This is a genomic window from Aureibaculum koreense (assembly GCF_034296135.1).
In the GTDB taxonomy this organism is placed as follows: Bacteria; Bacteroidota; Bacteroidia; order Flavobacteriales; family Flavobacteriaceae; genus Aureibaculum.
Genome location: NZ_JAXKVV010000012.1, coordinates 1 through 99,123 on the forward strand (window position 1 = coordinate 1; position 99,123 = coordinate 99,123).

The 99,123-nt window shown below is 33.3% G+C and carries 92 protein-coding genes, 2 tRNA genes and 2 riboswitches; of the genes, 58 read left to right on the top strand and 36 right to left on the bottom strand.

The genetic code is table 11. From position 1 onward, the window contains the following. Positions 1-156: 156 nt before the first annotated feature. On the bottom strand, positions 157-492 hold the full coding sequence (locus UMM65_RS11200) for an SRPBCC domain-containing protein (RefSeq protein ID WP_321976735.1): 336 nt from the start codon (positions 490-492) through the stop codon (positions 157-159). A 264-nt stretch (positions 493-756) separates the two neighbouring features. On the opposite strand from UMM65_RS11200, the gene UMM65_RS11205 reads away from it, so the two are divergent. Then, the gene (locus tag UMM65_RS11205) at positions 757-1,296 is read left to right on the top strand and encodes a hypothetical protein (protein WP_321976636.1); all 540 of its coding nucleotides are present in this window, start codon (positions 757-759) and stop codon (positions 1,294-1,296) included. A 41-nt stretch (positions 1,297-1,337) separates the two neighbouring features. Here UMM65_RS11205 and UMM65_RS11210 read toward each other — a convergent pair whose 3' ends face one another. The 3 genes from UMM65_RS11210 to UMM65_RS11220 form a co-directional block, all read right to left on the bottom strand. Continuing rightward, positions 1,338-2,867 (bottom strand): GH3 family acyl-acid amido synthetase, encoded by a 1,530-nt coding sequence (locus UMM65_RS11210; protein ID WP_321976637.1) that lies wholly within the window; start codon positions 2,865-2,867, stop codon positions 1,338-1,340. Positions 2,868-2,947: 80 nt separating this feature from the next. After that, positions 2,948-3,274 (bottom strand): four-helix bundle copper-binding protein, encoded by a 327-nt coding sequence (locus UMM65_RS11215; protein ID WP_321976638.1) that lies wholly within the window; start codon positions 3,272-3,274, stop codon positions 2,948-2,950. A gap of 62 nt (positions 3,275-3,336) precedes the next feature. Then, a complete protein-coding gene (locus tag UMM65_RS11220) occupies positions 3,337-3,831 on the bottom strand; it encodes a YciE/YciF ferroxidase family protein (RefSeq protein WP_321976640.1) in 495 nt (164 codons plus the stop codon). A 242-nt stretch (positions 3,832-4,073) separates the two neighbouring features. On the opposite strand from UMM65_RS11220, the gene UMM65_RS11225 reads away from it, so the two are divergent. Beyond that, positions 4,074-5,027, top strand: coding sequence for a DKNYY domain-containing protein (locus tag UMM65_RS11225; RefSeq protein ID WP_321976641.1), 954 nt, complete (start codon positions 4,074-4,076; stop codon positions 5,025-5,027). An 11-nt stretch (positions 5,028-5,038) separates the two neighbouring features. Here UMM65_RS11225 and UMM65_RS11230 read toward each other — a convergent pair whose 3' ends face one another. Further along, complete coding sequence (locus UMM65_RS11230; protein WP_321976642.1) at positions 5,039-5,443, bottom strand: DUF4345 domain-containing protein; 405 nt, start codon at positions 5,441-5,443, stop codon at positions 5,039-5,041. A 50-nt stretch (positions 5,444-5,493) separates the two neighbouring features. Next, complete coding sequence (locus UMM65_RS11235; protein ID WP_321976643.1) at positions 5,494-6,720, bottom strand: M28 family peptidase; 1,227 nt, start codon at positions 6,718-6,720, stop codon at positions 5,494-5,496. Between the two features lie 143 nt (positions 6,721-6,863). Between UMM65_RS11235 and UMM65_RS11240 the strand changes: the two genes are divergently transcribed. Then, positions 6,864-7,994: a TolB family protein gene (locus UMM65_RS11240; RefSeq protein WP_321976644.1), complete on the top strand. Its 1,131-nt coding sequence runs from the start codon at positions 6,864-6,866 to the stop codon at positions 7,992-7,994. Positions 7,995-8,133: 139 nt separating this feature from the next. Here the strand turns inward: UMM65_RS11240 and UMM65_RS11245 are convergent, their stop codons facing one another. The 3 genes from UMM65_RS11245 to UMM65_RS11255 form a co-directional block, all read right to left on the bottom strand. Then, the gene (locus tag UMM65_RS11245) at positions 8,134-8,478 is read right to left on the bottom strand and encodes a hypothetical protein (protein WP_321976645.1); all 345 of its coding nucleotides are present in this window, start codon (positions 8,476-8,478) and stop codon (positions 8,134-8,136) included. A 122-nt stretch (positions 8,479-8,600) separates the two neighbouring features. Then, the gene (locus UMM65_RS11250) at positions 8,601-9,284 is read right to left on the bottom strand and encodes a response regulator transcription factor (RefSeq protein WP_321976646.1); all 684 of its coding nucleotides are present in this window, start codon (positions 9,282-9,284) and stop codon (positions 8,601-8,603) included. Then, positions 9,277-10,731 (bottom strand): sensor histidine kinase, encoded by a 1,455-nt coding sequence (locus tag UMM65_RS11255; protein ID WP_321976648.1) that lies wholly within the window; start codon positions 10,729-10,731, stop codon positions 9,277-9,279. Before UMM65_RS11255 ends, UMM65_RS11250 begins: the two co-directional genes overlap by 8 nt. A gap of 119 nt (positions 10,732-10,850) precedes the next feature. Between UMM65_RS11255 and UMM65_RS11260 the strand changes: the two genes are divergently transcribed. From UMM65_RS11260 to UMM65_RS11270, 3 genes are all read left to right on the top strand, one after another. Next, complete coding sequence (locus tag UMM65_RS11260; RefSeq protein ID WP_321976649.1) at positions 10,851-11,717, top strand: GLPGLI family protein; 867 nt, start codon at positions 10,851-10,853, stop codon at positions 11,715-11,717. A gap of 318 nt (positions 11,718-12,035) precedes the next feature. After that, a complete protein-coding gene (locus UMM65_RS11265; RefSeq protein ID WP_321976650.1) occupies positions 12,036-14,753 on the top strand; it encodes a TonB-dependent receptor in 2,718 nt (905 codons plus the stop codon). Between the two features lie 177 nt (positions 14,754-14,930). Then, positions 14,931-16,490, top strand: coding sequence for a M20/M25/M40 family metallo-hydrolase (locus tag UMM65_RS11270; RefSeq protein ID WP_321976651.1), 1,560 nt, complete (start codon positions 14,931-14,933; stop codon positions 16,488-16,490). Positions 16,491-16,937: 447 nt separating this feature from the next. Here UMM65_RS11270 and UMM65_RS11275 read toward each other — a convergent pair whose 3' ends face one another. From UMM65_RS11275 to metK, 7 genes are all read right to left on the bottom strand, one after another. Beyond that, positions 16,938-17,426 carry a hypothetical protein gene (locus tag UMM65_RS11275; RefSeq protein ID WP_321976652.1) on the bottom strand — a complete coding sequence of 163 codons (489 nt, stop codon included), beginning with the start codon at positions 17,424-17,426 and terminating at the stop codon, positions 16,938-16,940. Then, complete coding sequence (locus UMM65_RS11280; protein WP_321976653.1) at positions 17,416-18,618, bottom strand: ABC transporter permease; 1,203 nt, start codon at positions 18,616-18,618, stop codon at positions 17,416-17,418. Before UMM65_RS11280 ends, UMM65_RS11275 begins: the two co-directional genes overlap by 11 nt. Then, positions 18,615-19,241: an ABC transporter ATP-binding protein gene (locus UMM65_RS11285; RefSeq protein ID WP_321976654.1), complete on the bottom strand. Its 627-nt coding sequence runs from the start codon at positions 19,239-19,241 to the stop codon at positions 18,615-18,617. The genes UMM65_RS11280 and UMM65_RS11285 overlap by 4 nt, the downstream gene beginning before the upstream one ends. Positions 19,242-19,562: 321 nt before the next feature. Next, the gene (locus tag UMM65_RS11290; protein ID WP_321976656.1) at positions 19,563-20,108 is read right to left on the bottom strand and encodes a hypothetical protein; all 546 of its coding nucleotides are present in this window, start codon (positions 20,106-20,108) and stop codon (positions 19,563-19,565) included. Between the two features lie 81 nt (positions 20,109-20,189). Continuing rightward, the gene (locus UMM65_RS11295) at positions 20,190-20,546 is read right to left on the bottom strand and encodes a helix-turn-helix domain-containing protein (RefSeq protein ID WP_321976657.1); all 357 of its coding nucleotides are present in this window, start codon (positions 20,544-20,546) and stop codon (positions 20,190-20,192) included. A 2-nt stretch (positions 20,547-20,548) separates the two neighbouring features. Beyond that, positions 20,549-20,842: a type II toxin-antitoxin system HigB family toxin gene (locus tag UMM65_RS11300; RefSeq protein WP_321976658.1), complete on the bottom strand. Its 294-nt coding sequence runs from the start codon at positions 20,840-20,842 to the stop codon at positions 20,549-20,551. A 205-nt stretch (positions 20,843-21,047) separates the two neighbouring features. Next, a complete protein-coding gene (gene metK / locus UMM65_RS11305) occupies positions 21,048-22,304 on the bottom strand; it encodes a methionine adenosyltransferase (RefSeq protein WP_321976659.1) in 1,257 nt (418 codons plus the stop codon). Positions 22,305-22,618: 314 nt separating this feature from the next. Next, positions 22,619-22,732: riboswitch (SAM riboswitch) on the top strand. 119 nt (positions 22,733-22,851) lie between these two features. Between metK and UMM65_RS11310 the strand changes: the two genes are divergently transcribed. The 23 genes from UMM65_RS11310 (at position 22,852) to UMM65_RS11420 (ending at position 49,456) form a co-directional block, all read left to right on the top strand. Next, positions 22,852-24,144: an O-acetylhomoserine aminocarboxypropyltransferase/cysteine synthase family protein gene (locus tag UMM65_RS11310; protein WP_321976660.1), complete on the top strand. Its 1,293-nt coding sequence runs from the start codon at positions 22,852-22,854 to the stop codon at positions 24,142-24,144. A 45-nt stretch (positions 24,145-24,189) separates the two neighbouring features. After that, positions 24,190-27,582 carry a bifunctional aspartate kinase/homoserine dehydrogenase I gene (thrA, locus tag UMM65_RS11315; RefSeq protein WP_321976661.1) on the top strand — a complete coding sequence of 1,131 codons (3,393 nt, stop codon included), beginning with the start codon at positions 24,190-24,192 and terminating at the stop codon, positions 27,580-27,582. A gap of 55 nt (positions 27,583-27,637) precedes the next feature. Further along, entirely contained in the window at positions 27,638-28,807 is a 1,170-nt protein-coding gene (locus UMM65_RS11320) for a trans-sulfuration enzyme family protein (RefSeq protein ID WP_321976662.1), read from the top strand. A gap of 25 nt (positions 28,808-28,832) precedes the next feature. Further along, positions 28,833-29,243, top strand: coding sequence for an RrF2 family transcriptional regulator (locus UMM65_RS11325; protein ID WP_321976663.1), 411 nt, complete (start codon positions 28,833-28,835; stop codon positions 29,241-29,243). A 218-nt stretch (positions 29,244-29,461) separates the two neighbouring features. After that, on the top strand, positions 29,462-29,719 hold the full coding sequence (locus UMM65_RS11330) for a DUF2061 domain-containing protein (protein WP_321976664.1): 258 nt from the start codon (positions 29,462-29,464) through the stop codon (positions 29,717-29,719). Then, complete coding sequence (locus UMM65_RS11335) at positions 29,719-30,333, top strand: phosphoadenosine phosphosulfate reductase domain-containing protein (protein WP_321976665.1); 615 nt, start codon at positions 29,719-29,721, stop codon at positions 30,331-30,333. The genes UMM65_RS11330 and UMM65_RS11335 overlap by 1 nt, the downstream gene beginning before the upstream one ends. Before the next feature lie 11 nt (positions 30,334-30,344). Further along, a complete protein-coding gene (cysD, locus tag UMM65_RS11340; protein WP_321976666.1) occupies positions 30,345-31,247 on the top strand; it encodes a sulfate adenylyltransferase subunit CysD in 903 nt (300 codons plus the stop codon). Between the two features lie 46 nt (positions 31,248-31,293). Beyond that, positions 31,294-32,541: a sulfate adenylyltransferase subunit 1 gene (locus tag UMM65_RS11345; RefSeq protein ID WP_321976667.1), complete on the top strand. Its 1,248-nt coding sequence runs from the start codon at positions 31,294-31,296 to the stop codon at positions 32,539-32,541. Between the two features lie 4 nt (positions 32,542-32,545). Beyond that, a complete protein-coding gene (locus UMM65_RS11350) occupies positions 32,546-34,645 on the top strand; it encodes a HEPN domain-containing protein (protein ID WP_321976668.1) in 2,100 nt (699 codons plus the stop codon). Beyond that, the gene (gene cobA / locus UMM65_RS11355; RefSeq protein WP_321976669.1) at positions 34,642-35,430 is read left to right on the top strand and encodes a uroporphyrinogen-III C-methyltransferase; all 789 of its coding nucleotides are present in this window, start codon (positions 34,642-34,644) and stop codon (positions 35,428-35,430) included. The genes UMM65_RS11350 and cobA overlap by 4 nt, the downstream gene beginning before the upstream one ends. Before the next feature lie 12 nt (positions 35,431-35,442). Continuing rightward, positions 35,443-36,054 carry a precorrin-2 dehydrogenase/sirohydrochlorin ferrochelatase family protein gene (locus UMM65_RS11360; protein ID WP_321976670.1) on the top strand — a complete coding sequence of 204 codons (612 nt, stop codon included), beginning with the start codon at positions 35,443-35,445 and terminating at the stop codon, positions 36,052-36,054. Between the two features lie 12 nt (positions 36,055-36,066). Continuing rightward, complete coding sequence (locus tag UMM65_RS11365) at positions 36,067-37,116, top strand: NAD(P)/FAD-dependent oxidoreductase (protein ID WP_321976671.1); 1,050 nt, start codon at positions 36,067-36,069, stop codon at positions 37,114-37,116. Continuing rightward, positions 37,116-37,436 carry a 2Fe-2S iron-sulfur cluster-binding protein gene (locus UMM65_RS11370; protein WP_321976673.1) on the top strand — a complete coding sequence of 107 codons (321 nt, stop codon included), beginning with the start codon at positions 37,116-37,118 and terminating at the stop codon, positions 37,434-37,436. Before UMM65_RS11365 ends, UMM65_RS11370 begins: the two co-directional genes overlap by 1 nt. A gap of 91 nt (positions 37,437-37,527) precedes the next feature. Then, positions 37,528-38,298: a serine O-acetyltransferase EpsC gene (gene epsC / locus UMM65_RS11375; RefSeq protein ID WP_321976674.1), complete on the top strand. Its 771-nt coding sequence runs from the start codon at positions 37,528-37,530 to the stop codon at positions 38,296-38,298. Further along, the gene (gene cysM / locus UMM65_RS11380; protein WP_321976675.1) at positions 38,285-39,175 is read left to right on the top strand and encodes a cysteine synthase CysM; all 891 of its coding nucleotides are present in this window, start codon (positions 38,285-38,287) and stop codon (positions 39,173-39,175) included. Before epsC ends, cysM begins: the two co-directional genes overlap by 14 nt. A gap of 50 nt (positions 39,176-39,225) precedes the next feature. Next, positions 39,226-39,440, top strand: a riboswitch (SAM riboswitch). Between the two features lie 99 nt (positions 39,441-39,539). Continuing rightward, positions 39,540-40,547 (top strand): homocysteine S-methyltransferase family protein, encoded by a 1,008-nt coding sequence (locus tag UMM65_RS11385; RefSeq protein ID WP_321976676.1) that lies wholly within the window; start codon positions 39,540-39,542, stop codon positions 40,545-40,547. Then, positions 40,544-40,825 carry an antibiotic biosynthesis monooxygenase family protein gene (locus UMM65_RS11390; RefSeq protein ID WP_321976677.1) on the top strand — a complete coding sequence of 94 codons (282 nt, stop codon included), beginning with the start codon at positions 40,544-40,546 and terminating at the stop codon, positions 40,823-40,825. Before UMM65_RS11385 ends, UMM65_RS11390 begins: the two co-directional genes overlap by 4 nt. Further along, entirely contained in the window at positions 40,825-43,512 is a 2,688-nt protein-coding gene (metH, locus tag UMM65_RS11395; protein WP_321976678.1) for a methionine synthase, read from the top strand. Before UMM65_RS11390 ends, metH begins: the two co-directional genes overlap by 1 nt. A gap of 137 nt (positions 43,513-43,649) precedes the next feature. Next, positions 43,650-44,603: a methylenetetrahydrofolate reductase [NAD(P)H] gene (gene metF, locus UMM65_RS11400; RefSeq protein WP_321976679.1), complete on the top strand. Its 954-nt coding sequence runs from the start codon at positions 43,650-43,652 to the stop codon at positions 44,601-44,603. A 191-nt stretch (positions 44,604-44,794) separates the two neighbouring features. Further along, complete coding sequence (gene trxA / locus UMM65_RS11405) at positions 44,795-45,112, top strand: thioredoxin (RefSeq protein WP_321976680.1); 318 nt, start codon at positions 44,795-44,797, stop codon at positions 45,110-45,112. A gap of 78 nt (positions 45,113-45,190) precedes the next feature. Continuing rightward, the gene (locus UMM65_RS11410; RefSeq protein ID WP_321976682.1) at positions 45,191-46,114 is read left to right on the top strand and encodes a DUF58 domain-containing protein; all 924 of its coding nucleotides are present in this window, start codon (positions 45,191-45,193) and stop codon (positions 46,112-46,114) included. Positions 46,115-46,179: 65 nt separating this feature from the next. Further along, a tRNA-Asp gene (locus tag UMM65_RS11415) sits at positions 46,180-46,253 on the top strand. Between the two features lie 968 nt (positions 46,254-47,221). Continuing rightward, the gene (locus UMM65_RS11420) at positions 47,222-49,456 is read left to right on the top strand and encodes a S9 family peptidase (protein ID WP_321976683.1); all 2,235 of its coding nucleotides are present in this window, start codon (positions 47,222-47,224) and stop codon (positions 49,454-49,456) included. Between the two features lie 15 nt (positions 49,457-49,471). Here the strand turns inward: UMM65_RS11420 and UMM65_RS11425 are convergent, their stop codons facing one another. The 8 genes from UMM65_RS11425 to UMM65_RS11460 form a co-directional block, all read right to left on the bottom strand. Continuing rightward, a complete protein-coding gene (locus UMM65_RS11425; protein ID WP_321976684.1) occupies positions 49,472-50,203 on the bottom strand; it encodes a hypothetical protein in 732 nt (243 codons plus the stop codon). 19 nt (positions 50,204-50,222) lie between these two features. Then, complete coding sequence (locus UMM65_RS11430) at positions 50,223-50,825, bottom strand: hypothetical protein (protein WP_321976685.1); 603 nt, start codon at positions 50,823-50,825, stop codon at positions 50,223-50,225. A gap of 74 nt (positions 50,826-50,899) precedes the next feature. After that, a complete protein-coding gene (locus UMM65_RS11435) occupies positions 50,900-51,391 on the bottom strand; it encodes a hypothetical protein (protein ID WP_321976686.1) in 492 nt (163 codons plus the stop codon). A gap of 2 nt (positions 51,392-51,393) precedes the next feature. Continuing rightward, complete coding sequence (locus tag UMM65_RS11440; protein ID WP_321976687.1) at positions 51,394-51,630, bottom strand: hypothetical protein; 237 nt, start codon at positions 51,628-51,630, stop codon at positions 51,394-51,396. Positions 51,631-51,928: 298 nt separating this feature from the next. Beyond that, positions 51,929-52,663 carry a LytR/AlgR family response regulator transcription factor gene (locus UMM65_RS11445; protein ID WP_321976688.1) on the bottom strand — a complete coding sequence of 245 codons (735 nt, stop codon included), beginning with the start codon at positions 52,661-52,663 and terminating at the stop codon, positions 51,929-51,931. After that, positions 52,656-54,266, bottom strand: a complete 1,611-nt coding sequence (locus tag UMM65_RS11450) for a tetratricopeptide repeat-containing sensor histidine kinase (RefSeq protein ID WP_321976689.1) — start codon at positions 54,264-54,266, stop codon at positions 52,656-52,658. The genes UMM65_RS11445 and UMM65_RS11450 overlap by 8 nt, the downstream gene beginning before the upstream one ends. Positions 54,267-54,495: 229 nt before the next feature. Then, positions 54,496-55,866 carry an aldehyde dehydrogenase gene (locus tag UMM65_RS11455; RefSeq protein WP_321976691.1) on the bottom strand — a complete coding sequence of 457 codons (1,371 nt, stop codon included), beginning with the start codon at positions 55,864-55,866 and terminating at the stop codon, positions 54,496-54,498. A gap of 448 nt (positions 55,867-56,314) precedes the next feature. Beyond that, positions 56,315-56,818 (bottom strand): DUF456 domain-containing protein, encoded by a 504-nt coding sequence (locus UMM65_RS11460; RefSeq protein ID WP_321976692.1) that lies wholly within the window; start codon positions 56,816-56,818, stop codon positions 56,315-56,317. Positions 56,819-56,952: 134 nt separating this feature from the next. Between UMM65_RS11460 and UMM65_RS11465 the strand changes: the two genes are divergently transcribed. The 4 genes from UMM65_RS11465 to UMM65_RS11480 are packed head-to-tail and all read left to right on the top strand — an operon-like array spanning position 56,953 to position 60,526. Next, a complete protein-coding gene (locus tag UMM65_RS11465) occupies positions 56,953-57,321 on the top strand; it encodes a BlaI/MecI/CopY family transcriptional regulator (protein WP_321976693.1) in 369 nt (122 codons plus the stop codon). Positions 57,322-57,327: 6 nt separating this feature from the next. Further along, positions 57,328-58,734: a M56 family metallopeptidase gene (locus UMM65_RS11470; RefSeq protein ID WP_321976694.1), complete on the top strand. Its 1,407-nt coding sequence runs from the start codon at positions 57,328-57,330 to the stop codon at positions 58,732-58,734. A gap of 12 nt (positions 58,735-58,746) precedes the next feature. Further along, on the top strand, positions 58,747-59,997 hold the full coding sequence (locus tag UMM65_RS11475; protein ID WP_321976695.1) for a tetratricopeptide repeat protein: 1,251 nt from the start codon (positions 58,747-58,749) through the stop codon (positions 59,995-59,997). A 46-nt stretch (positions 59,998-60,043) separates the two neighbouring features. Next, positions 60,044-60,526 (top strand): hypothetical protein, encoded by a 483-nt coding sequence (locus UMM65_RS11480; protein ID WP_321976696.1) that lies wholly within the window; start codon positions 60,044-60,046, stop codon positions 60,524-60,526. A gap of 112 nt (positions 60,527-60,638) precedes the next feature. Here the strand turns inward: UMM65_RS11480 and UMM65_RS11485 are convergent, their stop codons facing one another. From UMM65_RS11485 to UMM65_RS11495, 3 genes are read right to left on the bottom strand one after another with little or no spacing between them, the layout of a single operon-like run. After that, complete coding sequence (locus UMM65_RS11485; protein WP_321976697.1) at positions 60,639-61,379, bottom strand: Bax inhibitor-1/YccA family protein; 741 nt, start codon at positions 61,377-61,379, stop codon at positions 60,639-60,641. A gap of 3 nt (positions 61,380-61,382) precedes the next feature. Beyond that, positions 61,383-62,510 (bottom strand): glycosyltransferase family 2 protein, encoded by a 1,128-nt coding sequence (locus UMM65_RS11490; protein ID WP_321976698.1) that lies wholly within the window; start codon positions 62,508-62,510, stop codon positions 61,383-61,385. After that, positions 62,507-63,460 (bottom strand): lysylphosphatidylglycerol synthase domain-containing protein, encoded by a 954-nt coding sequence (locus UMM65_RS11495; protein WP_321976699.1) that lies wholly within the window; start codon positions 63,458-63,460, stop codon positions 62,507-62,509. Before UMM65_RS11495 ends, UMM65_RS11490 begins: the two co-directional genes overlap by 4 nt. 57 nt (positions 63,461-63,517) lie before the next feature. On the opposite strand from UMM65_RS11495, the gene UMM65_RS11500 reads away from it, so the two are divergent. The 8 genes from UMM65_RS11500 (at position 63,518) to UMM65_RS11535 (ending at position 70,314) form a co-directional block, all read left to right on the top strand. Then, a complete protein-coding gene (locus UMM65_RS11500; RefSeq protein WP_321976700.1) occupies positions 63,518-64,435 on the top strand; it encodes an endonuclease/exonuclease/phosphatase family protein in 918 nt (305 codons plus the stop codon). 66 nt (positions 64,436-64,501) lie between these two features. Further along, positions 64,502-65,053 carry a crossover junction endodeoxyribonuclease RuvC gene (ruvC, locus tag UMM65_RS11505; protein WP_321976701.1) on the top strand — a complete coding sequence of 184 codons (552 nt, stop codon included), beginning with the start codon at positions 64,502-64,504 and terminating at the stop codon, positions 65,051-65,053. A gap of 14 nt (positions 65,054-65,067) precedes the next feature. Next, positions 65,068-66,165 carry a KAP family P-loop NTPase fold protein gene (locus tag UMM65_RS11510; RefSeq protein ID WP_321976702.1) on the top strand — a complete coding sequence of 366 codons (1,098 nt, stop codon included), beginning with the start codon at positions 65,068-65,070 and terminating at the stop codon, positions 66,163-66,165. 29 nt (positions 66,166-66,194) lie between these two features. Then, positions 66,195-67,217, top strand: a complete 1,023-nt coding sequence (locus UMM65_RS11515) for a hypothetical protein (protein ID WP_321976703.1) — start codon at positions 66,195-66,197, stop codon at positions 67,215-67,217. A 1-nt stretch (position 67,218) separates the two neighbouring features. After that, entirely contained in the window at positions 67,219-68,343 is a 1,125-nt protein-coding gene (hemW, locus tag UMM65_RS11520) for a radical SAM family heme chaperone HemW (protein ID WP_321976704.1), read from the top strand. Positions 68,344-68,439: 96 nt separating this feature from the next. Continuing rightward, a complete protein-coding gene (locus UMM65_RS11525; RefSeq protein WP_321976705.1) occupies positions 68,440-69,177 on the top strand; it encodes a cyclase family protein in 738 nt (245 codons plus the stop codon). A gap of 9 nt (positions 69,178-69,186) precedes the next feature. Further along, complete coding sequence (locus UMM65_RS11530; protein WP_321976706.1) at positions 69,187-69,537, top strand: MmcQ/YjbR family DNA-binding protein; 351 nt, start codon at positions 69,187-69,189, stop codon at positions 69,535-69,537. 198 nt (positions 69,538-69,735) lie between these two features. Beyond that, positions 69,736-70,314: a PhnA domain-containing protein gene (locus tag UMM65_RS11535; RefSeq protein WP_321976708.1), complete on the top strand. Its 579-nt coding sequence runs from the start codon at positions 69,736-69,738 to the stop codon at positions 70,312-70,314. Positions 70,315-70,408: 94 nt separating this feature from the next. Here the strand turns inward: UMM65_RS11535 and UMM65_RS11540 are convergent, their stop codons facing one another. The 4 genes from UMM65_RS11540 to UMM65_RS11555 form a co-directional block, all read right to left on the bottom strand. Then, on the bottom strand, positions 70,409-73,006 hold the full coding sequence (locus UMM65_RS11540; RefSeq protein ID WP_321976709.1) for a M56 family metallopeptidase: 2,598 nt from the start codon (positions 73,004-73,006) through the stop codon (positions 70,409-70,411). A 2-nt stretch (positions 73,007-73,008) separates the two neighbouring features. Beyond that, a complete protein-coding gene (locus UMM65_RS11545; RefSeq protein WP_321976710.1) occupies positions 73,009-73,374 on the bottom strand; it encodes a BlaI/MecI/CopY family transcriptional regulator in 366 nt (121 codons plus the stop codon). A gap of 143 nt (positions 73,375-73,517) precedes the next feature. Continuing rightward, complete coding sequence (locus UMM65_RS11550) at positions 73,518-73,664, bottom strand: hypothetical protein (protein ID WP_321976711.1); 147 nt, start codon at positions 73,662-73,664, stop codon at positions 73,518-73,520. Next, entirely contained in the window at positions 73,654-74,496 is an 843-nt protein-coding gene (locus UMM65_RS11555; RefSeq protein WP_321976712.1) for an AraC family transcriptional regulator, read from the bottom strand. The genes UMM65_RS11550 and UMM65_RS11555 overlap by 11 nt, the downstream gene beginning before the upstream one ends. 135 nt (positions 74,497-74,631) lie before the next feature. Between UMM65_RS11555 and UMM65_RS11560 the strand changes: the two genes are divergently transcribed. From UMM65_RS11560 to UMM65_RS11590, 7 genes are all read left to right on the top strand, one after another. Beyond that, a complete protein-coding gene (locus UMM65_RS11560) occupies positions 74,632-75,558 on the top strand; it encodes a dihydrodipicolinate synthase family protein (protein WP_321976713.1) in 927 nt (308 codons plus the stop codon). 53 nt (positions 75,559-75,611) lie between these two features. Next, positions 75,612-77,186, top strand: coding sequence for an aldehyde dehydrogenase (NADP(+)) (locus UMM65_RS11565; protein ID WP_321976714.1), 1,575 nt, complete (start codon positions 75,612-75,614; stop codon positions 77,184-77,186). A gap of 71 nt (positions 77,187-77,257) precedes the next feature. After that, positions 77,258-78,988, top strand: a complete 1,731-nt coding sequence (locus tag UMM65_RS11570; protein ID WP_321976715.1) for a DUF885 domain-containing protein — start codon at positions 77,258-77,260, stop codon at positions 78,986-78,988. A 75-nt stretch (positions 78,989-79,063) separates the two neighbouring features. Beyond that, on the top strand, positions 79,064-80,074 hold the full coding sequence (locus tag UMM65_RS11575) for a 4-hydroxyproline epimerase (protein ID WP_321976717.1): 1,011 nt from the start codon (positions 79,064-79,066) through the stop codon (positions 80,072-80,074). Between the two features lie 2 nt (positions 80,075-80,076). After that, positions 80,077-81,336, top strand: a complete 1,260-nt coding sequence (locus tag UMM65_RS11580; protein ID WP_321976718.1) for an NAD(P)/FAD-dependent oxidoreductase — start codon at positions 80,077-80,079, stop codon at positions 81,334-81,336. 235 nt (positions 81,337-81,571) lie between these two features. After that, the gene (locus UMM65_RS11585; protein WP_321976719.1) at positions 81,572-81,886 is read left to right on the top strand and encodes a hypothetical protein; all 315 of its coding nucleotides are present in this window, start codon (positions 81,572-81,574) and stop codon (positions 81,884-81,886) included. Positions 81,887-81,972: 86 nt separating this feature from the next. Further along, positions 81,973-82,257, top strand: a complete 285-nt coding sequence (locus UMM65_RS11590; protein WP_321976720.1) for a hypothetical protein — start codon at positions 81,973-81,975, stop codon at positions 82,255-82,257. 31 nt (positions 82,258-82,288) lie between these two features. On the opposite strand, the gene UMM65_RS11595 is transcribed toward UMM65_RS11590, so the two are convergent. Next, on the bottom strand, positions 82,289-82,825 hold the full coding sequence (locus tag UMM65_RS11595; protein WP_321976721.1) for a GNAT family N-acetyltransferase: 537 nt from the start codon (positions 82,823-82,825) through the stop codon (positions 82,289-82,291). 37 nt (positions 82,826-82,862) lie between these two features. Beyond that, entirely contained in the window at positions 82,863-83,966 is a 1,104-nt protein-coding gene (locus tag UMM65_RS11600; RefSeq protein WP_321976722.1) for a DUF4407 domain-containing protein, read from the bottom strand. A 150-nt stretch (positions 83,967-84,116) separates the two neighbouring features. On the opposite strand from UMM65_RS11600, the gene UMM65_RS11605 reads away from it, so the two are divergent. After that, positions 84,117-84,308 (top strand): hypothetical protein, encoded by a 192-nt coding sequence (locus UMM65_RS11605; protein ID WP_321976723.1) that lies wholly within the window; start codon positions 84,117-84,119, stop codon positions 84,306-84,308. A gap of 49 nt (positions 84,309-84,357) precedes the next feature. On the opposite strand, the gene UMM65_RS11610 is transcribed toward UMM65_RS11605, so the two are convergent. Continuing rightward, positions 84,358-85,752 carry a dipeptidase gene (locus UMM65_RS11610; protein ID WP_321976724.1) on the bottom strand — a complete coding sequence of 465 codons (1,395 nt, stop codon included), beginning with the start codon at positions 85,750-85,752 and terminating at the stop codon, positions 84,358-84,360. 128 nt (positions 85,753-85,880) lie between these two features. Between UMM65_RS11610 and UMM65_RS11615 the strand changes: the two genes are divergently transcribed. The 3 genes from UMM65_RS11615 (at position 85,881) to UMM65_RS11625 (ending at position 88,667) form a co-directional block, all read left to right on the top strand. Further along, positions 85,881-85,962, top strand: a tRNA-Leu gene (locus UMM65_RS11615). A gap of 455 nt (positions 85,963-86,417) precedes the next feature. After that, positions 86,418-87,731 (top strand): sugar porter family MFS transporter, encoded by a 1,314-nt coding sequence (locus tag UMM65_RS11620; protein ID WP_321976726.1) that lies wholly within the window; start codon positions 86,418-86,420, stop codon positions 87,729-87,731. Between the two features lie 57 nt (positions 87,732-87,788). Beyond that, the gene (locus UMM65_RS11625; RefSeq protein ID WP_321976727.1) at positions 87,789-88,667 is read left to right on the top strand and encodes a carbohydrate kinase family protein; all 879 of its coding nucleotides are present in this window, start codon (positions 87,789-87,791) and stop codon (positions 88,665-88,667) included. A gap of 80 nt (positions 88,668-88,747) precedes the next feature. Here UMM65_RS11625 and UMM65_RS11630 read toward each other — a convergent pair whose 3' ends face one another. After that, a complete protein-coding gene (locus UMM65_RS11630; protein WP_321976728.1) occupies positions 88,748-89,773 on the bottom strand; it encodes a LacI family DNA-binding transcriptional regulator in 1,026 nt (341 codons plus the stop codon). 168 nt (positions 89,774-89,941) lie between these two features. Between UMM65_RS11630 and UMM65_RS11635 the strand changes: the two genes are divergently transcribed. The 6 genes from UMM65_RS11635 (at position 89,942) to UMM65_RS11660 (ending at position 98,307) form a co-directional block, all read left to right on the top strand. Further along, positions 89,942-92,617, top strand: coding sequence for a TonB-dependent receptor (locus UMM65_RS11635; protein WP_321976729.1), 2,676 nt, complete (start codon positions 89,942-89,944; stop codon positions 92,615-92,617). A 78-nt stretch (positions 92,618-92,695) separates the two neighbouring features. Next, entirely contained in the window at positions 92,696-93,058 is a 363-nt protein-coding gene (locus UMM65_RS11640; RefSeq protein WP_321976730.1) for a glutaredoxin family protein, read from the top strand. Positions 93,059-93,065: 7 nt separating this feature from the next. After that, a complete protein-coding gene (locus UMM65_RS11645; protein ID WP_321976731.1) occupies positions 93,066-94,376 on the top strand; it encodes an MFS transporter in 1,311 nt (436 codons plus the stop codon). Between the two features lie 89 nt (positions 94,377-94,465). After that, the gene (locus tag UMM65_RS11650; RefSeq protein WP_321976736.1) at positions 94,466-95,398 is read left to right on the top strand and encodes a carbohydrate kinase family protein; all 933 of its coding nucleotides are present in this window, start codon (positions 94,466-94,468) and stop codon (positions 95,396-95,398) included. A gap of 10 nt (positions 95,399-95,408) precedes the next feature. Continuing rightward, positions 95,409-97,142: an alpha-amylase family protein gene (locus UMM65_RS11655; protein WP_321976732.1), complete on the top strand. Its 1,734-nt coding sequence runs from the start codon at positions 95,409-95,411 to the stop codon at positions 97,140-97,142. A 58-nt stretch (positions 97,143-97,200) separates the two neighbouring features. Then, positions 97,201-98,307 (top strand): glycoside hydrolase family protein, encoded by a 1,107-nt coding sequence (locus UMM65_RS11660; protein ID WP_321976733.1) that lies wholly within the window; start codon positions 97,201-97,203, stop codon positions 98,305-98,307. Between the two features lie 202 nt (positions 98,308-98,509). Here the strand turns inward: UMM65_RS11660 and UMM65_RS11665 are convergent, their stop codons facing one another. Next, positions 98,510-99,016 carry a patatin-like phospholipase family protein gene (locus UMM65_RS11665; protein ID WP_415859563.1) on the bottom strand — a complete coding sequence of 169 codons (507 nt, stop codon included), beginning with the start codon at positions 99,014-99,016 and terminating at the stop codon, positions 98,510-98,512. Positions 99,017-99,123: the final 107 nt, after the last annotated feature.

A 99,123-nucleotide genomic window follows, 5' to 3' on the forward strand; every position in this document is an offset into this window, starting at 1 on the left:
TGCTTTGAGCATTCATAAGAGCCTTTAGTTCTGATTCACTCTCTTTAATGTGTAAGTCTATTTGTTTTGCCATAAGGCAATTTACAAATAATTGAGTAAATTAACAAGAGAAATGGTATAATAAATAAAAAAACGGAACATTTTCTTTCGTTAAATTTATTTTTCACAAAAAGTTTTAAAACGATTTAAAATAAAATCCCAACCTTTTTCACCATTCATAGTATCTCTATAACTTTTCGCTCCCTCTCCGTGTTTTTCAAAATTAAAATGTGTAAAGATTAATTTTGTAGATAGTTTTGTATCCTCAACAAATTCAATTTTAATATCGCTTGAATTTTCAGGATTGGGGACTGGTTCACGTTTAGGGCTAATTTGCCATTTTAAAGAAATCTGCTTATTCTCATCAAATTGAACCACCCGCCCCCAATCGCAACGAAATCCGTAAGGGCCAGTTTCAGTACAAAGTCCGTCCTTTTTCCCATCAATTTTTATTTCCTCTAATTTTTCTTGCGACCAAGTGTATTCCTGTGGCTACCAACTATTAATGTTCTTTACGAATTTCTGAAATACTTTATTTGTGTCATTTTCTATTTTAATAATTTTAACTATTTTTTCCATTTTTAACTGTTAATTACATGATTATTTATATTTAAAAATCCTCTAAAATTTTAATTATTTATAACTCAAATAAATTAATGATTAACCCATTTGATTATCTGATTTTGATTGTAAATTCAAATGGTTATATTTAAAGCTATGAGTAAAATAGTACCAAAAATTATTGAGAAAAAAGTAAATAAAGCGTTGTCATTTTATCCTAAATTAACGGAAACTCGCATAGAATTTAGGATAAAGGAAAATATAAAAAAATCGACGATGCAGGCTCAGCCCAAATGGGATTTTATTTGGAAATCAAGAAAAAACAGAGCTTATATAATTTTAATCAGCAACAAGTTTAAAATTGAAGATCAAGAATTCAATACTTTAGACATTCCTTCTGATGTCTTCATTGGATGGATAGGACACGAATTAGGACATATAATGGATTATGAAAATAAAAATAAACTGAGTCTTATTTTATTTGGAATAAAATACTTTTTTTCTGAGAAATCAATCAAAGAAGCCGAACGAATGGCCGATACTTTTGCGGTTAATCATGGTATGGCCAATTATATTTTAGCAACCAAAGATTTTATATTGAATCATGCCAGTATAACCCAAAAATATAAATCGAGAATTATTAAATATTATTTATCGCCAGAAGAAATTATGGAACTTGTTGAGGAACAAGGGTAATTATTTTGAAATAAATTTGCTAAACAAACCCTTGTTTATAATTACTTCATCTGCTCTTCGACAAACGCTTCCCAGTTAGCGAATTTCTCCTCGCCCATTACACGTTCCATTTTTACCTGACCACCTTTTTTCTTATTATGGCCGTTCCAGTCATGAAAGATAGACGGTTTTATCAATTTAACTTTTACACCTTTTAAAGCTTTAGACCTTGCTACTTTATAGTTTTTGTTGGCTTCTTTTAAAGCCACATCTAATTTTTCTGCAACTTTCTGAGTATCTAAATCTGTGTTTTCAGTCCCTAAATACCAACTATGATAATAATCTCCATCAATACGTTTGGCGGAAATAGTGAATTCGGTAATCTTTATGTTGAACTGTTTTTCGAGTTCTTTTACTGCATCGTTCATTTTATTTACTGACAGCTGTGAACCTACCACATTTAAAAAGAATTTAGTTCTACCGGTAATTTTAATTTCGGCACGTTCAATATCCGTAAACTCAATAGTATCTCCAATTAAATACCTCCATGCACCGGCAACCGTACTAATAACTAAAACATAATCTTGATTTAATTCAACTTCTGCTAATGTTTTAACCTCCGCATTTGGCACCAAAGAACCATCCTCTTTAATATATTCAGGCTTAAAAGGTACAAACTCAAAGTAAATGCCATTATCCGTAACTAGCTGCATTGCTGTGGTTTCCGGTCGAGCTTGAAAAGCAATAAATCCCTCAGATGCCAAATAGGTATCAATAACCGTTATAGGTTTGCCCAACAAGGCATTAAAACTTTTTTCATAGGAATCGAATGCCACCCCGCCCGAAGTATAAACTTGCAAATTAGGCCATATTTCATGGATGTTATCTACTTTATGATAATCTATAACTTCTTGCATCATCAATTCCATCCAAGAGGGAATACCGCTTAATGCACCAATGTCCCAATTTTTTGCGTTTTTCGCTATTTTTTGCACACGGGTATCCCAATCATCAATTTTAGCGATTTCTTTACCTGGTTTGTAATAAGGTCTGAACCAAAAAGGGATGTTACTCGCACTAATTCCACTTATTTCACCTTCCAAATGATCGTCTTTTTCTTGTAATTCCGTTGAACTCCCCAGCATCATAATCTCTTTTTCAAAAAAATCTGGTGGAAGATCAAAGTTGTTTAACGCCAATACCTGATTAATACCAGCTTGACGAATGGCATCTAACATGGCATCAGTAACAGGAATTCTTTTACTTGTTTTGCCAGTAGTGCCTGAACTCAAAGCAAAATAATTTGGTGAACCCGGCCAAGTTACATCTTCTGCACCATCATGTAGTTTATGCCACCATTCTGAATTCGTTTTATTGTAATCAAAAAATGGAATAGTATTGGCAAAGGCTTCTGAAATATTTCGCGACTTTAAAATATTCTCAAATTTATAATGTTTGCCAAATTCTGTGTCTTTTGCTGTTTCTAGCAATTTTCTTAGCACTTCTTGCTGAGCTTTTATTGGGTTGGTATCTGAAGTTAATTTATCCGATATTTCAATTACACCTTTAATTATATTTCCTAAAATTGCCATGTTTTTTGTATAAAATAATTGACGGTCATTTTTGTACACTTCAAAATAACCGTCTAAATATTAGTAACTTATTTTTTGATTTATGCCACCATTTTTCTACATTCATCAATGCAAATTCTACAAGCTTCCGCACACGCATGGCAATGATCGTGATCGTGCATTTCACATTGTTCCGCACACCATTCGCAAACATCTGCACAAATTTCAACATACTGTTTGGCAAAATAACTCTGGGCAACCATAAATTTTATAGCGGTTAAACAAGCATCAATACATAAAGCACAACATAATGGGCATTCATTGTCACTTTCTTTTCCCGACATTTGAGCCAAACAATTTTGGCAACTTACAATACAATCTTGACAGGCTTTTATACAAGCATCATAATTAATTTTAGTAGTTTTCATAAAAGTTAAGTTTTAGAGTTTTATATATTTTTACGTATAAAAAATTTTAGAGTTAAAGTAATCTAGTTTAGATTGTCTAATGCTTTTCTATTGACTCTGTTTTCGGCAATTTCATTTAAAGCATTATTAGCATCGTATTCCTCGTTTAGAATCTCTTGTAATTTTTTCGCTATTTGTCTAAGACCTAATTCTTTGGCATACCTTACCGCAGTTCCATAACCCGAAATTTCATAATGTTCAATACGCTGTGCTTCAGCTATTAATCCAGCATCCAAAACTTCATTATCTTCCACTTCTTTCATAAAGCTTTTAGCTTCTTTAATTAGACCTTTCATGGCATGGCACTTTTCTCCAGAAGGAGAAATATTAAGCTCTCGACAAATGGTCTCAAGCCTGCTTTTTTGTTCTTTGGTTTCTTTTAAGTGATTTTCAAAAGCTTTTATAAGCTTTTTATTACTCGCCCTATCAACCATTTTGGGAATAGCTAAAATTAGCTGTGTTTCGGCACTATATAAATCTTTTATCTGGTGTTTGAACAAATCTTCTAACGTTTTCATATCTATCATTTTTTTCGATTATTTAATAAAAACTAAAGTAAAGTATAAGTTGGTTACCGATTAACTATAAAGATTAAAAAGTTAGCTCAATAAGAAAAGATATAATTTTGTTAAACGGGAATTTAGAGGTAAGAACTTAATGTTCTCGTTTTCTATTATGCACCAAAGTATAATTTATGGATTTTATTAGCGTTTAATTTAACCAAAGGTTTATAAGCCCTTTGAATATGTACAGACCAAGGATGAAAACGGTTCTAAAAATACTACTCGCCCCATTTTTATGGGTTGCACAATCATGTTCGCCCTTAGGAAGTCCAGTTGATGATGAGCTTTCTAAAAATCACTATTACAACAACTCAAAAAGCGATGTTATTTACAGTATGAACGGCAATTGGTTTGGAATTGGCAAAACTGAAATGAATGTTGATGCGAAGAGCTTTAAAGTATTGTCAGAATATTTTTCTAAAGACAAAAATCAAATCTATTTTATGGCTAATGTGGTAAAGCATCCTGACGTTGACATTTCCAGTTTTACTTCAAATACTACAAATTTAAAACATGACATTGGTGTAGATAAAAATTCCGTTTATTATGTTGAGAAGAATAACTTGCGTATTATTCCCAATGCCAACCCAAAGTCATACCAAAAATTGAATATAAGTTGGGGCAAAGACCGTGAAAATTATTTTTACGAACATAAAAAAGTATCTGTAGATTATAATAGTTTTAAAATGTTAAACCGTCAGTTTAGCATAGATAATGATAGTGTTTATGTACATCATTATGGCGATTTTAAATCTATTGATGCTGATGTTACTTCGTTTAAAATCCTTGAAAAAAGCGATTATGCCTTTGACAATTCTAGGATTTATTATTTTTATATTGCAGATAATGAATTTGGTTACGAACTCTTAGAAATACCTTATATATTAGGCTCAAAAATGGAATTATACAATAAAAATTATCTGCGTATAGATGATAAAGTCTATTTTATGGGGCAACCCGTTCCTGGCGTAGCCATTAACAGTTTTAAAATATTGAGCGATGTTTATGCCAAAGATTCGGTACATGTCTATTTTAATGGCAAAATAATCTCTGAAGCTGACACAAAAACTTTTCATATTCCAACAGGTGAATTTGTACCAGAGGATAAAAATGGTTCTTACATTGGGGGTAAATTAAAGTCGAAAAGTTAAAAGGTTATTGATTAAAAATTTAAGTTTGGATTTTTATCTATTCTTGACCAAACCCAAACTCCGTAAAATCCTAAAAGCAATTCAGCTGCTATTCCAAAAACATAAGTAGAAGTAGGTGCCCCATCTAAAGAGATACTTATAACTCTACCAAAACCCAACCCCAACATAAAAATAATATTGGTAATAATGGCTATTTTTAAATAATTGGCTTTAAAAATTCCCAACAACCAAAGAGTAGAAAATCCTAAATACAATCCCATTATGGCTTTAAATTGATTGTGCTCATCTACGGTTTGTAAGTAGATGTCAAAATTTAATTCAGGCTTGAAACCATAAATAAATGCAACAGGAACAACAATTAACACTGAAATAATTAAATGGATTTTATTGATAAAATCGGCTTTGGTTTTAATCATTTCTTTGAGTTATTAAAGTCCTTCCCTTGGGGAAGGATTTAGGATGGGATTTAAAAAGTAACGTTTTTCTCAACAATTTTTCCATTCCTATCAACTTTCACAGTTGTAGTTTCTCCAGCTTTAAAAGTTGATAACGCTTTCATATAGCCCATCATATCGTCAATAGGATTATCACCTAATTGCACTACAACATCGCCTTTTTGCAATCCTGCTTTTTGTGCAGGTTTATCCTCGCTTACACCGTCAATTCGCATTCCTTTTCCGTCGAACATATAGTCAGGTACAACGCCTAATGTAACTTTAAAACGAGGAGCTTCTTCACTTTCATTTTTGGTTTTTCTAAAAGGTAATTTGCCATTATCATCCAAATCGGTAATGATGTCGAAAATATAGTTGGAGATGGTTTCCATGCCTTTGTAATTCAGTTTATCGGAATCATCGCCAGGTCTATGATAATCTTCGTGTTGACCGGTAAAGAAGTGTAAAACGGGAATGTTATTTAGGTAAAAAGAAGTATGGTCAGAAGGTCCAACACCAGACTCTTTAATAATTAGTTTAAAGTCATCGTTATAAGCATTTACGATATGTTTAAAAATTGGTGATGTTCCCACCCCATAAACGGCTAAAGCATTATCTTCTTTCAAACGTCCAACCATATCCATATTTAGCATATAATTTACCGAATCAAGATTTATAGTTGCATTTTTCACAAAATAATTTGAACCTAATAAACCCATCTCTTCCCCAGAAAAAGTTATAAATAAGTAATTGTTTCCTGTATTTGCTTTCGCTAATTTTTCCGCTAAGTTTAACAGAACAGCAACGCCACTCGCGTTATCATCTGCACCATTGTGGATCAATTTTTCTTGTCCTCTGTACAAAGAGCCTTCATCACCATAGCCCAAATGGTCATGATGTGCCCCGATGATAATTGTCCGTTTAGCATTATTATTATTGTAACCCAATACATTTCGTCCAGTAATTGTATTGTTGCTAGTTGTATCAGAGAAATTCACTTGTCCGTGAGGATGTGTCTTAGGCGTAAATGTAAAATCTTGAAAATATCCGCTATTGCCTTTAGGTTCCAAACCGATTTCTTTAAATCGTTTGGCAATATATTCTGTTGCAGTTTTTTCGCCATCGGTTCCTGTTCCTCGGCCTTCTAATTTATCATCGGAAAGGAATACAACATCCTTGTAAATTTGAGTTTCCCTTTGAGCAGTCGTTTTTCCGAAAAAAAGTAAGGCAAAAAAAGCTAGAATGATTATCCGATTCATCGTAATAGTATTATTTTTGGCAAAATTAGGCAATAATTGCCATTTATTATAGCAATTATTTAATGGCGTATAAAACATTTATAGTTTTAATTGTTGGATGTTGTGAAGATTTAGAATCTACTTTTAATTAAATAAAAATAAGCATGAAGTATATAGTTACTACATTATTTGTATTACTTGCATTTCTTATGTTTTCTTGCAAAACACAAAATACAACTCAAAAAGTCGTAAAAAAAGTAAAGAATACCGAATCTGTTTTTTTTAATTCCGAAGGAAAATCGCTTGTTTTTCCTGAAGAAAAATATTTTAAATCGTTGAGGCAAATCACTTTCGGTGGCGATAATGCCGAAGCATATTGGAGTTTTGACGACAAACAAATTGTATTTCAATCAAACCATAAAAAGTGGGGTGTTGAATGTGATCAAATGTTTTTGATGAATGCTGATGAAACGTTGGATAGTTTAGTGGCCCCACCTATGTTAAGTACCGGAAAAGGACGTACCACTTGTGCATATTTTTTGCCCGATAACAAGCATATTGTTTATGCTTCCACGCATTTGGGAGGTGAGGAATGTCCCGATGCTCCGTTGCGTAAAGAAGGAAAATACGTTTGGCCGATCTACGGTAGCTACGATATTTTCGTAGCTGATTTAGAAGGAAATATTACCAAACAGCTAACAACAGAAAAAGGCTACGATGCAGAAGCTACGGTTTCTCCAAAAGGTGATAAAATTGTATTTACTTCTGACAGAAGTGGTGATTTAGAACTCTATACCATGAATATTGATGGTACAGATGTAAAGCAAATTACTTTTGAATTGGGATACGATGGTGGAGCGTTCTTTTCACCAGATGGCACAAAATTAATATTCCGTTCTTCACGTCCAAAAACCGAAGAAGAAATAAAACAATATAAAGATTTATTGGCAGAAGGTTTGGTAATGCCAACCGAAATGGAATTGTATATCTGCAATGCGGATGGTTCTGAATTACGTCAGTTGACCAATTTAGGAAATGCGAACTGGAGTCCGTTTTTTCACCCTTCTGGTGAAAAAATATTGTTCTCCTCTAACTTTGAGGCAGAACGCGGTTTCCCGTTTAATTTATATATGATAGACCTTGATGGAAAAAATCTTACTAGAGTTACTCATGGGGAAACGTTTGACGCTTTCCCTGTATTTTCTAATGATGGCACAAAATTGATTTTTTCTTCCAATAGAAATAATGGTGGTGGTAGAGATACTAATTTGTTTATTGCGGAGTGGGTGAACTAGTTTTTTTATTTTCGCTATCGGCTCGGCTATGATTAGTTGCGGCGTTAGAAATCCGCAGGATTTCCCGCCGTACACTAAACATACTAATAATGCGTAGATTTTCCGCAGGAAAATCCCTAGCAATTAATTATAGGCTTTGTTATGTGCTGGCTTTTCTTTTTATCAAATCCGTATTGAGTATTTCAATCAGTTTTCCGATTGCAACAACATGCGAACCTTCCCCCACTTCAAACTCCATTCCTATTTCCAGCTTATTTTCGAAAAACTGCGGTGAAAGAATCATTATTTCGGCTTTGACAATTTCACCAGGTTTAACAGAATCTTGTCCAAGAAAGGTTTGTTGTCCAGAAGTCATCATTTTTGAAAATGGAAACTTCACATGCGGTCTGTAACCCGATCTAGCAGGAGTGCGTCGCCCTCCTTCTTCCGTCGTCCGATATTTTAGTTCCGCTATAAAATCCGGTGATTGAGTTTCAAAGGACATATTTAAATTATTTTCAGCTTGCACATAACGTCGATGATATGAATTCGTTTTAATGATTTATATCTACCGATAGCGAAGTTAACCGAAAATAAATTAAGAATCAAACTAAATAATAATGTTATTCAACAAACCAACTTATAGCCAAACCCTCTAACGTTTAAAATTTGAATAGAATCATCTTGCTTTAATTTTTTACGAAGTTTGGTTATAAAAACATCCATACTTCTTGAGCTAAAAATATCATCATTGCCCCAAAGTTTATTTAATATGATTGAACGATCTAAAACCTCATTTTTATTTTTATACAAATTAAATAATAAATGAGCCTCTCTATGGGTAAGCTGAATTTCTTTTTCAGTTTTAAACTTTAATAACTGTCTTCTAAAATCAAACGTATAATCTCCAAGTTGAATAATTTCTATCGTTTTCTGCAAATCGGTGCGTTGCAATAAATTATTAATACGAACGATTAATTCTTCAATAGAAAAAGGTTTTTTTACATAATCGTTACCACCAATTGTAAAACCTTCAACAACATCTTTGGTTTGAGATTTAGCGGTTAAAAAAATAATAGGAATCTCATCATTTTCTTTTCTAATTTCCTTTGCCAAGGTAAAACCATCTTTTTTAGGCATCATCACATCCAAAACCAACAGCTTGGGTTCATGTTCTCTATATGTTTTTAAAGCAATTTCACCGTCGGCACAAAGGAGCACATTAAAGTCTCTTGTTTCCAAGCTTTCTTTTATTATTTGCCCTAAAGCGGGCTCGTCCTCAGCCAACAATATGGTTACCTTTTTACTCATTGGGTATTGTTATTTTAAATGTGGTTAAGTTATTGCTTAAATGCACCTGGATTGTACCATTGTGTTTTTCAACTATTTTTTTAGCATAATATAAACCGATTCCAAAACCTTTTACATCATGGGTATTCCCTTTTGGTACTCTATAAAACTGTTCAAATATTTTATCTTTATTTGCTTTTGTTAATGAGTTTCCATTGTCAGAAATTGAGATTTCAAATTTATTTTTCACTTGTTTGGTTTCAACAATAATTTGGTCTCCACCATATTTTATCGCATTATCGATAATATTGTTGATTACATTTTCAAAGTGAAATTCGTCTGCTTTTATAATGATGTTTGAAGCATTATTTTTGAAGTCAATGGTCTTGTTCTTTAGTTGGAAATCATGTTTGGCAATTATGCTCTGAATCAGTGTCGTACTATTTATTTCATCAAAATTTAAATTAAGGTTATCACTGTCTAAAGAGGCTGTTTCCAATAACTTTTCAACCATAATATTCAATTTAGACAATTGGTCGGTTGATATGTTTAAATACGTTTTCGTCTTTTCTTTATCGTCAATAGCGTTAAAATTCATTATGCTTTCCAAGGCTACGCCAATGGTGGATATTGGTGTTTTAAACTCATGGGTAATATTATTTATCAGGTCGTTTTTAACCTCTGCCAATTGTTTTTGTTTGTAAATTGTTTTTAATAGAAAAACTAAACTGGCAATGATGCCTGCGGACAATAAAAAAGACAATAAAATACTGACGAGAGATTTTCTTAGTAAAATAGCAACTTCATCGGTAAAAAGTAGTTCTAAATTACCTCTTCTGGGTAAAAATGTAGATTTAGAAGTGGCTACTAAGTATTCTTTTGGAAAATTTTCAAGATTCAAACTCCTTGATTCTGTTATTAAACTGTCTTGAGCATCACGTCTTCTATAATCATATTTCAACCCATAATTTATATTGAGATTGTGGCGAGCTAACTCTTCTGATAGATGGCTATCAAGTTTGGCTAAATCCATACTATCTCTGGAAATTGAAATAAAAACTTTATTTATTAAACTGTCTATATTTTGGGGCAAAGTTTTATCGGTAGTATAAAATGGATAGTTACTATTTCTAAAATCTTTTATGAGGATAGGTTTTTCATTTTCTAATTGGGATATGTTCTTAAGTGTGCTGTCTATTTTAGTTCTTAATTCATTTCTTGATGGGCTATTAACCACAATAGTATCCGTTCTTTCCTCAAGATTAACATTGTATTTAATAATGCCCGTTCTTGTAAGGTTGGCAAAATAAGCTTCTACAGAATTGTCCAAACTCCGCTGTACCTTGCTTATCAGATGTTGTTTATTAATTTGATACTCCTTGAAATTCCAGAACACCTGCACACCAATTGTTGCAAGAATTGTTAGGACAATAAAGCCCACTACCCATTTGTAGTTTTTTTCGTTCATACTTCAAAAGTAAAGACAAATCTAATGTAAAACTAATCGGTTAACAATCGTTAACACTAGTTAACTTAAGCATAGTAGGTTAGTTGCTATATTTGTAGTGATTGAAAAATTCAAAAAAAATGAAAAAAGTTGTTATTACTATTATTTCACTAGCGTCTTTTTTAGGGTATAATTTAAATGCTCAAAACTTTCAAGGGAAAGCCTATTATCAGTCAAAAACCACGGTTGATATGGATAATTTTGGCGGTGGGCAAATGAGCGAAGAACGAAAAAAACAAATTGCAGAACGGATGAAAAGTATGCTTGAAAAGACCTATATACTTACTTTTAATGCCTCAGAATCTATGTACAAGGAAGAAGAAAAGTTAGAAGCACCAGGTGGCGGTGGTAGAGGGTTTAGAATGATGGGAAGTTTTACCGCAGGCAAACAATATAAAAATGTAAAGGATAAACAGTTGTTGCAAGATCAAGAGTTTTTTGGCAAACAGTTTTTAATTAAGGATTCATTGCCTCAATTGGAATGGACTATGGATGGTGAAACCAAACAAATCGGCCAATACATGGCTATTAAGGCTACAGCTGTTAAAAAGGTTGATGAAATGGATTTTAGCAATATGAGAAGAAGAAACAGAAACAATGATACTGATAAACCAAAAGATTCTACAAAAAGTGACAATCCAATGGATGAAATTGAAGTACCCAAAGTAATAACAGTTACTGCTTGGTATACACCGCAAGTACCGGTAAGCCATGGGCCAGGAGAATATTGGGGTTTGCCAGGGTTGATATTGGAAGTATCTTCGGGAAGGACAACGATTTTATGTTCTAAAATTGTGATGAACCCTGATGAAAAAGAAGAAATTAAAGCTCCAACAAAAGGCAAAGAAGTTACCAAAAAAGAGTATAACGACATTGTAAAGAAAAAAATGGAAGAAATGCGTGAGATGTATGGTGGTAGAAACAGAGGGGGCGGAAGAAGGAATTAGAAGCCGAATGTCAATTCGAAACCCTAATAAAATTTTTTAAAGACGAATGGATTGACAGAGGAAAAGCAAAAAGTCCTCCCCTTTTTTCAAGGGGAGAGCTTGTGCTGAATTGATTTCAGTATGCCCAAACGCTGTTTTAAATTTTAGAGAATTTTTAAGGGCGTAGGGGTTATGTGGTTCAGTAAAATTCGGAATATTAAACGTTTAATAAATACGTCAAAAGTAGGGGATCCTTTGAGGCTGAATTATCACTCGAACTACGCATTATAATTATTTTCTAAATGAAATAACAAAAATCCGCAGGATAAATTTTCACTTATGAAACAAACCTTTATGATTCTGTTGCTTTTGGCAACCTTTAAACTTTCTGCACAAATTAAATTAGAAGGTGTCGTAAAAGATACGGTTGGACAGCCTTTAGAATTAGCCAATGTTATTGCAATAAACCAAGAAACCAATAAGTTGGATGCTTATGCCATCACCAACGACAAAGGACGTTTTAAACTCAATTTGAATGCAAATTCATTTTATAAAATCCAAATTAGCTTTATTGGTTTTAAAACTTTTGAGGATGTCATCTCAACAAAGGAAATAGATATTGACAGGGATTTTTCCTTAAAAGGTGATAATACGCTTGATGAAGTGGAGCTTACCTACGAAATGCCAGTTACCATAAAAGGCGATACCATAGTTTATAACGCTGATTCTTTTAAAAGCGGTACAGAACGTAAGTTAGAAGATGTGCTTAAAAAAATGCCCGGTGTTGAGATCGATGATGATGGCAACATTGAAATAGAAGGAAAAAAAGTGTCAAAGGTGATGGTTGAGGGTAAAGAGTTTTTTGATGGCGATAGTAAATTGGCCACAAAAAACATACCTTCAAATGCAGTTGATAAAGTTCAGGTATTAAAAAATTATGCAGAAGTTGGTCAGTTGAGCAGTGTAACCAATAATCAAGATAATATTGCCATTAACATCAAATTAAAAGAGGGCAAGAATAAGTTTTGGTTTGGAGACATTACCGCTGGCGGAGGGTTTGCCCCGGATAGCGAATTGTATTTGGCACAACCCAAATTGTTTTATTACAGTCCAACATACAGTATAAATTTTATCGGAGATATTAATAATATTGGGGAAATCGCTTTTACCCGTCGTGATTATTTCAACTTTACGGGTGGTTTTAGAGCTCCAAGTAGGGGTAGCGGAACAAGTCTTAATTTAGGGGATAATAGTATTGGTTTTTTGTTAAATCAAAATAATAGGGCTAAAGAAATCAATACTAAATTTGGAGCGGCTAATTTTAGTTATGCCCCAAAAAAGACATTGGATATTAGTGGCTTTGCTATTTTTTCTAGTGCCAGAACAGAATTGCAAGAAAACAATTCTGTACAATATACCAATACTGATTTAGGAATTCCAGATGAAAACACAGAAAGTGCAACATCCCAAAAAAGTGATTTGGGCATGTTAAAGCTAAGTGCAAAATACAAACCAAATGTAAACAATCAATTGGATTACGATATTTTAGGACGATTGTCAAAGGAATCGCAAGATCAAAACTTTTTTTCATCCGTAATAGGTAATATTAATCAGTTGGAAAATTCAAATCCTTATAGTATCAACCAGAACTTGAATTATTATTATACGTTAAACGAAAAGAATATTTTTGCGTTAGAAGTGCAACATTTACTAAAAGATGAAGATCCTTTTTACAATGCCATTTTAGAAGATAAAGAAAACTATGAAGGTACTGCAAATAGCTTAGGGCTGCTAGATGGTGGTCAGATGGGTTACAATATTTCTCAAGAAAAACGGGTGAAGTCCAATCAATTAGATGCTAAATTAGATTATTGGTATGTTATCAACCCCAAAAGCGATATCAATTTTACTCTCGGTTCGATGTTTAGCAACCAGCAATTTGACTCTGATATTTTTCAGCTTTTTAGTGATACCAATTATTTTTATAATCCTACTCCTACAATAAATGACGGAATTGATTCTAACGATGTTAATTATACTTTTAACGATACCTATTTAGGAATCCACTATCGTTTTAAAACGGGTATTTTCACTTTTACGCCCGGTATTTCTGCCCATACCTATAGTACAAAAAACGAGCAATTGGGTACTGAATATAAGGATAATTTCTTCAGAATATTGCCCGATTTTAATACACGGATTCAACTTAAAAAGAGTGAGCAAATTATTTTCAATTATAGAATGCAAAATCAATTTACTGATGTTAATAATTTGGCAAAAGGTTTGGTGTTGAATAATTATAATTCTATTTTTTCAGGAAATCCAGAGTTGGAAAATGCGTTGTCGCATAATTTGAATCTGTCTTATTTTAGTTTTAATCTGTTCAATTACACTAATGTTTTTGCTAACATAAATTATACTAATTCTATTGATAGAATTAGAACTTCGGGCAGTTTTGAGCCTGGTAGTGTAGTAAGGGTTAGCTCTCCGTTTAACTCTGAGTTTGCAGATGAAAGTGTAACCGCTAATGGTAGGTTCCAACGTAGTTTTGGTAAATTTAGAGCTACAGTTCGTGGTAGTTTTAATTATAATAAGTTCAATCAGTTTATTAACAGCAATCGTTCTGTTAATGAAAATTACACACAAAATTATACTGCTGAACTACGTACTAATTTTAGAGAAGCTCCAAATTTTGAAATCAGCTATAATTACAGAATACAAGATAACGACCAAGGAGCGAACAGAACGAAGTTTTATACAAATGTACCGAGATTAGGTTTTGATGCTTTGATTTTTAAAACATTTACTTTTAAGACAGATTATACCTATACCAATTTTAAGGACGAAGATAGAACCATTAATAATTATCAGTTTTGGGATGCTTCGTTATCCTATCGAAAAAATCAAGATAGCAAATGGGAGTTTGAGCTAAAAGCGAGCAATTTATTAGATACAAAATCGCAAAACAGCAGTTCTAGTTCCGATATTTCTGTAAGAGCTACTGAATACTTTATCCAACCTAGATTTACTACGTTTAGAGTTAGGTACAACTTGTAGCAAATTCCAAAAAAATTTAAATTCCAAATTCCAAAAATTTAGAAGTTTACACACTAAATATCATCGTGTATTTGCCCTTCCCTTTGGGAAGGGTTGGGATGGGAATTTTTATTATTACCATTCAAATATATTTTGTAAATTCAGCCATTCTAATAATAATTAAACGAATCCTACAAAATGAAAAAACTATTTAATTTCTGCTTTATAGCTATAATGCTACTAAGCGTTAGTATTACTGCACAAGAAAAAGATCCTGTCATAGAGAATATCATTAAAGAAGCTAATGAAAACTCACAATTAGAGCGATTAGCACATGAACTTTTAGATGTAGTAGGTCCTAGACTTGTAGGTACCCCTCAAATGGAACATGCTAGTAAATGGGCAATAGAACAATATGCTAAATGGGGAATTGAGGCAAGAAAAGAAAACTATGGTACATGGCGTGGATGGGAACGTGGAATTACTCATATTGACATGGTATCACCTCGTGTACAATCACTAGATGGTACTCAATTAGCCTGGAACCCAAGTACAGGAAAAAAAGGTGTTACAGCCGAGGCAATTACAATGCCAAACTTTGCCGATGAAGCAGCTTTTAAAGCTTGGTTACCAAGTGTGAAAGGAAAATTAGTATTGATCTCAATGAACCAACCAACAGGACGTCCAGATTATAACTGGGAAGAATTTGCAACTGAAGAATCTTTTCAAAAAATGAAGGATGGACGTGATGAAATGTTAAGGGAATGGAGAGCAAATATTCGCAGAACAGGGTATAATACACGTACTATTATTGCCGCTTTAGAAGAAGCAGGTGCTGCAGGTCTTGTGGCGTGTAACTGGTCTAGGGGTTTTGGAGTTAATAAAATATTTAGTGCTAGAACCAAAAAGATTCCTACAGTAGATATAGAATTAGAAGATTATACTATGTTATATAGATTAGCAGAGTCTGGAAACAAACCAGAGCTTAAAATAGTTGCAGAATCTAAAGAACTAGGTGAAGTACCAGCGTTTAATACTATTGGAGAAATTAAAGGAAGCGAAAAACCTGATGAGTACGTTGTACTATCTGCACATTTCGATTCTTGGGATGGTGGAACAGGAGCAACCGATAATGGCACAGGAACATTAGTAATGTTAGAAGCTATGCGTTTATTAAAGAAATTTTACCCTAACCCAAAGCGTACTATTATTGTAGGCCATTGGGGTAGCGAAGAACAAGGCTTAAATGGTTCCAGAGCTTTTGTTGAAGATCATCCAGAGATCGTAAAGAACGTACAAGCATTATTTAACCAAGATAATGGTACTGGACGTGTTGTAAACATTTCAGGATCTGGATTTTTACACTCTTACGATTATTTATCACGTTGGCTAAATGCTGTGCCAAGAAGTATTACAGATCATATAGAAACCAGTTTTCCGGGAAGTCCAAGTACGGGAGGAACAGACCATGCATCGTTTTTAGCGGCTGGTGCACCCGCATTTAATTTAAGTGCTTTAAACTGGTCATACTGGGACTACACATGGCATACAAATCGTGATACTTACGATAAAATAGTTTTTGATGATGTTCGTAATAATGCTATCCTAACGGCTATTTTAGCTTATAAGGCATCTGAAGATCCAGAAAGGGTCTCAAATGAGAAAATGGTTATGCCAATTAATCCAGGCACGGGAGAACGTCGCGAATGGCCTACTCAAAGATCACCAACTAGAAAAGGTGGGTTAGACGATAATTAGTAGTGTCATTTTATATAAAATGAAAAGCCTTCTTGTCACGAGAAGGCTTTTTAAATTTAATAACGGTAAGTAGATAGTTAGCTATTCTAGATTTTTATTTTTTCAATGATGTCAGGTTGAGACTTTCGTCAGGCTCAAGGCAGGCGAAGTCGAAACTTATTCTTTAACTAGGGGTAGTTCTCGACTCCGCTATCATTGACACCTTTTGTAATGTGTTAATATTCTAATTGTTACAATTTTGTTCTAATATCCTCTCATAGCCCTCTAAAAGAGGGAAATTCGTGGGAATTGTTTTTCTAACCATTCCATTCACATTAATATTCGTGTACCTGCCCGACCAGCAGGCGGGCTTGAAAAAAGGGGAGGACTTTTCAATTATAATTTTACAATTTCATTATGCCAATTCTTCCACTTGATATCTCTATATTTTATTCAACAAATGTTGAATTAAGATTCAGAAAGTTTTACAGTGCAATTTTTTAAAGTATAGAAATATTCATCGCCTTCTTTTACTAAATATAGGTTGCCCGTAACGGTAACAATGTCATCGGTTTTAAATTTTGATTTTTCGTTTAGAAAATTCTCAAGATCAACAACCGTTTCAGGACCAACACCGGTACAAAAAAAGCAATTTTCAAAAGGAAATCTTGACAGCATGTACCACAAAGAATCTGCACCTAAATCTAAAAAATAGCCTCTAATGGTAACTTTTTTTCCTTCAACATCTTTTAGGGATATTGTTTTTTTATCGTCACTTTCCTTAGAAAGAACATCTTCGTAAAATTCGGAAGTTGCTTTTTTATCGTCACTTTTGTTAGTTAACATTTCTTTGCGATATACGGTAGTGAGTTCTTTCCAAGTTATTTTTTCTTGACTAAAAGCAGTAGTGTAAAATATAGTAAAAAGTAAAAGAAACAATACAGATTTAACTTTCATGACTTATAATTTTAGAAATATCCATTTTAAATATTGGACGAATAGCTATTAATGTTGCAATAATAATTATGCCAAATATAAACAATAACAATTCTAATATGTCATTTTGGTATTTTAATAAATAGATCTGTTGTTTATAAGTGTCTTTAATTAAAGAAATTATAGTTTGTAAACCAAGCGTAGCTAATAAAACACCTAGGAAAAAACTAAAAACTCCAACTAATAAACCTTCAGAAAATACAAGTAAAATCAAGGTATTTCTACTGGCACCATAGGTTCTGATTAATGCCAATTCTTTAGCCCTTTCTTTTACCATTCTATATAAGCTAACAAACATACTTATACCAGAAACTAATAGAATGGAAAGAGCAATCCAAGTAATGGCTTTTGTGCCTATTGCCGTAAATTGAAAAAGTTTATCTAGCTGATATTTTGGTAATGCTGCTTGAAATGGGGTGTTTTCATTAATATTCCTTGGTAGGAATAGTAAGCCTCTTTTGTTTTTAAACTTTATTAATAATGCTGTAATGTCTTCGTCGTCATGATTGTGATCATGGTTGTCATTCTCATCTTCATGCTCATGGAGATGCCAAATTGTTTCTAGCTTTGTTAAAATTAATCGATCAATAACATTTTGTGTAGGCTTTAAAATTCCTACAACTTTAAGAGGATGTTCATCATGACTTTCAACAGCGTTTTCAATCATTCCATGCGAGCTGTAAAGTGTATCTCCAATGTTTAAGTTCAAGTTTTCAGAAACCGCATAACCTATAACAATTTCATTGGTTGTATTGAACATAGAACCAGTTTCTATACTGGTTTTATGTAAATCGACAAAACCAACAGAAGTACCAACAATTTTATAGCCTTTATAATTATCGCCAATTGCAATTGGAATAGCACTTCCGATGTACTTGTTTTGTGCAATCTTTTTTGCTTCATTATAAGAAATATTTCCAGTAGGATTGTCAATATGTAAAACAGCAGAAAGTACTAATTGTAACGGACTTCCTTTAGCACCAACAACCATATCAACCCCGTTTAAACTCTGCTGTAATTGAGATTCGAAAACTTTGTTCAGTTGTTTCACTCCAAGGAGCAGTCCAATACTTAAAGAAAGTATTAAAATTGTTAAAAAAGTTTGTAACGGTTTGGCAATAATATTTTTATAACTAAGCTTTACAATGTTCATAAAACAATAGTATTAGTAAATGAATTCTTTATACGTTGATCATGAGTGATGATAATCAAATTCGCATTCGATTTTTTTGCTTGACTTTTCAATAAATCAATTACTAATTCACAATTTTCATCATCTAAACTTGAAGTAGGTTCATCTGCAAGAATAATATCTGGTTTATGAATAACACCTAAAGCAATCCCTAAACGTTGCAATTGACCGGTACTTAGCGTATTCGGTTTTTGGTTTTTTACAGAAACCAAATCTAATTGTTCTAATATCTTTTCAATTGCTTCTTTTTGCTTGGAAATACCACTAAAATATAATCTAGCTTGTAAGTTTTCGTAAACGGTCAATGAGGAAACTGCAATGGTATTTTGAAAAACAATACCAATATGCTTTCCCCTAAAAGCATCTAATTTTTTACTGCCCATACTGGTGATATTGGTGTCGTTGATGAAAATATTACCATTATCCGGACTTAAAATTCCTGCCAATAAATGTAAAAGAGTGGTCTTGCCAATACCAGATTTACCCAGAACTAATAATGACTGACTATTGCATAACGTAATATCAGGAAAATTGAAAGAAGATTCTTTAGTATAAGAAAAAGTAACATCTACTGTTTTTAGCATAAAAACTTTATAAGAGTGTAAATATATTAAGTTTTAATATTTATAAAGGTAGTTTATAAATAAATGTAGCCATTTTAACCTATTAGGCAAGCGAAGACAAACAGTCAACACTTAAATATAAAATTGTCTTACCTGTTAGTAAAAGAACTGATGAGCAAATGGAATGGCCTACGCCGAGGTCTACTAAACGAAAAGGGATGATTGAGGAAAAATAGTTGGCAGTATTCATTTGGTAGCGAAAAATAAAAAACCTTCTCGCTTTGGGAAGGTTTTTTGTGGATTTGCTATGGGATATTCTTTCGTTTATGTAATCAAAAAAAATTATAAGCTAACTATTTCAATTCCTGTTGGTTGGGAGTTTTTAACTCCAAAATACCATCTCTTTCGATTGTTATTATCCAATCCAGAAAACAAAACCTCATAGTTTTTACTATTTTGCAGCCTCTCAAAATTAATATTTGCACCTACTATTTTTCTGGTATTTTTTGGTGTATATTGAATTGGAAATCTGTCTTTAAAACTTTGAATATCTTTTTTTTCTTTTGAACCTACATCGCAAAACCAAACTTCAAAATTTCGGTCATATAATTTTCCATATCCCGGAAAATTATCCTCAAATCCTAATTCATACCACTTTTCAGATTTTCTGTAGATAATTTCCCAGTCAGGGTCAACAGTTTCTTCTATCTCCCTGACATATTTGGCAGAATCCCCTAAAAATGTTACTTCACGTTTGATAGTCCTTTTCATTTTAAAGTTTTTTTGCTTGATTTCTTTTAGTGTAATTTCCGTTTCCCTATTCTTCTCACTTAATTTTGAAACAAAGATTCCAATGATAATAATTGCTCCTATAATTATATATATCATTTCGTCGTATAGATTTTGAGTTAATGCCCAATATTTTAGTAATTAAATCGTTTTACTTTTTTTAACAAGGATCGATAATTTTCAATAATCCTGAACTAAAACCTCAGTAGGAATATGTAGTGTGCTATTTAATTTTCTAATCATATCCAAAGTCAGTTTACGCTTTTTGTTAAGAATTTCACTAACCCTGCTTTTAAATCCCATTATATCTGCCAAATCTTTTTGTTTCATTCCCATTTGTTCCATTCGGAATTTAATGGCTTCAATGGGGTCTGGCATACCGATAGGGAAATTTTCATTTTCATAACGGTCAATCAAGATGGATAGAATTTCCAATTCATCGCCATTTTTAGTTCCTTTATTTGCATCAAAAATTAGCTCAAGTCTTTCAAGTGCTTTTTGATAATCTTTTTCGTTTCTAATAGGTGTAATGTTCATAATTAAATGCTGTTTGCGTTTATTTTATCATATTCGGCGTGAGTTCCAATAAATCTAATCCAACATATTTGATACTCAAAGTTGAATTTTACAATCAGTCGGTAATTATTGCCTTTAATGTTGTAAACAATTCTATTGTCCTTTAAAATACTTGCACTAGGATACTCTTTTTTTAACTCATTTATAGTGTTCCATTCAGATTTTTCAGTTTCTCTGTACCACGATTTCAATTGTTCTTCGCAGTCGGCATGTTTTATCCAAAAATCGCGTAAAGTTCGTTTGGCAATTACCCTCACATCATTGTTGTTTGATACAAATATACAAAAAAGTTACCAAAATGGTAATAAATTTAAATTAAATGGAATTTTCTAAAATAATTTTATTGTCAAAATGATATTCTAAAAACATAAAAAAACCTCAAAGTTGATATACTTTGAGGTTTTAAATATAATTTCAATCGATTTTTAAAGTCCTTCCCTCTGGGAAGGATTTAGGATGGGATTAAAGGTTAAACGCTTCTTTCACCTTATCTACAAAATCTAATTTTTCCCAAGTAAACAATTCTACTTCTTTTTCAACCCTACCAGAGTATGGACTTTCAAAAATTTTGGTAATTGTTTGAGGTTCTTTGCCCATATGGCCATACGCGGCAGTTTCTAAATAAATCGGATTGCGTAGTTTTAAACGTTCTTCAATGGCTGCTGGTCGCATATCAAAAATATCGGCTGCTTTTTTAGCAATTTCTCCATCTGTAAAGTCCACTTTTGCAGTGCCATAAGTATTTATATAAATAGACGTAGGCTCAACAACACCAATAGCATAACTTACTTGTACTTCAACCTCATTGGCAACGCCAGCGGCTACCAAATTTTTGGCAATATGTCTAGACGCATAAGCTGCACTTCTATCTACTTTACTAGGGTCTTTCCCAGAGAAAGCACCACCACCATGAGCTCCTTTTCCACCATACGTATCCACTATAATTTTTCTTCCTGTTAATCCTGTGTCGCCATGTGGGCCACCAATTACAAATTTACCTGTAGGGTTTATATGGTAAGCAATATCATTATTAAACAACGCTTGAACTTTAGCAGGGAATAACTTTTTCACCCTGGGGATTAAAATAGAAACAATATCATTTTTAATTTTTGCCAACATTTTTTCGTCGTTAGCATCAAATTCATCGTGTTGAGTAGAAACCACTATAGCATCAATGCGTTGAGGTTTATTGTCATCACTATATTCAATAGTTACCTGGCTTTTAGCATCAGGGCGTAAATACGTAATCTCTTTATTCTCCCTTCTTAAGTCTGCCAAAACCTGCAATATTTTATGAGAAATATCCAAAGCCAAAGGCATATAATTTTCAGTTTCGTTTGTGGCATACCCAAACATCATTCCCTGGTCACCAGCTCCTTGTTCTTCTTTGGTAGCTCTATCTACACCGCGGTTAATATCTTGAGATTGCTCGTGAATCAATGAAATAACACCACAAGAATCACCCGAAAACTGATATTCACCTTTCGTGTATCCAATTTTGTTAATGACCTTCCTTGCAATTTCTTGAACGTCTAAATATGTTTCACTTTTAACCTCGCCGGCCAACACCACTTGACCAGTAGTTACTAAGGTTTCACAAGCTACTTTAGACTCAGGGTCAAAAGCCAAAAAATTGTCCAATAACGCATCGCTAATTTGGTCTGCAACTTTATCAGGATGCCCTTCTGAAACACTTTCCGATGTAAATAAATATGCCATAATACTATTATGTTTTGTAATAAAAAAAAGATTGCAAATGGGCTAAAGGAGTAGGATTACTGCTTTAGCATTTTTAAAGAGGTTGCAATCAGTCAAATTAATCCTCTGTATGGTGTTGTAAAAATTACTTTAACAACGCGGCAAAAGTACATTTATTTTTAGGCTAAAAAAATATTATCAATAAAAAATATATGTTAAAGTATTAATGACACTTTGCACTATTATGAGGTTAAATTAAAAAAATGTATTAAATATTTGGTTTTATTAAAATTCTTTTACAATATTTGCATCGTAAGTTCAATTACTTATTGAAATTGTTATCAAGAAAGGCAGAGGGATTAGACCCGTTGAAGCCTTAGCAACCCTTTAATCTTTAAAGAAGGTGCTAAATTCTACCATAAAGTTTAGAACTTTAGGATAGATAACTCAGATGAAATTACTTTCCGTAGTTTCTTTGTATTCTTAATAACATTTTTCTACTAAGTACACTATTAAAATGGTGCATTTGACTTTTAATTTAATTTATTAACTTAAAAAAGTAAGAAAAATGAGTACACAAAAATTAGCAACCAATGCGTTGCACGCAGGTCACGACACAACGGCAAATGGAGGTACAAGAGCTGTTCCTATTTATCAGACATCATCGTATGTTTTTAACGATACAGATCATGCCGCAAATTTATTTTCGTTAAAAGAATTAGGTTTTATCTATACACGATTAAATAATCCTACAAATGAAATTTTACAAACACGCTTAGCCGCAGTTGAAGGAGGTATTGGAGCAGTAGTTTTTGCATCAGGATCAGCTGCTATTTCTACAGGATTATTAACCTTATTAAAAGCGGGTGACCACATTGTAGCGTCTAGCAGTTTGTATGGTGGTACATTTAACCTGTTGAATGTTACTTTGCCAAGATTGGGTATTACAACCACATTTGTAGATGCATCAGACCCTGAAAATTTTGGAAAGGCGGTTAAAGAAAATACCAGGGCATTTTTTGTAGAGTCCTTAGGAAATCCTAAGTTAGATGTATTGGATTTAAAAGCAATTTCCAAAGAAGCAAAAGCGGCCAAAGTACCTTTTATTGTAGATAATACCGTAGCCACTCCGGCCTTATTAAACCCAATTGAATACGGTGCAAATCTCGTAATTCATTCACTTACCAAATATATAGGCGGACAAGGAACTTCTTTGGGAGGAGTTATAATCGATGCTGGTACTTTTGATTGGACCAACGGTAAATTCCCAGAATTTACGGAGCCATCTGCAGGTTATCATGGTTTAGTATATAGCGAAGCACTAGGTGCAGCGGCATTTACATTTAAGTTAATATTGGAAGGCTTACGTGATTTTGGTGGTGCTTTAAGTCCATTCAATGCTTTTCAAATCATACAAGGGTTGGAAACATTACCAGTAAGAATTAAACAACACAGTGCTAACGCTCTCGAATTGGCAACTTGGCTAGAAGGTAGAGAAGAGGTTACTTGGGTAAATTATCCAGGATTAAAAAGTAGTAAGTACAATGCACTAGCCAAAGAATATTTACCAAAAGGACAAAGCGGTTTGGTAACCTTTGGTGTAAAAGGCGGGTTTGAATCGGCCAAAAAAGTTACGGATGCTACTAAAATCTTTTCTTTGTTAGCAAATATTGGTGATACAAAATCACTTATAATTCATCCAGCAAGCACAACACACCAGCAATTAACTGAAGAGCAGCAGGAAGCAGCGGGCGTTACTCAAGATTTAATTCGTTTATCGGTTGGTTTGGAAGATATAGACGATTTAAAAAATGACCTTAAAGAAGCGTTTGCGAAGATTGATAAAAATGTATTAGCGTAGGCGATGTTGCATTGCAACATCGCCACAGCAATAAACAGTTGATAAATGCTACAAAAAACCATCATAAATAATTACACCACTCAATCAGGGTTTTCCTATAAGGAAATCCCTTTGAGTTATCAGACCTTTGGTAAGGAATTGCATTCCGCACCAATTGTGTTGGTCAACCATGCGTTGACAGGCAATAGTAATGTTGCCGGTAAAGATGGATGGTGGACTGATTTAGTGGGTGATGATAAGGTAATTGATACCCATAAATATACCGTCTTGGCATTTAATATTCCCGGTAATGGTTACGACGGATTTGTTATAGAAAATTACAAAGATTTTGTAGCTAGGGATATTGCCAGAATATTTTTATTGGGATTAGAACAGCTAAAAATAAAAAAGCTTTTTGCAATTATTGGAGGTTCCTTAGGTGGAGGAATTGCGTGGGAAATGGCCGTGCTTTCCCCTGAAATAACGGAACATTTAATTCCTGTTGCTACCGATTGGAAATCGACCGATTGGTTGATTGCCAATTGCCAAATCCAAGAGCAGTTTTTATTGAATTCTAAAAATCCCGTTCACGATGCTAGGATGCATGCCATGTTATGTTATAGAACACCCGAATCTTTTAAAGAACGTTTTCATCGGTCTAAAAATGAGGAACTGGATGTTTTTAATGTGGAAAGTTGGTTGCTGCACCACGGTAAAAAATTACAAGAACGTTTTCAGTTATCTGCTTATAAGTTGATGAATCAACTATTGAAAACCATTGATGCTTCAAAGGAAAACTCCGATGAAATTTTGGATACGATTTCTGCCAATATTCACTTAATAGGTGTCGATTCTGATTTATTTTTTACGGCGGAAGAGAATAGGGAAACACAACTGAAATTAGCTCAAACGCATCCAAATGTTACTTACAACGAAATTAATTCGGTACATGGACACGATGCTTTTTTAATAGAATTTGACCAATTAGAAAAAATTATTGAAGGCATTTTTAGACCTTCATCAGAAAATAAAAGAATGAAAATATTAAAGTTTGGAGGTAAATCTCTAGCCAATGGCGAGGGTATCAATAAAGTGGTTTCAATAATTGAGAATAAAGTAAACCAAGGTGATAAAATTGCTGTAGTGGTTTCCGCTAGGGGAAATGCCACCAATGAATTGGAGGCTATTCTTGAACAAGCAGTTAAGAATGAATCTTACAAGGAATCATTAGAGGCTTTTAAAAAATACCAACGAGATATTTACGATACTATTGATTTTACTGACGAATTTGCTACGCTCGATAAGCTTTTTAACGGCGTACAACTATTGGGAGATTATAGTCATAAAATTAAAGACCAAGTATTGGCTCAGGGAGAATTATTGTCTGTAAAATTACTTGCCAATGTTTTAAATGAGCATGGTGTTAAAACCAACATTACCGATGCCAGAACCTTAATTAAAACGGACGAAAATTTTGGTAATGCCCAACCAGTAGGCAAATTGTCAAAGGAAAACGTAATTGCTCATTTTAAGAAATTCAATGGGTCAACCGTAAATATTGTTACAGGATTTATTGCTTCCAATGAAAAGAACGAAACCACTACTTTGGGTAGAAACGGTAGTAATTTTACGGCTTCTTTATTGGCAAATTATTTAGATGCGGAAGAATTGCAGAACTACACTCATGTTGACGGAATTTATACCGCTAATCCCGATTTGGTAGCGGATGCTAGAAAAATTAAAGAACTTTCTTACAGCGAAGCCAATGAACTTGCAAATTTTGGTGCTACGATTTTACATGCTAAAACTATAATTCCCTTAATAGAAAAAAATATTAATCTAAGGATATTAAATACTTTTAATCCTGATGATGAAGGTACTTTGATCACCGCAAGGTCAAGTTCTAAAGGAATAAAATCATTATCGGTTCTAGAAAATAACGCATTGATAAATTTTGAAGGTCGTGGTTTGTTAGGTAGGGCAGGTGTTGATGCCCGAATTTTCAAGGCATTGGGCAATCAAGATATTAGTGTCAGTATTATTTCCCAAGGTTCATCTGAAAGGGGAATTGGTTTGGTGGTTGAAGCCGATAAAGCTACAAAAGCGGTGGTTGCTTTGGAACGTGAATTTGAAAGCGATTTTTACTCGCAAGATGTCAATAAAATAAGCGTGATTGATCAAGTTTCGGTAATTTCATTGATTGGAATCGATTTGAGTTCTTTCCACAAACCATTTAATTCGCTCATTAAAAACCAAGTGGTGCCTTTGTTATTTAACAATACCATTTCCGGAAAGAATGTTAGTATAGTGGTTAAAAAAGACCAATTGCATAAGGCGGTCAATGTTATCCATAGTGAGATTTTTGGAATTTCTAAAAAGATAAATATTGCTATTTTTGGTCATGGGTTGGTTGGCGGAACTTTGATTGACCAAATTATAAATTCTAAAGATGTTATTGAAGAACGGAAAGGTATAAAACTAAATGTATTTGCAGTTGCCAACTCAAGAAAAGTACTTTTTGACAGGAATGGAATTAAAGAAAGCTGGAAAAACGATATTACTTCGAAAGGAATAGGCTATGAAGTTGATGATGTAATCGCTTTTTCAAAACAACATCATTTGGAAAATTTAATTGCCATTGATAATACGGCTAGTAAAGATTTTGTTACTAATTATATTAAATTAGCTGAAAACGGATTTGATTTAGTTTCTTCAAATAAAATTGGAAACACTATTGGATTAGATTTTTACGAAGAGTTAAGAACGGTACTTGCAAAAAATCAAAAAAACTACCTTTACGAAACTAACGTAGGTGCAGGATTACCGTTGATTGATACCATTCAATTATTACACTTGTCCGGTGAAAATATTACACGAATCAGGGGTGTTTTTTCAGGATCGTTAAGTTATTTATTTAACCATTTTTCTGTTGAGGACAGGCCATTTAGTGTTATTTTAAAAGAAGCGATGGACAGCGGATTTACAGAACCTGATGCGAGAGAAGATTTGTGTGGAAACGATGTTGCACGGAAATTATTGATTTTAGCTAGAGAACTGGATTTAAAAAATGAGTTGGAAAATGTGAAAATTCAAAACTTAATTCCTGAAAATTTAAGACCAATTTCATCGGAAGAATTCTTAAATAGAATTACAGAATTAGATGAAGTTTATAAAAAAGTAAAACAAGACCAAAAACCTAATCATGTATTAAGATACGTTGGTGACTTATCAGGCGATTTATCTAAAGATGATGGAGCAACTTTAAAAGTAAAGTTAGATTCTGTTCCTGAAGATAGTCCATTAGGGCAAGTAAAAGGAAGTGATTCTATTTTCGAAATTTACACGGAATCATATGGCGAACAGCCTATTGTAATTCAAGGAGCAGGTGCTGGAGCAGCTGTTACCGCTAGAGGCGTTTTCGGCGATATTTTAAGGTTGACTGAAAAAATGCAATCCTAAAAAAGATCTGCAAGGTTTACAAAAACTTTTAGGTCAAAAATTTATAATGTAATTTATGAAAAACAAAAACTTCGAAACCGAAGCTATACGAACCCAAATAGAGCGTTCACAATTTCAAGAACATTCTAATCCGTTATACCTAACTTCCAGCTTTGTGTTTGAAGATGCAGAAGATATGCGTGCCTCTTTTGCTGAAGAAAAACAACGGAATATTTATAGCCGTTTTACCAATCCGAATACTTCAGAATTTACTGAAAAAATATGTAAAATGGAAGAGGCGGAAGACGGAGTTGCATTTGCAACAGGTATGTCTGCTGTATTTTCCACGTTTGCGGCACTATTAAACGCTGAAGACCATATTGTTTCTGCTCGATCCGTTTTTGGTTCTACACATACATTGTTTACCAAATTTTTACCAAAATGGAACATAACCACAAGCTATTTCAAAATTAGTGAGGTTGATAAAATTGAAAGTTTAATAAAACCTAATACTAAAATTTTATATGCAGAAAGTCCTACGAATCCTGCGGTTGATATATTAGATTTAGAGTTATTAGGTAAAATCGCCAAAAAGCACAATTTATTATTGGTAATTGATAATTGTTTTGCTACTCCTTATTTGCAGAACCCCATTAAATATGGAGCAGATTTGGTAATCCATTCTGCCACTAAATTAATTGACGGACAAGGTAGGGTTTTAGGCGGAATTACCGTTGGCAATGCAGATTTGATAAGGGAAATCTATTTATTTTCTAGAAATACCGGACCTGCATTATCACCATTTAACGCGTGGGTTTTGTCCAAAAGTTTAGAGACCTTGGCAGTTCGGGTAGATAAGCATTGTGAAAACGCCTTTAAGATTGCTGAATATTTAGAAAATCATAAGAATGTAAATTGGGTAAAATATCCATTTTTAAAATCACACCCACAATATAAAATTGCTAAAAAACAAATGAAGGCAGGGGGTAATATAGTGGCATTTGAAGTTAAAGGAGGTTTGGAATCCGGCAGAAAATTTTTAAATGCTTTACAATTATGCTCGTTATCAGCTAACTTAGGTGATACACGGACCATTGCAACACACCCTGCATCTACTACTCACAGTAAATTGAGTGTGGAGGATAGATTGGAGACAAGTATAACCGATGGATTGGTAAGAATATCGGTTGGATTAGAAAATGTAGAAGATATTATCAGTGATTTAGAACAAGCTCTAAATACCTAATTATTTTTAGTACTTTCGCAAAGTTATGCTTTCGAAAAAAACAAAATATGGAATAAAAGCTTTAACCTACTTGGCGAAGCAAGAAAATAGAAATCCTGTTCAAATAGCCACTATTTCTAAACACGAAAATATTTCTCTAAAATTTTTGGAAAGTATTCTGCTTACTTTACGAAAAAATGGATTTTTAGGCTCAAAAAAAGGCAAAGGAGGAGGTTATTATTTATTAAAAGATCCTAAAGAAATAAAAATGTCTTCTATAATGCGAATTTTGGAAGGCCCCATTGCCATGGTGCCTTGTGTAAGTTTAAACTTCTATGAAAAATGTAGTGACTGCCCGGACGAAGATGCTTGTGCGGTGCATAGATTAATGATTGAAATCAGGGATAGTGCTTTAAATGTCTTCAATAACAAATCATTGGCAGATTTAATTTCTTAATTAAAAGAACCAACAACATTTTTACTTAATATATTAATAAAGAAAATCTTTATTATTTCAGATTCCTTATTATTTTAATTCTTTTATTACTGAATATCTAAAAATAGACTAATCAGGTACTTTTTATAGTTAATTTTTATTGTTTTCTCAATAAATGCTATACATTTGCGTTAAAATCTACTAATCCGATAGGGTAAAAGGAATAAATAAAATCTAAGATGATAATCGATAGTTTTATAAATAACAAAGTGGAATCAAAAGAAAGCACTTCAGAAAACAAGGAAAAGATAAAACGGAGTCTTGCCAAAACTATTAGTTGGAGAGTAATTGGCACCCTAGATACCATTCTTATTTCATGGTTGATTACAGGAACGTTGACCTTGGCATTATCAATAGGATTTGTAGAATTGGTTACAAAAATGATTTTGTATTTCTTTCACGAAAGAGCTTGGAACAAAATAAAATGGGGAAAATAATGAAATTAAATATAGAAAACATTAATAAGGAGTTGCAAACAAAATCACCTATTCAAATTATTGAGTGGGCATTGTCAATAGCTAAGTCACCTGTAGTTACAACCAACTTTAGGCCCTATGAAGTAGCAATTTTGCACGCTGTATCTCAAGTTAACAATAATATAAAAGTGATTTGGTGTGATACAGGTTATAACACTCCTGACACTTATAGACATGCCGAAGATTTAATTGAAAAATTAGGTTTAAATATTCAATTATATGTTCCTAAACAAACTTCTGCTCATAGAGATGTAGTGTTAGGGATTCCGCAAATTGACGATCCAAAGCATAAAATATTTACTGAACAAGTTAAATTAGAACCATTTAAAAGGGCTATGGCAGAACATCAACCTGATGTTTGGTTCACTAATTTACGCAAAGGACAAACGGCTTTCAGAGATAGCATTGATATACTTTCTCAAGGTAACGATGGTGTTTTAAAAGTGAGTCCGTTTTATTATTATTCTGATGCTGAATTAGATCAATACCTTAAAGAAAATCAATTACCAAATCAATTCAACTATTTTGATCCAACTAAAGTATTGGAAAATAGGGAATGTGGTTTGCACGCATAAAAAATTTAGATATGAATATTGATACATCCAAAATAAACCCGTTAGAGAATGAAGCCATTTACATCATTAGAGAAGTGGCGGCACAGTTTGAAAAACCAGTATTATTATTTTCAGGCGGTAAAGATTCGATAACATTAGTAAGATTGGCTCAAAAAGCGTTTTATCCAGCTAAAATCCCTTTTCCGTTAATGCATATTGATACAGGTCATAATTTTCCAGAAACTATAGAATTCAGAGATAAATTGGTCAAAGAATTAGGTTTAGAACTTATAGTACGTAATGTTCAAGACTCTATTGATCAAGGTAAAGTTAAGGAAGAATCTGGTAAATATTCAAGTAGAAATATGTTACAAACTACTACTTTATTAGATGCCATTGAGGAATTTAAATTTGATGCTTGCATTGGTGGTGCTAGACGTGACGAGGAAAAAGCCAGAGCCAAAGAACGTATTTTTTCTGTCCGTGATGATTTTGGTCAATGGGATGAAAAAAATCAAAGACCAGAATTATTCGATATGTTAAATGGACAAATTGAAATAGGTCAAAACGTTCGTGTATTTCCGATTTCCAATTGGACGGAGCTAGATGTGTGGTCATATATAGAAAAAGAAAATATTGAAATTCCGTCAATTTATTTTGCTCATAAAAGGAAAATATTCTTACGCGACGGACTTATATGGTCACACTCAGACCACGTTTATCAAGAAGAGAATGAAGAGGTGCTGGAAAAAATAGTTCGTTTTAGAACCGTTGGTGATATGAGTTGTACAGCAGCTGTGCTTTCTGAAGCTTCAGATATTGCAACAGTTGTAGAAGAAATTAGAAATTCAAGTATTTCAGAAAGAGGAGCTCGTATTGATGACAAACGGTCAGAAGCTGCAATGGAAAAAAGAAAACAGCAGGGATATTTCTAAAAATAATTAGTAAAAAACTTAACACCTAATAATTAGCACATTAAAAATGGAAGTTTTAAAAATAGCAACAGCAGGGAGCGTAGATGATGGTAAGAGCACTTTAATAGGAAGACTTTTGTACGATACAAAATCTTTAACAGATGATAAATTAGAAGCCATTGAAAGAACAAGTAAGCAAAAAGGTTATGATTATCTTGATTTTTCTTTAGCTACTGATGGTTTAGTGGCAGAACGAGAACAAGGTATAACTATAGATGTTGCCCATATTTATTTTTCTACAGACACCAAAAGTTATATAATTGCAGATACACCTGGACATGTTGAATATACCAGAAATATGGTTACTGGAGCGTCAACTTCTCAAGCGGCAATTATTTTAATTGATGCCAGAAAAGGAGTTATAGAACAGACCAATCGACATTTTTTTATCAATAATTTATTGAGGATTAAAGAAGTTGTGGTGGCTATTAATAAAATGGATTTAGTTGATTTTTCAGAGGAAACTTATAATAGAATTAAAGCCGATTTTGAAGTCCTAAGAAGTAAACGAGATTATCGAGATCAAAAAATAACTTTTATTCCCGTAAGTGCTTTAAAAGGAGATAATGTGGTTCATAAATCTGAAAATACACCATGGTACAATGGTGAAACATTATTGGAACATTTGGAAGGAATTGAGCTTCAAGATATTTATAATGTAGGTACACCTAGATTTCCAGTACAATATGTTATCAGACCAAAAACAGATGAATTTCATGATTTTAGAGGCTATGCAGGTAAAGTTTATGGTGGAGAATTAAGTGTTGGTGATGAAATAGTTGCATTGCCTTCACAAACAAGATCAAAAATTAAAGAGATATTTTTTTATGATAAAAAATATCAAAAGGCATCTCGAAGATCTTCTGTAACAATTACATTAGAAGATGATATTAATGTTAGTAGAGGCGATATGTTGGTAAAATTAAATGATTTACCTACAATCGATAAACAATTTACCGCCACTATTTCTTGGATGGATTCTCAGCAATTAACTGCCGGAAACAAATATGTGTTGCAACATGGCGTCAATAAGGTGTTGGCGAAAGTAGATACCATTCATCACAGAATAAATCCTGATTACTCAGGTATTGAATCAGAAATTGAAGGATTAGCAATGAATGATATTGCTTCAGTATCATTTAAACTTAACAAGCCAATATACTTTGATAAATTTGAAAATCATCGTACAAATGGTTCATTTATATTAATCGATTCTCAGTCAAATCATACCGTAGGGGCTGGATTTATCCAATAGAAAAATGCAAAGTTTTAGAACAGAAATAGAAAATCCAGTTGTTGAAAAAGATATTATTGAATTAGCCAATAAAATTGAGTTATTCCATAATAACAAGATTGATGAAGAGAAATTCAGAAGTCTTCGGCTGGCACGGGGTGTGTATGGTCAACGACAGCATGGTGTACAAATGATTCGTATCAAACTACCCTATGGTAAAGTTTTGAGCCATCAGTTGCGACGAATTGCAGATGTTTCAGATGAATATTCTCGCGGACGCTTACATATAACCACTCGCCAAGATATTCAAATTCATTATGTAGATTTAGATAGAACTCCAGAATTGTGGGCTGAGTTGGAACGCGATAAAGTTACGCTTCGCGAGGCTTGTGGCAACACAGTACGTAACGTCACGGCAAGCGAAACCGCTGGTATTGATATTAACGAACCTTTTGATGTTTCGCCTTATGCCGATGCCGTTTTCAAGTTCTTTTTAAGAAATCCTATTTGTCAAGAAATGGGACGTAAATTCAAGGTTTCTTTTTCAGCTTCAGATGAAGATACTGGTTTGTCCTACATGCACGATTTAGGTTTTATCGCTAAAATTAAAGATAATGTTCGTGGCTTTAAAGTGTTGTTGGGTGGAGGATTGGGTTCTCAACCAAGGCATGCGGATATACTGTTTGAATTTTTGCCATCGGATAAAATTATTCCAGTAATGGAAAGTACATTACGAATTTTTGACCGTTATGGAGAACGTAAAAGTAGGGCCAAAGCCCGAATGAAATTTTTAATTAAAGATATCGGATTAGATGCTTTTAAAGAATTAGTTGAAAAAGAGCAAGGGGCTATTGAATTTAAGTCTGTACCAATTGATACAGATTTATACCCAGTTTCAATTCCTGTTTCGGTTGAAGCTCCGAAAGTTGTTATTAAAGACAAAGAGAATTTCGATTTATGGAAATCGACCAATCTAATTCCGCAAAAACAAGAAGGCTATGTAGCTATTGGAATTAAGGTTTTGCTAGGCGATTTTTACACGGACAAAGCAAGATTACTAGCAAATTTAGTTGAGAAATATGCCGCAGGAGAAATTAGATTGAGTTTACGCCAAAACATAGTGATTCCTTTTGTTAAAGAAGATTTAGTTCCATACTTCTATCAAGAATTAACAAAACTAGGCTTTACAGAAGCTGGCTATAACAAAGCTGTTGATATTACGGCTTGTCCGGGAACGGATACCTGTAATTTAGGAATTGCGAGCAGCACTGGAATTGCAGATGAATTGGAACGCGTTATAAAATCTGAATATCCACAATATTTAAAAAACGAGGATTTAGTTATAAAAATTAGTGGTTGTATGAATGCCTGTGGACAGCATAATATGGCAAATATCGGATTTCAAGGAATGTCTGTTCGTACACCGGATAAATTGGTAGCTCCTGCACTTCAAGTACTCTTGGGAGGCGGAAATTTAGGAAACGGGAAAGGTGTATTTGCCGATAAAGTGGTAAAAGTGCCAAGTAGAAGAGGCCCAGAGGCGTTACGTCGTATTCTTAATGATTACGAAGAAAACGCCAATAAAAAACCATTCTTGGAATATTATCAGAAACAAGGCGAAAAATATTTCTATGATTTGCTAACTGACTTATCTGATGTTTCCAATTTAACACAAGATGATTTTATAGACTGGGGAACTAATGAAAAATATGTCAAAGCAATCGGAATTGGCGAATGTGCAGGTGTGGTTATTGATTTAATCGCTACATTATTTTTAGAAAGTGATGAGAAAATAGAGAATGCGAAAGAAGCTTTTGACAATAAAGTATATTCAAATGCTATCTATTTTGCTTATAGTTCTATGGTAAATTCAGCGAAAGCAATTTTACTTTCTGAAAACAAGTCAACCAATACACAAGCAGGTATCATTAGTCAGTTTGATTCAGACTTTGTAGAAACGAATAGGATCAATTTAGGGGTTTCTTTCTCTGATTTAATCTATCAGATTCGTAAGAATGCACCAAGTAAAGACTTTGCTGAAAACTATATTAAAAATGCCGAAGATTTTTTGGCAAAAGTTAGAAGTTTAAGAGAACAAGAAACTGTAATTGAAAGTCAATCATGAAAATTCCAAAATTAACAGTGGTAGGTGCTGGTCCGGGAGATCCAGAGTTAATCACCTTAAAAGCAATAAAAGCCATACAATCTGCGGATGTAATTTTATATGATGCATTGATTAATGTGAGTCTTTTAGACTATGCCCCTGACTATGCCGAAAAAATATTTGTGGGTAAACGTAAAGGTTGTTATAGGTATCAGCAAGAGCAGATCAATGACATTATCGTGAGCCGAGCGAAATCTGATGGACACGTGGTAAGGTTAAAAGGAGGAGATCCATTTATTTTTGGTAGAGGTTCTGAAGAAATTGATTATGCACAACAATTTAACTTGGAAACTGCTATGGTGCCTGGAATTTCATCAGCAATGGCGGTACCTGCTTATCAAGGGATTCCACTTACTAAAAGAGGTGCTTCCGAAAGTTTTTGGGTAATTACAGGCACTACCAAATCACACCAAATTTCAACAGATGTGGCTTTGGCTGCAAAATCGACGGCAACCGTGGTTATTTTAATGGGAATGGGCAAACTAGATGAAATAGTAGCTTTATTTTCTGCTGAAAACAAACAAAAAACACCTGTCGCCATTATTCAAAATGGCACTACCGAAAATGAGAAGTGCGGATTCGGAACCATTGAAACCATTAGCAAAGTTGTAGAAGAAAAACAACTTTCATCGCCCGCTATTATTGTCATTGGCGAAGTGGTAAGGCAAAGAAATATCCTAAATTCCAAACTTAGAGAGGCAAATTTATTCCATGAAGAAATACAATTAAATAATTCAATAGCTTAAAAATCAATAAAAATGAACACAACAAAGAAAGTCCTCCCTGAGGGGGCGGAGGGGGCTAAAAACGAATTATATCCTATTTTTTTAAAAGTAAACCAACTTAATATAATTATAATTGGTGGTGGAAATGTAGCCTTAGAGAAATTGACTTTTTTGTTGAAATCTAGCCCTAACGCAAAAGTAGCTCTAATCGCATTAGATTTTTCTGAAGAAATTTTAGCATTGGCCAAAAAGCATGATGTGTTGACAATGCAGAGGCCATATACAAGCAATATTTTACACAAACAGCATATTGTCATTGCAGCTACAAATGATAATGTCGTGAATACACAAATCTATAAAGACGCCAAACAAAAACAGTTGTTGGTGAATGTTGCCGACACTCCACATTTATGCGATTTCTACCTAGGTGGTATCGTTACCAAAGGCAATGTAAAAATAGCAATATCCACCAATGGAAAATCGCCAACTACAGCCAAAAGATTACGTCAATTTTTTGAAGAAGTAATTCCAGAAAATATTGACGATATGGTAAAAAATTTGAATTCCTATAGAAAAACCATAAAAGGGAATTTTGAAGCTAAAGTGAAAACATTAAATAAGCTAACAGAAGGATTGTTAAATTAGAAAACAAAAAAAATGATTAAAACAGATATATTGATTATAGGAGCAGGGCCTACAGGATTGTTTACCGTTTTTGAAGCGGGATTACTCAAGTTAAAATGTCATTTGATAGATGCATTACCCATACCTGGTGGTCAATGTGCGGAAATTTATCCTAAAAAACCAATTTATGATATTCCTGGTTTTCCAGAGGTTTTGGCTGGTGATTTAACAAATAATTTACTGGAACAATGTAAGCAATTTGAACCTGGTTTTACCTTGGGTGAACGTGCAGAAACAATTGATAAGCAAGAAGATGGTTCGTTTATTGTAACTACTAATAAAGGCACTAAACATCATGCACCCATAGTGGCAATAGCAGGAGGATTGGGTAGTTTCGAACCTCGTAAACCATTGATTGAAAATATTTCATTTTATGAGGATAAAGGTGTAGAGTACTTTATAAAAGAGCCAGAAGTGTATCGCAATAAAAGAGTAGTGATTTCTGGTGGTGGAGATTCTGCTCTGGATTGGGCAATCTTTTTGGCCAATGTTGCAAGTGAAGTAACTTTAATTCACAGACGAAACGAATTTAGAGGAGCTTTGGATTCTGTAGATACCGTGCAAGAATTGAAACTATTGGGGAAAATAAATTTAATTACACCAGCCGAAGTGACAAAGTTACATGGTAAGGAAAAAATAGAAGCAGTTTCAGTTGTAAAAGATGGAATTGAAGAGTTGATTGAGACAGATCATTTTATTCCACTTTTCGGATTGTCTCCTAAATTGGGTCCAATTGGTAATTGGGGTCTGGAGATTGAAAAAAACGCTATAAAAGTTGATACTTTTGATTATCAAACAAATGTTCCCGGTGTTTTTGCCATTGGTGATGTAAATACCTATCCGGGTAAACTAAAATTGATTTTGTGTGGATTTCACGAAGCTACTTTAATGTGCCAATCTGCCTATAAAATTATCAACCCAGGTAAAAAACTGGTTTTAAAATATACCACTGTTAGTGGAATAAACGGATTTGATGGCAGTCGTAAAGAGGCTCCAAAGGCCGTTGTTAAAGCAATTGTATAGTGGTTGACGTAAAAATAAAAATAAAAGACCGAGAAGGTGTAATCCATGAAGTACTTGCACCGACTGATATGGCAATGAATTTAATGGAGGTTTGTAAGTCTTACGAACTTCCTGTAGAAGGTACTTGTGGTGGAATGGCAATGTGTGCCTCGTGTCAATGTTATGTTTTGTCCGATCATATTTTGTCGGCTATGGAAGACGAAGAAGAAGCTATGCTTTCTGAGGCATTTTATGTTAAGGAGAATAGCCGACTCGGATGCCAAATTCCAATAACTGAAGCCTTAAATGGATTGGAAATTGAATTGGCACCCGAATCTTAAATCTTGCATTAAAACAGTCCACCAGAAGATATTTAAGTATAAAATTAATACCTTCGCGAAACATTAGTTTTAATGTTAAATATTATTATTTATGCAATCGCCATCTCAAGAAAGGCATCAACTTAAAAACTACAATATTTGTTTAAAAGATACGGTAGCGGTTTTTACCAAGAAACTTTTTTATAGTCTTTTCGATGCCAATTTTAAAGAAGAGAATTATTCATTTTTAGAAAGTACTTTCTTAAAAATAACAGATAAATTAAAGATAGCCGATAATCGAAATCTTTGGAATGAATTCCAATCTCATTTTGAAACCATCCAGTACAAATTGAGTTTAGATGCCGTTGCCCTTGAAGAAAATGACCCCGCTGCTAAAAGTTTAGAAGAGGTGTATTTGGCATATCCGGGTTTTCATGCCACTGCCATTTACAGATTAAGTCACGAGTTGTATAAATTGAACGTCCCCATTTTACCCAGAATGATGAGCGAATATGGACATGGATTAACAGGTGTTGATATTCACCCCGGAGCAATCATTGGTGATTCTTTTTTTATCGATCATGCCACTGGAATTGTCATTGGCGAAACATCCGTTATAAAAAATAATGTAAAAATTTATCAAGGGGTTACCCTTGGTGGAATTCAGGTTAAAAAGAGTCTGTCATTTACAAAAAGACACCCAACCATTGAAGATAATGTGATTATTTATGCGAATGCCACTATTTTAGGTGGTGATGTAGTTGTTGGTGCAAATAGTGTTATCGGGGCAAATGTTTGCCTGACGGAATCTGTTCCTGAAAACTCCATTTTAACCTATCAAAAAGAGTTCAAAATAAGAACCCGTGAGAATGATTCAGAGTAAATCCATAACAGACATCATTGGCAATACTCCATTGATTGAAGCAACGCATATTATTTCAAATAAAAATGTACGTTTATTTTTGAAATTGGAAGGAAAAAATCCTGGAGGCAGTGTTAAAGATCGGGCCGCCTTTAACATGATTAACGAAGCTTTAAATCGTGGTGACATTAATAAAGGTGATACTTTGGTTGAAGCCACTAGTGGAAATACAGGTATTGCATTGGCATTTATTGCAAAGCTTTTAGGATTAAATATGGTATTGGTGATGCCCGAAAATTCAACCGAAGAACGAATAAAAACCATGCGAGCCTACGGAGCGAAATTGATTTTAACATCCGCAGATAATGGAATTGAAGGTGCTCGCGATTTGGCTGTTCAGTTAGAAAAAGATAAAGGTTATTTTATGCTCAACCAGTTTGCAAACGATGATAATTGGAAAGCCCATTATAAAACTACTGGTCCAGAAATTTGGAAAGATACTAACGGAAAAATTACGCATTTTGTTTCTGCCATGGGTACTACTGGTACAATTATGGGTGTTTCTACTTATTTAAAAGAGCAAGATAAGAGTGTTGTCATTGTTGGAGCTCAGCCAACGGATGATGCAAAAATTCCAGGTATCAGAAAGTGGCCAGAAGCGTATTTACCTAAAATATTTGACCGTTCAAAAGTTGATACCATCATAGAAGTCAGTGAAAAAGAAGCGAAGGATACTGCCAACAGATTAGCTAAAGAAGAAGGTGTTTTTGCAGGTATGAGTAGCGGAGGTTCCGTTTCTGCTGCATTAAAAATAGCTAATAGTATTGAAAGGGGCGTTATAGTTGCAATTATTTGTGATATAGGCGACCGATATTTGTCCTCAGATTTGTTTGAATAAAATTGGTTTTAAGCTATTAATTCCTTTATTTTGTGCCAGTTCTTTAATAGTTGTTATCAAGAAAGGTGGAGGGATTAGACCCTATGAAACCTTAGCAACCCTTTTTAGTGAAACTCAGCTTTAAAAAATCGCCTCAGCGATGCCTTTAAAGTTATTAGTTAAGCTAATCCTGCTGAAAAGCAGGATCTCTATTAGTTTAATTCACAAACTCAAAAAAAGAAGGTGCTAAATTCTATCCTTAGTAATTTAAAGGAATAGATAACCGATAGATTTTCAAAAATCCATTAATCTTGTAAACAGTTATTATTGCTATCCTTAAATAAAATAGGAAGGATAAAATATGTCTCTTGATAAAAATTTGACGATGAAAGATATTCGACAAGAATTAGAAAACAGAATCTTAGTATTGGACGGTGCCATGGGTACCATGCTACAGCAATATAAATTTTCGGAAGAAGATTTTAGAGGCGAGCGTTTTAAGGATTTTCATTTACCCTTAAAAGGAAATAACGATTTATTATCGATTACAAAACCAGATGCCATAAAGGAAATTCATGCCAAATTTTTAGAGGTTGGTGCTGACATTATAGAAACCAATACCTTTTCTGGAACAACTATTGCTATGGCAGATTATCAGCTAGAGGATTTGGTATATGAGTTGAATTTTCAATCGGCTAAAATAGCAAAAGAAGTTGCGGATGGGTTTACTAAAAAAGAACCTAATAAACCGCGATTTGTTGCAGGGTCCATTGGGCCGACAAACCGCACGGCTAGTATGTCTCCAGATGTTAATGACCCCGCTTTCAGAGCCGTAACTTTTGATGAATTACGAATAGCTTACAAACAACAGGTAGAAGCATTGATAGATGGAGGTGTAGATTTATTATTGGTCGAAACTATTTTTGACACACTCAATGCCAAAGCGGCATTATTTGCAATTGAAGAAATAAAAGAAGAAAAGAATATCGATATTCCGATTATGGTTTCAGGTACAATTACGGATGCTTCGGGAAGGACTTTGTCCGGTCAAACGGTCGAGGCTTTTTTAATTTCAATTTCCCATATTCCCATATTAAGTGTTGGTTTTAATTGTGCTTTAGGTGCAGATCAACTCAAACCATATGTGCAACGTTTATCTAGAAAAACATCGTTTTATACATCTGCTCACCCTAATGCTGGTTTGCCAAATGCCTTCGGAGAATATGACGAAACCCCGGAAGAAATGCAAGAATTGGTAGAAAGCTATCTCAAGGATAATTTGATAAATATCATTGGTGGATGCTGTGGTACAACACCTGAGCATATTAAATTAATTGCTGAAGTTGCACAGAAATACGAACCTAAAAGGATTTTAGACAAGCAATTTTCATGATTCTAGAAGTGGCCATATTAAATATAAAAAAAGGATTTTCAGAGGAATTTGAACTCAATTTTAATAAGGCGAAAAGAATAATTTCGTCTATGGATGGATATATTTCACATGAGCTTAAGAAATGTATTGAGCAAGATGATAAGTATATTTTATTGGTGAATTGGGAGACATTAGAAGACCATGAAATTGGTTTTAGGAAATCGCCTCAATATCAACAATGGAAAGCATTATTACATCAGTTTTATGAACCTTTTCCAACAGTAGAACATTATAAATAATGTCAGAAAAGAATACAAAATATTTAACTCTATCGGGATTAGAACCATTGGTTTTAACTCCAGAAAGCAACTTTGTCAATGTTGGTGAACGTACCAACGTCACGGGCTCACGAAAGTTTTTGAGATTAATTAAAGATGAAAAATATGATGAGGCTTTAAGCGTTGCTAGAGACCAGGTTGAAGGGGGTGCTCAAATCATCGATGTAAATATGGACGAGGGTATGTTGGACGGGGAAGTAGCAATGGTCAAATTCCTTAATCTGATTGCTTCAGAACCTGATATTGCCAGAGTGCCAATAATGATTGACAGCTCCAAATGGCATATTATTGAGGCGGGTTTAAAGGTGGTTCAGGGCAAATGCGTGGTAAATTCTATCAGTTTAAAAGAAGGTGAAGCGGAATTTATTCGTCAAGCTAAATTGATAAAGCGATACGGTGCAGCTGTAATTATTATGGCTTTTGACGAAGACGGTCAGGCTGACACTTATGATCGTAGAATTGAAATCTGTAAACGTTCTTATGATATTTTGGTCGATAAGGTCGGTTTCCCAGCTCAAGATATAATTTTTGATCCCAATATTTTTCCTGTCGCTACAGGATTGGAAGAACACCGATTAAATGCTTTGGATTTTTTTAGAGCCACCAAGTGGATTCGTGAGAATTTGCCTCATGCAAATGTAAGTGGAGGAGTGAGCAATGTGTCATTCTCATTTAGAGGAAATAATCCGGTAAGGGAAGCTATCAATGCTGCTTTTTTATATCATGCCATTCAACACGGAATGACGATGGGGATTGTAAACCCAACAATGTTAGAGGTTTATGATGATATTCCAAAAGATTTATTGGAAAGGGTTGAAGATGTTTTGTTTGATAAACGTGATGATGCTACCGAACGTCTGTTAGAATTTGCAGAGACCGTTGTTGGTAAAGATAAGGTGGATGATGCTACCAAAAATTTATGGCGTAATGATCCTTTGCAGGATAGAATTACCCATGCCTTGGTAAAAGGTATTGATGCATTTATTATTGAAGATGTAGAGGAAGCGAGATTGGCTTCTGAAAAACCCATTGAAGTTATAGAAGGTCATTTAATGACGGGAATGAACGTCGTGGGCGATCTTTTCGGAAGTGGAAAAATGTTTTTACCCCAAGTGGTAAAATCGGCACGGGTTATGAAAAAAGCAGTCGCATACCTACAACCATTTATTGAAGCTGCTAAAGATCCCGAGGCACCAGCCGAAGGAATAGGAAAAATATTAATGGCAACCGTAAAGGGTGATGTGCATGATATAGGTAAAAACATTGTAGCCGTGGTTTTAGCCTGTAACAATTACGAAATTGTAGATTTGGGTGTTATGGTACCACCAGAAAAAATTATCGCTGAAGCCAAAAAGCATAATGTTGATGCTATTGGCTTAAGTGGATTGATAACACCTTCTTTGGATGAGATGGCATATATGGCAGAGGAGATGGAAAAGAACGAAATGACCATTCCGTTGTTGATTGGTGGTGCAACTACATCAAAAGCCCACACTGTGGTAAAAATTTCGCCAAAGTATAACAATACAGTGGTTCACGTTAATGACGCCTCAAGAGCGGTTACCGTTGTTGGTAATTTACTGGATAAGAATAATGAAGCGTTTAAAAAGCAAATCAGAGAAGAATATGATAAATTTAGAGAGAGCTTTTTAAGCCGTAAAAAATCCAAAGAATATACAACTTTAGAAGTGGCTCGCAAGCGGAAATTTAAAATTGATTGGAATAAAACGAATATCGTAAAACCAAAAAAAATAGGGGTAACCATTATTGAAGATTTTGATTTAAGTCTGCTGAAAGATTATATCGATTGGAGTCCGTTTTTTAGAAGTTGGGAACTCCATGGAAAATATCCAGATATATTGACCGATGAGGTGGTAGGAGAACAGGCCGCCGTAATATTTGAGGAAGCAAAAGTATTATTGCAACGTATTTTTGATGAAAAACTATTGAAGGCAAAAGCGATTTTTGGTTTGTTTCCTGCTAATGCTGTTAACGATGATGACATTGAAATTTACGATGAAAACGGCAGTGAAATCGATACCTTTTTAACGTTAAGGCAACAGCTAAAACGACGCGAAGGTATTGCCAGTTATGCCTTGGCGGATTTTATTGCACCAAAAGAGAGTGGCAGGCAAGATTACATAGGCTGTTTTGCAGTTACCACGGGTTTTGGTACGGATGAACTCGTTAAGCAGTTTCAAGAAAATTTAGACGATTACAACGCCATTATGGCAAAAGCTCTGGCGGATAGACTGGCAGAAGCTTTTGCCGAATATTTACACAAAAAAGTGAGAACGGAATATTGGGGATATGCTGCCGATGAAAAGTTGTCTAATGAAGATTTAATTAGCGAAAGCTATAAAGGAATTCGACCAGCACCGGGCTACCCTGCTTGTCCAGATCATTTAGAAAAGAAAACCATTTGGAAACTGCTAAATGTCGAAGAAAATATAGGCATAAAATTAACGGACCATTTGGCAATGTGGCCCGCATCTAGTGTTTCGGGTTATTATTTTGGTAACGAAGAGGCAAAATATTTCGGCTTGGGAAAAATAAAAGAAGATCAGTTGGTCGATTATGCTAAACGCAGAAATATTCCACTAGATGAAGCTAGAAAATGGCTGAATCCGAATTTAGCCGACGATTAATGTCGTTCCCGCGAAAGCGGGAAACTTTTAAAATAACCCAGATAGATAAATAAGATTTTAAAAATTGGGAAACCATAAAATAATTAAATAGAACCCTATAAGCTCCCTCTCTAGTGGGGAGGGCGGGGGAGAGGCTTATGAAGATAACAGAACATATACAAAAAGCAAAAGGCAAAACTTTATTTTCCTTTGAAATCATTCCACCCCAAAAAGGAAAAAATATTCAAGAATTGTATAATAATATTGATCCTTTAATGGAATTTAAACCACCATTTATTGATGTTACGACTTCGCGGGAAGAATACGTTTACATTGATAAAGGTGGGCTTTTAGATAGAAAAGTAACCAGAATGCGTCCGGGTACTGTAGGTATTTGTGCTGCGATAAAACATAAGTATAATGTTGATACCGTACCACATGTGTTGTGCGGAGGTTTCACAAAAGAAGAAACGGAATATTTGTTGGTAGATTGCCATTATTTGGGTATTGAAAACGTCATGGCCCTGAGAGGCGATGCCATGAAGCACGAACAGTATTTTAAACCCACAGAAGGTGGTCATTGTTTTGCTTCTGAATTGGTAAGTCAAATTCAAAACCTTAATGCGGGTAAATATTTACATGATGTAATTGATGCCGATGATAGAGCAGATTTTTGCATCGGTGTGGCGGGCTATCCTGAAAAACATTTGGAGGCTCCTTCGTTACAAACCGATTTAAAACGCTTAAAACAGAAAGTTGATGCTGGTGCAGATTATGTGGTTACACAGATGTTTTTTGACAATCAAAAATTCTTCAATTTTGTAGATGCAGCTAAGAAAGCTGGAATTACGGTTCCAATCATTCCAGGAATTAAACCAATTGCGGTGAAACGCCATTTACAATTATTACCGCAGGTCTTTAAAATAGACTTGCCCGAGGAGTTGATAAAAGAAGTTGAGAAATGTAAGGATAATAAAGAAGTCCGTCAAGTAGGTGTGGAGTATTGCATTCAACAATCTAAAGAGTTGTTAGATGCAGGCTTACCTGTGCTGCATTATTATTCTATGGGAAAATCGGACAATATAAAAGCGGTGGCTGAGGGCGTTTTTTAAATTTTTACGCCAACCTGCAAGGTTTTTTTTAACCTTGCAGGTTTGGTTTACTGAAATTGATAAACAAATTATTGTAAGGAAATAACTATTTTAAATACTAACATAAGCAAAAGCAATTAAAGATTATATTATTTGGTAAAATATTTGCTACTTTTGTAATATATAGAATAACAACAATAATATATAATAATATGGCAATAGAAGTTACAGATGCTACTTTTAACGATGTGGTATTAAAATCAGAAAAACCTGTTTTAGTAGATTTTTGGGCAGCTTGGTGCGGGCCTTGTAGAATGTTAGCTCCAACAGTAGAAGAATTAAGTGCCGATTTTGAAGGTAAAGCGGTTGTTGCAAAAGTAGATGTTGATGCAAATCAAGAATTTGCTGCTAAATATGGGGTTAGAAATATACCTACCATTTTAATTTTTAAAGGTGGTGAGGTTGTTGACAAACAAGTTGGTGTTGCTCCAAAAGCAACATATACCGAAAAATTAGAGGCGTTAGTTTAAAAAAGACGTTTACAATAATTAAAAGGTTTGTTTCGGACATAGTTTGATTCAAACCTTTTTATTTTTCCCGAACACGCTATGTTTATAAACGAGGCAAAAAATATCATCGGAATAAAAAACCTAGAGCTACTTGCCAATCAAGTAGTAGAGGGTTTTATTACGGGCATGCACAAAAGCCCATTTCATGGGTTTTCGGTGGAGTTTGCAGAGCATCGTTTGTACAATAAAGGGGAAAGTACTAGGCATATCGACTGGAAATTATATGCCAAAACCGATAAGCTTTTTGTAAAAAGGTATGAAGAGGAAACCAATTTAAGATGCCACATAATCATTGATAATTCGGCATCGATGCACTACCCTCAATTAAAAAATACTTCATTAGAGCAATTGAATAAAATTGGGTTTTCGGTAATAGCTTCTGCGGCATTATTAGAGATTTTAAAGCGTCAACGCGATGCTTATGGATTAAGCGTGTATTCCAATGTAAACGAATATTATGCTCCCGCAAAGGGAAGCGAACGTCATAGAAGAATGTTGTTGAGCCAATTGGAGACACTTTTAGAGGAACAATCTAAAACAAAGACGAAGACCTATGCAGCTTTGCATGAAATAGCAGATAAAATTCATAGACGATCGTTAATTTTCTTGTTTACCGATATGTTTCAAGCAGATAAAGATGAGGAACTGCTATTTGAAGCCTTACGTCACTTAAAGTATAACAAACACGAAGTAGTACTGTTCCATACCTTTGATGGTAAAAAAGAACTAGATTTCGATTTTGACAATGCCCCGAAAAGATTTGTAGATGTAGAAACGGGCGAGTATATTAATTTATATGCCGATACCGTTAAAGACGGATATAAAACCATCGTCAAAAATTATTTTAATCAATTGAAGATGAAATGTATGCAATACAAAATTGATTATGTGCCTGTTGATATCAACCAAGGTTTCGAACAAATACTTACCACGTACTTGGTCAGTAGAAAAAGATTTTTATAATAAATTTAGCAAAAGGCTTTGCCAATTTAAAAAACGAGTTTATATTTGCACTCGCTTTAAGCAACGGTCTGGTAGTTCAGCTGGTTAGAATGCCGCCCTGTCACGGCGGAGGTCGCGGGTTCGAGTCCCGTCCAGACCGCAATTAAAATGTTGTGTTGTTTTTAACAGTTTACATATAAACTGTTCTAACTTAGTAAGTTAGTCGATGAAAAGCTTCCCTAAATTTGGGATGCTTTTTTGTTTTGTAGATGATTTTGCCAACATCTTGCCAACGGTTTGGAAATAACGCATATTTGAATATTTTTTTAGTTGTAAATTGTTTTTAAATTTGAATCAATTTAGAAGTTTTTGTTAAATGCCATATCTAAAAGATATTTCAGAATCTAATGATACTATAAAAGCAACATTACTTTCCTTGCTTTTAGTGCCTTTTTGGTATGTCTCAATTTATCTTTTTAATAATGAGTTTTATAATGAAGCCGATTTGGTCACTTTACTTATATTTTGCTCGGCTATTTCGCTCTTTTCAGCTTACTCATATGCTCTCCTTTTCAGTATTGCTTTTACAGACGGTAAAAATGCTCATGTTCTACGCGACGTGGGTACATCCGTTGTTGTTCTTATCTCATGGTTATCGTTGTTAATTTTTATTTTTTATTCATTAGGATTTTTATTTAATATTTACATATACTTTTATTATTATCTTGTTATATATATAGCTCCTATGTCAATACTTCTTCTAATAGCCTTGTTTAAAAATAAAAGTGCTAATTAATATTTTAAGTTACTCTTTAATTCTTTGTTCAAAATCCGAGATTTGTTGTTCTAAATCCGATAATTTCAGTTTTAAACCGCCTAAAAATTTGAACAATTCTTGTTGGTTAAGTTCAAATCTAGGATCAGACCGCTAAAATTTCTCGGGTTAAAGAAATTTTAATAACGTTGTGTTGTTTTTAACGGTTTACATATAAATCGTTCTAAATTAAAGAGTTAGTCGATGAAAAGCTTCCCTAAATTTGGGATGCTTTTTTGTTTTAAAGAGGTTCCGTATCATCCACAAGAATAATTTCTTTACTTTTATAAAATCCAAATTATAGATTTTAAAACATGCAAAAACTAATCCTCACCTTATTTTTCTTAGCAACAACATTTACTTTAGTTGCCCAAGATTCTGAATTAACGTTAGAACGTATTTTTAGCTCTAACGAATTCCAATCAGAACGTTCAAAATCGTTACGATGGTTTAATGGCGGTAATGATTTTACAACCTTAGAAATGTCTGCTAAAACTGATGGGGGATTTGATATTGTAAAAACTAATACACGCAATGGCACTCAAGAAGTTTTAATTCCTGCTGAGTGGTTGATTCCTGAAGGCAGTAAAAACCCGCTTAGAATTGCTGATTATGAATGGTCAGAAGATAAACGTAAAGTATTAATATTCACCAATACGGCTCGTGTTTGGCGATACCACACCAAAGGCGATTACTGGGTGCTGAATTTGAATACCAAAAAACTTAAAAAAGTAGGTGGAGTAGATGCGAGACCCTCCACATTAATGTTCGCAAAATTTTCACCCGATGGCAATAAAGTAGCTTATGTACGTGAGCATAATATTTATGTGGAGTCTTTGGCTGATGATAAAATTACAGCCTTAACAACGGATGGCACAGACAAAATAATCAATGGTACTTTTGATTGGGTTTACGAAGAAGAATTTTCATGTAGAGACGGTTTTAGGTGGAGTCCCGATGGCACCAAAATTGCTTATTGGCGATTGGATGCTTCTACTATCAAAAACTTTTTGATGATTAATAATACTGATTCTTTATATTCATTCACCATTCCAGTTCAGTACCCAAAAGCTGGTGAAAAACCATCTGAAGCTAAAGTAGGTGTGGTAAATGTAAATGGCGGAAAAACTACATGGATGCAACTTCCAGGAGATGCAGCCAATCAATACATTCCAAGAATGATTTGGAAACCCAATTCAGAGGCATTATTGGTGCAACACATTAATAGAGAACAAAACCATAATAAAGTTACTTTGTGCGATGTTAATACAGGAGCGGTGAAAGTTGTTTATGAAGATAAGGAAACAGCTTGGTTAGACGCCGTTGATGATTTTCAATATTTAAAAGATGGAAATTCTTTCACGTGGGTAAGTCAAAAAAGTGGTTGGAAAGCAGCTTATAAAATTACGAATGGTAAGGAAATTCAATTGACATCTTCTGATTATGACATGATTAATATAGTCTTGATTGATGAAAAATATAATTGGTTGTATTTTATGGCAAGCCCAAATAAAGCCACTCAAAAGTACCTGTATCGAACTAAAATGAATGGTAAGGGAAAAGCGGAAAGGTTGACACCAAAAAATCAACCCGGTACACATAGTTATGATATATCGCCCAATGGTAAATTTGCAAAACATAACTATTCTACGGCAGAAATGCCACCGATTACAGAATTGATTTCATTGCCTAATCACGAGGTTCTCAAAACTTTGGTAAGTAATTCTGAATTGAAACAAAAAGTTTCTGCACTAGATAGAAATCCGATGGAATTTTTTAAAGTATCGGTAAATGATGGAACAAGTTTAGATGCCTATATGATAAAACCCACCGATTTTGATGCTTCCGAAAAATATCCTGTATTGTTTTATGTTTATGGCGAACCTTGGAATCAAACAGTAAAAGATGCTTGGGGTGGTAGTAATTATTTGTGGCATTTGTATTTAGCTCAGCAAGGTTATATTGTAATGAGTATTGACAACCGTGGAACACCAGCACCAAAAGGGCGTGAGTGGCGTAAGTCGGTTTATGGTCAGATTGGAGTATTATCATCTAAAGATCAAGCGGAAGCAACACAAAAAATTGTTGAGACCTATCCTTTTGTCGATGAAGACAGAATTGGAATTTGGGGATGGAGCGGCGGAGGTTCTATGACTTTAAATATGATGTTTAGGTATCCTGAAATTTATAAAACGGGCATATCTGTGGCACCTGTGCCAGATCAAAGATTATATGATAACATTTATCAAGAAAGATATTCAGGGGTACCGCAATTAATGCCTGAAAGTTATCAAAAAGGATCGCCAATTAATTATGCTAAAAACCTAGAAGGCAATTTACTTGTTTTACATGGCACTGGAGATGATAATGTGCATTATCAAGGCACAGAAATGTTAATTAACGAATTGATAAAGCATAATAAAATATTTTCTATGATGTCTTATCCAAATCGGAGTCATGGAATTCACGAAGGTGAAAATACATCAAGACATTTAAGGGAGATTTTGACAAATTATTTAATAACTAATTTACCAGCAGGGGCAAAGTAATTTTAGGTATTTGTCTTAAGTAACTAAAATGTAAATCAAATAACCAATTAAAATCAAAGTGTAGAGCATTATTTTTCCTAAGGCACCTTCGTTTGTTTGTGTATGTTTGTTTGTATAGGCGTCATAAATTGCATATAGTAGCCCAAACAATAGCGGGATACCAAAAATTAGCTTATAAATTTTGCCATCCAATACAAAAAAGCTAATGGCTATTGCCATTAGGCCTAAGCCGACCAAATTCATTTCTGCATATTCATTGAGTTTGAACTTGGTGCTGTAGTTTATAACACCAGATTGTGTGTTCTTTTTGATTTTTGACACAAGTTCTGAATAATCTGTTACTACCGATGGAACAAAAATTTGCTTTTTCATGGCTCTTACTCTAAATCCGTTTTTGCTTTCACGATAACTCTTAATGTCTCTAAAACTTATTTTTACATTTTTAGCATTAGGGATTTGTTTTTCTAAAGAGGTGTCGTCAAGTGCAAATTTTGTGGCTTCGAAAAGCCCTTTTGCACCTTTTTTACCAGCGAAAGAACCGGCAACTACAATAATTAATCCAACAATACCGAGAATGTAGATAAATTCTTTGTCCTGTGTCATTCCATTGTCTTTCACTGCATTGGCAATTACAAATGCTGTAAAAACCAAACATACCATCATAGGAAATAAGGCAATCATCTTTTTGGTAGCTAATTTGTTGGCAGCCTCTTCTGTAAAAGAGTAAATGTTATTATTGCTTTGCATTTTTTTTAAATATCAGAAGTTAATCTCTATCAATATCTAGAATTGTCTTATTGTCATACATACGTTTAAGTTCGTTTTTACCAATGGCGTATGGTTTGCCCGTATAATTTTCGGACTTGTCTATTTTATAGAGTTTACTTTTCTTTTCAATTTCATAACCATTTGGCGTTAAGATTATAGAATCTTGAGTAACTTCTGTAACTTTTAAGGTAGAATAATAATCATTGGGTTTGTAGTCGTACACATCACCAACCCGTGGATTTTCTATATACGTTTTAACATCGTTTTTATGAGCAGATACAGCATAAATCATAAGTATAATAAACGCTCCGATCAGCCCTAAACCAAAATAATGGAATATAGGTGTTTTGGTGTCGGATTTTACTTTATAATAGCTGTCTTTTAAGCGTTGGTTCATATCTTTTGGAGCCAAGGTAATTTTACAATGGTTACACTCCGAAACGCCCGTTTTTCCCATCGGGAAAAAAGGCAACCAATAAATATGGGCGTATTTGGCGAAAATACTAATGTTGGTTGAGCCTTGATTTTGACAATGCTGGCAAGTTAGGCCTGAAACTCTTTCTGTTTTTAAATGTTTGCTTCTGCTTCCGAAAAATATCATGATAACAAGTATTTGATTAAATATGTTTTTTAACTAACAGCAATTTTCCTTTTATATTTTATAATGGTATTTATTTACTTCCTGTTTGTAATATTAATACAAACTTGCTCCAGAAACACTTTAAAAGCTACATATTTTGTGTCGTTCTCAAAATTTTCAGCAAAGAATTCGTACCTGTTTTTGTTGTTTTCTGTATATAAAATTACGGATTCGCCATCATCATTATCGTCTTTTACCCATAATTCGTTCACATTGCTATAATTGACGGTAATACTGTCCGAAGACCCCTTTGGAAAGGTCATATAGGATTCACCCAAACTAATTGGTTTTTTATTTTGGTTTGATTTTGTTGCTTTTATAAATTTTGAAATAGCATATAAAATAAACAATACAGCCAATGCTCCAGGAATATAAAAACTATAAGGGTACTCTAAAAACGATCGTCCTTTATAGGTAAAACTTACTTTTTGCGAAAAAGCATAAGAAGATAAGGCAATAAAAACTACTGCTGGCGTAAACACCCAAAAGGAGAATTTTTCTTTGTAGTTAAAGGTTTCTACTGTCATGGTTACCCATTTTGAATTTCCAATAAATAGTTTTCTACTTGGTCGGCCACCTTATTTTGCGAACCCGATATAATGGCATGTACAATTACGGCAATTATACCTCTTTGCGTTAAGGTATTCATAAAAGTACTTGGAGCAATGGGTTTTATATCCACTATATTATTTTCTTTTAAAACCACTTTGGCTCCTGCCGTACCGCTTTTTTTGACTACTACACATTGTTTGCCAGCCGTTAACATTACTTCACCATCATCAAACCATTGGTCTTGTTGTATAGAGCATTCTAAGTTGGTTTTTGAGCTTAAGAATTTTTTAATACTTTCTAAAGAGTTTTACTCAGCGTCTAATTTGCGTTTCATGTTGTGTGCGTTTAAATTCTATTTCAAAAATAGATAACTATTAGTTGATATAAAGTAGAATTGTAGATTCGCATTGTTTGAATGAATATTTGATGAGTAAGCGGAAATTTGTGTTTTAGTTTTGAACCAGCTTATGAGTTTAATTACAATTCTTTGAACTAATAACTCAAAATTCGTATTATTCCCCCAATAATTTGGCTACAAATTCTTCTTTTCTACGTGAAGCGACTGGTATTCTAGTACCTGATTTTAAATAAATATATCCCGCTTTGTCGTATTTATCTATATAATCAAGATTTACTATATACGATTGATGTGTCCGTATAAAATTTTTAACAGGTAATAGCCCTTCAAACTCCTTAATGGGTTTGGAAGCAATATAAGATTTGCCATTGGAAAGATAAAATGTAGTATAACCTTTATCAGACTGGCAATACACCAAAGATTGAAATTCTATGACCTGATACCCCTCTTGAAGCCTAAGTACCAACTTGGTTTTTTTGTTATCTATTAGTTGGTTTTTAACAACTTGTAATTGTTCTTTTTGGGTGCCGGCATCCGAAACCAGTGCTTTATCAATGGCATTTTCAAGTTCATCAATATCAACAGGTTTTAAAATATAATCAACCGCTCCATTTTTTATGGCCTGTAAAGCATATTGCTCATAAGCAGTTATAAAAATAACCTTAAACGTTAGTTCTTCGGTCTGGTCCAGAAAATCAAAGGCGTTACCATCGGTTAAATTTATATCTAAAAAAATAAGATCTGGTTTGCAAGCTTTAGTAACAGTTACAGCATCTTTTACGGATTCGCATTCGCCTGTAATATCTATACCTTTTTCAAGGCTCTGCACCATGGAAATTAATCCTTTTCTAATATATTGTTCGTCTTCAACTATTAATGCTTTAATCATATTTATTAATTTTATAAGGTAATATCAACGTTACCAAAGTCCCTTTTTCATTAAAAACTTTTCTGTTTTGAACCGTTACATCCGATTCTACTTTAAATTCTTTTGAAATAATTTTTAGGCGTTCGGTGGTAATCTTTGTAGCTAACGATTTTTTATTATCGTTTGTTTTAATTTTATCTTCATTTATACCGACACCATTATCCGTTATAATGCAGGTTAGTTTATTATTTTTAAAGTGTATGTTTACATCGATTTCTGCATTTTCAAAGTCTTTTTTAAATCCATGTTCAATAGCATTTTCCACAAAAGGCTGAATAAGCATAGGGGGAATAAGTATTTGTTCAGAAGATATTTCATCATTAAAAGTCAACCTATATTTAAACTGATGTTTATTTCGCATATTTTGCAGATCTACATAATGCTTAACTGCATTTAGTTCGTCTTGTAACGGAACTAATTTTTCTCTTGAATTTTCAAGGATAAGTCGTAATAATTTTGAAAATTTAGACAAATAACTTACTGCCTTTTTATCTTCTTTATTTAAGATCATCCCTTGTAAAACAGAAAGTGAATTAAAAATAAAATGAGGGGTCATTTGCGATCTTAATAACTTTTGTTCAATAATTATATTTTCATGGGCCGCTTTTATATGCCTGTATTTAAAAAAGAAAAGTGCAGTCAATAATCCTATAATTAGTAATAGTGAAATTATGGTGCCCCAAAGCATTTGTCTTTGAGATACTTCTAACTGATTATCAATAATTTTCACTTTTTGGGTGAGATTGCTTTCGCGATTACTAGCCGTTTCCAAAGCATGTATTTTTTCGTTTACTTTTTGGCCAAAAATTTGTTTATCTATTTTTGCGATATGCTCTAAAACTTCCCTTGCTTCGCCTAGTTTGTTTTGTTGTCTGAATAGGTCGAAATAATTTTCGTACAAACTCTTTTTGGCAGACAAACTGCTATTTTGTGTTAAAGATTTAACGGCAGAATCTAAATGGATTTCGGCCTGTTTCCATTGTTTTAAATTCATATAAACAGAACCCATGTTAGATAGGTTTATACTTATATTTTTTCCATTATGATGGTCTATCTGTATTGATTTTTTTAAATATTCAAGAGACTCGTTCCATTTTTTCATACCCATTAAAGTCAACGCGTAGTTATTGGTAAAGAGTGAAAGTTTCCTAAAATCTTTATGGGTAATTTTATTATAGGTCTTGTAGGCTTTTTCGAACTGCTCATCGTGGTAATACAGCATGCCCCACTTAAAACACAGTTTTTGGAATTCCAATGAATCTTGTTTTCTAAAAAGAGGTTCAACTTTTTCGCAATAGGCAATACCCCTTTTAATATCGTTTAGATCTATTAAATTTTCGGCAACAAGATTTACCGACCTTACCAGTTTGGCAGTATCTTTGGCTTCATTGCTCAGTTCGACCATTTTGTTGGCATAAATTAAACCGTTGGAATATTTTCCAACTCGCCCATAAGATTTGGTCAAATAAAAATACTCATCGAAACTCAATTGTCTTTCTTCTTCTTCTGCACTTAAAATGTCAACAATTTCTTGGAATTTTCTTTCCTCAAAAAGCTCATTCAAATTCTTTATTTTTTCATTTTGACTAAACATTTGTATTATAATGAAAAAAAATATGAAGAAGAATTTCTGTTTTTTATTGCCCATAAAGCTTTTTAAAGGTAAAATCAAATCAAATCGAAAGCATAAAAATAATCTAAAAACTATCAATATGAAATAGTCAAACTATATTCGTGCGGTTTTTAAACATATCTGTACGAGAATAAATTTTATTAGCAACTTTAATCTAAAATCAAAAAAGATGTTTTATCTTTTTTATCCATTTTAACGATAATTTATAAGGGGGGTAGCGAAGCGGTATGTCAATCCAGTTTGCTTTATTTATGATGGGTTTATGATGTGAAAAAATGTCGAAAGATCGTTTACCATGATAAGAACCTACACCACTGTTACCAACCCCTCCAAATGGCAAACGTTTATTGGTAATTTGTGTAACAGTATCATTAATAGCACCACCGCCAAAACTGTAATTTTCAATTATTTTCTTCTGAAACGATTTTTTGTTGGAAAATACATACGTTGCCAAAGGCTTGCCGTAATTTGAAATGTGCCTGTCAATATCATTTTCGTTTTCATACGAAATGATAGGCAATATGGGGCCAAAAATTTCTCCCTCCATTAACTTGCTATTCAAATTGGGTTCGTTTACTATTGTAGGTGATAGGTAGTTATCTTCATCATTACTTTTTCCACCAAAAAGGATTTCTTCGCCTTTCAACAATTCTTTTAAATCTTTATAATGTTTTTCACTTACCGTACGAGCATAATCGGGAGATGCCTCAATGTTTTCCCCATAAGATTTTATGATATGTTTTTTAAGAGCTTCGGTCAATTTATTTTTGACATTTTTGTGTACCAAAATGTAGTCTGACGCAATGCACGTCTGTCCTGCATTTAAAAATTTTCCCCAAACTATACGTTTAGCTGCTAACGAAATAGAAGCTGTTTCGTCAACAATACAAGGGTTTTTTCCACCAAGTTCTAAAGTAACTGGAGTTAAATGTTTGGCGGCACTTTCATAAACTATTTTTCCCACTTTGGTGCTTCCGGTAAAAAAAATATAATCCCATTTCTCCGCTAATAATTGTTGCGATGTTTCTACACCGCCCGTCACAACTGCAACATGTGTCGGATCAAAAACATTTCTTACTATTTCAGAAATAATATTTGCCGTATGTGGAGTAATTTCTGAAGGTTTTACAACTGCAGTGTTTCCAGCGGCAATTGCTCCAATTAATGGGGCAAAAATTAATTGAAAAGGATAGTTCCATGGAGCAATAATAAGCACGGTTCCGTAAGGTTCTTTATAAATATAATCTTTAGACGGCCAATTCATCCATGTTGAGGCAACCCTTTCGCGACTTGCCCATTCATCCATTTTTTTGAGGGTCAATTTTAATTCTGCCAATACAAATTGTGTTTCTGCAGCCAAAGTTTCAAAAACCGGTTTTTTAAAATCGGCATATAGAGCATCGCAAATGTCGTTTTCCTTTGCTACAATTTCTTTTTGTAATTTTTTTAACGATTTCTTTCTGAAGGCAACACTTTTGGTTTGTTGTGTGTTAAAAAAGTCCCTTTGTTGCCGTATAATTTGTTGAATCATATTTTTCTCTATCTATAGGGCTACAATATATCCAATTTTAACCAATATTGTTAGGATATTTCATTGATTATAGAGAGAATAATTTAATTTTTATAAAAATATATAATATTTAAAATACTGATAATTAGAAATATAAGATAAAAATAAAAAATAATTAATATTGTTGGTAGGAACTTTTACGGGCAAATTGTTTTATTAATGTAAGTGAAACATAAAGTAAACTTTTTAAAAGTCCCTAAAAAGAAACATTTGCAACAAACAATCAACCGAAAAAGAAGAGACCTCACCCGCAATTTCTAAATAGAAATTACGACCTCTCTCAAGAAGAGGTAAGGTCAAAAATATTAACAGTACTTTAGTTAAACCAATTAATTGAGACTAGATAACTAGATACAAACAACATTTTAATCCAATTTGAGTTAATGCCTTCCAATATGGGAGGTTTTTTTTATGCTACTATTAGATGCCAGTTATCATAGGCCTTGCTAATAAACAGCACCAAAAAGACCATACTTACCAAAAATTTTACTGTTGTAGAAAATAAAAATCCTAAAAAAGAACCAAAACTCGCTTTAATAGCACGTTTGGTGTCTTTGCTATCGTGCATCATTTCACCAATAAAAGCACCTACAAAAGCACCGATAATAAATCCAAAAGGAATAGGGGAGAATAGGCCTATTAATAAACCAATGGTTGTACCAATAGCACCTGACTTACTGCCACCGAATTTTTTTGTACCCATGGCGGGGATTATATAATCGAGTATCCAAATAAGTAGAGCAACGCCTAAAGTTACACCCAAAAACGTCCAGTTCATTGGTATAGCATTGGTTAGATGCAACACCAATAATCCTAGCCAACCAGTAAATGGCCCTGGTAAAATCGGTAAAAATGAACCAACTAAGCCCAATAGCATTAGGCATCCGCCTAAAATCAATAAAAATATATCCATGTATTTTTTTACTTATCTGACGAAGATATAAAAACTTTGTTACAAAATATTTAACTAAAAAATTAGTTTAAACTAAATATTTAGTTATATTTGTATTAGAAAACTATAAACTTAGTTAAATAAAAATTCAAAAAATGAAACAATTAACAAAGGCAGAAGAACAGATTATGCAGGTGTTGTGGCAACTGGAATTGTGCACCGTAAAGGAAATCATAGCCGAACTGCCCAAACCAAAACCTGCGTACAATACCGTTTCCACCATAGTTAGGATATTGGAAGATAAAAAATTCGTAGATCATGAAGTTTTTGGAAAAGGATATAAATACTTCCCGTTAGTAAAAAAATCATCCTATAGCAATCAGAGTTTGCACAAATTAATGGATGGCTATTTTGGGGGCTCTTTTAAAAGTATGGTTTCGTTTTTTGTGGAGAAAAATGATGTGAATTTAAAAGATCTAGAAGGGATTTTAAAGGAAATTAACGATAAACAATCGGAAAAATAGAATATTATGTTAGACTACATCATCCAAGTACTATTATTCCAAACACTGTTTTTAGCGGTGTACGATCTGTTTTTAAAAAGAGAAACCTTTTTTCAATGGAACCGGGTTTATTTAATGTCGACTTCGGTTTTGGCATATATTATTCCGCTCATAAAAATAAATAAGGTACAAGAGATTATTCCACAAGAATATGTGGTACTATTGCCCGAAGTGGTATTAAACCCAACCGCAGTAATAGAAAAACAATTTGATTGGTGGTCTGTGTTTTACAACGGACTTACAATTCTATTTTGGCTAGGCATTGCTTTTACTACGATATTATTTGCCTTCCGGTTATATAAAATCATCAAATTAATCTATACGCATGACAGGGAACTTGCTTCCAATTACTATTTAGTGTGGTTAAAAACCAACAAAGCGTTTTCATTTTTCAACTATATATTTTTAGGAAAAGAAAGCAATAATAAATCTCAAATTATAGAGCATGAATTGGTACACGTAAAACAATACCATAGCCTCGACCTATTGTTTTTTGAACTCCAAAAAATTGTGTTTTGGTTTAACCCTTTCAGTTATATCTATCAGGCAAGAATCTCAGAACTACACGAATATATTGCCGATTCAAAAGCAATAAAAACCGAAAACAAAACCACTTATTTCAACAATTTATTGGCCGAAACTTTTGGTGTACAAAACATATCATTTATCAACCCATTTTTCAAAGAATCATTACTAAAAAAACGTATTATTATGTTAAACAAAAACAAGTCAAAACAATTATTGAAACTGAAGTATGTACTCTTAGTTCCAGTATTGGCCGGAATGCTGGTTTATACTTCATGTGAAAAGTCCGAAGCCGAAATTACAAGAGATGCTTCCGTACAGGAGCTACTAAATGAATTAAACGCCAAGGTTGAAAATCAAGGGCTCACAAAAGAGGAAAAAAAATCCTTAATGGAAATTATGTATAAAACGATGAAAGCTGAAAGAGAGAAGTTAGATAATGAAAAAGAACCAGGTGAGATAATTGAGGTTCCAGTTTCAGAAGTAGTTTTAGGCGAAGATGTTCCTTTTGCCGCAATTGAAAATGCCCCTATTTTCCCGGATTGCGAAAACGCAGAAGATCCTAAAAAATGTTTACAAGAAAGTATTCAAAAACATGTAGCTAGAAAATTTAACGTTGACTTGGCCAAAACCTTAGGTTTGGAACCTGGTAAAAAGAAAGTTTATGTGGTGTTTAAAATTGATAAAGAAGGTAATATTACGGACATTAAATCTCGTGGACCTCATGCAGATTTAGAAGCGGAAGCCATAAGGGTAGTGAATGAATTGCCAAAAATGATACCTGGAGAACACCAAGGTAAAAAGGTAGGTGTAAAATATACCTTACCAATTACATTATTGATAGAATAATACCCATCTTATATGCAAAAACAACTATTTATTCTATTTCTTTTAATTTCTATAGCTAAAACCGATGCCCAAACATCGGTTTTAGCTGTGGCAGATGATTATTTAGAAAAAGGAAATTATCAAGCAGCCTTGCAAAAATTAAAAACCGAGAATAAACCAACTACCAAGGTACTTATCAAAATAGCGGATATTTATCAGAAAACTGGTAATTACACCAATGCTATACAATATTATAATAAGGTTTACACTTTGAAACCGTCCGATAAAATAAAAGAACAGTTAGGAAAATGCTATCAATATGTGGGCAATTCTGAAAAAGCAATGGAATTACAAAGTGAGGTTTTAAAAGACAATCCAGATAATTTATTGTTGCAATACAATTTGGCAAAATTATATGCGGCTAACAGAAAAATAGTTAAGGCTATTGATTTGTTCAGCGGTTTGATAGAAAAAGACCCTACAAACCCAAATTTCCATTACGAGTTGGGTGAAGCCTATGAAAAAATTAAAAAGGATCCCTCAAAATATTATTTAGAGGCTTACCGCTTGGATACCGCTCACGTTAAAAGTATTTATCAATTGGCTAAATTCTTTAATAAGATCAAAGTGAGAGATTCCTCAAAATTGTTTATTGATAGGGGTTTGGCAATCAACTCTAATAATCTAAACTTTTTACAACTGAAAGCACAAAATGAGTTTTTAGAAAAAGAATATGATAGTACGCTTATGTATCTAAAAAAATTAGAAGCTCAAAATTTTAAAACACCTTTTGTAAATAAATTATTTGGGTTAAGCTATTTTAAGTTAGAAGATTACGAAAATGCTCTTTTGTATTTTAATAAAGTGGTAAAAGCAGATTTTCAAGATACTGGCACTTTATTCAATATTGGGTTGGTGCATGCAGCTATGAAAGAATACAAAAAAGCTGAAATGAGTTTTTATATGTCCATTGCATTTCAGAAACCCGATGTGGACAAAAATTATTTTGAACTGGGGAAAGTGCAATTAGAACAAAATGAAGTTAAGAAGGCCATAGAATCTTTTCAGAAAGGATTTGAAAACAATCCCAGAAATTACCAACTTTTGTTTCAAATTGCCATGCTCTCAGATGGTTTTTATAAGGATCAGAAAATTGCTTTAAAGCACTATGTAAAATACGTGGATAAATTTTCCACTTACGATGAAAAGTCAACACTTTACGCAAAATCTCGTATTAAAGAGATTAAAAAAGAACTTTTTATGAAAGGAACGGACGAGGAATAGGTTTGTTTTATCAAAAAATTGTACTTTCGTTGTTTTAGATCCAACAATGTTAAGGCGAACCCTCAGTTTTCTTTTTTTTATTCTTTTTTGTACTTCCTGCGAGTATTTTTCGTCAAATAACGCTGCGTCGAAAAGTAATTTTGAAGTTTCCGATACTATAATTGATTTTACCAAGGTTGACACTTATCCCATTTTTCCTGATTGTAAAAATTTTGCGGAAAACGACAATCAAAAAGAGTGTTTTTATAAAATGTTGCCCCAGAAACTGACTGAATCATTGAGCCAAGAAGATATTAAGGTTAAAAAAGCTGTGAATGATACTGCGTGGATCGATATTTTGATTGACAATACGGGCAGGGCAAGTTTAGTAAATGTAAATTCAACAACTATTATTAACGAACAAATTCCCGATTTTCAAAAAATCTTAAAACGGAGTATAGATCGTTTACCTCCTATAGAACCCGCAGTAACACGGGGTATTTTTGTAAAATCTCAATATAGAATGGCAGTTGAAGTAAAGACGATTTGAATTTTGTGTTCTGTCATTCAGAGCGAAGCGAAGAATCTTATAAATTGAAGCAGTGTTTCTTATTTTGACATGGACAAATTGTTCCCTTCGGACCTCCTACCTCAAACCTTTTTTAAAACCGTATCGCTAACTTTTTCATCAACCGTAATACTTCTACATATAACCAGATGAGCGTAACCAACAAGCCCCAAGTGGCAACCCATTCGTAATATTTGGGAGTTTTATAGAGCTTTCTGTCAATAAAATCAAAATCGAGCATTAAAGAAAATGAAGCTACAATTGCTGCAATAATATTAAATCCAATGGCATACCAGGAAGTTCCCCAAATATATGGTGTGGCAATACCAAAAAAGTTTAATATCCAACTAATAATATAGATGCTCATTATGGTAATAATGGCGGTAATTATAACACTTCTAAACCTTTTGGTAACTACTACAATCTTTGCCTTATAGAGTAGTAACATTATAAAAAAGGTGAGTATGGTAACGCTAACGGCACGTGTGGGCATTCCTTCAAAACGTGCTTCGGCATATGCCGAAATTCCGCCTAAAAACAATCCTTTTGACAAAGCATAAAGTGGGGTGGTAACGGATGACCATTTTTTTTTGTATGATGTGATAATACTAAATACAACCGCAGCTGCCATTCCACCATAAGTGTAATATTGAACATCTTGTCCTTGGTTTACCAAATCCCAAACATACCAAGTAGTTAAACCTACTAATACAATAGAAAAAAGTGATTTTATAAAAATTCCGTTTAAGGTCATTTTTGATTTTGAAGTTCGGTTGTATTTCCAAATGTATCGGCTAAAAACAGGGTTTGAAGTATTGTAATTTGAGTATGCCATTGATTATTTTTTAAAAGTCCTGTTTTTCCATTGATATCCTTTTTTAAAAGATAGTATTACAACAAACATACTAAAAAAAGGATAGCATAAACTGCTGACAAAATACTTAGTAAAATGGAATGAATGTCCAAAAAGTTTATATGATTTCATCAATAAAACGAAATCTATTATTAATTTAATTCCAAAAAGAATAAGTAGAAACTGTAAATTGAAATAACCTAATAAAACTAAGAAAAGAGCTGATACCAACAGTGAATTCAATAAAAAAACAATAATTCCTATAAATTTAACAAGACTACCTTTTAAAGAAGAGGTTTTAGCTGCCCAACGCACTCTTTGTGAAATCAAACTTGAAAATGTGGGTTGAGGTTTGGTAAAAACAATAACTTCTTTTGATTTTAAAAAATGAACTTTTTCAGGAAACTTGTTCTTCATTTTTTCGAGTAAAAAAATATCGTCACCGCTGGCAATTTGAGCATTACCTTCAAAACCATTAACCTCAACAAAAGCTGATTTCTCATAACACAGGTTAGCACCATTACATAAAAAAGGTTTATTGATGCCAAACCCACCAATAGTTGCTGCTTGTAGGCTTAAAAAATCAAACAATTGAAATTGTTCCAAAAAAGAATTCCCAATGGCATAAGTTACAGGTGCCGCGATTAATTTTGGTTGATAATTTATTATAAAAGTATCAAAAGTTTGTAGCCAATTTTTAGGGACAACACAATCTGCATCTGTGGTAATAATCCAATCAAATTTTGCTTTTTGGATAGCGGTTTCAATAGCATCTTTTTTTGGTGAACCAGACTTTCTTTGATTTTTTAAAATTTGGATGGGTAAATTAGGACGTCTCGTTTTAAAATGCCCAATAACTTCCACTGAATTATCCTCAGAATCGTCATCTACCATAAAAATTTCAAAAAAATCATTTGGGTAATTTAGTAAAGAAAGACTGTTAAGTAATTCAATCAAGTTGTTTTCTTCATTCCGAAAGGGGATAATAATAGAAAATTTGTTTTTTGGAGTTTCTACTTTTTTTTCGAATGGCTTAACCTTGTCAAATCCAATAATCAACCATAAGATTAGCAGTGTGTAAATAGTTAATATGATAGTTGAGACTAATATCATTTTTGTTGAGAAAAGTTGAAATTTAAAACAAAATAACTTCCCACAACGGCTGGAATTCCAAAATTTAAAATCCACATCAACAATGATATGGTTACAATTATTAGTTCATTAACACCAACCAAACTAAATATCCATATAGCTACTGAACCTTTTACTAACCAATCTAGTAATGCCAAACTAGGCACAATTGAGGCTAGAAAATACATAGATGTTATTAAACAAATAGAAGTTAAATAATTAATTTCTACCCCAAAAACCATCAATAAAAAATAAAACTGATGCGAAAAAATGATATATCTCAAAAAAGAAAGTAACACTATTTTTAGATGCAGACTAGTCGGCATTTTTTTTACAAAACGAATTATTTTATCGATATAAAAGCCCCTAATTTTTTTAAAGCCTTTTATACTTCCGCCGATAAGGATAAGTATAATAATGGCGATAATATATCCAGCTTTTCTAAAGCGATAAAAATCAACATCTAATTGAAAATTAGATAGGACATAAATTAATCCAATCAGCCCCAAAACTACTGTAACAGCCATTTGGCTCATGTTTCCTATTAAGTTGAGTAGCATTATTTTTCGTCTATTCCCTTTTTTAAAATAGATGGCTTTTGCACCATATTCACCAATTCTATTAGGTGTGAATAATGATGCGGTAAGAGAGCCTAAACTTTGCCGAAAAGCATCAAAAAAAGATATATTTTTAATACTGGAAACCAATGTTTTCCATTTTAAAACTTCAAAAAACCAATTTAAAATGGTAAATCCTATCAAGATAAAAATGGTCTTATAACTTTCAAAAATACTTTTCTCTAACCGACTGAAAAAATCGGTAAAGCTGAGTTGTTCATTATGTATGGTTTTATTGTATATAAAATAAAATGCCCCAACAACTATGGCTAGTTTAATCAGAAAAAAAAAGAATTGTTTAGTTTTGTTTGGCAACGCGTTGTATTTTAGTGCAAAGTAAAGCTATTATTTGAAAATTGAAATACAAATAGAATGAAAGCATACACAATTCTAATGGCTTTTTTCATGTTTATGATGAATTGTAAAGCTCAGAAACAACCCACCACTTTTAAAGTGATGGCATGGAATATTCTGCATGGTGCCAATGATATTAAAAACGGTCCGCAAAATGCCCTAAAGATTATTAATGAAATTGATCCTGATATTATTTTAATGGTAGAAACTTACGGTTCGGGAAAAATGATAGCCGACTCCTTGAAATATAACTTTCATTTGATTGCTCCTGAAGGAACAGCACTGGACGACAAAAGTGTAAACTTGTCTGTATTTTCTAAGTTCCCTTTTGGGGAAAGAATAGATACCGAATTTCCTTTTTATCTAGGTGGTAGGGAAGTAATTATCAAAGGTCAAAAAATAAACGTTTTTTCAAATTGGTTCCATTATTTACCTTGGCATGACGAACCTGAAAAAATGGGAAAAACTGTAAAAGAGTTATTGGACTGGGAGCGGACAGGTACGAAATATAAAATGATTCAAAAGGTATTACCTACGATTAAGAAATATGCTGCAAGAGGTGATTCTATCCCAATGATTTTTGGTGGAGATATGAATACGCCATCTCATTTAGATTGGGGAGAAGAAACCGCAGAAATTCACAATAATTTAGTTGTGCCTTGGTATTCCACCAAAGTATTAGAAGAAATAGGTTTGGTAGATTCTTATCGAGAAGTAAATCCGAACCCTTTAACTCACCCAGGAATTACTTGGGATAGTAAGGGTAAAAAAGATGAACACAGAATAGATTATATTTTTTATAAAAGCCCGAAGTTAAGAGCCATAAAATCAGAATCCTACAATACCTTTTTTAATGAATCTTTACTATTAAATGGTAAGGAAATTATTTACCCATCAGATCACGGTATAGTGGTCACTACATTTGAACTTCGATAAATCAGTTTAATAAGAATTTTGACAAAGTAGAATTGTTTAGCTTTGTAAGCAAAGTCAACATAAAATTTGAATTCAGAAAAAATCATATTGGGTATAGACCCTGGAACCACCATTATGGGTTTTGGATTGATAAAAGTGGTCAATAAACAAATGCAGTTTATGCAGTTGAACGAATTACAACTCAAAAAATACGACGATCATTACGTTAAACTCAAACTTATTTTTGAACGTACCATTGAATTAATTGATAGTCATCACCCGGACGAAATTGCCATTGAAGCACCTTTTTTTGGTAAAAATGTACAGAGTATGTTAAAATTAGGTCGTGCTCAGGGTGTTGCTATGGCAGCAGGATTATCACGCCAAATTCCAATAACAGAATATTCGCCAAAGAAAATAAAAATGGCCATTACTGGCAATGGAAATGCCAGTAAAGAACAAGTTGCCAAAATGTTGCAAAGTGTATTGCAATTGAAAGAATTACCTAAAAATTTAGACTCTACCGATGGTTTGGCGGCGGCTGTTTGTCATTTTTATAATGATGGTAAAGTAGTTGGAGACAAAAGTTATTCTGGCTGGGGAGCGTTTGTGAAAAATAATCCGAAGAAAATAATTTAAAAGACAATCAAAAAATGGATAATAATGTTCATGTTTTAGGTGATTCTGCAATAGAAAAACCTGAAGAAGATTTATTCAATTTTCGACATTATGCTGAAAAAGTGAAGTTTATAATTCAACGTAATGCTAACAATCCAAACCCTATAACAATTGGGATTTATGGAAAATGGGGAGAGGGTAAAACCTCTTTTTTAAACTTAATCGAACATAAATTAGATGCTTTTAGTTCCGTAAATAAGAAAAAAGGTATTTTAAAATACCACTTTAACCCTTGGAGATATTCCAATGAGGATGAAATGTCCTTTGATTTTTATGATGGACTATCAAAATTAATGTTTTTAAAAAAAGAAAAGAATTTAAAAAAGGTTGGAGAGACTGTTGTAAATTTTAGTAGATACCTTAAATCAATAAAACTTTCATCATCTTTTAGTATTCCATTAATTAATAAGAATAAAGTAAAATTTGAGCCAGGACTATTTTTTGAAGCATTAGGTGAAGACCTAAAAGGGGATGAACTTACCCTCGACATACTCAAAGAAAAAGTTAATGAAGCCTTAGAAAAAGCAAATTATAAAGTTGTAGTCTTTATCGATGATTTGGATAGACTTGATAAAGATGAGATTTATTCTATATTGAAGTTAATCAAGCTCAATGCTAATTTTAGAGATTTTATTTACATTATTACATTGGATAGTGAGCAAGTGTCAAAAGCGATTAGTAAGAGATATGGAGAGGATTCAAAAGATGGTTTTTCTTTTCTAGAAAAAATTATCAATATACCTTTACTACTTCCAAGGATAGAGAAAGAAGATTTGAAATTATTCTTTGAATTTAAATTAAAAGAGACAAAGAGAAGTTTAACTTTTATTGATAACGAGAGAAAAGAATTAGAATTTAGTGAAATTGCAGAAAATTTTAGATATAATTATTTTAAATCTCCTAGAGAAATACTTAGAGTAATAAATAGTTTTTTTATCAGTGCATTTGCTATTGGAGATGATGTTCATTTGTCCGATTTGTTTTGGCTTGAATATATAAAAATAAAAAATGAGAAATGTTATAATATTCTCAAGTTCTCAAGAATTATAATGCACAGGGAGAATTTATTTTAAATAAAATTGTTGATTTTAATGATTTGCCAATGTTTGAACATGAAGAGAATGGCACAAGGGTTATGTTGAAAAAACATACCAATTCGCGGGAAATAATTGAAAGGCTGTTTCCTAATAGAAATGAATTAATTGGGTTTGCCAATAGAGACAATGAATTAAGGGCAAATATTGTTGAGCACTATGAAAAATATTTTTCATATCATCTCAATAGAAAAATTCCCAAGGCTGAAGTTTATTTGTTAGAAAAATATATTAAAAATAAAAATAGTAGAGAATTAAGAGAATATATTATAGAATTATTCAATAAAGAAAAATATAAAAAACATAAAATTTTTTATAAAATTGAAAACTTGGTAAGTGTAATTGAACCCGAAGACAGAAGGAATTATTTCTTCAAATTCATAATTAATAATTTGGATATTATTCCTGAATCAGAAAAGAATATTTATGGGATGGATTATAGATTGAGACTAATAGATATTATGGCTATTAGACTTAACATCTTGTATAACTATATAGGTGATAAGGATGGTCATTCGGATTTAATAATTAGTTTTGGTAAAAACTTAGGTGCTAATATGTTGTGGTATTTTGCTAGAAAAATCACAAATTATCCTCCAGTAAAGCAAAGACTTAATAAACTTATGCTAGAAAAAGTAAAAGGTGATAGTAAATCTCCATTCTTTTTGGATCCTTACAAGTATTCTAATAGAATAATAATGAAGCTATGGAAAGAGAATGAACCTAAAGACTTTGATACTTTTATAAGTAAATCTTTAAAGGATGAGTCAGCAATTAAGCTTTTAATTAGAAATTTTGCTACTATTTATGACCACTCATATTTCGTTGGTATTGAAGAAAAATCATACTTTTTGATGAAAGAATTGTTCAGTTTGGATTTTATTTTTAACAAAATAGGTGAGCTTAATTCTGAGATAATTAGCAGGGTTAAATTAAATGAGTACAAGTTTGAGATGGAAAATAAAACAACAATTGAGGAGAGTGTAGAACAGTTCATTTATTGGTATAAGAAGGATAATAACCTACAATAAATTGTCTGGAATTTATCTCCATATCCCATTTTGCAAACAAGCTTGCCATTATTGCGACTTCCATTTTTCGACTTCCTTAAAACGAAAAGAAGAAATGATTCAGGCCTTGGCAAAGGAACTGATTTTGCTTAAAAACGAGCTTAAAGAACCTATTGAAACTATTTATTTTGGCGGTGGAACTCCCTCTTTATTAACGAGAAGGGAATTACAATTTTTAATAAATACAATTTATAAAAATTACAATGTGATTGAGAATCCAGAAATTACGTTAGAAGCTAACCCAGATGACTTAACTTCTGAAAAAATACAAGAACTGACTATTTCACCCATCAATCGATTAAGCATCGGAATACAATCTTTTTTTGATGAGGATTTACAGGTAATGAATCGTTCACACAATTCAGAACAAGCCAAAAAATGTTTGGATGAAGCTACAAGATATTTTGATAATATTACGGTCGATTTGATTTACGGAATCCCCAACATGTCCAAAGAGCATTGGTCGGAAAATCTACAAACCGTTTTTGATTTTGGTATCAATCATATTTCAAGTTATGCGTTGACTGTTGAGCCGAAAACAGCGTTATCTAATTTTATCCAACAAGGAAAATATCCCGATGTTTCGGAAGAATTAGCATTAGAACACTTTAATATTTTAGTTGAACAAACTGAAAAACAGGGATTTGTCCATTACGAAATTTCCAATTTCGGAAAACCTAATTATTTCTCAAAGCACAATACGGCCTATTGGTTGGGTAAATCGTATTTGGGCATAGGTCCTTCAGCTCATTCTTTTAATGGAGTAGAAAGAAGTTGGAATGTTTCCAATAATGTAAAATATATCAAGTCAATTCAAGAAAATAAGGTTCCGAAAGAAACAGAAGTTTTATCCGATAAAGATAGGTTTAATGAAAATGTGATGACGGGGCTGAGAACAATTTGGGGTGTTTCGTTAATCAAAATTGAAAAAGATTTTGGCATTGAGTTTAAAGATGTTCTTTTAAAAAATGCTGAAAAGTTTATCCGAAAAGGTACTCTTGAGATTACAAATGACAAAAAATTAATTACCACTAAAAAAGGCAAGTTTTTGGTAGATGGTATAGCTAGTGATTTGTTTATAATTTAGTTGAAGGGTTTATTTTCTAAACTCATAAACCTTTTGTAAACTCATAAACTATTTTTTTAATCCTTATATTTGGCATATTAAAATTTCTAACAAAATATGCTAACCACCATTCAATACGGATCACAAAAATTAAAGATAAACTTATCAGAACCAATTGACATTTCCATTCCACTACTTTTAACACGAGACAATGTGGGAGCCCTAGCTTGGAGCCAGAAAAGCCCCCGCTTAAAAAAAATGAGGAGTGTCAAAAAAAAGCATTCTATTAATTTTAATTCCATTTATTTTAAACCGCACGCACACGGAACTCACACGGAGTGTGTTGGGCATATCACACACGAATTTATTTCTGTAAACAAAACCTTAAAGCAATTCTTTTTCTTGGCAGAAGTAGTTTCTGTAGCTCCAGAAAAAATTGATGGCGACTTTGTTATTTCTAAAAAACAAATGCAATTTGTACTGGGCAATAAAAAACGTGAAGCCATTATTATCAGGACTTTGCCAAATACTAAAGATAAACTCAAAAGAAACTATTCCAAAACAAATCCGCCTTATTTATTGGAGGAGGCTGTGGAACACCTAAAGGAAAAAGGAATTGAACATTTGTTGATTGATCTACCTTCGATAGATAGAGAAAAAGATGGAGGCAAAATGCTGGCACACAATGCTTTTTGGAACACAAAAGGTAAAGTCAGAAAAAATGCCACCATAACGGAGATGATTTTTGTACCAAACAACATTAAAGATGGTAAATATTTTATAAACATCCAGATTGCTCCTTTTGAGAACAACGCTTCACCAAGTAAACCAATTTTATATGAGGTTCTGAATTAAGAAATAAAAATGAATATAGAAGAATTTCGAGAATATTGTTTGGGTAAAAAAGCAACTACTGAAGATTTTCCGTTTGATGAATCTACTTTGGTGTTTAAAGTACACGGAAAGATGTTTGCCTTAACAGGGTTAAACAGGAAACCTACGCAAGTAAATTTAAAATGTGACCCTGAAAGAGCTATTGAGCTTCGTGAAGAATATGATGGAATTATCATTCCTGGATACCACATGAGCAAAAGGCTTTGGAATACCATTATTTTTGACAGTCGATTACCTAAAAAGTTACTATTGGAACTTATTGACCATTCGTATGATCTTGTTGTGGCTGGTTTGCCTAAAAAACTTAGAGAGACGCTTTAAAATTAATAGGTAATGAAATCGGCAATTTTGTGTCATTCCGAGGTACGAGGAATCTGTTAAATCCGTTGTTGTGATTCTGAGACTCTTCACTTCACTTTAAACTGCATTAGTGTTTAAACATTCTATTGCTTTGTTCTGAATGACAATTAAATAATCATACAACCCAATAACCGTAAACAGAAAATTAAAAACCAACCAATGAGCATACAAACGGCCTTAGAAGAAAGAAGCAATTCCACTTGCGAAATGTGTAAATCTAGAGAAAACTTAACAGTCTATAAACTGCCACCTGCCTTAAATGAAACTGTTGACCAAGCAGTATTGGTTTGCAACACCTGTCTTGAACAAATTGAAGATGCCGATAAAATGGATCCAAACCATTGGCGATGTTTAAATGATAGTATGTGGATCGAACATCAACCTGTACAAATTCTCTCTTGGCGAATGTTACAAAGATTACGTTCAGAAGGCTGGCCACAAGATCTGTTAGATATGATGTACCTGGATGATGAAGCCTTAGCTTTTGCAAGAGCCTCTGGTGAGCATTTGGATAAATCAAACGCCATTGTACATAGAGATGTTAATGGTGTAATTTTAGAAGCAGGTGATTCTGTGGTTCTGATAAAAGACTTAAAAGTGAAAGGTTCTAGTATGGTTGCCAAACAAGGTACAGCAGTTAGACGAATTTCCTTAGATCATGAAAATGCCGAATATATTGAAGGCAAAGTAGATGGACAGCAAATTGTAATTATCACCAAGTTTGTTAAGAAGTTATAGATTAATCAAAGAATAATAGTTCCTCCCCTTTTTTCAAGGGGAGGTGCCCAGTTGCTATTTTAAATTTTATCAGAAAACAAAATAGGCGGAGGGGTTAGTCGTCAACAGTAATTGGCTTCTTAGATAATTTAACTATTGGTTTACTTGAACCATTGCCTAACACCTGAATATTAATACTTTTATTTTTCTTAGTGAGTTCTATTGCCTTGTCTGATGTTATTTTTTTATCCTCATAATAAAACAATGCTCCTTGTTTTGCCATTTCAATCATATGATCAGTTGGGTTTGGTGGTGCTGGGGGCGGAGGTGGCGGAGTTGGCAAAACGCCTTCTGCTGTTGCCAGTTTTTCATAAACTTGATGGAGCTCCATGACCTTTTTATATTGATTTTCTATGTTTTTTAGACCTTTTTTTGTAGATCTATATTCTCTCACAGAATTACCATATATCTTGGCGGTATTAGAGAATTTTTTAAATGCTTCTTGTAGTTTTTTTGAACCTTTTTCTATCGTATTCTGATTTAATGTTGGTGGTGGAGGAGGAAGTTTATGACTTTCCTCTACTGGCATTTCAACAATTTCTACAACATTTCCAGTTGTATCTTTATGTTTGTAAACTTTATCCGGATTTTCTTTGGCATATTTTTGAATTGCCTTAAGTCTTTCAGCTTTTTCTTCTGGGGTAGAATCTTCAGGAACTGGCGGAGGCGGAGGATTCTTGACTGGTACTTCAATAATTTCTTCCTCTCTATTTTTTACTGGTGGCGGAGGAGGTGGAAAATTAGGAAAAGGTTCGGCATTTTCCTTTTGTTTTAACGTCATTTTATTGTAAATAAAGTTAAGCCGTTCTACATCTTTTAATTTTACAACCATATTATTTTTAGGCATATTATTATAATGCTTAGCCAACTTATTATATTCAGCAACTTGCTCTTTTGTTGCCTTGTCTTGATGTTTTTTATCAGTATTTATTAGCTCCTTATTAATTTGATTTTCTAGAGATTTTAATTGACTGTCTAAATTTTTTGAATTTCCATTGTTTTTGTTTGCATTTCTTTTGGCAACTAATTTATTATATTCTTGCACTAGCTTTGATAGTTCTTTTTGGGAAACAGTTTCATTCTCATGCTTCTTATTTTCCGAATGTATTTTATTGAGTATTCTTCCTCTAATACCAGCTTTGCGAAGTTCTATTTTTACATCAGTAATAAAGCCCATTTTTATAGATTCATCGGCTTCAATGATAATTTTAATTTTTGAGATTTGGTTTGGGGTATAATTTTTAATAATTCGCTCAACCTCTTTTTTAACTGTTTTTATGGTTGCATAATTTTCGCCATTTATTAAAATCTCTTTGTTTTTATTGATGTTAATTGAGATATTGGGAATTTTTAAATCCTGTTGAGTGGCTTCGTCCTGCTGTTCTTTTTCAGGTTTTGAAATCCCAACAACTTTCTCTCCATTTTTTAAATTTAAAACTAAACTATCTGCTGTGAATGAAGTACCTGTGAAGAATGCATCTTCAACTTTTTCATCAATTGATAATGAAGTTGCCTTAATCTGATAAATTGGAAGGTGGGACTTTGATAATTCTTTTTCCAATTCACTAAACAATTGTTGGCTTAAGTGCCCTTCTACTTCAACAAAAATTTTAAGATCATCGGTTGCTGTTTCTTTAGATATTTTTATTAATTCAGTCGAAATTGCATTAAAAGCAATGGGTCTATTGTCAATGGTAACTTCTTTATTCTCATTAATATAAATCCTAATCTCATCTTTTACAATATCTAAATTCTCTGATGTAGTTAATGGTTCAAAAACTTTTTCAATAGTGACTTTTTTACTAAAACCATAAATTAATACTACAACTAGGGGCAGCAAAATCAAGCTTTTGATCCAAACTGCTTTTTTTGATGTTTTTGTTTTCATAATGGTAAATCTTTTTTTAATGGATGAATAATTCAAGGCATTGGCTAATGTAGGCTCGGTTGAGTTAGTTGAAAAAGCCAACAATATTTCTTGGTATGCCGTAAGCGAAACACCTTTATTGAGTACTGCTCTGTCCGCTAAAAATTCATGGTTCAGTTTTATATCTTTTTTAATAAAATAGAGTAACGGGTTAAACCAAAATACCACTTGTAATAACTCAGCAAAAACAACATCTAAACTGTGCTTTTGCTTGGCATGTGTTTCTTCATGCCAAAATACTTCTTGTGGAATTTGATGTTGCAAATACCGCTGCTTGTTTAAAAATATATAGCTAAAAAAGGTGTGTGGTGTAATTAAATTTTCTAACAATACGTGTGTAAATCGGTTTGCTTTTTGCTTGGTGTTTTTTCGGATTTTAGTATTAATTTGAAAGAGGTTGAACAAGAATTTTAATCCAAAAAGTAGCACACCGAAGCCATAAATCGTCCATAATATAATGGGCAAATAATTTATTGGTGTCGCTTCTGTTTCTTGTAGTGGTAATGGATCAAAGTCGATTGCTGAATAGGTACTTGGTGCAAATACAACGGGTTCAACTTCCACAATTGTAGTAAAAGTGACTAACGGAATGGTAAATGCCATTATCAATCCACCCAATAAATAAATCCTTTTAAAAATATGGATGGGTTCTTTTTCCAATAATAGTTTGTAGAAGAAGTAAAATACTGCCAAACAAACTCCCGATTTTAATAAATAAGCTAACATGATTATTTTTCTTTAATTTGTTTGTCTATAAGCTTTTTTAAATCTTCCAATTCTTCTTTGGTCAAATTTGTTTCTTCAGTAAAAAACGAAGCAAATTGCGAAGCGGAATCGTTAAAAAATGTTTTAATCAATCCGTTTACACGCTTAGAAAAATAATCTTTCTTCTTTACCAAAGGGTAATATTCCCTTGCGTTTCCGTACAATTTATATGCTACAAAACCTTTACCTATCATACGCTTCAGCAAAGTGGCAATAGTTGTTGTGGCAGGTTTTGGTTCGGGATAGATCTCTAACAAATCTTTCATAAAAGCTTTTTCAAGCTTCCAGAGGTATTGCATTAATTGTTCTTCGGTTTTTGATAAGGTCATTGCTCTACATATTTAGAATTAACTCTACAAATGTAGAATAAAAATTTTAATCTGCAAATTATTTTGTAAAGTGTTTTGAATTCCATTGAAGTTTTCCTCTAGAAAGGAGTTAGTTTTTTGTTGATAGCCCAAGTAAAGATTAATCAATCCTCATTTTTAGAATCTTTTCTAAAAAACGAAAACCCAAAAGGTAAGATTAACAACAGAAAGAAGTATTGACCAGTAATAAGACCAATTATGGTAATAATCAGTCCCACAATCATTAAAATGTGTAATTTTTTAAGTTTCATTTTTAAACTGCGAAGGACTACATTTTTTAATACTTTTAAATTGCCTGTTAAAATTAGAAATATTTTTAAACCCAGCTTCAAAAGCTATTTCAGAAATACTATAGTTATTTTCAGACAATAATAATTTACAAGCATGTTCTATTCTCAATTCCAACAAAAATTGAAAGTACGTTTTATTGGTACGTTTTTTAAAATATTTGCAAAAAGCAGTTTTGGTCATATTTGCCTTATCGGAAATTGCCTCTAAAGTTATTGTATTGCTAAAATTGCTCATTGTATATTCAAAAACAGTACGCATTCTATTTCCTTCATTGTTGGAATATTGCTTATTATAAATAAAAGAGGATAAACTTTTATATTTACAGATAGATGCTATTTTTAATAATTCCAACAAAATTAAAAACCGATTCAACTTATTGGCCGATTTTAATTTTAAAAATAAATTCGCCATTACCTTTTGGTTCGAAATTACACTAAATCCGTGGGTTGCTCTCTTAAAAAAAGGTTGTAAGGATCGCATCTCTTCAAGTTCAAAAAACTGATCACCAAAGGAGGTTTTTGTAAAAAACAAACTTAACATTATCGAACTTTTATAAATATTAGTATCACTTTTAAAAATATGAGGTAGATTACTTCCAATAATCAAAACATCATTGGGTTTATAATAATTTACAGTGTCTCCAACAATCAAAGTCCCTTCCCCTTTAACAATAAGGCTAATTTGTATTTCTTTATGTTGATGTAGTTTATCGTAAAACGAAAGACCTTTATCTTCTTGATAAACTAAAGCATCATGATCTGGTTTTGGTATTTTAAAAGGGAATATTTTCAATTATTTTGCTTAAAGTATTCAAAAATATAAATATTTATCTTAATATGGATAATATAGTATTGATAAAGGATAAAACCAGATAATAAAAACTCATAAATTGATTATAGTTTTACAACAATTTAAAAACTATAGAATATGCAATTTAAATGGGAAGGCGTTATGCCAGCAGTTACTACTAAATTTACCAAGGAAGATAATTTAGATTTACCAATGTTTGAAAAAAACATAAAAGCACAGCTTAATGCAGGCGTACACGGTATTGTATTAGGTGGTACTTTAGGTGAAGCCAGCACTTTAACTTATGACGAAAAGCAAATGTTAACCGAAGCCACTGTTGAAATGGTAAAAGGCAAGGTTCCGGTAATGATGAATATTGCTGAACAATCAACAAAGGCGGCGATTGAAGCTGCACAAAATGCAGAAAAAGCGGGTGCAAGTGGATTGATGATGTTGCCACCAATGCGGTATAAATCTGGAGATAGAGAAACGGTAGAATATTTTAAGGCAGTTGCCAATAACACTTCTTTACCTATAATGATTTATAATAATCCTGTAGATTATAAGATTGAAGTTACACATGCCATGTTCGATGAATTGTTAGAATGTAAAAATATTGAAGCTGTAAAAGAATCTACGCGAGATACTACAAACGTAACCCGTATTAAAAATCGTTTTGGAGATAGGTTAAAAATTATGACAGGCGTTGACACCGTTGCGTTAGAAAGTTTATTGCTAGGTGCTGATGGATGGATTGCTGGCTTGGTCTGTGCATTTCCAGCAGAAACAGTTGCTATTTACGAATTGCAAAAAGCGGGACATATTAAAGAAGCTCTCGAAATATATAGATGGTTTATGCCTTTGTTAGAGTTGGATATAAACCCTAAATTAGTCCAAAATATTAAATTGGCAGAGGTGTATACAGGTATTGGTACCGAAAATGTGCGCGCACCACGTTTGCCATTGTTTGGAGAGGAAAGAAAACATGTAATTAAGGTTATTGAAGATAGCCTAAAGACAAGGCCTACTTTACCTGATTATAAGAGTTTGAATGTTGGCGTTTAAAACGATAAACCTCTTAACCAGTAACTAAATAACTCAATAACTATTTTATAAAAATGATTACAGGAAAAAATTATATAGGAAACACATTATCAGCCAAGGGGTCAAAAACGTATAAAACGTTTAATCCGCTGTTGAACACTGAAAATGAAAGTATTTTCACGGAAGCAACTTCAGAAGAAATTGATTCGGCGGTTGACTTAGCAACTTACGCCTTTAAAGAGTTTAACAAGATTTCTGGAGCAAAAAAGGCTGATTTTTTAAATGCTATTGCGGATGAAATTTTAGCTTTAGATGAAGAATTGATTCAAACCTATTGTTCTGAAACTGGCTTGCCAGAAGGTCGTGCCAAAGGAGAGCGAGGAAGAACGGTTGGTCAGTTACGTGCTTTTGCGGAGCTGGTAAAAGAAGGTTCTTGGGTTGAAGCGACAATTGACACCGCTCAACCGAACAGAGAACCAATGCCAAAATCAGACATCAGAAAAATGTTGATTCCCTTAGGACCTGTGGTGGTTTTTGGAGCGAGTAATTTTGCGTTTGCTTTTTCTACAGCTGGTGGAGATACCGCTGCAGCTTTGGCCGCTGGTTGTCCTGTGATTGTAAAGTCGCACCCTATGCACTCGGGTACTGGAGAAATGATATCATCTGCAATTATTAAGGCAGCTGAAAAAACAGGAATGTCTAATGGTGTTTTTTCAAATTTAAACAGTAGCGGCATTGAAGTTGGTGAGCAATTGGTAAAACATTTGGGTGTAAAAGCAGTTGGATTTACTGGAAGTATCAAAGGTGGAAGAGCATTGTTCGATATTGCTTCTCAACGTAAAGAGCCAATTCCTGTTTTTGCAGAAATGGGTAGTGTAAATCCTGTAATTATGTTGCCAGAGGCACTTAAAAACAGAGCAGAAAATTTAGCCAAAACATATGCAGGTTCGGTTACTTTGGGTACCGGTCAGTTTTGTACTAATCCAGGATTACTATTAGGTATAAAGGGTGAAGAATTAACAAATTTCATCAATCAATTATCGGATGAAATTGTAAAAATTGAACCATCAGTCATGTTGCATCCCAATATTATTGGTGCTTATGAGAAAAATAAGCAAAGAGCATTGTCGCAAGTGGGGTTAAAGGTTACAGCGGATTATGACTCTGAAGTAAAACCAAACTTTGCCAGACAAGCCATCACAACGGTTGAAGGTAAAACATTTTTAGAAAATACAACATTGCATCAGGAAGTTTTTGGTCCCTTTTCCATGGTTGTACAATGTGAAGGTGCAGAACAATTGGAGCAAATTATCTCAAAATTAGAGGGTCAGCTAACTGGTACGGTAATATCTGATAATGAAGAAATCAACAACTATTCTGGCGTTATTGATGCTCTACAAAACAGAGTGGGTAGAATTATTTTTAATGGTGTACCAACTGGTGTTGAGGTTTGTCCGTCCATGCAACACGGAGGCCCTTATCCAGCATCAACCGATAGTAGATTTACAGCCGTAGGAGTACATTCCATTAAACGTTGGGTGCGTCCGTTTAGCTATCAAGATTGGCCACAAGAATTATTGCCAGAAGAGTTAAAAGATAAAAACCCTTTGGGAATTGTAAGGGAAGTTAATGGAAAAATAGAATGTTAACCTGAAGGGTTTCCATCCCGATAGCTATCGGAATTGTAGGTTCAAAATATCAAGTATAATCCAAATTATTTATGAAATTTTTTAAATTATCACTACTAATATTTTTGATTGCTTTTATCGGATGCAATGATAATAAATCCAATAGCAATTCGGCAACGGAAAAACTATCCGAAATTATTACAACCTATCAAGAACATAAAGGGTATGATAATAAAGAATTCCCACTAGGACTCTCAACTAAGGAATTCTTTCTTGCAGAAGCCGATTTCGCCAAAGAAAAATTGGATGAATTAAATAAAATTGAGGATAAAAATTTATCCGAAACGGAAAAAATTTCTTTGACTTTATTGAAATTTCAACTCAAAGAAGCTGTTGACTATGCAGAATTTGAACAATATTTAAACCCTCTGCTTTCCGATGCTGGTTTTCACGTTAGTTTACCCTACATGGTTCGCCCGTTAAACGATTATAATGATGTAAAAGACTATTTAAACAAACTAAATGCCCTGCCTGTATTTGTAGATCAACATTTGGATTTATTGCAGCTGGGCATTGCAAAAGGAGTTACACAGCCCAAGGTGATTTTTAAAGGTTATGAGTCCTCTTACGATACTCATATTACAGATGGTTTTGAAGAAAATTTTTTCTATTCGCCCTTTAAAAATTTACCATCTATCTTAACGCAGTCTCAAAAAGATTCTGTTTTAACTGCTGCAAAAGTTGTAGTAGAAGCAAAAGTTATCCCCCAATTTAAAAGAATCAAAACCTTCTTTGAAACGGAATATTTTCCAAAAGCACGCAAAAGTATAGGTGTATCTGAAATTCCTAACGGAAAAGAATTTTATCAAAACAGAATAAATTATTACACCACAAGTACAGAATACACAGCTGATGACATTCACCAAATTGGGTTGAAAGAAGTAGCTAGAATTAAGGCAGAAATGGAAGAGATAATTGCAGAACTTGACTTTAACGGAAGTTTTGCAGATTTTTTCAACTTTTTAAGAACAGATTCTCAATTTTACGCAAACACACCGAAAGAATTGCTGATGATTGCTAGAGATATGGCAAAACGTGCAGATGCCCAATTGCCAAAATTCTTTAAAACGTTGCCAAGAAAACCTTATGGTGTTGCTCCGGTGCCTGACGCTATTGCACCTAAATATACGAGTGGTAGATATGTAGGTAGTTCTAAAAACAGTACGGAACCCGGCTATTATTGGGTAAATACTTACGATTTAAAAAGCAGAACACTTTACACTTTGCCCGCATTGACTGTACACGAAGCCGTTCCAGGACATCATTTACAGGGAAGTTTAAACAACGAATTGGGTGATAGTATTCCACAATTTAGAAAAAATATGTATCTCTCTGCTTACGGCGAGGGTTGGGGATTGTACAGTGAGTTTTTAGCGGATGAAATGGGAATGTACACTACACCTTATGAAAAATTCGGACAACTAACTTATGAAATGTGGCGTGCGTGCCGACTGGTAGTCGATACTGGAATTCATGCAAAAGGATGGACAAGGGAGCAAGTGATCGATTATATGTCCTCTAATACTGCATTATCCATGCACGAAATTAATACAGAAACGGACAGATATATCTCTTGGCCAGGACAAGCGTTATCTTACAAAATTGGCGAATTGAAAATTAGGGAACTACGAAACAAAGCGGAACAAGAATTGGGGAGTAAGTTCGATATCCGCCAATTTCATGAAATAATTTTAGAACAAGGAACGGTTACGCTACCCATTTTAGAGGATAGAATCAATGTGTATATCGAAAATTCAAAATAACCTGCAAGGTTTTCAGAATCTTTTAGGTCTAATAGTGTTTTATAATTGTTAGAATGTTTAATCTAAAAACTAATAATGAGTAAAAACATCTTCAAATGTATTGACGCTCATACCTGCGGAAATCCAGTCCGAGTAATTGCCGAAGGTGGCCCAAATTTAAAGGGTGCTAACATGAGTGAAAAACGACAGCATTTCTTAAAGGAGTTCGACTGGATAAGGCGAGGACTAATGTTTGAACCGCGTGGGCATGATATGATGAGTGGCAGTATTTTGTTTCCACCTCATAATCCAGATAATGATTTTGCCATTCTTTTTATTGAAACTTCTGGTTGTTTGCCTATGTGCGGACATGGTACTATTGGCACAGTTACAATTGCCATTGAGGAAGGGTTGATTAGTCCAAAAATTCCTGGAAAGATAATGATGGAAGCTCCTGCAGGCTTAGTTGAAATTGAATACCAACAAACCAATAAAAAGGTAGATTGGGTAAAACTGACTAATGTAAAAAGTTATTTAGCGGCCGAAAATTTAACTATAGACTGCCCTGAATTAGGCGAAATTACTTTCGATGTGGCTTACGGCGGAAATTACTATGCCATTGTTGACCCTCAAAAGAACTTTTCTGGTGTTCATGATTTTACCGCAAATAAAATCATTCAATTTTCACAGGTTGTGAGAGACCGTATCAACCAAAAATATCCTAATCTGTTTATACATCCAGAAAATGAAACCATTAGAAATGTCAGTCATATGTTATGGACTGGAAATCCCATTGACCCAACATCTTCAGGTAGAAACGCCGTTTTTTATGGAGATAAAGCTATTGATAGAAGCCCTTGTGGTACTGGAACTTCAGCAAGGATGGCACAATTACATGCCAAAGGGAAACTGAAAATAGGAGAGGAATTTGTTCATGAAAGCTTTATCGGAAGTAAATTTATTGGACGTATTGAAAAAGAAACTATTTTAGATGATGGTAAAAAAGCCATAGTACCGAGCATTCAAGGATGGGCAAAAATTTATGGTTATAATACGATAAGTATTGACGAGGATGATCCATATGCGTTTGGTTTTCAAGTAATTTAAATATGAGTAAAAATGTCATTATTATAGGTGGAGGCATTATAGGATTAAGTACTGCCTATTATCTTCAAAAAGAAGGTTGTAGCGTAACGGTCATAGATCAAACCAATATGGACGGTCTAACAGGTGGTGCCTCGTATGTGAATGCTGGATATTTAACTCCAAGTCATATTATTTCTTTAGCTGCTCCAGGGATGATTACCAAAGGAATTAAATACATGTTTAACAGTACGAGTCCGTTTTATATGAAACCCCGTTTAGATTTAGATTTTTTGAAATGGACCTGGTACTTTAAAAAATCTGCTACCAAGGAAAAGGTCGAAAAAGCGATGACAGTCATTAGGGATATCAATCTTTTGAGTAGAGATTTGTATGAAGAAATTCACGACTCAGGTGATTTAGGCAGTTTTCAATTAGATAAAAGAGGCTTGTTGATGCTTTACAAAACCGATCAGGCCGGTGAAGCAGAATCAGCTGTTGCTAAAATTGCTCAAAATTTAGAATTAGAATCAGTTTTTTTAAATGCTGAGGAACTGAAAGTGTTAGAGCCTAAAGTGAGTCCTGAAGTAAAAGGAGCAATTCATTATCTATGCGATTTCCATACAAGTCCTAATGAAATAATGATAAATATGAAATCACATTTAGAAAAAAGCGGAGTGGTATTTCAAAAGAATGAAAAAGTAGTTGATTTTTCCTTTAGTAATAATAAAATAACAGAAATAATAACAGATAAGAATACACACAAAGCAGATGAAGTTATCTTGGCAGCTGGTTCATGGAGTGGATTTTTATCAAAAAAACTAAACTTAAAACTACCCATGGAAGGTGGAAAAGGGTACAGAATTAATATGGAGCAAGAAACAGGAATAAACTATCCCGCAATTCTTATGGAGAAAAAAGTGGCCGTTACACCGATGGCAAGTTTTACACGTTTTGCCGGTACTATGGAAATGTCAGGACTTAATCATGATATAAATAAAAAACGTGTAATTGCAATTGCCAATGCTTCTGAACAATATTATGAGGGTTTAGAAATTCCTCAAACAGATATAGATAACGCCCAATGCGGTTTACGTCCTGTTTCTCCCGATGGTTTGCCCTATATTGGCAGAACTGCCGAGTTTAAAAATTTAACAATTGGAACTGGCCATGCCATGATGGGTTGGAGTCTAGGACCGGCAACAGGTAAATTGATTTCTGAAATTATTATAGATAGGAAAATTTCAATGAACATTGATTCTTTTAATCCTCAAAGAAAATTCTAAAAAGCATTTAAAAAAATAATCTTTAAGAAATCTTTAGATTTCCTTTAGATTCATTTCTTAGTTTTATAAAATAATCGAGACAGGGGTTCGTTTATATCTACAGAATGGTTTATTTTTTTAATTGATTTTTAGTCACTTAGACGATTTTAACAAAAAAAATACAATAATTAAGGGGAGTTTTTACATGATAATTGTTTTAAATACGAAAGCAATTAATTAATAAAATTTAGAAATTATGTTTAAAGTTGGAGAAATAGTAGTTTGTGTTAATGCAAAAAGAAGATGGTATAGACTTGGTGGTTTGCAGAAAAATGAAATGTACACGGTAACCGGCTTTAATCCTTATGACGGTGGTTTGATTCTTAAAGAAGTAAAAAGCCCAAGAAGCGGATGTAATGCTTTTGCTGCCAACAGATTCAGAAAAGTAGATTACGCTTTTGCAACTAATGTTTTAAAAGAAATGCAAACGCAACAACAACCTATACCTCAACAAGAAGAGGTTAAACGAGAATTAGAGCCTCAAAAATTTAACCTTTCACTTTTAAATTAGTATTTATTCCAATCTTTTAAATTTATTTTAACACTTAAAATAAAATTACTATATTCACCACGGGAAAAATTAAATAGCACTACACTATGTTTAAAATTGGTGAAATAGTTGTTTGCGTTGATGCTAGACGCAGATGGTACAAATTAGGAAATCTTAAGGAAAAAGAAATGTACACCGTTGTAGGGTTTAACCCTTATGATGATGGTTTAATCTTAAAAGAAACCAAATCTTTAAAAAGCGGTTACAATGCTTATGCTAGGGATAGGTTCAGAAAAGTTGATTATAATTTTGCTGAACGTATTTTAAATGATATTAAAGAAGAGTATAGGCAAACGGAACAATCTTCTCAACGTTCTGAAAAATCAAAATAATTTATAATTACTTTTTAAGAATTAAGACCGTTCACTTTTTGTGGATGGGTTTTGTATTGTTTTTTCGATTAGAAAACAGGTAACATTCAATGTTGTCATCTGGAAGTTGTATCTTTTTTTTATATTTCATCCCTAACTTTTCAATCAAGGTTATAGATTTGTAATTGTCCGGATTTATAATAGCGACAATATCATTAATTTTTAAGGTACTTCTAGCGTAATCGTACAACGCCTTTGTCGCTTCAAGAGCAAAACCTTTATTTGTAAATTCAGGCAATAATGCATATCCAATATCAATAAACTTCATTTCTTTCCTATTTACCAAACCACATATTCCAATTGGTTTTTGGTGGTCTTTCAATTTAATGATATAATAGCCGTATCCATTATCCTCATAACTTTTTATGAATTTATCATTTATGAAATTTTCGGCATCAGCAATTGTTTTAATATTCCTGTCTCCAATATTTTTGATGTATGTAGGATCGTTCATTAAATCAAACAAAAAAGAAGCATCTTTTTTAGTTGCCAAATCTAAAAATAACCTTGAAGTGGTTAATAATCTCATTATTGATAAATTGTTTATCAAAAATAAAAATTAATAATTAACCAATAATATCGCTTTGCTTTTTAAAAAATTTCTCTGATTGTAATTTAAGTAAGTCTTTGGCTTTCTGTTTCTTATAATTATATATTTCCTCATCTTCAGCAACATTGTAATAAACCTTTTCATTTAGGGTAGTGTCCGTAGATAATAATTCAGCTCTTTGATTTTTTTGTTGCGTAACCCAAACTTTTAAAGCGTCCTCTTGTTCTTCGTACTTTAAATCATAAGCACCTTTTGACGCCATAATTTTGGCGAGTACTGGAGCGGTTTCTATAGCAACAAACAGCAAAAAAATGAAAAAGGAAGGAAACCAAGCCAATTCGCCCAAAGCGTTAATACGAGCCATTAAGCCATCAAAACCATCAATAATGGGTTGGCTTTTGGCAACTTGCTGATCTTGCTTAAGTCTTAGTTGACTTACTGTTGCTTCTTTTTCAGAAATTGATACGGTATTGTCTGCTTTTAGTTGTTGCAATTCTTGTAATAGAGCATCATGTTTTTCTCTTTTTTCTTTATAAACCGGTCCTTTGCCTAATTTCATTGTTCCCGAGGTGCCTTCGGCTTCCGTAATATAGGTGTTGTATAAATCGTTAACTTCTTTTTCCTTGTTGTCTATCTCACTTTTTAATGAGTTGATTTCAGATTCTATTCTACCGATTTCAGGACTATATTGTTCTGCTATTTGATTCTGGTTCTGTAGCGTTAATTCATTTTTTTGTTCTAATAATACTTGATTAATTTCTTTTTCAAATATTTTCATCTCTAAAGGTTTAGAGATTACCACAGCAATAATTATGGCTAAAACTATCCTTGGCGATGCCTGTAAAAGTTCTTGCCAAAGATTATCCCTTTTTTTAATTGTAGAAACAATAAAACGGTCTAAGTTAAAAATAAGCAACCCCCAAACCAGCCCAAAAGCAATGGCAATATAAACATTGTCAAAGACGGTAAACAGAGCGTAAGACCCAGCAATAAAGGCCATTACCGCAGTAAAAAAGACGGTTCCTCCGATTCCCGCATATTTTATTTGTTCAGATTTAGGACTTTCGTCTAACAGATCAGGGTCTGCACCAGAACACATCCAAAAGAATTTTTTTAGCATTATATAGGGGTTAAGTTATTAAAACGATTATAAAAAGTTATATGTTGTTTAACACATTGATAATTATATGTTAAACTTTAAAATATTAGTAGGCACTGGTAGGAGTTTGTTACAAGTAGTTGTTCTATAATAAACTAAAAACCTAAAACCATGACAACAACTGTAAAAACTAAAACTAAAAAGAGTAAATTCAATACGCATTTATCGAACCAATATAAACGAATGATTTCTAAGAAAAAGGAAACTAGTGAAAGCAATACTTGGCCTTTAGATTTTAACCCGTTTGTTACAAATAAAAAAGTATGTCCTGAATCTTGGGCAATACTTTCAATGAATCATTAGAACTATAAAAGATAGAAAAGCCCGATAAAATTATTTTATCGGGCTTTTTTTATTCATCAATTTTCAATTCAGTAAAATATTTATAGAAAAGTGGAATGGTTTCGATACCTTTTAAATAATTAAATATTCCAAAATGCTCGTTGGGCGAGTGAATGGCATCGCTATCCAGACCAAATCCCATTAAAATGGTCTTACTTTTTAACTCTTGTTCAAATAAGGCAACGATTGGGATGCTACCACCACTACGTTGTGGAATAGGTGGTACTCCAAAACTGTCCTCATACGCTTTTGCTGCTGCTTGGTAGCCAATATTGTCTATAGGTGTAACATATCCTTGCCCACCGTGATGGGGTTTTACTTCTACTCGAACACCTTCTGGAGCAATATTTTCAAAATGTTTTTTGAACAATTGGGTAATCTCTTCCCAGTCTTGATGCGGAACTAAACGCATTGAAATTTTAGCAAAAGCTTTACTGGCAATTACCGTTTTAGCACCTTCTCCAGTATAACCGCCCCAAATACCGTTTACATCCAATGTCGGTCTTATAGAATTACGCTCATTGGTAGTATATCCCTTTTCGCCATAAACAGCATCAATATCCAATGACTTTTTATAATTTTCCAATGAAAATGGAGCCTTTGCCATTTCAGCCCGTTCTTCGGCGGATAGTTCTTCAGCCTTATCATAAAACCCTGGAATTGTAATACGATTATTCTCATCATGTAATGAGGCTATCATTTTGGTTAAAACGTTTATTGGGTTTGCGACAGCACCACCATAAAGCCCAGAGTGTAAATCTCTATTTGGGCCAGTAACTTCCACTTCAACATAACATAAGCCACGCAGACCAGTAGTAATTGAGGGCTGGGTATTACTTATCATGCCAGTATCTGAAATTAAAATAACATCATTGGCCAACTTCTCTTGGTTTTGTTTTACAAACCAAGCCAAACTTTCAGAGCCTACCTCTTCTTCACCCTCTATCATAAACTTTACGTTACAGGGCAGGTTATTATTCTCTGTCATATATTCTAACGCTTTAACGTGCATATATAGTTGACCTTTGTCATCACAAGCTCCACGAGCAAATATGGCTCCTTGAGGATGGATATCTGTTTTTTTAATAATAGGCTCAAATGGTGGTGAATTCCATAAATTTAATGGATCTGGTGGTTGCACATCATAATGTCCATAAACCAACACAGTTGGTAGGTTTTTGTTAATTATTTTCTCACCGTAAACTATTGGATAACCGGGTGTTTCGCAAATTTCGACATTATCACAACCAGCATTTTCCAAAGCAGTTTTAATGGCTTCTGACATATCAATTACGTCTTGGCTAAAAGCTGAATCGGCACTTACAGAGGGGATTTTTAAAATTTCTATCAGTTCATCTATAAAACGTTCTTTATGTTGTTGTACGTAGGCTTTTAAGTCGTCCATTTTTAGATTAAAGTTTAATATTCTCAAAAGTAATAAAAATATAAATGAGTTTATGACTATTTAAAGAGATTGATTATATTTGCAGCCCAATTAATAATACTCTCCTTGGTTAAAGCAACGGAGAACATGCAGGCGTGGTGGAATTGGTAGACACGCTAGACTTAGGATCTAGTGCCGCAAGGTGTGAGAGTTCGAGTCTCTCCGCCTGTACAAAGACAAAAGCTAACTTTAACGGGTTGGCTTTTTTTATTTTTAGAATGTTTTAATTTATCAGGGAGAGACGAGAAGCCTGTCCCGAGCAAAGTCGAGGGGAGTCTCTCCGCATGTACTAAAAGTTGAAGAGAAATCTTCAACTTTTTTTATGCAAAAAAGGTATTTTTTTTGGACAGGTAAAACATAGGTACAACATTTTACTATTTTTAGACTCTAATTTATATTATTTCCGAATCGAAACATTTAGTTGTCAATTAAATTAATTAGAAGGAATTCTAATTTTAGTTGCACGACGTGAATTATCTCCCCAAAGATTCGAACACTGCAATTTTTTGATTTACTAAATAATTAGTGCAACCGAAAACGTTTTCGGGCTAATAATTGGCAATTTACTCTTGAATAATTCATACATATTTTAATATTTGCTACTTTAGACAACTAACTAACTGATAATGAATAATAAAATTTTATTATGGTCAATTACTGCTGCGTTGGCTGGTTTTCTTTTTGGGTTTGATACAGTCGTAATTTCTGGGGCAGATAAAAAACTTCAAGCACTTTGGGGCTCTTCAGATGCTTTTCATGGTTCTGTTGTTATGGCAATGGCATTATGGGGAACTGTTCTTGGGGCTTTGTTTGGAGGTATTCCTACGAATAGACTCGGTAGAAAAAAGACTTTAATATGGATAGGGATATTCTATTTTGTTTCAGCTTTAGGCTCTTCCTTAGTAAATGACCCCTATGCATTTGCGTTCTTCCGATTTTTAGGCGGTGTAGGTGTAGGTGCTTCAACGATTGCAGCTCCGGCTTATGTTTCTGAAATTTCTCCTGCTAAAGATAGAGGAAGGTTGGTGGCATTATACCAATTCAATATTGTACTTGGTATTTTAATAGCGTTTTTGTCTAATTATTTATTGCGTAATGTAGGTGAAAATGCATGGCGATGGATGATTGGTGTCGAAGCTTTTCCTGCTCTAATCTATACCGTACTTATTTTTACAGTTCCTAAAAGTCCAAGGTGGCTCATTTCAAAAAACAGAACTGACGAGGCTAAAAAAGTGTTGGAAATAATAAATCCAGATGGTGATGCCGAAAAATTAATGTTAGAAATTAAAAAAGAAAACGAAAGTCATGCCTCTGGTGAAAATATATTTATGAAAAAATATCGTTTTCCGCTTATTCTTGCTTTTTTAATAGCCATGTTCAATCAATTTTCAGGAATAAATGCTTTTTTATACTATGCACCTAGAATTTTTGAAGAAGCAGGATTAGGAGAAAGTACGGCTTTATTGAGTAGCATAGGTATTGGTGTAACCAATTTACTATTTACTTTGCTTGGTGTATTTTTAATTGATAGATTAGGGAGAAAAACTCTAATGTACATTGGTTCTATTGGTTATATTATATCTTTAAGTTTGGTTTCTATGGCATTCTTTTTAGATTGGGGAGGTATGTCCGTACCCATTTTCTTATTTATATTCATCGCTTCACATGCAATTGGGCAAGGTGCTGTAATTTGGGTTTTTATTTCCGAAATATTTCCAAATCATTTAAGAGGTTCAGGGCAATCGTTTGGAAGCTCAGTACATTGGATTTTAGCGGCGATAATACCCTCTTTGGTACCAGTATTGTTTTCTTCGATAGGAGCTGGTGTAGTATTTATGATATTTGCCCTTATGATGATTCTCCAGTTATTATTTGTACTATTTATGATGCCTGAAACCAAAGGCATTTCATTAGAAGAATTAAGTAAAAAATTAATATAACTAGAAAAGAAGTAATTAATGTATAGATAAAAATTCAATAATTCAGGATCAATTAAAATGTCAAAAATTGTTTGTTTCGGAGAAGTCTTGTGGGATGTCTTTCCTACACATAAAAAAATAGGTGGTGCTCCTTTAAACGTAGCATTACGATTAAATTCTTTTGTTAATGAAGTTACTATGATTAGCTCGGTAGGAAACGATGACGATGGTCGGGCAATTATAAATTACATCAAAGATAGTGGGGTTAATATCGATGAAATTCAAATAAATGAAAACTTTAAAACGAGTCACGTAATAGTTCGTTTGGATGATACCAGATCTGCATCTTACACTATTGAATTTCCATGTGCCTGGGATCATATTGAATTAAAAAAATCTTCAAAAGATGTCGTAAGAAATAGCGATGCTTTTATTTTTGGAAGTCTAGTAACAAGAAATAAAATTTCCAGAAACACTCTTTTTGAACTTCTAGAAATAGCTGAATTTAAAATTTTTGATGTTAATCTAAGGCCACCTCATTATTCGATACCAGTTTTAAAAGAACTGATGAATATTGCCGATTTTATTAAATTTAATGATAGCGAGCTATTGGAAATCTGTGCGAATTATAATTTTAGATCAAAGGATTTAACTGAAAATATTAAATTTATTGCAAGGGAAACAAAAACCAACCAAGTTTGTGTTACATTAGGTAGTAAGGGTGCTACATTATTTATAAATGGTAAATTTTATAAAAGTAATGGATATTATGTAACTGTTAAAGATACTGTAGGTGCGGGTGACTCCTTTCTTGCCACAATAATTCATGAACTGCTAAATGGCACAAAACCTATGGATGCTATTAATATTGCATGTGCGGTTGGAGCTTTGGTAGCATCAAAAGAGGGTGCAAACCCTCAAATCTCAAATAATGAATTAAAAAACATTATGATCTGATTAATTTTTCATTTAGACCAGCTTGTTGAATTTCTTTCTATAATATTAATTGTAATCCATCAGCTTTTATTTGACCAAAATTATAAAGTAGATTCTCTCTTAATCAATGCGGTTTTAAGTGTAATGATTTTTGGTACTTTAGGTTTATTCTTTTTAAAATCTTTAATTTCTTTATACAACTGTTTAAAAGCAGCTTTCCCCATTTTGAAACCTGGCTGGTCTATAGTTGTAAGAGTTGGAGATATTACTGATGACATGAACCAATTGCTAAACCCCACAATGCTAATATCTTCAGGGACTTTAATACCTTGTTTGTTAAATTCTGTCATTGCACCAATGGCTACTAAATCTGTATTTATAAAAATCCCGTCAACATCGTTGTGATCTTTCAATAGTTGTTCTGCATTTTTTTTACCTTCATCAAAACTTTTATCTCCACATTCACATATATAAACCAATGATGAATCGTAGGGTAAATTATTATCTAATAATGCTTTTTTATAACCCAGAAATCTGTCTATAGAATTTTTAGGTATAAGTGCTCCTCTAAAATGAGCAATACGTTTGCAACCAATATCTATTAAATGTTGTGTTGCCATATACGCGGCTTTCCTGTCATCAATTATAACTTTAGAGCATTTTACAATATTGGCTACCTTATCAAACATAACTAAAGGTTTGTTTTGAGCTATTACTTCGTTTAAGTGAATATAATCAGCAGTATCATTTGCTAATGAAATAAGAATGCCATCAACACGTTGTCTTAATAATAAATCGACTTGCTTTCTTTCCAATTCGTACGATTCATTAGATTGGAGGATAATAACTAAATAACCTTTTTTCTCAGCTTGAGCAACAATACCTTTAATGACGTTTGAAAAAAAGTGATGAACAATTGCGGGAATTATTAGTCCAATTGTTTTAGATTCTTTGGTTCTTAAATTAACAGCAAAAGTATTTGGTTTATAATTTAAAGTTCTTGCTAGTTCTCTTACCTTTCCTCTTGTTTTTTTACTAACGTCAGGATAATCTTTTAGTGCTTTTGAAACCGTAGTAATAGAAATATCTAGTTGTTCAGCAATTTCTTTTAAGGTGACGGGCTTCATAAAATATTAATATTAAAGCATAAATATAATAAAAATTTGAAAATCGAAAACGTTTTCGGTTAAATCGAAAACGTTTTCGATTAAAAAAATGAAAATTTAAACTTATCATTAATATAGATTTGGTAAAAATTAACTACTTAAATTATTATATAACTAAAAAAACAAAAAATGAGAACAATTAAAAAAAATGGATTTTTATTGATTGTGATGCTACTATCTGTTAGTACACTTTTTGCACAATCTATTTTAGGAAATGTTAAAGATGAAACAGGAATGCCAATACCAGGTGTTAATGTTATTTTAGATGGAACAACTAAAGGAGCGGTTACAGATTTTGATGGAAATTATTCCATAGAAAATGTTGATGATGGAACTTATACATTATCTGCAACTTTTATCGGGTTTGCAAAATTTTCAAAAAGTGTTACTGTACAGGGTTCAGACGTTACTGTTAACATTACATTGAGTGAAGATGCAGCGTCCTTAGACGAGGTAGTTGTAACGGGGGTTGTAAATCCGAAATCAAAATTAGAATCAAGTGTATCTGTTTCTACAATGAACGCAAAACTAATTGAACAAGCTTCTCCACGTTCCTCGGGTGAACTATTTAGAAATATTCCAGGCATACGTGCGGAATCTTCGGGTGGTGAAGGAAATGCTAATTTTAACGTTCGAGGTGTACCTATTTCTTCTGGTGGATCACGATATTTTCAAATTCAGGAAGATGGTTTACCATTAAACTTATTTGGTGATACATCTTTTGGTAACGCTGATAACTATTTAAGAATTGATTCTAACGTTGGTAGAGTTGAAGCAATAAGAGGTGGATCTGCATCTACACAAACTTCTAATGGGCCGGCTGGTATAATCAATATGATTAGTAAAACAGGTGCGTCAGAAGGAGGATCTGTTGGAACTACTTTTGGTTTAGATTATCAAACTAGTAGATTAGATTTTGAATACGGAACTTCAATCGGAGAAGGTTTAACTTATCATATTGGTGGGTTTATGAGAGCAGGTCAAGGGCCAAGAGACATTGGTTATCAAGGTAATAAAGGTGGTCAGTTCAAAGCTAATATTACCAAAAAATTTGAAACAGGACATATTCGAGTGTTTGCTAAGTTTTTAAACGATAGATCTGTAATGTATTTGCCAATGCCTATGTTATTAGAGGGCGATAACTCAAATCCTACATTTTCTAATTTGCCTGGTTTTGACATCACTACAGATGCAACACAATCTGCTTATTTACAACAAAGTGCTGGTACTTCACCTTTTAACGGAGAAAGACATGTTAATGATGTAAGAGACGGGAATAATCCTGTTTCAAAATCTTTAGGTGCTGAATTTTCATTTGAATTACCGAAAGATTGGAAAGTAACAGGTAAGGCCAGGTATTCTAATAATAGTGGAGAATGGGTTGCCCCATTTACGGCTGCGGTTGGTACGGTTTCAGAAATACGTGGAACTTTAACTAGCGATGGCGATCCTGATTCCCCTGGTGTACAATCAATTTTAGGAAATTTTGACTCACCGGCTGATATACCCGCATTAGTTTACGCTGACGGAAATAGAGAAGCTTTTTCTCCCTCAAATGACTTGGCTCAAATTATACACATGTTTGATGTTTCTGTGAATGACTTAAGTAACTTTTTTGGTGATGTAAAAGTAACCAAGAAATTAGGTGACAATTTTGGGCTTACCGCTGGATTATTTACTGCAACTCAAAATACAAAAATTGGATGGCAATGGAGTTCTTTTCTTTCTGAAGTTAAAGGAGGAGGGGATGCAAGATTAGCAGATTTTGATGGTTTCTCTAGAGGTGGCCAATACTCTTATGGTACTCCACTTTGGGGTAACTGTTGTCAGCGTAAATACAATACTGTACATAATGTGTTATCTCCTTATGTGGGTATAGATGCTGATATAACGGACAAATTGAATTTTGACGGTAGTGTGCGTTTTGAAAATGTGCGTGTAAATGGAAACATTCAAGGAGGCCCAACTAGTCAAGGTAATTATGATTATGATGGTAACGGTACTATTGAAGGTATAGAAACTTCTGTGCCTGTTATTATTGGTAATGCTGGTCAAATTGTAGATGATAAATATAACTTTGTTTCTTATTCTGCAGGACTTAACTATAAACTTAGTGACCGCGGAGCTATATTTGCAAGGTATAGTTCAGGTGCTTCTGGTAGAGCTCCAGATAGAAATAACTACGGAACTGATGGAACCGCTGATGTTCAATATGACGAAGTTTCACAACTCGAAGTTGGATTCAAAAAAAGGTTCAATATAGGTGTTCTTAACTTAACAGGGTTTATGAGTAATACCGACGAAGGTCTAAGTAATGAGTTAAATCGATCTGTTGGAAATCCATTTAAAGCTCTAGGTTTAGAGGCGGAAACGGTTTTATCCTTTAGTGATAACTTATCACTTAACGGCTCTTTTACTTGGACAAAGGCAGAAATTGACGGTGGTGATAATAAAGGAAATACTCCAAGAAGACAAGCAGATTTCGTTTATAATATATCTCCATCTTATAATTTTGGTAGCGATAAGCAACATGGTTTTGCATTAAGTGTTTTGGGTACATCTAAATCTTATGCCCAAGATGATAACCAATTAGTAATGCCAGCATATGCATATTTCAATTTAAGTGCAAGAGCTGGATTAACGAAAGGTCTTTCTTTAGTATTAAGCTTGAACAATATGTTTGATGCTGTTGGTATTACGGAAGTTGAAGGTAATGGAGATGGTGCTTTCGGTTCAAATCGTTTAGTAAGAGCAAGATCAATTAGTGGCCGCTCTTCAACAATATCTTTACGATATAATTTTTAAAAATATTTGAGTTAGTTTATTAAAGAGTTGGGAACTTATAAAAATTTCCAACTCTTTTTATTCCTTAATTTAATCAATATGAGAACATTCATTTTTTCGATAATACTAACTTTCACTTTTAATACGGTCAGCTTAAGTCAAGAATTAGATTCAATTTCAGAGGTTTCAACGGCTAAAAATGTAAATAAAATGACAATATACGGAAGTGATACATGTCATTACTGTCTTGACACGAAAGCATATCTAAAAGAAAGAAAAATAGATTTTATTTACTTTGATGTAGATTTAAATCTTGTGAAACAAAAAGAAATGTTGGTAAAACTTCAAAAAGCAGGCATTGCGGTAGATAATGTATCATTACCTGTGGTTGATTTTAATGGTGAATTATTTATGAATAATGGTGATTTTGATACTTTTCTTGAAAGATTAACACATAAATAAACATAAGATGTTACAAAAACCAAAACTAAGTTTCTGGCAAATTTTTAATATGAATGTTGGGTTTTTAGGAATTCAATATAGTTTTGGTTTGCAGCAAACCGCTATTAATCCAATCTTTTTGTATTTAGGAGCACCAGAAGATATGTTGCCAATTTTAAACATAGCTGGTCCAGTAACTGGATTGATCGTTCAACCTATTATTGGTGCAATGTCGGATAAAACTTGGTCGGCTCGATGGGGAAGAAGAAAACCTTATTTTTTAATTGGTGCGTTACTAGGTAGTTTGTGTTTATTTGCATTTCCTCATAGTCCCGTACTTTGGTTTGCAGTTGGTTTACTTTGGATTCTTGATGTAGGAAACAATATGGCAATGGAGCCTTATAGAGCGTTTGTTGGAGATAAACTACCAGAAAAGCAACTTAGTTTAGGCTTTCAAATGCAAAGCCTGTTTGTTGGTGCTGGTATTTTATTAGCTAATGGCTCAATTGTTTTATTTCAATATTGGTTTGGAGGAGAGTCAGTTGAAGAAGCAGGTACTATTCCACAATGGTTGTATTACTCCTTCTTTATAGGTGCTTTTTTATCGCTAACAACAATATTATGGTCGGTTCTAAAAACGCCCGAAATCCCACCTTCCGATGAGGAATTAGCTGAAATCAATGAAATAAATAGCTTACCATTTAGTCAACGTATTTCAAAACCGTTTGTAGAAATTGTTGATGCTATAAAAAAGATGCCAAAGTTTATGTGGAAAATAGGTGCAGTATATCTATTTCAATGGTATGCCCTTTTTATCTATTGGCAATTTACAACACCCTTGTTTAAACTTACAATGGGTTATACGACATCAGAGGCGGCATCACAAGCTGCGAAAATGAGTTTAACTTATAATATAGTGACAATGGTTATCGCACTTGCCTTGGTACCGTTAACGCTACGTTTTGGAGGTAAGAAGATTTACGCCTTGAGCTTATTGGGTACTGCAACTGCGTTGTTTGCCATATCTTATATTTCAGACCCGACTTTGGTGCTAATACCAATGATATTATTTGGTATTGGTTGGGCAGCAATGATGGGTATTCCTTACACTATGGTATCTAAAGTAGTTCCACAAGATAGAAGAGGCGTTTATATGGGAATTTTGAATATGATGATTGTTATTCCAATGGGCATAGAAACCTTAACCTTTGGCCCTATTTATAAGTATCTGTTGGGTGATAATGCGGTGAATGCAATGTTATTTGCTGGGGCGTTTTTCTTCATAGCAGCAGTATTGGCAATGCGACTTAAAGAACCCAAACCAATTGAGGAAAATTAGAATTTACCTATTTCAAATGGTGGTGAACATTTATTTTATAAGCGTTCAAACAAATTTAATCAAAGTTAGATCGATTAAGAAATTTTATTATTTTGAAAAAAGATATAGATATTTTATGTGTAGGTGAAGTACTTGTTGATTTCATTGGGCATCAAACAGAAGTACTCATCAATAATACAAGAGATTACCACAGATATTTAGGCGGATCTCCTACTAACGTTGCTATGAATTCAGCAAGATTAGGGTTAAAATCTGTTATGGTAGCTACAGTTGGTGATGATGGTTTTGGCGAATACATTTTTGAAAGACTTAACGAAGTTGGCGTAAATACGAATCACATAAATAGAATCAATAACAAACCTACAAGTGTCATTTTTGTGTCTAGAACTGACGGTACTCCAGATTTTATTCCGTTTCGCAAAGCTGATTCATTTATTATAGAAGATCAAATTTCGAATGATTTACTTTCAAAAACGAAAGTATTCCACACAACCTGCTTTGCACTAAGTAAAAACCCAGCACAGTCAACAATATTAAAAAAGGCAGGAGAGGCATTTAATTTAGGGTGTAAATTGAGTATCGACGTAAATTATGCCAAAAAGTTATGGAACAGTCAAGAAGAAGCACTTCATATAATTAAAGCCTATTGTAAGTTCAATCCATTAGTGAAAATTAGTGAGGATGATATGCTTAGGCTTTTTGAGCAGAAACTGTCTCATGAAGAGATATTTAATTTTTTCCATTCAGAAGGAGTGGATATAGTTTGCTTAACACTTGGGAGTAATGGTGTTAAATTATCGGAAAGAGGGAAAGAGATCATTCAATTACCAGCAATAAAAATTGATATAGTTCAGGATGCAACTGGGGCGGGTGATGCTTTTTGGTCTGGTTTTTTATTCGCTTATATAAAAGAAAAACCAATTGAAAAGTGTTTGGAAATGGCGTTACAACTCGCAGCGTTAAAGCTTCAAAATGTTGGCAGGCTACCAGACAACATCAATATATTATCAGAACTTTTATAACTCTGAAGCGATGGGTCAAGATTCTAAAATTAGTAACGGTGTTATGCTAAATGCATATCCGGACAGTATTGGTGAAAAACTAAGCGATACTATTTATATGCTTCAAATGCCGGCCTTTAAGAACGTATTTTCTTTATTTTATGTTCTTCCAACCTTCTTTAATAGTGATTTAGATAGAGGTTTTTCAATAATTGATTACAACCTAAATGAGGATTTAGTTTCTAAGGGAGATTTAAGGGCATTGGAAAAACTCGACATTCTGTTAAAATTTGATATTGTATTAAATCACCTATCGGTGGCCTCGCCCCAATTCAAAGATTTATTGGAAAACGGAAGTCAATCAAAATACAAAGATTTTTTTATCAATTGGAATACCTTTTGGGAGGGAAATGGCATTATGGGAAATGATGGCGTTATTATTCCCAAAGAAGAATTTCTCAATAAATTATTTATGAGAAAATCAGGACTCCCTATATTAAAAGTGCCTTTTTCAGATGGTACGGGAAAACCATATTGGAACACCTTTTATCAGCAAATTACCTATCATAAAATAAGTTTTGATGATTTAACTGAAATTGAAGGATTAAATGTAGAAAGAGCCGAAATAATTTGTAATAAAGTCAATTTAGCAATTGAAGAGAATAAAGATATTTACGCCATCGATTTTGAGGATTACAATCATTTAAAAAGTAAAATATTACACGTGGTTAATCAAAAACGTTCGTATTTAGGGCAAATGGACGTGAATGCGAAATCAGACTTGGTTTGGGATTTTTACGAAGAAACACTTCAAAAAGTAAGTGATTATGGCTGTAAAATTTTAAGATTGGATGCGTTTGCTTATTTACATAAGGAAATTGGCCAATCTAACTTTTTTAACAAACCTGGTACTTGGGAGTATTTAGAAAGAATAAAACAAATAGCAACTAAAAATGATTTAATACTTTTGCCTGAAATCCATGCAGAATATGGATTGGGAGTTCATGATGAAGTTGCCAAAAAAGGCTATTATATTTACGACTTCTTTTTACCGGGGTTAGTTATTCATACCCTTGAAAATGCGAATAATAAGGCATTATTAAAATGGGCGAAAGAAATTATTAGTAATGGATATAAAACAGTAAACATGCTTGGATGTCATGATGGAATTCCTGTTCTAGATCTTAAAGGAAAAGAAGTTAATGGCAATTACAATAGGGGTTTGTTGGAAGATAATGAAATAGAAGCTATTATGAATAAAATTATGGAACGTGGAGGGAGAGTTAAGAACCTATACGATCCATCGGGAAATAAGATTTCATATTATCAAATAAATGCAACGTTTTTTAGTGCCTTAGGTGAAGATGAAAGAAAATTATTGTTAGCAAGAGCCATACAGCTATTTATGCCTGGTATTCCACAGATTTGGTATTTAGACTTATTTGCGGGAAAAAATGATTACAAAGCAGCGGATAAACCAGGAAGTGGAGGCCATAAAGAAATCAATCGTACTAATCTTAGTTTGTCTGACATTGAAAAAGGACTGAAGACAGAAATTGTATTAAATCAACTTGAATTACTAAGATTAAGAAATACTTCTAAGGCCTTTTTAGGAGAAGTAATTATAAAGGACTCCTCTATAGATGAAATAGATATCTTATGGTCTCTTAAAAACAATTCTGCACAATTAAAAGCTAACCTCAACACGTTCAAATTTGAAATATGTTATACAGAATCAGGGGTGGACAAAACATTGATTTTTTAAAATTTAATATTATTAATAAGGTCTCTAAACAATATTAAATTTTACAATTAAATTAAAAATGAGTACAACACCAGTCAATAAGAAAGATAAGACACTCGTAATTCCTCCTCCTTATAATCGCAAATTTGAGAATGGTATTCGTCACCCATTGCTTTATCTTTGGGACGCTTGGTCATATGTGGAAGGGGATATGATTCATCTTTATTGTTTGGCTATTTCACGATTTAAACCAGATGGTACATTACTTCAACCTATGGAACGTAATGGTTTTCCGTTTCACATTAGGCATTTTACTTCTGATGATTCAGGGAGAAATTGGAAAGATGAAGGATGTTTTTTAAAATCAGAATTATGGTCAAAAAAACTTAATTGCAACACTGTTTGGAGCGGTTCAATCGAACCATTAGCTGACGGTAGAAAGTTAGTTGCATTTACGGGACTTGAGAGTGTTGATTCTAGTCGTAATTTTCTCCAAAACATTGTTTTAGGGGTCACCAATAATGGTTACAATATCGACCAAGTTTCAGATATCGCTTTATCGTCTCCTCTCAGAGATTGGAAAGAAATCACTAAAAAAGGTTATTATTTAGATGTGCCAGAAAAACTTGGTAATAATAAAGGAGAAGATGGTGGACCAATATTAGCATGGCGAGACCCTTTTATTTTTGTTGATAAAGATGAAAAGATAAACCTTTTTTGGGGAGGCAAAATCAGTCCTAAAAAAAGTGCCTTGGTTAGGGCAGAATTAAAAAAAGATCAAGAATTTTATCGAATAGAAAAATTATTCCCTCCTGTTACTGTTCCAGATGGGAATGAATTTACCCAATTAGAACTTCCAAAGGTCTTGTATGATAAAGAAGAAGATTTATATTATCTTGTTATTTCTACTTGTAATAGGTTGTATGAAGGGCAATTTGATGATGAAGTTGACAAGGGAGTAAGACTATATAAATCTGATTCTATTGACGGACCATGGACGATATTAGGAGAAAAAATTCTTGGTTCTGAAAATTTATTTGGCCCTACCGTGTTGAAGACCGACTTCGAAAATAACCGATTGTTATGTATAGCTCCATATACAGATGCCGCTGAAGATAATCTCAGCCTTACATTTTCGCCAGTTTTTTATATCTCTCTTGATAACCTTAACGTGGAGTTTGTTTGAATTTAATTCAATGTGAAAGTAGGGTGATATCAGGTACAGCACAGGTACAACAAACCCTCAAAATTCTATAAATGGATTCAAAAGAGACGAGAAGCCTGTCCCGAGCAAAGTCGAGGGGAGTCTCTCCGCCTGTACTTAATAAGAAAGCTCTCAATTTTGAGGGCTTTTTTTGTTAATGCCTATAATTAGAACCTAGGTTTAACTAGGCAATAATGTTCTCAAGATATTTTGATGCATAATCATAGCCAATAATATATGCCTTTTCTATACCTTTTTTGTCCAACACACCAATATATTCTAAACCTGTAGGTTTAAATAGAATATCGGGGATATTAAATTTGTTGACAGAATTGGAGTACAGCATCAATGAATTTGCCCTACTGGTAATTTCAAAAGAGTTTTTAATCATAGATGGGTTTAATTTAGTAACTGAAGTAGTATAAGACCCTATAATAAAATCGGTTTTTTCAAGTAAAGGCTCAATCGGGAAATTGTTCATAATACCGCCGTCCGCATACAAATAACCATCTATACGAACGGGGCAAAATACAGGTGGCAAAGCTGCTGAAGCCAACAGAGGTTTTAATAATTGGCCGCTTGAAAAATGACAACACGTACCTTCGTGCAAATTTGTGGCAACAATATGCAGCTCCTTTTTGAGCGATTCAAATGTATTTGTAGGAAAATAGTTTCTAATACCATTTCTGATTTAAAAATACTCAAAAAATGTTTTAGTGTATAATTGATAACTGGTGATAGATTTTATAAGTTCAGGAGTTAGTTGGTTTACCATCTCAGTAATTTTATCTTGTAGCG

Excerpts from the sequence above, each read along its gene's own strand:
- UMM65_RS11465 (WP_321976693.1), top strand. The coding sequence starts at position 56,953 with ATGAAACAATTAACAAAGGCAGAAGAACAGATTATGCAGGTGTTGTGG.
- UMM65_RS11455 (WP_321976691.1), bottom strand. The coding sequence starts at position 55,866 with ATGATTCAACAAATTATACGGCAACAAAGGGACTTTTTTAACACACAA.
- UMM65_RS11425 (WP_321976684.1), bottom strand. The coding sequence starts at position 50,203 with ATGCAAAGCAATAATAACATTTACTCTTTTACAGAAGAGGCTGCCAAC.
- UMM65_RS11470 (WP_321976694.1), top strand. The coding sequence starts at position 57,328 with ATGTTAGACTACATCATCCAAGTACTATTATTCCAAACACTGTTTTTA.
- UMM65_RS11220 (WP_321976640.1), bottom strand. The coding sequence starts at position 3,831 with ATGAAAACGTTAGAAGATTTGTTCAAACACCAGATAAAAGATTTATAT.
- UMM65_RS11330 (WP_321976664.1), top strand. The coding sequence starts at position 29,462 with ATGATAATCGATAGTTTTATAAATAACAAAGTGGAATCAAAAGAAAGC.
- UMM65_RS11655 (WP_321976732.1), top strand. The coding sequence starts at position 95,409 with ATGGGTCAAGATTCTAAAATTAGTAACGGTGTTATGCTAAATGCATAT.
- metF (WP_321976679.1), top strand. The coding sequence starts at position 43,650 with ATGAAGATAACAGAACATATACAAAAAGCAAAAGGCAAAACTTTATTT.
- cysD (WP_321976666.1), top strand. The coding sequence starts at position 30,345 with ATGAATATTGATACATCCAAAATAAACCCGTTAGAGAATGAAGCCATT.
- UMM65_RS11500 (WP_321976700.1), top strand. The coding sequence starts at position 63,518 with ATGAAAGCATACACAATTCTAATGGCTTTTTTCATGTTTATGATGAAT.
- UMM65_RS11590 (WP_321976720.1), top strand. The coding sequence starts at position 81,973 with ATGTTTAAAATTGGTGAAATAGTTGTTTGCGTTGATGCTAGACGCAGA.
- UMM65_RS11605 (WP_321976723.1), top strand. The coding sequence starts at position 84,117 with ATGACAACAACTGTAAAAACTAAAACTAAAAAGAGTAAATTCAATACG.
- UMM65_RS11255 (WP_321976648.1), bottom strand. The coding sequence starts at position 10,731 with ATGAACGAAAAAAACTACAAATGGGTAGTGGGCTTTATTGTCCTAACA.
- UMM65_RS11530 (WP_321976706.1), top strand. The coding sequence starts at position 69,187 with ATGAATATAGAAGAATTTCGAGAATATTGTTTGGGTAAAAAAGCAACT.
- UMM65_RS11290 (WP_321976656.1), bottom strand. The coding sequence starts at position 20,108 with ATGATATATATAATTATAGGAGCAATTATTATCATTGGAATCTTTGTT.
- UMM65_RS11280 (WP_321976653.1), bottom strand. The coding sequence starts at position 18,618 with ATGAACATTGTAAAGCTTAGTTATAAAAATATTATTGCCAAACCGTTA.
- UMM65_RS11360 (WP_321976670.1), top strand. The coding sequence starts at position 35,443 with ATGAACACAACAAAGAAAGTCCTCCCTGAGGGGGCGGAGGGGGCTAAA.
- UMM65_RS11585 (WP_321976719.1), top strand. The coding sequence starts at position 81,572 with ATGTTTAAAGTTGGAGAAATAGTAGTTTGTGTTAATGCAAAAAGAAGA.
- UMM65_RS11575 (WP_321976717.1), top strand. The coding sequence starts at position 79,064 with ATGAGTAAAAACATCTTCAAATGTATTGACGCTCATACCTGCGGAAAT.
- cysM (WP_321976675.1), top strand. The coding sequence starts at position 38,285 with ATGATTCAGAGTAAATCCATAACAGACATCATTGGCAATACTCCATTG.
- UMM65_RS11510 (WP_321976702.1), top strand. The coding sequence starts at position 65,068 with ATGGATAATAATGTTCATGTTTTAGGTGATTCTGCAATAGAAAAACCT.
- UMM65_RS11540 (WP_321976709.1), bottom strand. The coding sequence starts at position 73,006 with ATGTTAGCTTATTTATTAAAATCGGGAGTTTGTTTGGCAGTATTTTAC.
- UMM65_RS11270 (WP_321976651.1), top strand. The coding sequence starts at position 14,931 with ATGAAAAAACTATTTAATTTCTGCTTTATAGCTATAATGCTACTAAGC.
- UMM65_RS11215 (WP_321976638.1), bottom strand. The coding sequence starts at position 3,274 with ATGAAAACTACTAAAATTAATTATGATGCTTGTATAAAAGCCTGTCAA.
- UMM65_RS11595 (WP_321976721.1), bottom strand. The coding sequence starts at position 82,825 with ATGAGATTATTAACCACTTCAAGGTTATTTTTAGATTTGGCAACTAAA.
- UMM65_RS11660 (WP_321976733.1), top strand. The coding sequence starts at position 97,201 with ATGAGTACAACACCAGTCAATAAGAAAGATAAGACACTCGTAATTCCT.
- UMM65_RS11250 (WP_321976646.1), bottom strand. The coding sequence starts at position 9,284 with ATGAGTAAAAAGGTAACCATATTGTTGGCTGAGGACGAGCCCGCTTTA.
- UMM65_RS11445 (WP_321976688.1), bottom strand. The coding sequence starts at position 52,663 with ATGATTAAAGCATTAATAGTTGAAGACGAACAATATATTAGAAAAGGA.
- UMM65_RS11640 (WP_321976730.1), top strand. The coding sequence starts at position 92,696 with ATGAGAACATTCATTTTTTCGATAATACTAACTTTCACTTTTAATACG.
- UMM65_RS11335 (WP_321976665.1), top strand. The coding sequence starts at position 29,719 with ATGAAATTAAATATAGAAAACATTAATAAGGAGTTGCAAACAAAATCA.
- UMM65_RS11620 (WP_321976726.1), top strand. The coding sequence starts at position 86,418 with ATGAATAATAAAATTTTATTATGGTCAATTACTGCTGCGTTGGCTGGT.
- UMM65_RS11435 (WP_321976686.1), bottom strand. The coding sequence starts at position 51,391 with ATGACAGTAGAAACCTTTAACTACAAAGAAAAATTCTCCTTTTGGGTG.
- UMM65_RS11560 (WP_321976713.1), top strand. The coding sequence starts at position 74,632 with ATGCAATTTAAATGGGAAGGCGTTATGCCAGCAGTTACTACTAAATTT.
- trxA (WP_321976680.1), top strand. The coding sequence starts at position 44,795 with ATGGCAATAGAAGTTACAGATGCTACTTTTAACGATGTGGTATTAAAA.
- UMM65_RS11440 (WP_321976687.1), bottom strand. The coding sequence starts at position 51,630 with ATGTTAACGGCTGGCAAACAATGTGTAGTAGTCAAAAAAAGCGGTACG.
- UMM65_RS11550 (WP_321976711.1), bottom strand. The coding sequence starts at position 73,664 with ATGAAACTTAAAAAATTACACATTTTAATGATTGTGGGACTGATTATT.
- UMM65_RS11525 (WP_321976705.1), top strand. The coding sequence starts at position 68,440 with ATGCTAACCACCATTCAATACGGATCACAAAAATTAAAGATAAACTTA.
- UMM65_RS11245 (WP_321976645.1), bottom strand. The coding sequence starts at position 8,478 with ATGTCCTTTGAAACTCAATCACCGGATTTTATAGCGGAACTAAAATAT.
- UMM65_RS11480 (WP_321976696.1), top strand. The coding sequence starts at position 60,044 with ATGTTAAGGCGAACCCTCAGTTTTCTTTTTTTTATTCTTTTTTGTACT.
- UMM65_RS11635 (WP_321976729.1), top strand. The coding sequence starts at position 89,942 with ATGAGAACAATTAAAAAAAATGGATTTTTATTGATTGTGATGCTACTA.
- epsC (WP_321976674.1), top strand. The coding sequence starts at position 37,528 with ATGCAATCGCCATCTCAAGAAAGGCATCAACTTAAAAACTACAATATT.
- UMM65_RS11475 (WP_321976695.1), top strand. The coding sequence starts at position 58,747 with ATGCAAAAACAACTATTTATTCTATTTCTTTTAATTTCTATAGCTAAA.
- UMM65_RS11485 (WP_321976697.1), bottom strand. The coding sequence starts at position 61,379 with ATGGCATACTCAAATTACAATACTTCAAACCCTGTTTTTAGCCGATAC.
- UMM65_RS11240 (WP_321976644.1), top strand. The coding sequence starts at position 6,864 with ATGAAGTATATAGTTACTACATTATTTGTATTACTTGCATTTCTTATG.
- UMM65_RS11625 (WP_321976727.1), top strand. The coding sequence starts at position 87,789 with ATGTCAAAAATTGTTTGTTTCGGAGAAGTCTTGTGGGATGTCTTTCCT.
- UMM65_RS11320 (WP_321976662.1), top strand. The coding sequence starts at position 27,638 with ATGAAAAACAAAAACTTCGAAACCGAAGCTATACGAACCCAAATAGAG.
- UMM65_RS11275 (WP_321976652.1), bottom strand. The coding sequence starts at position 17,426 with ATGAAAGTTAAATCTGTATTGTTTCTTTTACTTTTTACTATATTTTAC.
- UMM65_RS11225 (WP_321976641.1), top strand. The coding sequence starts at position 4,074 with ATGAAAACGGTTCTAAAAATACTACTCGCCCCATTTTTATGGGTTGCA.
- UMM65_RS11570 (WP_321976715.1), top strand. The coding sequence starts at position 77,258 with ATGAAATTTTTTAAATTATCACTACTAATATTTTTGATTGCTTTTATC.
- UMM65_RS11565 (WP_321976714.1), top strand. The coding sequence starts at position 75,612 with ATGATTACAGGAAAAAATTATATAGGAAACACATTATCAGCCAAGGGG.
- cobA (WP_321976669.1), top strand. The coding sequence starts at position 34,642 with ATGAAAATTCCAAAATTAACAGTGGTAGGTGCTGGTCCGGGAGATCCA.
- UMM65_RS11545 (WP_321976710.1), bottom strand. The coding sequence starts at position 73,374 with ATGACCTTATCAAAAACCGAAGAACAATTAATGCAATACCTCTGGAAG.
- UMM65_RS11410 (WP_321976682.1), top strand. The coding sequence starts at position 45,191 with ATGTTTATAAACGAGGCAAAAAATATCATCGGAATAAAAAACCTAGAG.
- UMM65_RS11460 (WP_321976692.1), bottom strand. The coding sequence starts at position 56,818 with ATGGATATATTTTTATTGATTTTAGGCGGATGCCTAATGCTATTGGGC.
- UMM65_RS11205 (WP_321976636.1), top strand. The coding sequence starts at position 757 with ATGAGTAAAATAGTACCAAAAATTATTGAGAAAAAAGTAAATAAAGCG.
- UMM65_RS11350 (WP_321976668.1), top strand. The coding sequence starts at position 32,546 with ATGCAAAGTTTTAGAACAGAAATAGAAAATCCAGTTGTTGAAAAAGAT.
- UMM65_RS11645 (WP_321976731.1), top strand. The coding sequence starts at position 93,066 with ATGTTACAAAAACCAAAACTAAGTTTCTGGCAAATTTTTAATATGAAT.
- UMM65_RS11420 (WP_321976683.1), top strand. The coding sequence starts at position 47,222 with ATGCAAAAACTAATCCTCACCTTATTTTTCTTAGCAACAACATTTACT.
- UMM65_RS11265 (WP_321976650.1), top strand. The coding sequence starts at position 12,036 with ATGAAACAAACCTTTATGATTCTGTTGCTTTTGGCAACCTTTAAACTT.
- UMM65_RS11515 (WP_321976703.1), top strand. The coding sequence starts at position 66,195 with ATGTTTGAACATGAAGAGAATGGCACAAGGGTTATGTTGAAAAAACAT.
- UMM65_RS11580 (WP_321976718.1), top strand. The coding sequence starts at position 80,077 with ATGAGTAAAAATGTCATTATTATAGGTGGAGGCATTATAGGATTAAGT.
- UMM65_RS11430 (WP_321976685.1), bottom strand. The coding sequence starts at position 50,825 with ATGATATTTTTCGGAAGCAGAAGCAAACATTTAAAAACAGAAAGAGTT.
- UMM65_RS11490 (WP_321976698.1), bottom strand. The coding sequence starts at position 62,510 with ATGATATTAGTCTCAACTATCATATTAACTATTTACACACTGCTAATC.
- UMM65_RS11365 (WP_321976671.1), top strand. The coding sequence starts at position 36,067 with ATGATTAAAACAGATATATTGATTATAGGAGCAGGGCCTACAGGATTG.
- UMM65_RS11285 (WP_321976654.1), bottom strand. The coding sequence starts at position 19,241 with ATGCTAAAAACAGTAGATGTTACTTTTTCTTATACTAAAGAATCTTCT.
- metK (WP_321976659.1), bottom strand. The coding sequence starts at position 22,304 with ATGGCATATTTATTTACATCGGAAAGTGTTTCAGAAGGGCATCCTGAT.
- UMM65_RS11260 (WP_321976649.1), top strand. The coding sequence starts at position 10,851 with ATGAAAAAAGTTGTTATTACTATTATTTCACTAGCGTCTTTTTTAGGG.
- thrA (WP_321976661.1), top strand. The coding sequence starts at position 24,190 with ATGCTACAAAAAACCATCATAAATAATTACACCACTCAATCAGGGTTT.
- UMM65_RS11310 (WP_321976660.1), top strand. The coding sequence starts at position 22,852 with ATGAGTACACAAAAATTAGCAACCAATGCGTTGCACGCAGGTCACGAC.
- UMM65_RS11210 (WP_321976637.1), bottom strand. The coding sequence starts at position 2,867 with ATGGCAATTTTAGGAAATATAATTAAAGGTGTAATTGAAATATCGGAT.
- UMM65_RS11235 (WP_321976643.1), bottom strand. The coding sequence starts at position 6,720 with ATGAATCGGATAATCATTCTAGCTTTTTTTGCCTTACTTTTTTTCGGA.
- UMM65_RS11630 (WP_321976728.1), bottom strand. The coding sequence starts at position 89,773 with ATGAAGCCCGTCACCTTAAAAGAAATTGCTGAACAACTAGATATTTCT.
- UMM65_RS11390 (WP_321976677.1), top strand. The coding sequence starts at position 40,544 with ATGATTCTAGAAGTGGCCATATTAAATATAAAAAAAGGATTTTCAGAG.
- UMM65_RS11295 (WP_321976657.1), bottom strand. The coding sequence starts at position 20,546 with ATGAACATTACACCTATTAGAAACGAAAAAGATTATCAAAAAGCACTT.
- UMM65_RS11230 (WP_321976642.1), bottom strand. The coding sequence starts at position 5,443 with ATGATTAAAACCAAAGCCGATTTTATCAATAAAATCCATTTAATTATT.
- metH (WP_321976678.1), top strand. The coding sequence starts at position 40,825 with ATGTCAGAAAAGAATACAAAATATTTAACTCTATCGGGATTAGAACCA.
- UMM65_RS11385 (WP_321976676.1), top strand. The coding sequence starts at position 39,540 with ATGAAAGATATTCGACAAGAATTAGAAAACAGAATCTTAGTATTGGAC.
- UMM65_RS11600 (WP_321976722.1), bottom strand. The coding sequence starts at position 83,966 with ATGCTAAAAAAATTCTTTTGGATGTGTTCTGGTGCAGACCCTGATCTG.
- UMM65_RS11535 (WP_321976708.1), top strand. The coding sequence starts at position 69,736 with ATGAGCATACAAACGGCCTTAGAAGAAAGAAGCAATTCCACTTGCGAA.
- UMM65_RS11325 (WP_321976663.1), top strand. The coding sequence starts at position 28,833 with ATGCTTTCGAAAAAAACAAAATATGGAATAAAAGCTTTAACCTACTTG.
- UMM65_RS11345 (WP_321976667.1), top strand. The coding sequence starts at position 31,294 with ATGGAAGTTTTAAAAATAGCAACAGCAGGGAGCGTAGATGATGGTAAG.
- UMM65_RS11610 (WP_321976724.1), bottom strand. The coding sequence starts at position 85,752 with ATGGACGACTTAAAAGCCTACGTACAACAACATAAAGAACGTTTTATA.